At 62.8% G+C, this 115,343-nt stretch carries 93 protein-coding genes and 4 pseudogenes (1 of these 97 running past the window's edge); 64 read left to right on the top strand and 33 right to left on the bottom strand.

Annotation, left to right across the window (positions count from 1 at the left end; genetic code table 11):
* The 5 genes from G3N61_RS03705 to G3N61_RS03725 form a co-directional block, all read right to left on the bottom strand.
* On the bottom strand, positions 1–824 hold an 824-nt coding region (locus tag G3N61_RS03705; RefSeq protein ID WP_205821597.1), incomplete at its 3' end, for an FUSC family protein.
* A 100-nt stretch (positions 825–924) separates the two neighbouring features.
* Entirely contained in the window at positions 925–1,848 is a 924-nt protein-coding gene (locus tag G3N61_RS03710; protein WP_089454256.1) for a LysR family transcriptional regulator, read from the bottom strand.
* Positions 1,849–2,361: 513 nt separating this feature from the next.
* Positions 2,362–3,117 (bottom strand): FadR/GntR family transcriptional regulator, encoded by a 756-nt coding sequence (locus tag G3N61_RS03715; protein WP_241017554.1) that lies wholly within the window; start codon positions 3,115–3,117, stop codon positions 2,362–2,364.
* Positions 3,118–3,129: 12 nt separating this feature from the next.
* On the bottom strand, positions 3,130–4,224 hold the full coding sequence (locus tag G3N61_RS03720) for a D-cysteine desulfhydrase family protein (RefSeq protein WP_205821598.1): 1,095 nt from the start codon (positions 4,222–4,224) through the stop codon (positions 3,130–3,132).
* Positions 4,221–5,249, bottom strand: a complete 1,029-nt coding sequence (locus G3N61_RS03725) for a D-alanine--D-alanine ligase (protein WP_089454259.1) — start codon at positions 5,247–5,249, stop codon at positions 4,221–4,223. Before G3N61_RS03725 ends, G3N61_RS03720 begins: the two co-directional genes overlap by 4 nt.
* Before the next feature lie 234 nt (positions 5,250–5,483).
* On the opposite strand from G3N61_RS03725, the gene G3N61_RS03730 reads away from it, so the two are divergent.
* Both G3N61_RS03730 and G3N61_RS03735 read left to right on the top strand, forming a co-directional pair.
* Positions 5,484–6,386: a LysR family transcriptional regulator gene (locus G3N61_RS03730; RefSeq protein WP_043185820.1), complete on the top strand. Its 903-nt coding sequence runs from the start codon at positions 5,484–5,486 to the stop codon at positions 6,384–6,386.
* A 338-nt stretch (positions 6,387–6,724) separates the two neighbouring features.
* Positions 6,725–6,843: pseudogene (locus G3N61_RS03735) on the top strand (IS5/IS1182 family transposase); the annotation flags it as partial.
* 147 nt (positions 6,844–6,990) lie between these two features.
* Here G3N61_RS03735 and nuoN read toward each other — a convergent pair.
* Positions 6,991–8,463: an NADH-quinone oxidoreductase subunit NuoN gene (gene nuoN, locus G3N61_RS03740; protein ID WP_205821599.1), complete on the bottom strand. Its 1,473-nt coding sequence runs from the start codon at positions 8,461–8,463 to the stop codon at positions 6,991–6,993.
* A 396-nt stretch (positions 8,464–8,859) separates the two neighbouring features.
* Positions 8,860–9,174, bottom strand: coding sequence for an SMR family transporter (locus G3N61_RS03745; protein ID WP_043185827.1), 315 nt, complete (start codon positions 9,172–9,174; stop codon positions 8,860–8,862).
* Between the two features lie 666 nt (positions 9,175–9,840).
* Between G3N61_RS03745 and G3N61_RS03750 the strand changes: the two genes are divergently transcribed.
* From G3N61_RS03750 to G3N61_RS03780, 7 genes are all read left to right on the top strand, one after another.
* Entirely contained in the window at positions 9,841–11,631 is a 1,791-nt protein-coding gene (locus G3N61_RS03750; protein ID WP_043185829.1) for an acyl-CoA dehydrogenase, read from the top strand.
* 36 nt (positions 11,632–11,667) lie between these two features.
* Entirely contained in the window at positions 11,668–13,341 is a 1,674-nt protein-coding gene (locus tag G3N61_RS03755) for an electron transfer flavoprotein-ubiquinone oxidoreductase (RefSeq protein ID WP_205821600.1), read from the top strand.
* Positions 13,342–13,389: 48 nt separating this feature from the next.
* Positions 13,390–14,583 carry a beta-ketothiolase BktB gene (gene bktB / locus G3N61_RS03760; protein WP_089454271.1) on the top strand — a complete coding sequence of 398 codons (1,194 nt, stop codon included), beginning with the start codon at positions 13,390–13,392 and terminating at the stop codon, positions 14,581–14,583.
* 38 nt (positions 14,584–14,621) lie between these two features.
* A complete protein-coding gene (locus G3N61_RS03765) occupies positions 14,622–15,473 on the top strand; it encodes a 3-hydroxybutyryl-CoA dehydrogenase (protein WP_089454272.1) in 852 nt (283 codons plus the stop codon).
* Between the two features lie 417 nt (positions 15,474–15,890).
* Entirely contained in the window at positions 15,891–16,409 is a 519-nt protein-coding gene (locus G3N61_RS03770) for an Hcp family type VI secretion system effector (protein WP_089451102.1), read from the top strand.
* A 96-nt stretch (positions 16,410–16,505) separates the two neighbouring features.
* Entirely contained in the window at positions 16,506–20,684 is a 4,179-nt protein-coding gene (gene tssI / locus G3N61_RS03775; RefSeq protein WP_241017555.1) for a type VI secretion system tip protein TssI/VgrG, read from the top strand.
* Between the two features lie 137 nt (positions 20,685–20,821).
* Positions 20,822–21,547, top strand: a complete 726-nt coding sequence (locus G3N61_RS03780; RefSeq protein ID WP_143331242.1) for a hypothetical protein — start codon at positions 20,822–20,824, stop codon at positions 21,545–21,547.
* A gap of 273 nt (positions 21,548–21,820) precedes the next feature.
* Here the strand turns inward: G3N61_RS03780 and tssM are convergent, their stop codons facing one another.
* The 5 genes from tssM to tssH are packed head-to-tail and all read right to left on the bottom strand — an operon-like array spanning position 21,821 to position 31,910.
* Entirely contained in the window at positions 21,821–25,621 is a 3,801-nt protein-coding gene (gene tssM, locus G3N61_RS03785) for a type VI secretion system membrane subunit TssM (protein WP_089454729.1), read from the bottom strand.
* A gap of 15 nt (positions 25,622–25,636) precedes the next feature.
* Complete coding sequence (gene tssA / locus G3N61_RS03790; RefSeq protein WP_205821601.1) at positions 25,637–27,073, bottom strand: type VI secretion system protein TssA; 1,437 nt, start codon at positions 27,071–27,073, stop codon at positions 25,637–25,639.
* Positions 27,061–27,756: a type VI secretion system-associated protein VasI gene (vasI, locus tag G3N61_RS03795; protein ID WP_089454731.1), complete on the bottom strand. Its 696-nt coding sequence runs from the start codon at positions 27,754–27,756 to the stop codon at positions 27,061–27,063. The genes tssA and vasI overlap by 13 nt, the downstream gene beginning before the upstream one ends.
* Positions 27,756–29,330, bottom strand: coding sequence for a sigma-54 dependent transcriptional regulator (locus tag G3N61_RS03800; RefSeq protein ID WP_089454732.1), 1,575 nt, complete (start codon positions 29,328–29,330; stop codon positions 27,756–27,758). The genes vasI and G3N61_RS03800 overlap by 1 nt, the downstream gene beginning before the upstream one ends.
* A gap of 12 nt (positions 29,331–29,342) precedes the next feature.
* Positions 29,343–31,910 carry a type VI secretion system ATPase TssH gene (tssH, locus tag G3N61_RS03805; protein ID WP_089454733.1) on the bottom strand — a complete coding sequence of 856 codons (2,568 nt, stop codon included), beginning with the start codon at positions 31,908–31,910 and terminating at the stop codon, positions 29,343–29,345.
* Positions 31,911–32,387: 477 nt separating this feature from the next.
* On the opposite strand from tssH, the gene tssB reads away from it, so the two are divergent.
* The 15 genes from tssB (at position 32,388) to G3N61_RS03880 (ending at position 50,631) form a co-directional block, all read left to right on the top strand.
* Positions 32,388–32,891 (top strand): type VI secretion system contractile sheath small subunit, encoded by a 504-nt coding sequence (tssB, locus tag G3N61_RS03810; protein ID WP_205821602.1) that lies wholly within the window; start codon positions 32,388–32,390, stop codon positions 32,889–32,891.
* A gap of 43 nt (positions 32,892–32,934) precedes the next feature.
* Positions 32,935–34,413, top strand: a complete 1,479-nt coding sequence (tssC, locus tag G3N61_RS03815; RefSeq protein ID WP_179258891.1) for a type VI secretion system contractile sheath large subunit — start codon at positions 32,935–32,937, stop codon at positions 34,411–34,413.
* A gap of 15 nt (positions 34,414–34,428) precedes the next feature.
* A complete protein-coding gene (gene tssE / locus G3N61_RS03820; RefSeq protein WP_089454735.1) occupies positions 34,429–34,857 on the top strand; it encodes a type VI secretion system baseplate subunit TssE in 429 nt (142 codons plus the stop codon).
* 10 nt (positions 34,858–34,867) lie between these two features.
* Positions 34,868–36,634 carry a type VI secretion system baseplate subunit TssF gene (gene tssF, locus G3N61_RS03825; RefSeq protein WP_205821603.1) on the top strand — a complete coding sequence of 589 codons (1,767 nt, stop codon included), beginning with the start codon at positions 34,868–34,870 and terminating at the stop codon, positions 36,632–36,634.
* On the top strand, positions 36,598–37,617 hold the full coding sequence (gene tssG / locus G3N61_RS03830; RefSeq protein WP_205821604.1) for a type VI secretion system baseplate subunit TssG: 1,020 nt from the start codon (positions 36,598–36,600) through the stop codon (positions 37,615–37,617). Before tssF ends, tssG begins: the two co-directional genes overlap by 37 nt.
* Positions 37,614–38,978, top strand: a complete 1,365-nt coding sequence (tagH, locus tag G3N61_RS03835) for a type VI secretion system-associated FHA domain protein TagH (RefSeq protein ID WP_205821605.1) — start codon at positions 37,614–37,616, stop codon at positions 38,976–38,978. The genes tssG and tagH overlap by 4 nt, the downstream gene beginning before the upstream one ends.
* A complete protein-coding gene (gene tssJ, locus G3N61_RS03840) occupies positions 38,975–39,970 on the top strand; it encodes a type VI secretion system lipoprotein TssJ (protein ID WP_089454737.1) in 996 nt (331 codons plus the stop codon). Before tagH ends, tssJ begins: the two co-directional genes overlap by 4 nt.
* On the top strand, positions 39,967–41,304 hold the full coding sequence (gene tssK, locus G3N61_RS03845) for a type VI secretion system baseplate subunit TssK (protein ID WP_205821606.1): 1,338 nt from the start codon (positions 39,967–39,969) through the stop codon (positions 41,302–41,304). Before tssJ ends, tssK begins: the two co-directional genes overlap by 4 nt.
* Position 41,305: 1 nt before the next feature.
* Positions 41,306–42,202 (top strand): type IVB secretion system protein IcmH/DotU, encoded by an 897-nt coding sequence (gene icmH, locus G3N61_RS03850; protein ID WP_205821607.1) that lies wholly within the window; start codon positions 41,306–41,308, stop codon positions 42,200–42,202.
* Positions 42,203–42,217: 15 nt separating this feature from the next.
* Entirely contained in the window at positions 42,218–44,344 is a 2,127-nt protein-coding gene (gene tssI / locus G3N61_RS03855) for a type VI secretion system tip protein TssI/VgrG (protein WP_205821608.1), read from the top strand.
* Between the two features lie 2 nt (positions 44,345–44,346).
* A complete protein-coding gene (locus G3N61_RS03860) occupies positions 44,347–45,234 on the top strand; it encodes a DUF4123 domain-containing protein (protein WP_205821609.1) in 888 nt (295 codons plus the stop codon).
* 2 nt (positions 45,235–45,236) lie between these two features.
* A complete protein-coding gene (locus G3N61_RS03865) occupies positions 45,237–48,101 on the top strand; it encodes a toxin VasX (RefSeq protein WP_205821610.1) in 2,865 nt (954 codons plus the stop codon).
* A gap of 9 nt (positions 48,102–48,110) precedes the next feature.
* A complete protein-coding gene (locus G3N61_RS03870; RefSeq protein ID WP_205821611.1) occupies positions 48,111–49,091 on the top strand; it encodes a hypothetical protein in 981 nt (326 codons plus the stop codon).
* Between the two features lie 583 nt (positions 49,092–49,674).
* Positions 49,675–50,325, top strand: a complete 651-nt coding sequence (locus G3N61_RS03875; protein ID WP_205821612.1) for a hypothetical protein — start codon at positions 49,675–49,677, stop codon at positions 50,323–50,325.
* 48 nt (positions 50,326–50,373) lie between these two features.
* Complete coding sequence (locus G3N61_RS03880) at positions 50,374–50,631, top strand: PAAR domain-containing protein (protein WP_205821613.1); 258 nt, start codon at positions 50,374–50,376, stop codon at positions 50,629–50,631.
* A gap of 34 nt (positions 50,632–50,665) precedes the next feature.
* Here the strand turns inward: G3N61_RS03880 and G3N61_RS03885 are convergent, their stop codons facing one another.
* On the bottom strand, positions 50,666–51,331 hold the full coding sequence (locus G3N61_RS03885) for a TetR family transcriptional regulator (protein WP_089454275.1): 666 nt from the start codon (positions 51,329–51,331) through the stop codon (positions 50,666–50,668).
* A 101-nt stretch (positions 51,332–51,432) separates the two neighbouring features.
* Here G3N61_RS03885 and G3N61_RS03890 point away from each other — a divergent pair, with 101 nt between their 5' ends.
* Entirely contained in the window at positions 51,433–52,263 is an 831-nt protein-coding gene (locus tag G3N61_RS03890; protein WP_089454276.1) for an NmrA family transcriptional regulator, read from the top strand.
* Entirely contained in the window at positions 52,260–52,745 is a 486-nt protein-coding gene (locus G3N61_RS03895; protein WP_205821614.1) for an anthrone oxygenase family protein, read from the top strand. The genes G3N61_RS03890 and G3N61_RS03895 overlap by 4 nt, the downstream gene beginning before the upstream one ends.
* Positions 52,746–52,754: 9 nt before the next feature.
* Here G3N61_RS03895 and G3N61_RS03900 read toward each other — a convergent pair whose 3' ends face one another.
* Both G3N61_RS03900 and G3N61_RS03905 read right to left on the bottom strand, forming a co-directional pair.
* On the bottom strand, positions 52,755–53,816 hold the full coding sequence (locus G3N61_RS03900; RefSeq protein WP_089454278.1) for a hypothetical protein: 1,062 nt from the start codon (positions 53,814–53,816) through the stop codon (positions 52,755–52,757).
* 93 nt (positions 53,817–53,909) lie between these two features.
* Positions 53,910–54,710: a helix-turn-helix transcriptional regulator gene (locus G3N61_RS03905; RefSeq protein WP_043188626.1), complete on the bottom strand. Its 801-nt coding sequence runs from the start codon at positions 54,708–54,710 to the stop codon at positions 53,910–53,912.
* A 90-nt stretch (positions 54,711–54,800) separates the two neighbouring features.
* On the opposite strand from G3N61_RS03905, the gene G3N61_RS03910 reads away from it, so the two are divergent.
* Both G3N61_RS03910 and G3N61_RS03915 read left to right on the top strand, forming a co-directional pair.
* The gene (locus G3N61_RS03910) at positions 54,801–55,709 is read left to right on the top strand and encodes a DMT family transporter (RefSeq protein ID WP_043188624.1); all 909 of its coding nucleotides are present in this window, start codon (positions 54,801–54,803) and stop codon (positions 55,707–55,709) included.
* Between the two features lie 26 nt (positions 55,710–55,735).
* Positions 55,736–56,686 (top strand): ATP-binding protein, encoded by a 951-nt coding sequence (locus tag G3N61_RS03915; RefSeq protein ID WP_205821662.1) that lies wholly within the window; start codon positions 55,736–55,738, stop codon positions 56,684–56,686.
* An 8-nt stretch (positions 56,687–56,694) separates the two neighbouring features.
* On the opposite strand, the gene G3N61_RS03920 is transcribed toward G3N61_RS03915, so the two are convergent.
* Positions 56,695–57,561, bottom strand: a complete 867-nt coding sequence (locus G3N61_RS03920; RefSeq protein WP_205821615.1) for a DUF2071 domain-containing protein — start codon at positions 57,559–57,561, stop codon at positions 56,695–56,697.
* On the opposite strand from G3N61_RS03920, the pseudogene G3N61_RS40045 reads away from it, so the two are divergent.
* Together G3N61_RS40045 and G3N61_RS03930 are read left to right on the top strand one after the other, a co-directional pair.
* Positions 57,551–57,937, top strand: a pseudogene (locus G3N61_RS40045) (IS3 family transposase); the annotation flags it as partial. The gene G3N61_RS03920 and the pseudogene G3N61_RS40045 sit on opposite strands and share 11 nt — an antisense overlap.
* A gap of 253 nt (positions 57,938–58,190) precedes the next feature.
* Positions 58,191–59,096, top strand: a complete 906-nt coding sequence (locus G3N61_RS03930) for a formylglycine-generating enzyme family protein (protein ID WP_346778544.1) — start codon at positions 58,191–58,193, stop codon at positions 59,094–59,096.
* Positions 59,097–59,138: 42 nt separating this feature from the next.
* Here G3N61_RS03930 and G3N61_RS03935 read toward each other — a convergent pair whose 3' ends face one another.
* Entirely contained in the window at positions 59,139–59,759 is a 621-nt protein-coding gene (locus tag G3N61_RS03935; protein WP_043188614.1) for a TetR family transcriptional regulator, read from the bottom strand.
* 232 nt (positions 59,760–59,991) lie between these two features.
* On the opposite strand from G3N61_RS03935, the gene G3N61_RS03940 reads away from it, so the two are divergent.
* The 7 genes from G3N61_RS03940 (at position 59,992) to G3N61_RS03970 (ending at position 68,766) form a co-directional block, all read left to right on the top strand.
* The gene (locus G3N61_RS03940; RefSeq protein ID WP_241017557.1) at positions 59,992–62,172 is read left to right on the top strand and encodes a glycoside hydrolase family 3 C-terminal domain-containing protein; all 2,181 of its coding nucleotides are present in this window, start codon (positions 59,992–59,994) and stop codon (positions 62,170–62,172) included.
* A gap of 163 nt (positions 62,173–62,335) precedes the next feature.
* The gene (locus G3N61_RS03945) at positions 62,336–63,583 is read left to right on the top strand and encodes an MFS transporter (RefSeq protein ID WP_205821619.1); all 1,248 of its coding nucleotides are present in this window, start codon (positions 62,336–62,338) and stop codon (positions 63,581–63,583) included.
* A complete protein-coding gene (locus G3N61_RS03950) occupies positions 63,546–65,102 on the top strand; it encodes a sulfatase-like hydrolase/transferase (protein WP_346778545.1) in 1,557 nt (518 codons plus the stop codon). The genes G3N61_RS03945 and G3N61_RS03950 overlap by 38 nt, the downstream gene beginning before the upstream one ends.
* Positions 65,103–65,242: 140 nt before the next feature.
* On the top strand, positions 65,243–66,301 hold the full coding sequence (locus G3N61_RS03955; protein WP_346778546.1) for a porin: 1,059 nt from the start codon (positions 65,243–65,245) through the stop codon (positions 66,299–66,301).
* Between the two features lie 38 nt (positions 66,302–66,339).
* On the top strand, positions 66,340–66,732 hold the full coding sequence (locus G3N61_RS39405) for a BON domain-containing protein (RefSeq protein WP_230624489.1): 393 nt from the start codon (positions 66,340–66,342) through the stop codon (positions 66,730–66,732).
* Between the two features lie 53 nt (positions 66,733–66,785).
* On the top strand, positions 66,786–68,408 hold the full coding sequence (locus G3N61_RS03965) for a sulfatase (RefSeq protein ID WP_205821621.1): 1,623 nt from the start codon (positions 66,786–66,788) through the stop codon (positions 68,406–68,408).
* A gap of 148 nt (positions 68,409–68,556) precedes the next feature.
* Positions 68,557–68,766, top strand: coding sequence for a hypothetical protein (locus G3N61_RS03970; protein WP_205821622.1), 210 nt, complete (start codon positions 68,557–68,559; stop codon positions 68,764–68,766).
* Between the two features lie 8 nt (positions 68,767–68,774).
* Here G3N61_RS03970 and deoC read toward each other — a convergent pair whose 3' ends face one another.
* Positions 68,775–69,455 carry a deoxyribose-phosphate aldolase gene (deoC, locus tag G3N61_RS03975; RefSeq protein ID WP_043188600.1) on the bottom strand — a complete coding sequence of 227 codons (681 nt, stop codon included), beginning with the start codon at positions 69,453–69,455 and terminating at the stop codon, positions 68,775–68,777.
* Positions 69,456–69,601: 146 nt separating this feature from the next.
* Between deoC and deoR the strand changes: the two genes are divergently transcribed.
* On the top strand, positions 69,602–70,372 hold the full coding sequence (gene deoR / locus G3N61_RS03980) for a DNA-binding transcriptional repressor DeoR (protein ID WP_089454288.1): 771 nt from the start codon (positions 69,602–69,604) through the stop codon (positions 70,370–70,372).
* Positions 70,373–70,394: 22 nt separating this feature from the next.
* On the opposite strand, the gene G3N61_RS03985 is transcribed toward deoR, so the two are convergent.
* The 3 genes from G3N61_RS03985 to rbsK are packed head-to-tail and all read right to left on the bottom strand — an operon-like array spanning position 70,395 to position 73,791.
* A complete protein-coding gene (locus G3N61_RS03985) occupies positions 70,395–71,447 on the bottom strand; it encodes an aldose 1-epimerase family protein (protein WP_205821623.1) in 1,053 nt (350 codons plus the stop codon).
* Positions 71,448–71,449: 2 nt separating this feature from the next.
* Positions 71,450–72,823: an L-fucose:H+ symporter permease gene (gene fucP, locus G3N61_RS03990; RefSeq protein ID WP_205821624.1), complete on the bottom strand. Its 1,374-nt coding sequence runs from the start codon at positions 72,821–72,823 to the stop codon at positions 71,450–71,452.
* Positions 72,824–72,864: 41 nt separating this feature from the next.
* The gene (gene rbsK / locus G3N61_RS03995) at positions 72,865–73,791 is read right to left on the bottom strand and encodes a ribokinase (protein ID WP_205821625.1); all 927 of its coding nucleotides are present in this window, start codon (positions 73,789–73,791) and stop codon (positions 72,865–72,867) included.
* An 823-nt stretch (positions 73,792–74,614) separates the two neighbouring features.
* Between rbsK and G3N61_RS39410 the strand changes: the two are divergent.
* Positions 74,615–74,782, top strand: a pseudogene (locus G3N61_RS39410) (ISNCY family transposase); the annotation flags it as partial.
* A gap of 119 nt (positions 74,783–74,901) precedes the next feature.
* On the opposite strand, the gene G3N61_RS04000 reads toward G3N61_RS39410, so the two are convergent.
* Entirely contained in the window at positions 74,902–77,646 is a 2,745-nt protein-coding gene (locus tag G3N61_RS04000; RefSeq protein ID WP_205821626.1) for a LuxR C-terminal-related transcriptional regulator, read from the bottom strand.
* 530 nt (positions 77,647–78,176) lie between these two features.
* Here G3N61_RS04000 and G3N61_RS04005 point away from each other — a divergent pair.
* The 5 genes from G3N61_RS04005 to G3N61_RS04025 all read left to right on the top strand — a co-directional run bounded on the left by G3N61_RS04005 (position 78,177) and on the right by G3N61_RS04025 (position 82,677).
* The gene (locus tag G3N61_RS04005) at positions 78,177–78,668 is read left to right on the top strand and encodes a flavin reductase family protein (protein ID WP_205821627.1); all 492 of its coding nucleotides are present in this window, start codon (positions 78,177–78,179) and stop codon (positions 78,666–78,668) included.
* A 125-nt stretch (positions 78,669–78,793) separates the two neighbouring features.
* Positions 78,794–80,080, top strand: coding sequence for an LLM class flavin-dependent oxidoreductase (locus G3N61_RS04010; protein ID WP_205821628.1), 1,287 nt, complete (start codon positions 78,794–78,796; stop codon positions 80,078–80,080).
* Between the two features lie 47 nt (positions 80,081–80,127).
* Positions 80,128–80,952 (top strand): alpha/beta hydrolase, encoded by an 825-nt coding sequence (locus tag G3N61_RS04015; protein ID WP_205168728.1) that lies wholly within the window; start codon positions 80,128–80,130, stop codon positions 80,950–80,952.
* Between the two features lie 131 nt (positions 80,953–81,083).
* Positions 81,084–81,962: a transporter gene (locus tag G3N61_RS04020; protein WP_205821629.1), complete on the top strand. Its 879-nt coding sequence runs from the start codon at positions 81,084–81,086 to the stop codon at positions 81,960–81,962.
* A gap of 124 nt (positions 81,963–82,086) precedes the next feature.
* Positions 82,087–82,677 (top strand): hypothetical protein, encoded by a 591-nt coding sequence (locus G3N61_RS04025; protein ID WP_205821630.1) that lies wholly within the window; start codon positions 82,087–82,089, stop codon positions 82,675–82,677.
* A 416-nt stretch (positions 82,678–83,093) separates the two neighbouring features.
* Here the strand turns inward: G3N61_RS04025 and G3N61_RS04030 are convergent, their stop codons facing one another.
* Positions 83,094–85,703, bottom strand: a complete 2,610-nt coding sequence (locus G3N61_RS04030) for a polysaccharide lyase 8 family protein (protein WP_205821631.1) — start codon at positions 85,701–85,703, stop codon at positions 83,094–83,096.
* A 570-nt stretch (positions 85,704–86,273) separates the two neighbouring features.
* Here G3N61_RS04030 and G3N61_RS04035 point away from each other — a divergent pair.
* The 5 genes from G3N61_RS04035 (at position 86,274) to G3N61_RS04055 (ending at position 90,520) form a co-directional block, all read left to right on the top strand.
* Positions 86,274–86,411 carry a hypothetical protein gene (locus G3N61_RS04035; RefSeq protein ID WP_205821632.1) on the top strand — a complete coding sequence of 46 codons (138 nt, stop codon included), beginning with the start codon at positions 86,274–86,276 and terminating at the stop codon, positions 86,409–86,411.
* A 315-nt stretch (positions 86,412–86,726) separates the two neighbouring features.
* Positions 86,727–87,701 carry a zinc-binding dehydrogenase gene (locus G3N61_RS04040; RefSeq protein WP_346778547.1) on the top strand — a complete coding sequence of 325 codons (975 nt, stop codon included), beginning with the start codon at positions 86,727–86,729 and terminating at the stop codon, positions 87,699–87,701.
* An 87-nt stretch (positions 87,702–87,788) separates the two neighbouring features.
* Positions 87,789–88,553, top strand: coding sequence for a glucose 1-dehydrogenase (locus G3N61_RS04045; RefSeq protein WP_205821634.1), 765 nt, complete (start codon positions 87,789–87,791; stop codon positions 88,551–88,553).
* Positions 88,554–88,726: 173 nt separating this feature from the next.
* Entirely contained in the window at positions 88,727–89,335 is a 609-nt protein-coding gene (gene wrbA / locus G3N61_RS04050) for an NAD(P)H:quinone oxidoreductase (protein WP_205821635.1), read from the top strand.
* A 246-nt stretch (positions 89,336–89,581) separates the two neighbouring features.
* Positions 89,582–90,520, top strand: coding sequence for an alpha/beta hydrolase (locus G3N61_RS04055; RefSeq protein WP_205821636.1), 939 nt, complete (start codon positions 89,582–89,584; stop codon positions 90,518–90,520).
* A gap of 124 nt (positions 90,521–90,644) precedes the next feature.
* Here the strand turns inward: G3N61_RS04055 and G3N61_RS04060 are convergent, their stop codons facing one another.
* Together G3N61_RS04060 and G3N61_RS04065 are read right to left on the bottom strand one after the other, a co-directional pair.
* Complete coding sequence (locus G3N61_RS04060) at positions 90,645–91,871, bottom strand: L-dopachrome tautomerase-related protein (RefSeq protein ID WP_205821637.1); 1,227 nt, start codon at positions 91,869–91,871, stop codon at positions 90,645–90,647.
* A 71-nt stretch (positions 91,872–91,942) separates the two neighbouring features.
* Positions 91,943–92,950, bottom strand: coding sequence for a zinc-binding alcohol dehydrogenase family protein (locus G3N61_RS04065; RefSeq protein ID WP_205821638.1), 1,008 nt, complete (start codon positions 92,948–92,950; stop codon positions 91,943–91,945).
* 141 nt (positions 92,951–93,091) lie between these two features.
* Here G3N61_RS04065 and G3N61_RS04070 point away from each other — a divergent pair, with 141 nt between their 5' ends.
* Positions 93,092–94,024, top strand: coding sequence for a LysR family transcriptional regulator (locus G3N61_RS04070; protein WP_205821639.1), 933 nt, complete (start codon positions 93,092–93,094; stop codon positions 94,022–94,024).
* A 76-nt stretch (positions 94,025–94,100) separates the two neighbouring features.
* Here G3N61_RS04070 and G3N61_RS04075 read toward each other — a convergent pair.
* Together G3N61_RS04075 and G3N61_RS04080 are read right to left on the bottom strand one after the other, a co-directional pair.
* Positions 94,101–94,274, bottom strand: a pseudogene (locus G3N61_RS04075) (LysR family transcriptional regulator); the annotation flags it as partial.
* Positions 94,275–94,340: 66 nt separating this feature from the next.
* Positions 94,341–96,617 carry an FdhF/YdeP family oxidoreductase gene (locus G3N61_RS04080; RefSeq protein WP_205821640.1) on the bottom strand — a complete coding sequence of 759 codons (2,277 nt, stop codon included), beginning with the start codon at positions 96,615–96,617 and terminating at the stop codon, positions 94,341–94,343.
* A gap of 126 nt (positions 96,618–96,743) precedes the next feature.
* Here G3N61_RS04080 and G3N61_RS04085 point away from each other — a divergent pair, with 126 nt between their 5' ends.
* The 7 genes from G3N61_RS04085 (at position 96,744) to G3N61_RS04115 (ending at position 102,837) form a co-directional block, all read left to right on the top strand.
* Positions 96,744–97,658 carry a LysR family transcriptional regulator gene (locus tag G3N61_RS04085; RefSeq protein ID WP_175220719.1) on the top strand — a complete coding sequence of 305 codons (915 nt, stop codon included), beginning with the start codon at positions 96,744–96,746 and terminating at the stop codon, positions 97,656–97,658.
* A gap of 399 nt (positions 97,659–98,057) precedes the next feature.
* The gene (locus G3N61_RS04090) at positions 98,058–98,783 is read left to right on the top strand and encodes a pirin family protein (RefSeq protein ID WP_205821641.1); all 726 of its coding nucleotides are present in this window, start codon (positions 98,058–98,060) and stop codon (positions 98,781–98,783) included.
* A gap of 62 nt (positions 98,784–98,845) precedes the next feature.
* Positions 98,846–99,259: a DoxX family protein gene (locus tag G3N61_RS04095; protein WP_205821642.1), complete on the top strand. Its 414-nt coding sequence runs from the start codon at positions 98,846–98,848 to the stop codon at positions 99,257–99,259.
* A 32-nt stretch (positions 99,260–99,291) separates the two neighbouring features.
* Positions 99,292–100,833 carry a GMC family oxidoreductase N-terminal domain-containing protein gene (locus G3N61_RS04100; protein ID WP_205821643.1) on the top strand — a complete coding sequence of 514 codons (1,542 nt, stop codon included), beginning with the start codon at positions 99,292–99,294 and terminating at the stop codon, positions 100,831–100,833.
* Positions 100,834–101,264: 431 nt separating this feature from the next.
* Positions 101,265–101,669 (top strand): hypothetical protein, encoded by a 405-nt coding sequence (locus tag G3N61_RS04105; RefSeq protein ID WP_241017559.1) that lies wholly within the window; start codon positions 101,265–101,267, stop codon positions 101,667–101,669.
* 239 nt (positions 101,670–101,908) lie between these two features.
* Positions 101,909–102,526: a M17 family peptidase N-terminal domain-containing protein gene (locus tag G3N61_RS04110; RefSeq protein WP_205821644.1), complete on the top strand. Its 618-nt coding sequence runs from the start codon at positions 101,909–101,911 to the stop codon at positions 102,524–102,526.
* Positions 102,527–102,633: 107 nt separating this feature from the next.
* Positions 102,634–102,837, top strand: coding sequence for a hypothetical protein (locus tag G3N61_RS04115; protein WP_205821645.1), 204 nt, complete (start codon positions 102,634–102,636; stop codon positions 102,835–102,837).
* A 74-nt stretch (positions 102,838–102,911) separates the two neighbouring features.
* Here G3N61_RS04115 and G3N61_RS04120 read toward each other — a convergent pair whose 3' ends face one another.
* Both G3N61_RS04120 and G3N61_RS04125 read right to left on the bottom strand, forming a co-directional pair.
* The gene (locus G3N61_RS04120) at positions 102,912–103,769 is read right to left on the bottom strand and encodes a PhzF family phenazine biosynthesis protein (protein ID WP_205821646.1); all 858 of its coding nucleotides are present in this window, start codon (positions 103,767–103,769) and stop codon (positions 102,912–102,914) included.
* Between the two features lie 89 nt (positions 103,770–103,858).
* Complete coding sequence (locus tag G3N61_RS04125) at positions 103,859–104,677, bottom strand: TrmB family transcriptional regulator (RefSeq protein WP_205821647.1); 819 nt, start codon at positions 104,675–104,677, stop codon at positions 103,859–103,861.
* Positions 104,678–104,810: 133 nt separating this feature from the next.
* Here G3N61_RS04125 and G3N61_RS04130 point away from each other — a divergent pair, with 133 nt between their 5' ends.
* The 3 genes from G3N61_RS04130 (at position 104,811) to G3N61_RS04140 (ending at position 107,333) form a co-directional block, all read left to right on the top strand.
* A complete protein-coding gene (locus G3N61_RS04130) occupies positions 104,811–105,176 on the top strand; it encodes a RidA family protein (RefSeq protein WP_175034245.1) in 366 nt (121 codons plus the stop codon).
* The gene (locus tag G3N61_RS04135; protein ID WP_205821648.1) at positions 105,173–106,378 is read left to right on the top strand and encodes an MFS transporter; all 1,206 of its coding nucleotides are present in this window, start codon (positions 105,173–105,175) and stop codon (positions 106,376–106,378) included. Before G3N61_RS04130 ends, G3N61_RS04135 begins: the two co-directional genes overlap by 4 nt.
* A 286-nt stretch (positions 106,379–106,664) precedes the next feature.
* Entirely contained in the window at positions 106,665–107,333 is a 669-nt protein-coding gene (locus G3N61_RS04140; RefSeq protein WP_205821649.1) for a CoA pyrophosphatase, read from the top strand.
* A 32-nt stretch (positions 107,334–107,365) separates the two neighbouring features.
* Here the strand turns inward: G3N61_RS04140 and G3N61_RS04145 are convergent, their stop codons facing one another.
* Entirely contained in the window at positions 107,366–108,337 is a 972-nt protein-coding gene (locus G3N61_RS04145; protein ID WP_205821650.1) for an AraC family transcriptional regulator, read from the bottom strand.
* 94 nt (positions 108,338–108,431) lie between these two features.
* Between G3N61_RS04145 and G3N61_RS04150 the strand changes: the two genes are divergently transcribed.
* Entirely contained in the window at positions 108,432–109,262 is an 831-nt protein-coding gene (locus tag G3N61_RS04150) for an oxidoreductase (RefSeq protein ID WP_205821651.1), read from the top strand.
* Between the two features lie 159 nt (positions 109,263–109,421).
* Positions 109,422–110,258, top strand: coding sequence for an alpha/beta hydrolase (locus G3N61_RS04155; RefSeq protein ID WP_089454300.1), 837 nt, complete (start codon positions 109,422–109,424; stop codon positions 110,256–110,258).
* A gap of 121 nt (positions 110,259–110,379) precedes the next feature.
* On the opposite strand, the gene G3N61_RS04160 is transcribed toward G3N61_RS04155, so the two are convergent.
* Positions 110,380–111,300 (bottom strand): LysR substrate-binding domain-containing protein, encoded by a 921-nt coding sequence (locus G3N61_RS04160; protein ID WP_043192128.1) that lies wholly within the window; start codon positions 111,298–111,300, stop codon positions 110,380–110,382.
* Positions 111,301–111,465: 165 nt separating this feature from the next.
* Here G3N61_RS04160 and G3N61_RS04165 point away from each other — a divergent pair, with 165 nt between their 5' ends.
* Both G3N61_RS04165 and G3N61_RS04170 read left to right on the top strand, forming a co-directional pair.
* Complete coding sequence (locus tag G3N61_RS04165) at positions 111,466–112,116, top strand: LysE family translocator (RefSeq protein WP_089454301.1); 651 nt, start codon at positions 111,466–111,468, stop codon at positions 112,114–112,116.
* A gap of 58 nt (positions 112,117–112,174) precedes the next feature.
* Entirely contained in the window at positions 112,175–112,549 is a 375-nt protein-coding gene (locus G3N61_RS04170) for a gamma-glutamylcyclotransferase family protein (RefSeq protein WP_205821652.1), read from the top strand.
* A 43-nt stretch (positions 112,550–112,592) separates the two neighbouring features.
* Here G3N61_RS04170 and G3N61_RS04175 read toward each other — a convergent pair whose 3' ends face one another.
* Together G3N61_RS04175 and G3N61_RS04180 are read right to left on the bottom strand one after the other, a co-directional pair.
* Positions 112,593–113,309 carry a DUF3142 domain-containing protein gene (locus G3N61_RS04175; protein ID WP_205821653.1) on the bottom strand — a complete coding sequence of 239 codons (717 nt, stop codon included), beginning with the start codon at positions 113,307–113,309 and terminating at the stop codon, positions 112,593–112,595.
* Positions 113,310–113,316: 7 nt separating this feature from the next.
* Positions 113,317–115,343 carry the 3' portion of a hypothetical protein gene (locus G3N61_RS04180; RefSeq protein WP_205821654.1) on the bottom strand. Its footprint extends 148 nt past the window's final position, so the window shows 2,027 of its 2,175 coding nt (coding positions 149–2,175); its start codon lies beyond the right edge, outside the window; the stop codon is at positions 113,317–113,319.

Raw genomic sequence — 115,343 nt, forward strand, 5'->3', positions numbered from 1 at the left:
CTGTCGGGCGGCAGTGGCGGCATGCCGCCCGCGAGTGCGCCGAACAGCGACGCCATGCCGTGCCGCACGGCGGCCGCGCGTTGCGCGAGATCTTCCGATTCGGCCTTGCCGAGCGCGAGCAGATCGTCGATGCCGTAGATGCCGGCGAACAGCGCGTGCCGCTTGGCGTCGGCGGGCGCCGCCGCGAGGCCTTTGCGTTGCGCGGCGATGACTCGCGCAACGTCGGCCGTGACGCGCGTCACCAGCGCTTCCAGTTTCGCGCGCACGTCGCGCGTGCCGAGCAGCATCGACACGAGGCTCAGGCACAGGACGCCGATCACGACCGTCGAGCCGCGCCCGATCACGTGCTCGAAGGTCAGCTCGGGATGCTGCATCGCGCCGTAGGTCGCGAGGCCGATCGTGTAGCCGGCCACCACGGTGCCCGACGCGCGGAAGTGCCGCAGCAGCGTCATGCCCGCGACGCAGACGCCGAGCCAGAACGCGAAGCCGAGGATGAACAGCAGCGGCTGCTGCGCGAAGCAGCCCATCAGCACGAACGCGACGACCATCCCGGCGATCGTGCCGACCACGCGCCACACGCCCTTGCCGATCACGGCGCCCTGGACGGGGTTGATCACGAGCAGCACCGTCGACGCCGCCGAGTACGGTGTTTCCAGTGCGAGCAGGTACGCGACGCCGAGCGCGAGCGCGGCGGCGATGACCGAGCGCACGACATACGCGCCACGCGGCGTAAAAATGTCGATGCGCGCGATCAACGCCGCGGCCGCGCGGTTCAGGCGGCTGGGCGGCGCGACGGCGGGCGTTTGATCTGCTGCGTCATGCACTGCGCTCGCTCCGTGAGAAAGGACGAAGCCAGTCTACGGTCGAGCCATGGATGCGGAACAGTGACGTCTTTGCACTCGACGAGTGCGTGCGACGCATGCGTCATGCGTGCGCCGGATGCAGTGCCGGCTGGCCGGTGCACAGCCCGCGCACGACACGCCGCAGCCACTGGTGCGCGGGGTCGCTCTGGAAGCGCGGATGCCACGCCTGCGTGATCAGCACGGTTTCGAGCGGCACCGGCAGTTCGAACGTGCGCACGCCGAGCCCGGCCTGCACCGCGCCGCGCGCGAGATGCTCGGGCAGCGGCAGGATCAGGTCCGACGCCTGCAGTGCGAAGATCGCCGCATACGGTGTCGGCACGACGAGCAGCACGTGCCGCGCGAGCCCGCGCGCGGCGAGCGCGTCGTCGATCGGTCCCGCCGACTTGCCGCGCCGCGATACGCCGATATGCGGCCAGCGCGCGAACTGCTCGGGCGTGATGTCGTCGTCGAAGATCGGGTGGTCGTGGCGCGCGAGACCGACGAAGGTCGTCGTGAACAGCGGCTGTACGCGAATCTCCGGCCCGAGGCGGCGCGACGCGCTGATGAACAGGTCGATGCGGCCGCTGCGCAATGCGTCGTCGTCGATGTCGTCTTCCTCGGGCATGAGGCGCAGCATCGCGCGCGGCATCCGGCGTGCCATCTCGTCGAGCAGGCAGCTGCTGTGCAGGCCGACGAAGATGTCGTTCGCACGCACGTTGAACTGCTTGTCGAGCGTGCCGAGATCGGTTTCCGCGGACGGGGCGAGCAATTGCGACGCGCGCTCCACGGTTTCGCGGACGACACCGCGCAGCTCGAGCGCGCGCGGCGTCGGCACCATCTTGCGGCCGGCCTGCACGAAGATCGGGTCGCCGACCGTTTCGCGGATGCGCGCGAGCGTGCGGCTCATCGCGGGCGGGCTGAGGTTCATGCGGCGTGCGGCGCCGACGACGCTGCCTTCTTCGAGCAGTGCGTCGAGCGCAATCAGCAGGTTCAGGTCGGGTGCCATCGGTTTCTCCGTTTCATCGCGTGCACGCCGTGCAATGGTCGTGCGGGATGTGCGCGCGTAGCGTGACTGCAGCGTACGCAACGATTGCGCGTGGCATCACGCGTGACGCACGCATCGGTGGTGCTATTGCCTGGTACCGGCATCGGGTGGCGGCAAACACGCCGGGCTTCGGCGCCTGCCCGTCGTGGTCGACCGCCGGGCAGGCGAGGCATGCCGGACTTCATGGAAATCTCGTGCATCGATGTGCCGCCGTTGTCAGCAAAAGGGAAGCGGTGCCGCGTCGAATGCCTTCCCCCAGCGGGGAGACAGGGAAATTCGCAATGTGCCGCTGCGAATGATCCAATCATGGGATGATTGGATCATTCGAATCTTACATGATGCAAGGCCGGCCGCAAGTGTTGCCCGGTTGTCCGGGGGAGTTTCACCCGCTAGCGGGCGCGCCGGGATCGGTCCGCGCCTGAAAGGCGGAGCGACGTGATCGCGGCCGTCGCCGCGTCGTGAGGGGCGGGCCCGTCAGCCGGCGGGCGTCTCGTGGGGCTCGTGCGTCTCGAGCCAGGTCATCTGCGGCTTGAGGATCGCAAGGGTCGCGCGAACCGCCTTGTTCTCGTCGCGCTGCTCGATCGCGTCGAGCAATGCCTGGTGCGCCTGCAGGTCCGGCTCGGGAATCGCGGCCTTGTCGAGTTCGACGAGGACGTCCTCGATATTCGCGAGGATCGAGCCCGAAAAGTAGCGATACAGCGCTTCGAGCGCGTGATTGTGCGACGCGGCGGCCACGGCGATGTGAAACGCGCGGTCGCGCTCGACGAACTTCTTCACGTCGCGCGACGCTTCGCGCTCGCCGCGCGCCTTCAGCAGCTTGCGCAGCGTCGCGAGATCCGCGTCGGTGCGCCGGCGTGCCGCGAAGCGCGCGCACTCCGTTTCGAGCATGCATTGCAGCTCGAGATGGTCGCCGCGCGCGGCGCGATCGACGTTGCGCATCGTGTCGGCCGGATCGACATCGCGCCGCACATAAGTGCCGTCGCCCTGGCGCACGTCGAGCACGCCGGAATACGCGAGCGTGCGAACGGCCTCGCGTACCGTGTTGCGTCCGACCTCGAGCTGTTTCGCGAGATCGAGCTCGGTCGGAATGCGCTGACCGACCTGCCAGATGCCGGAAGTGATATTGGATTTGAGGATTTCGATTGCCGATTCGACGAGCGAGTGTCGGGTGGCCGGGGGCAGGATGGACATGCGTGTTATGTGTCGCTTGGAATCGAAGAGTGCCGCCATCCTATCATCCGGTCATTCGTTCATTCCCGCGCGATCTCGCGCCGTCTGAAACTCGTGCCGGTAGGCGAATAAACCCGGTAATCCCCCGGTCATGACGAAGAGAATGTTTTGGTCGGGGGCGTAACGACCTGAGGTAACCCCTTCGATGAGCCCCGCAAACGCCTTTCCGCTATAGACAGGATCGAGCAAGAGTCCTTCTTTTGAGGCCAGCAGCCGGACAGCCTGGCGCATGGCGTCCGTGGGGATACCGTAGCCGGGGCCGAGTTGCGAGGCGTCGACGCGAACGGCCTCGGGCGAGATTTCCGTATCGCGATTGAGGATACGGGCCGTCTGCTGCGCCTTGTCGAGCGTGGCGCGATGCGCTTCTGCGGCGGGGGCATAGACGGTGTAGCCGTCGACTTCGATCGTCCCGGCCCCGAGTGCCGCAAAGCCGGCAATCAGCCCGGCATGCGTGCCTCCACTTCCGTTGGGCACGATGATGCGATCGAAGTGGTTACCTTGCGCCCGGGACTGCTGGACGATTTCCGCTGCGCACGCAGCGTAGGCGAGGCAGCCAACCGGACTCGATCCACCGAACGGACAGATATAGACACGCTGCCCTGACGCACGCAGCTCGTCTGCACGGGCGATGGCGTACGCCATCGCATCGGCCGAAGCAGGCAAATCGTGCACGCGTGCGTTGAACAGGCTGTCGAGCAGGATGTTGCCGCTTTCAACGTAATCGGCGTCGTCGCGCGGCACGGAGCGTGTGAGAACCACCTCGCATCGCATCCCCGCGCGGGCCGCCGCAGCCGCGGTCAGCCGTGCGTGATTCGATTGCCTGGCGCCAACCGTGATGACTGTTTCGGCGCCTGACTGCAATGCCTCTCCGATCAGGAGTTCCAGTTTCCGCAATTTGTTGCCGCCGCCGCCCACGCCGGCTATATCTTCCCGCTTCACATGAATGGTCGCACCGCCGAGATAGGCGCTCAGGCGCGGCAGGGGGTGAATCGGCGTTGCGTCGTCGAGCAGAGGGTAACGCGGTATCCGGATCGAGTCGAAGCCGAACAATCCCTGGAGGGTCGCTCGCGCATGGCGCGCGAAAGAGGTTGGCGCGTTGAAAGTCATGCGAGTGCCCGATCGCGATTGATGCCCGCGAGACAGATCTGCTCGCAGAGCTGTGAAAACGCAATACCGGATGCGGCCGCGGACTGCGGGAGCAGGCTCGTGGCGGTCATGCCCGGCAGCGTGTTCACTTCGAGACACCAGAGCATGCCCTGCGCATCCAGCATGAGGTCCGTGCGGCTGTAGCCGTCGAGTTCCAGTAGCGCGTGAGCGCGCAACGCGATCCGTTGCGCCGCTTCGAGCGTGGCCGCTGGCAAGGTGGCCGGAAATTGCTCATGCACATGTCCCGCCTGGTACTTCGACCGGTAATCGAAAATCGTCCCCGGCTCGATGACGATTTCACCCACGCTCAGTGCCTGTGTGCCCAGCACGCCGACCGTCAGCTCTCGGCCGGCGATGTACTGCTCCACCATCACCTGCGTGTCGAACTGCCGAGCGAGGCGCACGGCGTTTTCCAGTTCGTCGGGAGCGCGCACCAGCGACAGGCCCACTGTCGAGCCCTGCCGATTCGGCTTGACGATGAGCGGAAAGCCGACGCGCCGGGGTATGTCATCGAAGTCGCACGGCAGCATCAACCAGCGCGGCGTGCGGATGCCGCCGGAGGAGAACAGCTGCTTTGTCATGTTCTTGTTCATGGCAATTGCACTACCCACGTGTCCGCTGCCCGTATAAGGCACGCCCGCCAGGTCGAGCATCGCCTGAATGGTGCCGTCCTCGCCGGCGCCGCCGTGCAGCGCGAGAAATGCGACATCGGCTTCGGTCAGCTCGCGATAGCGGAGCAGGTCGAAGACAGCTGAGGGCGATTGCGCAGATGCGCCGGACGGCGGCGGTGCGTCCTTTATCTGCGAGGTCAGGAGAAGCGCATCTTCTTCGGGCGAGAGCGGGCCGCGAGCGGTGTCTATTGCCACCACGCTGTGACCGGCGCAACGCAGCGCCTTGATCACTTGAGTGGCGCTGGAAATGGAGACGTCGCGCTCTGCGCTGGCGCCGCCGAAAAGTACCGCGATCTTGAGTGTGGAATCACGCATCGTTTTCTTCACGCGATGGAAAATGGTGGGACGACAGCCAGAGCAGACAGGCCTGAGCGATCGAGGTCGACGGTTCTGCCAGTCAATGGGTTGCGGACACGAAGTGCAGCGACGGCATGCCCGCGTTCTCTGCTGTGGCTGGCTACTTTAGGTAGCAATTTCATCCACGTATACTTATCGTTTTTGTGGTTATGCATTAGCCATTTTTAACGATCCACATTGTGGAGGTATGCGTTGGAAGTCGGGCGACTGAAGGCACTTCTGGAGTTGGCCAGGTATGGCACGATGGCGGCCGCCGCTGAAGCGTTGCACCTGACGCCATCGGCTGTTTCACAGCAGATCTCGCAGCTGGAGGAGGAGGCGGGTGTCAAACTGACGGAGCGCGTCGGCCGTGGCGTCAGGCTCACGCCGGCGGGGCACGCATTGGCAGGTCACGCCGAACGGGTGATGGTCGTACTGGACGAGGCGCGCTCGGAATTGGCAGAGCTGCGGCGCGAGATGGTGGGCGAACTGCGCGTTGCCGCGTTTCCGTCGATTGCTTCGCTTGTCCTGCCTGACGTGCTCAAGAAGCTGCGGCCCGCGTATCCTCGCCTGGAAATCGGGCTTGAAGAACTGGAACCGATTGACGCGGTCGCGGCACTCCGGGCGTGGCGAACGGACATCGCACTGATTGACGATCTTTCGATCAAAGCGGGCAATGACCAGGAGAACATCGAGGTTGTACCGCTGGCGGAGGACGTCCTTTACGTGGCGGTCGCGACCGATCATCCGTTGAGCAAGATGCCATCGCTGGGTGTTGCCGATCTTCGGCACGAAACCTGGGCGATGGAATCCACGTGGAGTACCTTCGGCGGTTTCGTCATCGACTTATGTCGCCGCGCCGGCTTCGAGCCTCGTATCAACGCGAAATGTCGCGGATCCGAAATGGTCGAAGCCATGGTGGCCTCGGGCTGCTCGGTGTCGGTTGCCCCCGGGCTCCGGGTACTGCGGGCACCGGCCGGCGTGGCGTGGGTCAAGTTGAAACCGGAGGTGCGGCGCAAGATTTACGTCGCCTATCGCCGCGGGGAGCGTAACCACCCGATGATCAAGGTATTTCTCAAGGAAGTGGTTGAAACCGTCTCGAGCGTTCTCGGCTAGCTGAATCGGCGGCGGGAACCCCTGAGCGCTCTTATGGGCAGCCACGGACCTTGGATGTCCTGCTTGCGTGGGCAGCATGGGCAGCACGCAGGCCGTATGTACGATCAATGTGCAGTGGTGTGCGCCGGGCCCATCTTGTTGCAATCCGGTGACCCGCGCAACGCGCATCCACGCATCCACGATGCGCATTGGCAGGCCGTTGAAATATCCCGGTCCGTCCTGCGCGATGTCGGTTCCCGAGATCAAGGAAGAGCAGGCCGATGCGAGGCACGGACGGTTACAACGAATCGTTGTTCCGCACGGTGAGGCTGGAAGAATGTGTTCCGCAGACGCATCTGCTGCGACAGGTCATGGTTCGTGGTCCAGAGAAAGTGGACCAACTGTTGACCCCGACGATGGCAGCCTGCAACCGACACGATTGAGATCGCTGGCCGCGTTGCGCCCGCAGAGCGCCTGAGGTACCGGAGTGGGCGCCGGGAAGCCCACGACGTTGATTCATTCGCATTGAAATCGGGCGAATGAGCCGAAATCGAACGCTTCGCGGTGGTTATCGCGAACAGCGGATGGAAAAATACGGCAGGCCGGACAGTCATTCAACGACCTGCTAGAGAAGCAACGAATGACTCATTGCGCGCAGGCAGGCCGTCAGCAATTGACTTGGGAAGATGCCAAGCACGACGACTGCGACGCCGTTCAGCACGAGGATCACGCGCTTGCTGAAATCGCCCGAGATCGGCGTCGCATCCTGCGGTGCATCGAAGTACATCAGCTTTACGATGCGCAGGTAGTAGAACGCGCCGAACAGCGACGTGATCACGGCCAGCACGGCCAGCCACGTGAGGCCCGCGTTGACGGTCGCCTCGAGCACGGCGAGCTTCGCGTAGAAGCCGACGGTCGGCGGGATACCTGCCAGCGAGAACATCATGACCATCATCACGAACGCGAACACCGGGCTGCGCTTGTTGAGGCCCTTGAAGTCGTCGATCGTTTCGGCTTCGAAATCGCGGCGCGCAAGCAGCATCACCACGCCGAACGAGCCGAGCGTCGTGATCAGGTAGACGATCGCGTAGAACATCGCCGAGCTGTATGCATTCGCCGGTGCCGCCGCGTCGCCCTTCACGATACCCGCGAGCAGGCCGAGCAGCACGAAGCCCATGTTCGAGATCGCCGAGTACGCGAGCATCCGCTTGATGTTGCGCTGGACGATACCGGTGATGTTACCGACGATCAGCGACAGCGCAGCGAGGATCACGAGCGCGGTTTGCCAGTTCTGTGCGAGCGGCAGCAGGCCCATCACCAGGAAACGCAGACCCCACGCGAACGCGGCCACCTTCGGGCCGCCGCCGACGAGCAGCGTGATCGCGGTCGGCGCGCCCTGGTAGACGTCCGGCACCCACATGTGGAACGGCACGGCGCCGAGCTTGAACGCGACACCGGCGACGATGAAGACGACGCCCAGCATCAGGATGGCCGAGTCGATGTCGCCTTCGACGGCTCGGTACACCTGACCGAGTTCGAGCGAGCCGGTCGCACCATAGAGCATCGAGATGCCGTACAGCAAGAAACCCGACGCGAGCGCGCCCAGCACGTAGTACTTCATCGCGGCTTCGCTCGACTGCGCGGCATCGCGGCGCAGCGCGACGATCGCGTACAGCGGCAGCGACATCAGTTCGAGACCGAGGTACAGCGTCAGGAAGTTGTTGCCCGAGATCATGATCAGTTGGCCGAGCAACGAGAACATGGCGAGCAAAATGGTGTGATCCCGGAATAGATTCCTGCTCTCGAGGTACCTTCGTGAGTAAACGAGTGTGACTGCGAAGCCCAGCGACACCACAGACTTCATCACGCTGGCAAATGAATCGACGACGATCATTTGCGAGAAATAGTAGTACCGTTGCGGCTCCGTCGAGGCATAGGCGAACCAGAATCCTGAAATCGTGGTTGCTACTACGGCGATCCAGTAGATCGCGCGCGTCGACTTTATTTCAGACGTGAAATCTCCTACTCGCGACGACAGGACGATTGCAATTACAAGCAGGAAATCTGGGAGCAAATGATGCAGGGGCGCGCTTGGCATGAGGTGTGCCTCGGAATACGGAAATGCTGATTGGATGTTTCTGAATTAACTAATCAATACTGCTAATCGCGTGTGATGAATGCCATCACTCGCTTGGCGATTCCGTTGATGGGTGGCGCATTTCACATCGGCATTCGAGTGTCGAACGCGACGGGATGGTAGCGACGCTGGGTCGTAAAAAGCGCGGCGGCTGCTATCACACTGCCATGCGGAATGCCCTCTGGATTCCGAGTCGAAATCGAGAGAGCAATCGCACGGACGATGCCTGCACTTTCTTGGGACATGCGGCCACCACAAACCGGGTGCCAGGTTTCTGAACTATGGGGTCAGGTTGGTGTGGTGGAATCCACGACATCAAGGCTTGCCGGCCGACATTGATCCAATGGCTGCGACGAATCAGGAGGCGAGTTTCATGATGACCAGGCCGCTGACAATCAGGACTGCGGCCACGATCCGCATGAGGCTGGCCGCCTCGCCAAGCACGAAAAGACCGACAAGAAACGCTCCGATCGCACCGATGCCAGTCCAGATCGTATAAGCCGTTCCCAAAGGAAGAACTCTCATGGACGCCGACAGCAGACCGAAGCTCGCAATCATGGTCGTGACCGTAATAATCGACGGCCACAATCTCGTAAATCCGAGGGATTGCTTCATGGAGAAGGCCCACACTATTTCCAATAGGCCAGCGAGAACGAGGAATATCCAAGCCATACGGCTCTCCTAGAAAAGAGCCGGGCCGTCCCGGACATGTCCCCTGGTGGGCGAGGGCGTGGCCTCTTGTTTGAAGGCGAATTGTAATGTCGCTCTTGAAAAATGGCAACTTCACGGCATCACGATCGGTCGATGCTGACGATCCGGCCGCCGGCGGGAATGCATCGCTCCGGCATGCGGCGCGGGTTGCGGCCGGCCGCGACGATGGGAGGAGCGGCAGCGTCGTGCTCGATGACTTGCGGTGCAGAATTTTAGGGCTCTCCGCCCCCGATGTGAACGCTTTTGCCGTGGGCGCGTCCCCGCTTCCGGCCGGAAGCGCCTGCCGGCACGCGGCACGAGCGGCGGAACAAGAGAAGCCGGCGGTCCGGAAGCCACCGCTCGCACCCGGCAACCCTGGCTCCGATCGCCCCGGCGTGGCACGCCGATTGCTCGCCAAATTCCCGAAACCGCCAAAACCGACTCCGGCCAAACCCGCATCCAGCCGGCCGCTTCCGGCCTTGCCCCCGCATCCCGTGGCCGATTTTGTCACCAGGTGGGCCGGATATGACAATAAGAATCGACCGCCACGGCATTACGATGGCTCACGTCGTCGCCTGGGCCTGAGCCGGTTTTACCGCATCGCGCCCTGTAGCGCCCCTCATATACCGTCTGATTGGAACATCGACCATGAGCTATAACGCCCCCGTCAAGGACATGCTGTTCGTGCTGAAGGAACTGGCCGGCATCGACGCCGTTGCACAGTTGCCGGGCTTCGAGGATGCCGGTTACGACACGGCGCAGGCCGTGCTCGACGAGTCCGCGAAGTTCTGCGGCGAGGTGCTGGCCCCGCTGAACGTCGAAGGCGACCGCAACCCGAGCAGCTGGAAGGACGGCGTCGTGACCGCGACGCCGGGCTTCGCGGAAGCATTCCGCCAGTTCGTCGAAGGCGGCTGGCAGGGGCTGCAGCATCCGTCCGAATACGACGGCCAGGGGCTGCCGAAGCTGATCGCGACGCCGTGCATCGAGATGCTGAACGCATCGAACCTGTCGTTCGCGCTGTGTCCGCTGTTGACCGACGGCGCGATCGAAGCGCTGCTGACGGCCGGTACCGACGAGCAGAAGCAGCGCTATGTGCCGAAGCTGATCTCGGGCGAATGGACCGGCACGATGAACCTGACCGAGCCGCAGGCGGGCTCGGATCTGGCGCTGGTGCGCTCGCGCGCCGAGCCGCAGGGCGACGGCACGTACAAGGTGTTCGGCACGAAGATCTTCATCACGTGGGGCGAGCACGACATGGCGGACAACATCGTCCACCTGGTGCTGGCCCGCACGCCGAACGCGCCGGAAGGCGTGAAGGGCATCTCGCTGTTCATCGTGCCGAAGTTCCTGGTCAACGAAGACGGCTCGCTGGGCGCGCGCAACGACGTGCACTGCGTGTCGATCGAGCACAAGCTCGGGATCAAGGCGAGCCCGACGGCGGTGCTGCAGTACGGCGACCACGGCGGCGCGATCGGCTACCTGATCGGCGAAGAAAACCGCGGCCTCGAATACATGTTCATCATGATGAACGCAGCGCGCTTCGGTGTCGGGATGCAGGGCATCGGCGTGGCCGACCGTGCGTACCAGAAGGCCGCGGAATTCGCGAAGGAACGCGTGCAGAGCCGTCCGGTGGACGGTTCGGCCAAGCAGTCGGTGACGATCATCCATCACCCGGACGTGCGCCGCATGCTCGGCACGATGCGTGCGCTGACCGAAGGCGCACGGGCGCTGGCCTATGTGGCCGCTGCGCACAGCGACATTGCCCACCGCCATTCGGACGAGGCGACGCGTGACCGTCATCAGGCAATCTACGAGTATCTGGTGCCGGTGGTGAAGGGCTGGAGCACGGAGATGGTGAACGACGTGGCGAGCCTGGGCGTGCAGGTGCACGGCGGGATGGGCTTCATCGAGGAGACGGGTGCGGCGCAGTACTACCGCGATGCGCGGATCCTGGCGATCTACGAAGGCACGACGGCGATCCAGGCGAACGATCTGGTCGGCCGCAAGACGATGCGCGACGGTGGCGCGGTGGCGAAGGCGCTGATCGCGGAGATCGGCGAGACGGTGGCGGCGCTGGGCAAGCTGGACGGTGCGGCGGCCGCATCGGTGAAGGCGCAGCTGGAGAAGGGCGCGAAGGCGCTGTCGTCGGTGGTCGATTACGTGGTGGCGAACGTGAAGCAGGACCCGAACGCGGTGTTCGCGGGCAGCGTGCCGTACCTGAAGCTGGCGGGCGTGGTGCTGTGCGGGTGGCAGATGGGCCGCGCGCTGGTGGCCGCGCAGGCGAACCGCGCAAGCGACCCGGCGTTCTTCGATGCGAAGATCGCGATCGCGCAATGCTATGCGGAGCACGTGCTGGTGCAGGCGGGCGCGCTCGAAGCGTCGATCGTCGGCACGAAGGGCAACGAGGGCGTGCTCGCGTTGACGGAAGACCAGTTCTGACCGGCTGACGGTCGGGACGCAGGAGGAGACAGGATTTTGACCACACAGGACTTGCTCGCGCAGTACGGCCCGCGCGAATCGATGGAATACGACGTCGTGATCGTCGGCGGCGGCCCCGCCGGGCTGTCGGCAGCGATCCGGCTCAAGCAGCTGGCCGCCGAGAAAGGCACCGAGATCGGCGTGTGCGTGCTCGAGAAGGGCTCCGAGATCGGCGCGCACATCCTGTCGGGCGCGGTGATGGATCCGCGCGCGATCAACGAACTGTTCCCCGACTGGAAGGAACGCGGTGCACCGCTCGACGTCGAGGTGACGGAAGACCGCTTCCTGTTCCTGTCCGAGAAGAGCGCCGTCACCACGCCGAACTGGGCGTTGCCCGCCAACTTCCAGAACCACGGCAACTACGTGATTTCGCTGGGCAACGTCACGCGCTGGCTTGGGGCACAGGCCGAGGCCCTGGGCGTCGAGATCTTCCCCGGCTTCCCGGCCGCCGAGATCCTGTACAACGACGACGGCTCGGTGAAGGGCGTCGCGACCGGCAACATGGGCGTGGGCAAGGACGGCGAGCCGACCGAGAACTTCCAGCTCGGCATGGAGCTGCACGCGAAGTACACGCTGTTCGCCGAAGGCTGCCGCGGCCACCTCGGCCGCCAGCTGATCTCGAAGTTCAAGCTCGACGCGAACGCGGATCCGCAGGCCTACGGGATCGGCATCAAGGAGCTGTGGGAAATCGACCCGGCCAAGCACAAGCCGGGCCTCGTGATCCACACGGCCGGTTGGCCGCTGAAGTCCGATACGTACGGCGGCTCGTTCCTGTATCACATGGACAACAACCAGGTGGTGGTCGGTTTCGTGGTGGGCCTTGGTTACACGAACCCGTACCTGTCGCCGTTCGAGGAATTCCAGCGCTACAAGACGCATCCGTCGATCCGCGCGTTCCTGGAAGGCGGCAAGCGCGTGTCGTACGGCGCGCGCGCGATCACCGCGGGCGGGCTGCTGTCGCTGCCGAAGACGGTGTTCCCGGGCGGCGCGCTGATCGGCGACGACGCAGGCTTCCTGAACGCATCGCGGATCAAGGGCAGCCACGCGGCGATCAAGACCGGCATGCTCGCGGCCGACGCCGCGTTCGACGCGGTGCAGGCCGGCCGCCAGAGCGACGAGCTCAACGCCTACCCGGACGCCTTCAAGCAGTCGTGGCTGTACACGGAGCTGCACCGTGCGCGCAACTTCAAGCAGTGGATGGCCAAGGGGCTGTATCTCGGCACGCTGATGGTCGGGCTCGAACAGAAGGTGATGGGCGGCAACGTGCCGTGGACGCTGCACCACAAGCATGCCGATCACGAGATGCTGAAGCCGGCGTCGCAATGCCAGCCGATCGAGTACCCGAAGCCGGACGGCAAGCTGACGTTCGACCGGCTGTCGTCGGTGTTCATCTCGAACACGAACCACGAGGAGAACCAGCCGGCGCACCTGACGCTGAAGGATGCGAGCGTGCCGGTGAACGTGAACCTGCGTACGTACGCGGGGCCGGAGGGGCGCTTCTGCCCGGCGGCCGTGTACGAATTCGTGAAGAACGACGACGGCAGCGATCGCCTGGTGATCAACGCGCAGAACTGCGTGCACTGCAAGACCTGCGACATCAAGGACCCGACGCAGAACATCGTGTGGGTCACGCCGGAAGGCAGTGGCGGGCCGAATTACCCGAACATGTAACGCAACGTATCCCCGCGCCTGCGGGCGCGAACGAACCGGAGTGAGACGATGAGCAATGCATCGAAAGAAGTCGTGGTGGTGAGCGGTGTCCGTACCGCGATCGGTGATTTCGGCGGCAGCCTGAAGGATTTCTCGCCGACCGATCTCGGCGCGAAGGTCGTGCGCGAAGTGCTGTCGCGCGCGAACGTGCCGGGCGATGCGGTCGGGCATGTCGTGTTCGGCCACGTCGTGAACACCGAGCCGAAGGACATGTATATCGCGCGCGTCGCGGCGATCGACGGCGGCGTCGCGCAGCATACGCCCGCGCTGACCGTGAACCGCCTGTGCGGTTCGGGCCTGCAGGCGATCGTGTCGGCCGCCCAGACGATCATGCTCGGCGACGCCGACGTCGCGATCGGCGGCGGCTCGGAGAACATGAGCCGCGCACCGTACACCGTGCCGGCCGCGCGCTTCGGCCAGCGCATGGGCGACGGCAAGCTCGTCGACATGATGCTCGGCGCGCTGCATGACCCGTTCCAGACGATCCACATGGGTGTGACGGCCGAGAACGTCGCGGAGAAGTACGGCATTTCGCGCGACGCGCAGGATGCGCTGGCGCTCGAATCGCATCGTCGCGCGGCGCGCGCGATTGCGGAAGGGCGCTTCAAGGATCAGATCCTGCCGATCTCGATCCGCACGAAGAAGGGCGAGGTCGCGTTCGACACCGATGAGCACGTGCGTCACGACGCGAGCGAGGACGATTTCACGAAGCTGCGCCCGGTGTTCAAGAAGGAGAACGGCACCGTGACGGCCGGCAACGCATCGGGCATCAACGACGCGGCCGCAGCCGTGCTGATGATGAGCGCGGACGCCGCGCGCGCACAGGGCGTGAAGCCGCTCGCACGCCTCGTCGCGTATGCGCACGCGGGTGTCGATCCGGCGTACATGGGCATCGGCCCCGTGCCGGCCACGCAGAAGGCGCTTGAACGCGCAGGCCTGAAGATCACCGATCTCGACGTGATCGAGGCGAACGAGGCGTTCGCTGCCCAGGCGTGCGCGGTCACGCAGGAGCTCGGTCTCGATCCCGCGAAGGTCAACCCGAACGGCTCGGGCATCTCGCTCGGTCACCCGATCGGCGCGACCGGTGCGCTGATCACGGTCAAGGCGCTGTACGAACTGAAGCGCATCGGCGGGCGTTACGCGCTCGTGACGATGTGTATCGGCGGCGGCCAGGGGATTGCGGCGATCTTCGAGAACATCTGATAATCGAACGCTCAGCACCCGAACACACAGGAAATTTCATGGCCATCGAAATTGTCGGCGTCGTGGGCGCCGGAACCATGGGTAACGGCATTGCGCAGACCGCCGCCGTTGCGGGACTCAATGTCGTGATGATCGACGTCAGCGACGCCGCGCTCGAGAAGGGCATCGCGACGCTGAAGGGCAGCCTCGAGCGGCTCGTGTCGAAGGACAAGCTCGACGCAGCCACGCGCGATGCGGCGCTGGCGCGCATCACGACGTCGACCGACTACGCGAAGCTCGCTGCGGCCGATATCGTGATCGAAGCCGCGACCGAGAACGTCGAGCTGAAGGGCCGCATCCTGAAGCAGATCGAGGCCGTTGCGCGGCCCGAAGCGATCATCGCGACCAACACGTCGTCGATCTCGATCACCGCGCTTGCGGCGCCGCTCGCCGATCCGGCGCGCTTCGTCGGCATGCACTTCTTCAACCCGGTGCCGCTGATGCCGCTCGTCGAGATCATCCGCGGGCTGCAGACGAGCGACGCGACCGCGTCGGCGGTGCGCGCGCTGACCGAGCGTTTCGACAAGTCGCCGATCGGCGTGCGCAATTCGCCGGGCTTCGTCGTGAACCGGATTCTCGTGCCGATGATCAACGAGGCGTTCTTCGTGCTGGCTGAAGGGATCGCGTCGGCGGAGGAGATCGATGCGGGGATGAAGCTGGGTGCGAACCATCCGATCGGACCGCTCGCGCTGGCGGATCTCGTCGGTCTCGACGTGTGCCTCGCGGTGATGGACGTGTTCGTGAAGGACTTTGGGGATCCGAAGTATCGCGCGTGCCCGTTGCTGCGTGAGATGGTGACGGCGGGGCGCCTCGGGCGCAAGACGGGGCGTGGGGTGTACGACTACGCTTGATGACTGCTGCAGATAGTCTGCGAACCCGCGAAACTACGCAAAAAGCCCTGAATGCCGTTTGGCCTTCGGGGCTTTTTTCATCCTCGTGCGCTGAATGAATTTGCGCTTGTTCGGGCAATCGGGCCATTTTTGGCCCGGTCGAGCCAAAAATGGCCCGATAAATTCTCTTTCTTTTCAATGGGTTGATTTTGATCGGGCCAAAAATGGCCCGATTTCCCCTCAAAAAAGACGATTTCTTTTGAGATTCGTGTTGCCGGATATCTGGCGGATGTCTCTCAAATACCCCTAACGCATTGATCCTGAAGGAATAGCGCGACAACGCGTGTGGATTGGCACGGCTATTGCATAAAGAGCCCATGCCATTCCGGCGCCAAGGCCCAACCGGCCTTTTCGACAATAACTTCAAGGAAGCAGCCAATGCCGACTCCCGCCTATATCAGCATCCAGGGCAAGACCCAGGGCAACATCACGCAGGGCGCCTTCACCGCCGACTCGGTGGGCAACGTGTACCAGGAAGGCCACGAAGACCAGATCCTGGTCCAGGAAATCGAACACCTGATCGCGACGCCGACCGATCCGCAGAGCGGCCAGCCGTCGGGCCAGCGCGTACACAAGCCGTTCACTTTCACCGCACCGCTGAACAAGGCCACGCCGCTGCTGTACCAGGCGCTGGCGGCGGGCGAGACGCTCCCGGAAGTGGAAGTGAAGTGGTATCGCACCTCTACTGAAGGCAAGCAGGAGCATTTCTTCACGACCAAGCTGGAAGACGCCACGATCGTCAACATCAACACCGCGCTGCCGCACGCGCAGGACCCCAGCAAGGCCGAGTACACCCAATTGGTGAAGGTCTCGATGGCGTACCGCAAGATCACCTGGACTCATGCGATCGCCGGTACCGAGGCTTCGGACGACTGGCGCAAGCCGCAGGAAGCCTAAGTTCGGGCGGTCCGAGCGACCAGTGCATACGCCGGTCGCTCGGCGCACGTGTAGATCGACGGCTCGATCATGGACCGGTAAGGAATGCTTATGGTGATGTCATCCGACCTGCGTTTTACCTTCACTGCTGGCGACGAATCATTCGAGGTCGTCGAGTTCACGCTGCATGAGGGGTTGTCCGAGACCTTTCGCCTGGAGGTCGAACTGGCCAGTGCCAATCCGGCCATCGACTTTGGACAGGTGCTCGATCGGAATGGGCTGTTGACCATCTGGCAGGGTGGCCAGCCCGTGCGCTATGTGCATGGTGCGGTTTCGTCGTTCGTTCAGGGCGACACCGGCTTTCGGCGTACCCGCTACTCGGCGGTGGTCGAGCCGCGCCTCGCGCGGCTCAAGCTCTCGTCCGACTGGCGGATCTTCCAGACCCTGAGCGTGACCGAGATCGCAGTCGCCGTGCTCAAGGCGCATGAGCTGACGATGAACTACGAGCAACGCGCCACCAACGAACACCTCGCCCGTGAGTATTGCGTGCAGGCCGGTGATACTGACTACGACTTCGTCGAACGCATCCTGCGCGAGGAAGGTTTTTTCTACGCTTTCAAGCACGGCAAAGAGGGGCACCGGCTGATTCACTGCGATCGGCTGTTCATCTTCGGCCGTCTTGACGGCGAGCCGGTGATCTACAACCCGACGCCGGGCGGCGATCAGCCACAACCCAGCCTACGGACCTTCGCTTACACCGAGAACGTGCGTACTGCGCGCCAAGTGCAGCGCGACTACACGTTCAAGAATCCGCGCTTCAACCACGAGTACCCGCGTGACGGCACCGATCTCGACCATCAGGGTCGAGGCTACGCACGCTATGACTACCCGGGCCGATATAAACACGAAGCCAGCGGCAAGGCGTTCACTCACGATCGTCTGCGTGGCCACCGGCGCGATGCACGCGTGGCGTTCGTCAGTGGCGACGACGCGCGCTTGAAGCCGGGCATTGCTTTCGCGCTCACGGGCCACCCACGCGAGGACATGAACCGGAGTTGGCGTCCGGTGAGCCTGATGCATCACGGCAAGCAACACACCAGTCAGGCGGAAGAAAGCGCCGACGCACGACACGGCACGTACTACCGCTACGAAGCGGTACTGGTGCCGGACGATGCCGAATGGCGCGCCGAGCCGTTGCCGCACCCGCGCATCGACGGCCCCCAGCCGGCGGTGGTCGTGGGCCCGGAGGGTGAAGAGATCTACACCGACGAGTACGGCCGAGTGAAGGTGCAGTTTCCGTGGGATCGTCAGGGCCGGCACGACGAGCACAGCTCCTGCTGGATCCGCGTCGCGCAGAACTGGGCGGGCGCGCTGTGGGGCCATATGGCGATCCCGCGCATTGGGCAAGAGGTGATCGTCGACTTCTTCGACGGTGATCCGGACCAACCGGTCATCACCGGCCGCACCTACAACCGCTTGCAGCTACCGCCCTACGAACTGCCGCGGCACAAGACGCGGATGACGATCAAGAGCCAGACGCACAAGGGCGAAGGTTTCAACGAGCTGCGTTTCGAGGACGAGGCCGGACAAGAGGAAATCTACGTCCACGCGCAGCGCGATCAGAACATCCACGTCAACCACGACGAAACCACCTTCGTTGGCAATGACCGCAGCGAGCAGGTCGAGCACGACGAGACGATTGCGATCGGCAACGACCGCAAGGAGACGGTGGGGCACGACGAACAGGTCACGATCGGGCGGGATCGCCGACACGACATCGGCCAGGACGACTTTCTGACCATCGGCCGCAATCACACCATCACAACCGCGAAAGATCGCACCGAAGAGGTAGGCAATAGCCGCCGCGACAAGACGGCTGCCAACCACACGGTGGATATTGGCGGACATTACGCGCAGCACGTGCAGGGCCGTGTCGATATCGAGGCCGGACAGGCCATAACCACGCGGACTAATGTCATCGAGCTTCACGCTGGCGACGTATTCAGGCTGCGCGGTCCGGGCGGCACCATCACGCTGGACGATAGCGGCATCGAGCTGAACGGTGTCGGTATTTATCTCAAAGGTCCGCTTAGCGGCACAAAAAAGGGCTTGCGCAACGCCATCGACATGGCAGGTATGTTGGTTACTCCCGATCAGCCTCCGACGCTTTATGAAGAGGACGGTCTGATCGAAAGCACCTTTGCCTTAGATCAACTCACGAGCGTCGCGCGGCACAGCACGAAGGGTGAATTCACGCTGATGCTCGCGCCGATCTTCGGATTTGATATTCCTGCTCACACCTACATCAAGTTATACGATGGTCTGCGCCAAGGCACCATAGCCAACCCCGAACATCGGTTGGTGAAGCATGGCAAGTCGCCGGCCGACTACGACAACCATGAACGCATGGTTCGCGTGCATAGCATGGCAGTGGAGCGTGCACGTAGCGATAAAGACGCGTCTGGCCTACTATTGACTGCGCTGCTTCATGAATTTGGCCATCATATCGATAACGTGCTTCGGCGCGACCTCGCAGATCGCCACACCGATGGTTCTTCTACGTTGGAGGATGATAGCCCACTTGACGAAGGGGCGCGCTATGCATACCGCATGGCCCTGATCGACCTCGATATCGAATCGACTACCCAAGTCACCTATGCCCGTTTCTCCGGCCCTACAGGCAGCGGCCCGTTGACGCTTGACTATGCCGAAGCCTCACAGGCTATTCGTGCTCTGCAGGGAGGCGATGCCGACGCGCTTGAAGAAAAGGTCGGTAGCCGCGAAGCCTTTGGCGCAGGGCGTGGCGAACACCACGCCACGCAACCCAACAGTTCGTTTGGCCACGAGTCTATCGAGGATGCCCTTGGCGAGGTTGGCTTCAACGCACGACAACGCAAGCAAATCTACTTCGGAAACTGGCTGCGCGACTATTCACAATTGCTGGACCCTAGCATCGTCCGACCACCCAATGCAAAAAAAGATCTTTCCCGCTATCTGTCGCGAGACGTCCTGACACGCGTGGTTGATCTGCTTGCCTTGCGCGAGTTTCACACCATCCGTAATCAGATGGATCCGAGTGAAAGACTAGAGGTCGGCAAGAGTAAAACCCATTTGCTTAACCGTAACATGCTGGGCGTCTATCGCCCGAGCGAGCATATCGATAATCCCTGCAACTTCAAGCCTAGTCCCGCCGATCCACGCACTGTAGATCCCGCGTTCGAGCCGTGGGCGCTGACGGGAGATCCTCGTCTGGCTGTTGACCCAATCACTTCGATGAAGCGGTATATCGTTGATTCCAAGATGTATATGGGCGAGCAATTGGAAGACGCACTAAAGGATGGGACTGAAGCGAAACGCTTTCGCCACTTTGGTGCTGCGCTGCATGTTTTAGAGGACTATTTTTCCCATTCAAATTTCGTGGAGCTGAGTCTGCGCAAATTCTACCCCAACGTACTGGCCTGGACAGCGCCGCGCCATCGGAAGCAAAGTCGGCACGCTTTGCCAGTGGTCACCGGGATGTTCGGCTCGCTGGATGTCGTCGCCAGCCTTGCCGAACCCATGGCGCAACTGGTGTTTCCTATAGACGAGAGGGAATTTAAGGCGATTCGGCCGGGAGAGCGTTCGGATGGCGAGAGAATGTTGGCGATTCTGTTAGAGGACCATAGCGATTCCAGATATTTGGTGGCCTTCAATCGCTACTTGGCAATGCGCGACACCATTGCGGGCTTACCGCATTACGAGCGAGTGTCGAAAGTAGGCTGGCTGCTGGGAACGCCCGTGCGCTACGCCCTCAACGCCTACAATCAAGTCTTCCAGGCGATGCTTCAACTGGTTGGCAACAGCGTGGACGATGTGCAAACGCACACAGGCAGTGATCCTAATGCCGACGCGGGCCTTGATCCGACGCACTCTCAATTGGCTAAGGATCATGACGTGCACCCTTTCCATACGTTGGCAGCAACATTGGCTAGGCAAGCGGTATGCAGCGTCGGCCAGGTGATGAAGGACCGGTGGGAGGGGCGTCCCGGCCCCGATCCGGTGGCAGTGGCCTCTAGCTACCTTGTCCATCCCAACGATTGCTATTGGCAAGACGCTACAGTCAAAGCGTGGGCCAAGGCTAATCCCGAGGCCATTCGTCGCGGTGCATCCCGCACCGAGCTGGAGCACCTTCATGAGGTGTATGGCAAACAAGTGCTGGATCGTTTATGGCAGATGGGACGGCATGGCGTGGCTGGCCGTGACTATATCCAGAAGCATTATGAAACGCTGTTTGGCGAAAAGAACCAACTCTCATGATGCCAATCAAGAACTCGCGATGGGCACGGCTGCTAGCAATACTCCTGCTATCCAGCGGGTGTAGCCGAGTTCAACCGGAACACCCATCCGCACCGGGGCCGGGCGTCGAAGAGGGTGTTATTCAGTTGTTGGACAAAATGCTGGAGCTTACCGAACGGGCCGATGATCTGGTGCATGGCGTACCGAGGAAAGCTTCGCGCGGCGCAAAGCCTGAATTGATTGTGGAGATCAATCGCATCACCTTGGATGGTCAACGGTTGGTGCTCGAAGCACCTGTCTCGGAATGGTGGAAAGTACTGGGTCCGCCTAGCCGACAAGATCGTCTCGGCGAGGTTCTAGTCTGGGATAGCCTCGGCATCGGCGTGACTACACGAGTGGATGAGGGTACGGAGAAAGCGCTCGCCAGCTTGGCGGAGCGATTCTACGATACCAACCCTACGTCTGACGAAGCATATGGAAAGCATAGAGAGAGAAGGAATCAGATGCTAGACAAGGCGCAGAAGAGCGGTGCTTACCAAGTCTCGTCGCTCTATGTGCGCCTCCGCGATAATTCAGGTCCCGATACGGACGCTGATGGCGAGCCTATGCTTCGCGGAGCCTTCAAGGGTTATCTGCAAGTCAACGGTGTGAGTGTGGATGCCGAGACGACCTTGCGGGAGATTTCGCGATGGGGTCGTAAATCCCGGCATCCGCTGTTTTACGACTGTCTTCGCCTGGACGAACTCCGCCGCTGCTCGGCCCACACGGAAGTGGTTGAAAATGGGCCAACGATGGATTTCGGCTTCAGCGTCGATGGGACCGAGCAGCGCCGCATCACCTCATTCTCGTTCTCGTGCGAGGGCTGTCCTCCGCCTGCACGGTGAGTGCGCCGAATGCCATACGGTTGTTGGCGGCACTCTTGCTACTTAGTGGGTGCAGTTTGCCTGACTGGCGCGCTCGTTCCTGGCGTGCAGGGTGCTGCGCGGTTGGCATATCCACGCATCGACGATGCCGATACGTTCTGTCATAAGGCGTCGGCCATCGAACCGATGCCAGGCCTGCGTGGGTATTATTCCACCTTCACTCCGAACTGCCCGATAGCCATGTGAGGGTGGTTATCAGGCAGTGCAAGATAGCGATGAGCCCGGCTTGCCGCTCTACGAAGACGGCGCGCCGGGTGGCGTGCTGGAGCGCTGACCGCTGGAGAGCAGTGGGACGCTCTCTTGTCGCATGTCAAGTTTGAATTCGACTGTGGCTTGCCTGCCCACCGGAGTCGCTACTCGCCGCTCGTCCTGCAACAACATGCGCGGCAGCACGAAGCCCTTGAACAACGGCTGGGTGAACGGATTGTTCGCCTTTTCCGTACTGATGCGATAGCGCATGCCGCCATCGGGGGCAGCAAAGCTGAGGTCGACACTGGTACTGGTGGCCCCGTTTAGACGAGCCTGACTGAGCAGGCGATAGAGCGACCATGGGCCGCGATAGATCAGCCCGCTGCTGCTGCCGCTGGCGTTGACCAGGGTCATGCGGCTTTCGTTGCTGGGCGCGAGCGTGTTGGGCCAGATGAGGGCGGTGCTGGTGGTGGGGCCGTGGTTGTAGGTGATCAGTTGCCCCTCGACGCTGAGCGCGCTGCTGCGCTTATTGGCGGCCAAGCCCAGCGGCTCGATGTAGAACTGCACACCCAATTGCCCGCGGTTGTTGAAGAAAGCGTCGCTGATTTTGTCGGCGGCCTTCAATTGAGTGAGTACGTCGTTACGCACGAGATATCCACCGAGGTGTTCCGAGTACAGCGCTTCGAGGTTGTCCTGGATGAACAGGTTGAGGTACTTGTCACGGAACTGCTGCAACTTGCCCTGCGGTCCGAAGAAGGTAGCGAAGTCGTCCAGAGATACTTCTTCACGGCTGGCTGGATTGAACGGATAACGATTGGCCAGGTGCTCGCGGTAGAAGCGGTAAACATCGGTGTCCCAGCGCTTTTCGAGTTCGCGCAAGGCTTCCACCAGCAACACGCGCGACGATTCATTGGCCAGTTTGCCGACCTGGTGATTCAATGGTTCGGGTAGTCCGCTGGCGATTCGCTGGAGGTTGGCGATGGGGTCCGGGCCTTTGAGGGCGAACCGATCGAGCACGATGTCGAGCGCGGCCTTGCCGCGATCTGGACTGTCGTGAACGGTCCGCACGGTATCCTGCACGGCACCGATGCTCTGCATGGTTTCGTCCAGATAAGCGGCACGTCCGCTCTTGGCGTCGAGCAACTGGCTCATGGGTGCGAAAGCGCGGGCAATGGTGATGACCGGCAGCGGCTCGTCCACGGTGCCGGCAGGCAGATCCATCTTGGCGGGCAGCGCAGCGGCCTTGACTTGGCTTCCTGACGCGTCGGTGCCGGCACCGTTGATGGGCTTGTTGCCAAGCTCGCTGTTGTCACGCACGGTTTCCACCAGGCGTCGTAACGGTGCCGCAGGGCTGGTCACGCTACCCAGGATGGTGACGGCCTGGCCGATGTCCTGGAAGTTGCGCACGGCGATGTGGTTGAGGTTGCGCTGCCAGGTGTCGATGTAGTCGCGGCTGTAGAGCGCGCGGATGCGGTCGGCCAGGGCACGTTTGTCGGCGTCGGAGTAGTCTATGTCGCGTCGTTCGCCGAGTGCCCACTGGTCGATCATGGCCAGCTCGGTGAGATCCTGGCTATGCGGGGCGAAGTAGGCGCGATAGCCCTTGGCGGTCAGCAGCGCGTCGATGCGACCGTTGGCGGGTGGGTTGGCACCCTGGGCAGACACGGCGCTTTCGGGTTCGTAGACGATGTCGTAGGCCGGGCCGATCTCATTGCGCAGATCCAGCGGGGCACGAAGCGAGGTACCGGCCTGGCGGCGCATGGTCATATATACGCGCTGCGGCAGCGGGATCGCGCGCAGTTCGCGCTGCACGGCCGACATGCGCTCCTGGTATTGCGGCAGACGGGCATCGGCGTACTTCATTGCGTAGTCGAGATGGCTCAGCAGCGCGCGCTGCACGCCGTTCTCGCCCGGGAAGGCGGCCTGCCACTGGGTCGTCATCCAGTTTTCCACGACCGGCGGCCGGCGGTTGGGCCGATCCTCGATCATGCGATAGACCCGCAGCGCGGCGAGTTGCGTATCACTGTCCGCACCGGGTGCATCGAGCTGCTGCATCACACCGCTTGCCAGCGCCGGCAGGAAGCGCTGCGATAGAAGGGCGAGATAGGCTTGGTCGACCTTCGGTCCGATCGTGCGTCCTTGGTACAGGCCCAGGTCGGCGACGATCGGCCACGCGTCGCGGTAGTCGCCATAGACGGCGACGGCACTGGCAATCTGGTTCAGCGGTTGCAGCAGATTACGGCCAGTCGGATCGAGTGCGCCGTCGATGGCGTGGGCGCTGAAGGCACGGCTACGCTCCAGTACGGCGAGCGCCTTGTCGCGGTTCAATGCGTAGTAGTGGTACCACGCGCCGATCACCAGCACGCTGCCGAGAGAGGCTACGCCGAAGCGTAGCGCCAGCGCGTGCTTCTTGTCGGCGATGACCTTGGGGTTATCGCCCGCGAGACCGGACTCCGGATACACGACGCGCTGGAACAGGTGCTGTGTGAAGTAGACCAGCGCGCGTCCGCTAGGCTGCATGACGTTGACCGGCTTGCGCAGAGAATAGGTCTGTGACGCGGTGGCGATGAAGGCGTTGTTGAGCACACCTTGCTGGTAGACCGATGAGAAGAATACCCCGCGCGGCAGCGCCGGGGTGACGTAGCGGTCGCTACCGAGGACATCGGCAAGGAAATCCAGCAGTACGGAACGCAGGCCGCTGAGCTGTCGGGTGAGCGAATACAGTGCCTCACGTTGCACCAGCTCGGACACGTCGGCCAGTGCATCGAATACCTGTTCGTTCAAGCGACGGAGGAACGTGTCGTAGTGCGTACCGAGTTCATCGAGCCAGGCGTCGTAGCGCTGGACTGAATCGAGGGTGAAGCTGAAACCAAAGATGTCCTCGCGAATCGAGCGGGGCAAGCGAGCGAACAGCGTTTCGAAACCTTCCAGCAGGTCGAACTTGCTGAGCACCACGTACAGCGGCGGCCGTGTGCCGAGCTGGCGGCTCAGTTCAGCCAGCCGTGCTCGCAGCAGTGCCGCAAGCGCTTTGCGGTCGCTCACGGTCTGGTGCGCAAGGGTTTCCAGGCTGACCATCAGCACGACACCGTTGAGCGGACGGCGGCTGCGGTTGCGGCCAAGCCAGCCGACGAAGCTGTCCCACAGCCGTGCGTGGAGATCTTCCGGGAGCGCGCGATGCCGCGCCAGCCTCGCAGGCAGGACGGACGGGCTTTCGCTTTCCGCTTGGTCTACGTCGGCGGCTTGTGCAATCCGTGGCTGGCTGATCAGCTCGCCGGGCGGATCGATCAGCACGGCCTGGTCACCCATCCACCAGTCGATGGCGTAGATCTTGTCAGGGTCCTCTTGCATGCGTCGACTGCCGGCCTTCATTTCGCCGGTGAGCGAGAAGGTCTGCCCGGATCGATTGACGAAGCTTGTCTTGCCTGAATTCTCTTGCCCCAGCACCAAGTACCACGGCAGCTGGTACAGCGCCTGGCGGCTCTTGAGATTGGCTTGCAGCGTGGCGAGGCTGTGATCGAGGTCACGCTCCTGCGCCTGCACGTAACGCAGGCACGGATCAACCTTCCGGTCCTCTACCTGCTGTCGTTCGGCTTCCAGGCGTTGCGTGCGTTTGCGCAGGCGCAAGGCCCACATCAGCAGCGGCAGCACGAGCAGGACGACGGTTGCCAATGCTCGTGCGGTAAGGCTGCCCAGGGGCCGGTAGGTGCCCCAGATCCACTTGGGTCCGAGCCACCAGATGGCGGCGAGCGCGAGCGCCACGAGCAGCAGTTGCAGCAGAGGCGCACCTTGCCGCCCCCAGCGCAGCAAGCGCCACCCGTAACGTTGCAGATTCGACCAGATGTTCCCCATGAAGATGCTCCTGTTTTAATCCTTGTGTTCCGTGCTGCCCGCCTGTTGCCGTGCGAGGAGGCTGAAGAGTTCGGGTTCCCATTCGGGGGCCGATGCGTGTTGCATGGCCTGATACGCGCGGGCGCTCAGGCCATCTGCGAGCCAGGTGAGATGGCGGGACCGCAGCAGTTCGGCGGCAATGCTCATGACGTGACAGCGGTGCCGCAGGTCGGTCGCTTCCTGCTGGATCGTTTCAAGTCGGCGCAGCATGGGCTCGATGCCTTCGACGCCGAGCAAGCCGTGTAGCTCGTCACGCACGGCCGCGTAGTCGTGAGCGGCGCCGCTTGACGCGTCACCTGCCGCAGCGCCGCTGATCCACGCTTGTGTCTCCCCGTCCACGAACGGACGCCCGTCGGCGAATTCCAGCTTGAGCAGGGCCGGTAGCCGGGTGACGAAGCGCTCGCTCGACTGGCGGATGGCCTCGGCCACCAGCGGCATCTCCAGCCGTCGGGCGATGCCGGCGGCGAGGTAGCTGCCGCGCAGCCAGTACGGAGACGACGTCACGCTGCGTTCGACACGCTGCAACAGGGTGGGGTCGACGCCTCGTGTATCGAGTGCCTTCCCGTAGCTGTCGGCGACATCCGCCGGCACTGCCATCAGCTCCGTCTGCCGGTGCCTGCGAGGTGGTGGTGTATTGGTGAGATGGGCCCACAACGCGAATCGCCGCAGCAGATAACCGGTCGGATCGTAGGCATCCTGCTGGTTGATGATCTCGGCGGCGGCCAACAGTGACTTGCGGCCTTCGCGTTCGTGGCCGGGCGTGGGCAAGACCGGTGTGAAAAATGCATCGGTCAGCACCTCGCCGGATGTCGGCGTCGCGAGCTTGGCGCCCGCCAGCTCCGGTGCGCGCAATGCCTCGGCCTTCTGGCGCAACAGTGCTTCCAGCCTGGTGAGTGTGGGTACGTCGAGCCTGGCGCTTTCGGCACAGCGTTGCAGGCTATCCAGTGCCGCTTGGCCGATCTTGTAGAACTCTTCGCCGTAGCCGGTGCTCTCCAACGTCGCCAGGCTATCGGACAGGCGCTCCAGAAGCTGGTCAACCAGCCGGCGCTTGGCTGGATAGCCGGTGGCGCCGGGGCGCGGATAACTGCTTTCCCAGTAGTGCTCCACCATACCGGCCAGCACACCCGTGGCTTCGGCCCAGCCACGCCAGCTACGCGTGCGAGCGCGCGCGGTCAGCAGGTGCCCGGCGATGCGCAGGTGCTTGCACTGGCTGCGTAGGTAGCCCTGTGCGGCCTCGTCGACGTAAGGCCAGTCGATAGCCGGCTCCTGCAGGGTACCGAGCTTGACCATTTCGTGGTCGATACCCTGGAAGGCGTCGTCCTCCTCGTCGAATACGCCGGCGGGCCATCGAGTGTCCAGCGGTGCCAGCAGAGCATCGAGGTCCAGCGGTGGGGGCAGTTTCACCAGTGACATGCCTCGCGTTGCTGGGCCAGTTGCTCATTGAGTCGGCCGATGTCAAACACCAGCCCGTTGAAGGGGGCATAGTCGCTTTCGATCTCGAGACGCTGCGCCGACCGGGTCAGCGGCCGAAGCTGCTCGACCGCGACCAGGCCGCGCCCCGCATCGGTTACGGTGCCGTCGTCGAGCACTTGCCAAGGGCGGTAGTCCGATACGGGGCGACTGTCCAGCAACAGTCGCAGGTTGACGCGATTGACCGGCAATGCCTCGGCGGTCAGCAGTTGCAGGCGGGAGATGTTCTGCAGGCAACTGATGGCGAGATAGGGCCTCGGCGTGGTGCCGCCCAGTGCCGGTGCCGAGATGACGACCTTGTTCTGGCCGGGTAAGCGATCCGGGACGCGCATCAGCAGCAAGCCGGTATCGTCGGCGTCTCGTTTGGCTTCGTTGGCCTGGACCAGAGTGGCGATATCGGGTCGCCTGGTGGTGGCTGGCGGCTTTGGCGCCGCAGCGGGCGCCTGGGTTGCGGGTACGGCCACCATCGATGCTGCCGGGGAGCCTGCCTTGGCATCGAAGCAAGCCAGCCGCTCTTGCGGTGACGCGATGGTCGTGCACGTGCGATCGACGCTGACGGTGGTGTGCTCTGGGCCGCAACCGACCAGCGCAGCGGTAGACAGCAGTGTCAGATTGAGCCATCTCATTATCGGCCCTCCTCTCCATTCAGGTTCCACTCCTGGCATTTACGGGCCAGTGTGCGTTTGGGTATGCCCAGACTGAGCGCCGCCTCCCGCCGCGACCCGTCAACCTGGCGTAGCCGTTCCCCAACCACAAGGCGCTCGAAGCGGATCAACGCGTCTCGCAGGTTGTCGGTGTGCACGAGCTGTTGCAGTGTCGATGTCATGGGGGATGGCGGCGTACTCGATGTCACTGGCAGGTGGTCTCCCAGGTCGGCCAGCAGGTCGCCGCGGATGGGCTTCCCGGGTGTGGTGCGCTCGGCCGCGGCCAACACGAGGCTGCGCAGTTCTCGTACGTTGCCGGGGAATGCGTGTGCCTGCAGACGAGCAAGGGCGCCGGTGGAAATGCCGGTGACATTGCTCTGGCATTCACGGTTGTACTGGAGCAGCACGTGGGTTACCAACGCGGGGATGTCCTCCGGGCGCTCGCGCAAGGACGGCACGTGAAGCACGCGCTGACGAATCCGGAAATACAGGTCTTCGCGGAAGGCGCCGTCGCGGACCAGCGTCGGCAAGGGGCGGTGGGTGGCGCAGATCAGGCGGAAATCCGAGGCTTGCTCGCGCGTGGCGCCCACGGGCCTGAACTTCTTTTCGTTCAACAGGCGTAGCAGCGTGCCTTGCAGTTCGAGCGGCATGTCGCCGATTTCGTCGAGGAACAGCGTGCCGCCATGTGCATCGGCTACGAGGCCGGTTCGCGCCTGAGTGGCACCGGTAAAGGCGCCGCGCGTTGCGCCGAACAACTCGGCTTCGATCAGGTCTTTGGGGATTGCGGCGCAGTTCACCGGTACAAAACGCCCTTGCCGGGCCGAGGCCTGATGAATCAGCCAGGCTGTGTGATCCTTGCCTGAACCGGTTTCCCCGGTGATCAGCAACGACAGAGAGGAGTCGGCCAGGCGCAACATGTCGTCACGCAATCGCTGTGCAATGGAACTGACACCGACGAATTCGGCGGCCAGCAGGCGGGCTGCCCGCGCACGCCCGTGCTCGAGTTCGCGCAGCCGGTCGGCGCTTTGTTGTTGCGTCTCGGCAAGATGGGCTCCCGATAATGCCTGCAGGCGGGCCAGCAACGCGTGGTGCAACGTGGTGAGCGCCTGCCAGACTGGGTCCGTATGCCAGGCACGCAAGGCGGCATCGTTGCCGGACAGCGCGAAGATGCCGGCGATTTCATGCTGAGGGCCGACGATCGGCAACACCAGCAGGGCGGCGCGGGCGGCGAGATGCATGCGCAACGCGTCGAAGCCGGCACCGACTTCGACCAGTGTGTCCAACTGCGTGATATGGCACGGCCTGGCACTCGTCAGGCAGTACACCAGCGGATTGTCCAGCTCGTGCAGCGATATTGCAGGGAGCACGACGGCGTCAGTCACACGAGCCCGTGCGATGGGAAGAAGGCGGTCCCCGGCGGGTTCGCGCCAGTAACAGAGCGCTTGTTCGATGCCGGTGCCGTTGCAGGCGGCGCGCAGCCATGCACCGGCCAGCGACGCCAAGGTGTTCGCTTGCGCCAACTCACGAGCCAGCAGGACGGCTTCCACAGTGTCCATGCCCTGCGTCGCTCAGTGCAGTGCGGCCTGGAAGGCACCGTTCGCCCAGCGCAGTTCCGCGCGCTGGAACGGAGCCCCTTGGGCCTGCTGTTGCAGGACAGCGAGCGACAGCGGCGGTAACAAGTCGCCGTCGATGCTCGCATCAAGCATGCGGGCACCATTCGAGTGTCGCGTGCAGCGCGCACGGAGTTCGGTGCGTGCGCAGGTGCCGATATCCAGGGCGGCGCCGTAGCGTGCGGAGAACTGCTGCTCCAGGCGCTGCAAGCGGCTGTCCACGATGTCGCCGAGGACGTCCTCGTCCAGGTAGCGATAGGGCACCACCTGCATCCGCGCGAGCAGGGCCGGCTTGAAGAAATCGGTCAAGCGCTGGCGCAGGATGTCTGCGTCGAGATCGGACAACGAAGGGTCGTCATGGTCGAAGCCGAGGTTCGAGGTCAGGAAGAACAGGATGTTCTGGCAGTCGATACGGCGGCCTTCGCCGTCGGCCAGTTCGCCCTTGTCGAACGCTTGATAGAACACATTCAGTACCTCTGGATGCGCCTTTTCCACTTCGTCGAGCAATACCACCGAGTAGGGTTGCTTGCGGATGGCCTCGGTCAGTACGCCGCCTTCGCCGTAGCCGATGTATCCGGGCGGCGCGCCCAGCAGGCGCGACACGGTATGTTTTTCCTGGTACTCGGACATATTGATCGCGGTCAGGAACCGTTCTCCACCTAATAAGGCGTCCGCCACGGCCAGTGCCGTCTCGGTCTTGCCGACGCCACTGGGACCGACCAGCAGGTACACCCCCATCGGCGTGCCGGGTCGCCGCAGGTCGGCTACTGCCGTGAGCAAGCGACGGTGCACGGCTTCCAGTGCCGCGTCCTGACCTTTGATTCGGGCACTCAGGGTGACGGGCAGCCGTGCGAGACGCGTAAGCTGATCGCTGTTGATGGTGGTGGCCGGTATACCGGTCCAGTCGGCGATGACCTGCGCGATCTGTTCGGCACCGACGTCGGCGTGCAGCAATGCGCCATCCCGTTGCAGTTCGGCCAGGCGCGTCACCCAGCCCGCCAGCAGCGGCGAAGCGTCTTCTGCCGCTTCCGCGTCGCGACGCAAAGAGACGATCGTATCGACGATGGCCTTTTGTTGTACCCAGGCTTCACGTACTTTCGCGATGCGCTCCTCCACCTGTTGCAGCGCGTCACGCAGCACGCTCAGGCGCTTCGTCGCGGGCGTACGACCCGTCCGCGCATCGCGCGCGAGTTGCTCGGCTTCCACATCGATCTGTCTGAGTTCATTTTCCAGCGCTATCAGGCGACGGGGCGGTTCGGCCAGGGCGGTAGCGACACGGGCGCAGGCGGTATCCAGTACATCGATTGCCTTGTCGGGCAACTGCCGACCGCTCAAGTAACGCGCCGACAAGGCAGCAGCGGCTTGCAGTGCCTCGTCCGCGATATAGACCTTGTGGGCCTGTTCATACACGGACCGCAAGCCGCGCAGGATGTGCACGGCAGCTTCGGGGCTGGGTTCTTCCAGCTTCACCAGCTGAAAGCGCCGTGCCAGCGCGGGATCCTTCTCGAAGTACTTTTTGTACTCGGACCAGGTCGTGGCGGCGATGGTTCGTAGCGTGCCCCGGGCGAGCGCGGGCTTGAGCAGATTCGCCGCATCGCTGCCGCCGGCGGCGTTGCCGGCGCCGATCAGCGTATGTGCCTCGTCGATGAACAGGATGATCGGTTGCGCAGAGGTCTGTACTTCGTCGATGACTGCCTTCAGGCGCTTCTCGAACTCGCCCTTGACCGATGCGCCGGCTTGCAGTGCCCCCAGGTCCAGCCCCCAGAGGTGAATGTCGCGCAGGGACTCCGGCACACGCCCCTGTACGATGCGCTGGGCAAGTCCTTCGACGACCGCACTTTTGCCAACGCCCGCATCACCTACCACGATCGGGTTGTTTTTGCGGCGGCGCGACAGGATATCGACCATCAAGTCGATCTCGGCATCACGGCATAGCACTGGATCGATGCGCCCGTCGCGGGCTTGCGCGGTGAAATCATGACCGAACCGGGCGAGTGCACTGTTTTCGCCGCCCGCCCCCTGCCGGTGATCGGCCGGGGCAGCGCTGACCGCCTCCGTCGAAGCGGCCAGCAGCGTATCGAAGCGCTTGCGCAGGGCTTCCCGGTTCACGTTATCGAGCAAGCGAATCGCCGCCAATGGCAGGTAGCGTCCAGGGGTGAGCAAGGCGGCGAGCAGCAAGGCGCCGCTGCGTATCTGCGGCTGCTTGAGCTCCACCGAACTGAGCAGCCAGGCCTCCTGCAACAACTCGACCAGCAATGGCGAGAAGGACGGATACTGGCCATGACCACCGTCCCCGTCGGGGAAGGCGGCGGATAAAGCATGCCGTGCGGTGTCGGGATCGATTCCCGCATCGCGCAGCACGATGCGCGCATCGCATTGAGGCGCATCCATCAGCTTGAACAACAGGTGAGGTACCGTGACCTCGGCTTCACGTTGCCCGATGCATAAACTGCCCGCTTCTTCCAGGGCATGTCGGCATAACGCATTGAGGCGCTCGAAAAGCGCGGGAAGATCCACCGTGATCATGTAATCAAAATCCCCTGTTTAGGAAAGGCTCTTCTCAAAAAAACAATCCTGATCGCGCGATGAGAAGGAATCGTTCATGCCATCGAGATTCGATGCGGTGAGTGAATTAATATGAGATAAATTTCGGAAAGTGTGCTGCGAATTTACCAAAATAATTGATCTTGGAATCTATTTTTTGGAAAAATTAACTGAAATTTCCGATGTTATTTTTTTGTTGAGATGGATTCGAAATTTTATTATGGGTTTGGGGTAAAAATTCAGACTAGTCTTATTCCATAGACCTCATTCCGCGCTTAGTCTATTGCGTGGCGGCAGGTAGGCTGCCTCATGGGAATCCATGGCGCGACAAGGCAGCGAATTTCATCTTCGTTGATCCTTTCCGTATGCGTGTAGCGAGCTCTGGCGATTTGTATGCCGTGGGCTCGTTTCTATTTGCATTGCGCTCATAACAATCGAGCATTCAAGCGGGAGTGACTCATGGCAAAGCAAGGTTCGGTTGCGCCGAAAGAACGCATCAGCATTCGCTACGTTCCGGCAACTGGCGGGGAACACGAGGAAGTCGAGCTTCCCCTGAAATTATTGGTGACAGGGGATTTCAAAGGTCACGAGGACGATATCGCGCTCGAGGACCGCGTCGCAGTGAGCATCAACAAGGACAATTTCAACCAGGTGATGTCCGAATTCGGGCTCGGTCTGGCAATGGATGTGCCGGCCGTGCTCGAAAAGGGAGGCGAGAGTGACACCTTGCGCCTCGATCTGAAGTTCAAGGCGATCGAGGACTTCGGTCCTGATGCAATTGCCCGGCAGGTGCCGGAGCTGCGCAAGTTGCTCGAATTGCGGGAGGCGCTGGTGGCGCTGAAGGGGCCGATGGGCAACATCCCGGCGTTCCGCAAGCAACTGCAGGCGACGCTGGGTGACGAGGCGTCCCGCGGTCAACTCGCCAAGGAGCTGGAGCAATTGCTGGGGGATGAGCAGGCCTGACGGCCGATGGCTCCTCCTCTCCCTCCACGAAAAGGACATCACGATGACAAAAGTACAATCCGCCGCCCACGCGCAGCAAACGGCACCCGAGGAAGGCCTGCTGGCCCAGATCATGGCGCAGACCCGTCTGCAGCCTGCCCAGGAGGGGTATGCCGTCGCCGAACGCGGCGTAGCTGCCTTCATCTCGGAGATGCTCAAGACCGATGCGCGCGAGCAACCGATCAACAAGCAGTTGGTCGATCAGATGATCGCGCAGATCGACGCCAGGCTCGGCAAGCAGATGGACGCCATCCTGCATCAGCCTGAGCTGCAGGAGCTCGAGTCGGCCTGGCGCGGCCTCAAGATGCTGGTGGATCGTACGGATTTCCGCGAGAACATCCTCATTGACGTTTTCCAGGCGACCAAGCGTGAGTTGCTGGAGGACTTCGAGAGCGCCGCGGACATTACCCGCAGTGGTTTTTACAAGCATGTATATACGGCGGGCTACGGGCAGTTCGGCGGCAAGCCGATCGGTTGCATGGTCAGCAACTACACGTTCGGCCCGTCCGCGCCGGACATCAAGCTGCTCAGCTACGTCGCGGCGCTGGGCGCGATGGCGCATGCGCCGTTCCTCGGTGCAGCTGGCCCCGAAATGCTCAACCTGGAATCGTTCCAGGACATCCCGAATCTCAAGGAAGTCAGAGACATCTTCGAAGGTCCGCGCTTCGCCAAATGGCGAGGCCTGCGCGAATCCGAAGACGCGCGCTACCTCGGCCTGACCATGCCGCGCTTTCTGTTGCGCCAGCCCTACGATCCGCTGGAAAACCCGGTGCGCAGCTTCGCCTACCGCGAGACCATCGACGGCCAGCACGCCAGCTACCTGTGGGGTAACACTTCATACCTGCTGGCCAGCCGCATCACCGACAGTTTCGCCAAGTATCGCTGGTGCCCGAACATCATCGGTCCACAGTCCGGTGGCACGGTGGACGAATTGCCGGTTCACCTGTATGAGTCGCTCGGGCAGTTGCAGGCCAAGATTCCGACCGAGGTGCTGATTTCCGATCGCAAGGAGTTCGAGTTGTCGGCGGAGGGATTTATCCCGTTGACGATGCGCAAGGACAGCGATAACGCCGCGTTCTTCTCGGCCAACTCGGTGCAGAAGCCCAAGGTGTTCCCGAACACGCCCGAGGGTCAGGCCGCGCAGACCAACTACATGCTCGGTACGCAATTGCCCTACATGTTCATCCCGAATCGGCTGGCGCACTACATCAAGGTGCTGCAACGCGAGCAGATCGGCAGCTGGAAGGAGCGCCAGGACCTGGAGCGCGAACTCAACAACTGGCTGCGCCAATACATCGCGGATCAGGAAAGCCCCACCTCCGATGTGCGTAGCCGCCGTCCGCTGCGGGCCGCCAAGGTCGTCGTACAGGACGTGGCAGGTAACCCTGGCTGGTACCAGGTGGCGCTGTCCTTGCGGCCTCACTTCAAGTACATGGGCGCCAGCTTCGATCTGTCGCTGGTCGGTCGGCTCGACAAGGAATGAAGGAGGGCTTGACGCATGCCGCGCTCACCGGGCCAGGGAAGCCTGTTTGACCGTCTTGACCCGGACCTGCCGCCACGCCGTCAGCGTATGCGGCAGGAGCTGGCCGCCGAGCGTGTCCAAGCGATCAAGCGCCATCTCGAACGCATTCTCAATAGTCGCCAGGGCGGCTCGCAGAGCAGCCCCGGGTTCGGTCTACAAGATCTGAACGATGCGGCGGCCAGCCAGACGGACCTGCGTCATCAGGTCTGTCTGGATGTCCGTGCGGCGGTCGCTGCCTATGAGCCGCGCGTGCAAGTGCTGGACGTTTGTCCCGTCGCCTTGCAGGGGCAGCCGGGTGGCCTGCATTTTCGGTTGCACTGTCTGGTCCCGCTCAACGATACCGCGGAGGCCGTGGAGATCGACCTGCTTGTCCAGCACCGGGAACGCTGGATCAACGTGAAGTAGCGGAGACCTGATGCCACTGAAGCGAAAGTTCCGCGAAGAGCTGGACTACATGCGCCGTCTCGGGCGGGTGTTTGCGCGCAACAACCCCCAACTTGCCCGATATCTGGGCGAGGAGGCAACCGACCCCGATGTCGAGCGGCTGATGGAGGGGTTTGCGTTCCTCACAGCCAAGCTGCGGCTGAAGATCGATGACGATCTCCCGGAGCTGACCCACCCGCTGCTGCAATTGCTGTGGCCGAACTATCTGCGCCCGTTGCCCAGCGCCACCATCATGCAATTCCGGCCGATGGATCGTGCCATCACGGAGCGGCAAGTGATCCGGCGCGGGACACGCACGCGCGCCCGCGATGTCGACGGCATCGCCTGCGAATATCGCACCTGCGCGGATGTCGCCATCTATCCGTTGCAGATCGATGAGGTCAACGACGCGCACTCGTTGGAGAAGTCGATCGTCCGCGTGGAGTTGTCCACCCTCAGCCAGAATCCTCCCAGCACCTACGATTGCGATCAGCTCGACTTCTACCTGAGCGGGGATGACTATACCGCGCTGACGCTCTACCTGTGGCTGGCCAAATACCTGGGCGAGATTCGTCTCGAATACGACGGGACGGTGAGGCATATCCCGGCTGGCCAGGTGCTGTTTCATGGCTTCGATCTGGATCAGGCGTTGCTGCCTTATCCAAAGAATGCGATGGACGGCTATCGCATCTTGCAGGAGTACTTCCAGTTTCCGCGCAGGTTCTTCTTCTTCGGAATCCGGGGGCTGCGCTCGCTCTGGCCCACCGAGCAAACAGGACGCGTTCGCATCGAGTTCCACTTTACCCGGCCGATGCCCGAGGACGTGCGCATCCGCACGAATGACCTGGCGCTGTACTGCGCGCCTGCGGTGAACCTGTTCGAGCACGAAGCAGAGCCGGTTCGGCTGACCGGCAAGGCCCTGGACTATCGGCTTGTGCCGGCGGGGCAACGGAAAGATGCCTATGAGATCTTCAGTATTGACCGTGTCGATGGCTGGAAGGATGAGGGGAGTGGCAGGCCCGGCGAATGGCTGCGTACCTACCAGCCTTTCGAGTCGCTACGTCATCAGATCGATTACGAACGTGGTCGCGTCACGCTCTACTACCGCACCCGCATCGACCCGTCGCTGACCGTCGCCGGCGTGGAGCACCGCGTATCGTTCGTGCGTGGTGACGAGCACCACTACGTCGGCCGCGATGAAACTGTTTCGCTGACGCTGACCTGTACCAATCGTGATCTGCCGCTGGCTTTGGGGGCTGGCGACGTGTGTATTCCCACGCCCGACACGCCGACCTTCGTCGCTTGCCGCAACCTCTTGGCGCCGACGCCGTCGTATCGACCCGTGCTGGACGGAAACCTGCAGTGGCGGCTCATCTCCAATCTCTCGCCTACCTATCTGTCGCTGCTGTCTGCCGAACCGTTGAAGGCCATCATCGCCGCGTATGACTTCGCTGCGCACCATGACATTCAGCGGCGGCGCGCCACGCAGAAGCGGCTGGACGCGCTGCAGGAGATTGTGACTGCGCCGATCGATCGGATGTTCCAGGCGTTGCCCATCCGCGGCATTCGCAGCGTTGTCAAGCTCGACCAGGATGGATTCGTCTGCGAAGGCGATCTCTACCTGTTCGGCACCGTGCTGAGCCATTTTCTTGCGCTATACAGCAGCATTTCGTCCTTCCACGTGCTGGAAGCGATCAATACCACCAATCAGGAGCACTACGCATGGCCCATGCGAAGCGGGACTCAAGCCCTGATCTGATCGACGCGCTGCTGGGCGAAGGCCGCGGGCACGATTTCTTCGTTTTGCTGGAGCGGCTGCACACGTTGCTCGGCGACAACCTGGAGGCGCCGGACAGCGACGAGCCCGAGCGGCAGCGTATTCGGCTGAGCAACTACGCCGGTCTGGGCTTCCCGGCCTCGGACGTGTCTCGGGCCGAGCGTCTGTTGCATGGCGATCCGCACCAGTATGAAGTGCAGGCTACCTTCTTCGGCATGCATGGGCCCGACTCGCCGTTGCCGTCCCATTACGTCGAGCGGCTGGCATACGAGGCAGGGCAGGATATCGGTATTCGGCCGGCCTTCTTCGACGTCTTCCATCACCGTCTGCTGACGCTGCTGCATCAGGCCTGGCGGAAGTATCGGCACTACATCCGCTTCCGCCCGGGCGCGAGCGACCCGCTCTCGCAACGCTTGTTCGCCTTGATCGGCCTGGAAAACACCACTATTCGCGGCGCGACTCCCATTGCGTGGAGTCGCCTGCTCAGCTTTGCCGGTGCCGTAGTACATCGCAGCCGCTCGCCCGCGATGGTCGCGGGCCTGATCGCGCATTGCTTCGATCTCGACGACGTCGCGATCCGGGATTTCGAGCTGCGCTACACCGACATCGATCCGGACGACCGCGTCCAGCTCGGTTGTCTCAACGGCATGCTCGGCGAGAGTTTCCGAGTGGGCGACAGCGTACGCACGCGTCACGGCAAATTCACCATCGTCATTGCGAACCTCAGTCAGGCGCGGTTTCGTGAATTCCTCCCGCGTGGGGAAGACTTCGAGCGCCTGCGCCAGCTGGTCGCGTTCTTGCTGCGTGACCAGACCCCGTGCGACCTCGAACTGGCGCTCCGGGAAAACGAGATCACATCTTTCAACTTCGTGGGCGACATCGGCACCGAACTCGGCTGGACCAGCTTTCTGGAGCAGCCGGCCCTGCGCAAGCCGCCCCGCGTTCGACTTACGGTATGCGCATGAATCCGGAGACCACTTCATCCCGCCTTGCGTTGGTAGTGAGCAACCCGCAGGCCCTGCAGCAAGGCACCCCGCCTCGGCGCAGTTTCGACAAGGAGGGCGGCACTATCGGTTCGCAGGGCACCAGCTGGGTGCTCCACGACCGTGCCGGCCGAGTGCGGTCGCTGCACTGCGAGATTCGCTTCGAGGATGACGGCTACCTCATCATCGATCGTAGCGGTGAAACTCGCCTCAACGACCAGACTCGCCCGTTGGGGCTGCATGCCAGCGCGCGCTTGCGCAATGCTGACACCTTGTACGTCGGCCCTTACCGTCTGTCTGTCCATCTGAACGGCGAAGATCATGCGCTGCCGGACCCGTCCCGCGTGCTGGCCCAGCACGACGTGGCGGAATTGCTGCAGTCGCCCGATGACAATCTGGACGGCCTGCCCGCTGTCCCGCCCGAGCAGGATCACTTCTCCGAGTTCAGCAATCCTGACTGGGCAGCGTTTCAGGCCCTGAGTGAGCCAGCGCCGCCGGAAGGCGAGCGCGATCCACTGCGAGCGCTCGACCTCGCCACCGCTCACGGTGCGGGCAGCACGCTGCAAACGTCGCTCGACTCTCACCACTACGGGGCGACGGTGCTGGCTGCGCAGGCCGACGTTGCCACGACGCCGCTGGAAGCCTTCCACGGAAGCCCAGTTCATGTCTCAGGAGCCCCCATCATGTCGGAACAAGATCGCGTCGACCCCGCCGCCCGCGAATGGCTACACATCCAGCAGGTGAACGGCCACGACGCCGCCGGCCTGGTCAATCCTCTGGTGGAGGGTCTCGGCGCACCGGTAGGTGCGCTGGACGGCCAGGCCGCCTACGCGTTGCTTTACGAGGCGGGCCGCAGCCTCAGTGCGGTCATCCGCGGCTTGAGCGAGTTGCATGGCGGTGCGCCCGGGCATACCCAAGGCCAAGCCTTTGCTGCGCGTACGCTGCAACCCATCGAGGACAACCCACTGCGCCTGGGGCAGACTTACCCCGACACCGTACGCGCGATGTTCGCGGCCAACCGCAGCCTTGTGCACCTGTCGCCCGCGGCAGCGATTGAAGAGTCCCTGGAGCAACTGCAGCGTCAGCAGCGCGCCACGCGTCAGGCAATTACCGCGGGCCTTAGTGCGCTGCTGCAGGCGTTTTCACCTGAGCAGCTGCAACGACGTTTCGCTCGCTACAGTCCGCCGCAAGCCGGCCAGTCGAACAATGGCGGCTGGCCGTGGCAGATGTACGGCCACTACTATGAAGAACTCGTGTCCAGTCGCCAGCAGGGTTTCGACAAACTGTTCTGGGAAGTCTTCGAGCAGGCCTACGACCAGGCCATGCGTGCGGAGGCGCAATGAAGCGAGCCCTCGCGCTCGCGCTTGCCGGCATGGTGCTCGCCGGGTGCTCCTCCGTGGGCAATGTAGTCAAAAAGACGGGGCAGGTGCTGATGGATCCGTCCATCCCGGTGGGTGCGCCGGATGATCAGCCGACCCGAGTCTCGCTCAGCCTGTACGCCGGAACCGACGTTAATCCCAATCCGGTCAGCGCGCCGCCTGTCGAAGACACCAAGGCCATCGGCCCCATTGACACCCTGGCTACGGATGGATCGTTTGCCATCAGCTTTAGTGGCACGAGCAAGGACGAAGTCATCAGCGGCTTGCGCACTTTACTCGATCGTCTCGATGACGACGTGACCGCTACGCCACCGGTGTCCACGACCCGGGGCCGTCGCACATCCGTCCGGCTGCCGGTCGAGGAGGGCCACCCGCCGCTCCCCGACAACAAGACACCATCCGCCACCCGGCGGGTCGCCGCGGTCGCCAATCCGCCGCTCCCGCCGCATTGGCCCGGTCACCGCTACATGGCTGCTGACATGCTCGTTGGCGAGCCCGGTGAAGCGCCGAATCTCGGCCAATATCGCAAGAGCGTCAGCCTGCCCGAGGCCGTCGCGCCGGTGCCGGCTACGACTACGGCCGCGACACCGATATCTTTCCGCGTGATCCAGCTCAAGGACGACGCCATGCTGGTGAACGGCAGCCTCGAACTCATTCAGCGCGACCCGAAGAAGGCCCTGGGTAGCACCTTCCTGGCGGCGGACGACTACATCCTTGCGCCCGGCCAGTTCAAGTTCATCGAGTTCAGTCCGATCGAGGACAAAACCCGCTATCTGGCCGTAGTGGCCAATTTCCACGATCCCAGCGCGAACCGCAGCTACGACGTCTATCGGCTCGAATCGCGCGGGCGCAAGTACGCGCTGCTGATCACGCTGCAGGATACCCGCGTCGCCATTACCGACGAGGCCTATCGTCCGCCCCGATCGGCGGCGCCCACATCGAGCAAGAAACCATGACTACCCGTAATCCCGTCGTCTGGAACGAAGGGCTGTTCGTCAAACCGCAGCATTTCCAGCAGACCAGCCGCTTCCTCGAACACTACGTCAATTTGCGCGCCGGTAGCAGATACGCGTATGGCTTTGCGGAGCTGGAATTGAACCAGGATTTTCTCGCCTTCGGCAAGATCGCCATCGTCCGTGCGCGCGGCATCATGCCTGACGGTACCGCGTTCGACATTCCGCATGACCAGCCGCCGCCCGAGCCGCTGGCGATCTCCGACGCTACGGCAGCCAACCAGACCGTCCATCTCACCTTGCCGCTGCGCTCGGACGGAGTGGCCGAAGTCCGTTGGCCGGATACCCTCGGCAACGCGCGCTATGTGCTGCGCAGCGAGGATGTGCGCGACACGCACAGCCACCAGGGAAATCACGTCTCCGTGGGGCTCGCCGTACCGAACCTGCAACTGGCGCTCGAGCGGGACGATCGCAGCGCATTCACCGGTCTGGCGTTGGGCCGCATTCTCGACCGGCGCCCCGATGGCAGTCTGCTGATGGACGACAGTTTCTACGTCACTGGCATCCAGTTGCGCGCCATCCGCCAGTTGACTCATTTCATCGAGGAAATCGCAACCTTGATGCATGAGCGAGCCAAAAGCATCGCCGAGCGCATCGGCTCGCCTGGCCAGGCCGGCGTGGCCGACGTCACCGATTTCAATCTGCTGCAGGCGCTCAATCGCTGGCATCACCTGTTTCGTCATCTGGCGCGCGACCCGGACGTTCGTCCGCTCGACGCCTATCTGGCCTGCGGCCAGGCCTGCGGCGAGCTCGTGACCTTCACCGACGAAGCGCGCGTACCGCCAGAATTTCCGGCCTATCAGCACGACAATCCGCAAGCCACCTTCCGGCTGCTGCAGGAAACCCTGCGCCGCGTGCTCACCACCGTGCTGCAGCCGCGGGCCGTGTCGTTGCCGCTAACCAGACAAGCTCATGGCGTGCTCACTGCCCAGGTCAACGACCCGAGTCTGATGCAGAGCGCCGATTTCATCCTGGCGGTACGTGCGCGCATGCCGCTGGAGCAGATGCGTCAACTCTTCCTCCAACAGGCCAAGGTGGCCTCGCAGCAGACCTTGCTCGAACTCATTCGCCTGCAACTACCCGGTATCCCGCTCAACCCGTTGCCGGTGGCACCCCGATACCTGCCATTCCATGCCGGCTTCACTTACTTCCAGCTCGATCGCACCCATCCGAACTGGCAGCGGCTGATGCAGAAGGGCGCTAATGGCTTCGGCTTCCACATCACTGGCGATTTCCCCGAACTGGAGCTGCAGTTCTGGGCTATTCGGAGTCAATGACATGACCATCACCATCGATATCGGTAACGATCGGATCGACCGTGCGCCGCAACCGTCGTCGGAAGGGGCGCAACCGTTGCCTGATGCGCCGGAAACGCCGCCTTCCGACTTTCTGCGCAGTCCGTCCGTCGCACCGGTCGGCGGTAAAGACAGCGTGCTCTACGACTCCGTGTTTCGGATCGACCACGACGAAGACCTGCAATTCCAGTTGCGCGGCCACAGCTTCAATCCGCTGGTGGATGCCGCGCAGCCGTTGCTGGGCCTTGTCATTCGCTTGCGGCGCCTCGACCATTGCGATGACATATCCCGTCTCTATGCCAGCGTGCGTGACCAGATCACGGCACTGTCCGAGGAGGTACGCCAGTTAGGTTACGACGGCGCCACGCAGTTGGCCTATCGCTACGCCCTTTGCACGTTCATCGATGAAGCCGTTATGGCGACGGCCTGGGGCCACACGTCGCTGTGGCGCGAACGCTCGCTGCTCAGTTATCACCACAACGAGACATGGGGCGGCGAGAAGTTCTTCACAGTGCTCGCGCGTATGCAGATGGAGCCGGAAAAATATCGTGACGTGCTGGAATTCAAGTACCTGTGTCTTTGCCTGGGCTTCCGCGGCAAATACGGTCAGCAGCACAACCAGCAAGAATCGCTCAACGCCATCATCAGCAAGCTGCATCGGCTCCTGCGGTCATTGCGCGGCGATGCGCCCGAACGCCTTACCGATGTACCAGCCCATGTCGTCACGCGTAGCTATCGCCTCGGGCGGCAGTGGCCGCTGTGGACGCCTTGGGCGCTCGCGCTGGGTGTGCTGACTGGGGCCTACGTCATCTTCGCCGTGAAGCTGAGCGGTACTACCGAGCTGGTCCTGCAGTCGCTGGATCGCGTCCTGAAGCCTTGAGCCAAGGGGGCTCGCATGCCTACGCAGTCCGATTTGCGTTTCACTTTCACTGCCGGAGACGAGTCGTTTGAGGTCGTCGAGTTCACGCTGCGTGAGGGATTGTCCGAGACCTTTCGCCTGGCGATCGAGCTGGCTAGCGCCAATCCGGCTATCGATTTCGGGCAGGTGCTCGATCGTAATGGGCTGTTGACCATCTGGCAGGGCGGCCAGCCCGTACGCTACGTGCAAGGCGCGGTCTCGTCGTTCGTTCAGGGCGATACCGGTTTTCGACGTACTCGCTATTCGGCGATGGTCGAGCCGCGCCTCGCACGCCTCAAGCTCTCCTCCGACTGGCGGATCTTCCAGACGCTCAGCGTGACCGAGATCGCAGCCGCCGTTCTCAAGGCCCATGGCCTGACGATGGACTACGAGCAACGCGCCACCAACGAACACCTCGCCCGCGAGTACTGTGTGCAGGCCGGTGATACTGACTACGACTTCGTCGAACGCATCTTGCGCGAGGAAGGGTTTTTCTACGCTTTCAAGCACGGCAAAGAGGGGCACCGGTTGATTCACTGCGATCGGCTGTTCATCTTCGGCCGTCTTGACGGCGAGCCGGTGATCTACAACCCGACGCCGGGCGGCGATCAGCCACAACCCAGCCTACGGACCTTCGCTTACACCGAGAACGTGCGTACTGCGCGCCAGGTGCAGCGCGACTACACGTTCAAGAATCCGCGCTTCAACCACGAGTATCCGCGTGACGGCACGGACCTAGATCATCAGGGTCGAGGCTACGCACGCTATGACTACCCGGGCCGATATAAACACGAAGCCAGCGGCAAGGCGTTCACTCACGATCGTCTGCGCGGCCACCGGCGCGATGCACGCGTGGCGTTTGTCAGTGGTGACGACGCGCGCTTGCAGCCGGGCATTGCTTTCGCGCTCACGGGCCACCCGCGCGAGGACATGAACCGGAGCTGGCGTCCGGTGAGCCTGGTGCATCACGGCAAGCAACACACCAGCCAGGCGGAAGAAAGCGCCGACGCACAACACGGCACGTACTACCGCTACGAAGCGGTACTGGTGCCGGACGATGCCGAATGGCGCGCCGAGCCGTTGCCGCACCCGCGTATCGAGGGCCCCCAGCCGGCGGTGGTCGTGGGCCCGGAGGGTGAAGAGATCTACACCGACGAGTGCGGCCGAGTGAAGGTGCAGTTTCCGTGGGATCGTCAGGGCCAGCGCGACGAACACAGCTCGTGCTGGATTCGTGTCGCGCAGAACTGGGCGGGGGCACTGTGGGGGCACATGGCGATTCCGCGCATCGGTCAGGAGGTGATCGTCGACTTTTTTGATGGCGATCCGGACCAACCGGTCATCACCGGCCGCACCTACAACCGCTTGCAGCTACCGCCGTACGAACTGCCGCGGCACAAGACGCGGATGACGATCAAGAGCCAGACGCACAAGGGCGAAGGTTTCAACGAGCTGCGTTTCGAGGACGAGGCCGGACAAGAGGAAATCTACGTCCACGCGCAGCGCGATCAGAACATCCACGTCAACCACGACGAAACCACCTTCGTTGGCAATGACCGCAGCGAGCAGGTCGAGCACGACGAGACGATTGCGATCGGCAACGACCGCAAGGAGACGGTGGGGCACGACGAACAGGTCACGATCGGGCGGGATCGCCGACACGACATCGGCCAGGACGACTTTCTGACCATCGGTCGCAATCACACCATCACAACCGCGAAAGACCGCACCGAAGAGGTAGGCAATAGCCGCCGCGACAAGACGGCTGTCAACCACACTGTGGACATCGGCGGACACCTGGAGCAGCGCGTACAAGGCAGGGTGGAGGTCGAGGCCGGGCAAGCCATCCAGCATCGCACCAAGGTCTACGAAATTCGCGCGGCCGAGGCCGTCGTCATCAAAGGTCCCGGTGGGACTGTGCGCATCGACAGCGGCGGCATCACGCTGGATGGCGTGGCGATTCGCGTGAAGGGGCCGATGACCCAGCAAAGCGGGGGAGCTAGCCCGATACCAGCGCCGATAGGTGTCCCTGCTCCGGGACAGCCGTTTGATGTGCTCTGTATGAAGCGTACCGACGGTAGTTGTCCGCGTTCTGACTGCCCATGCGGTAATTTTCGAGGGAGCTGATCATGCTCGTCGCACTGGAACAGACCGTGCTGCTAGAAGCTATCGAGAATCGGCTTTTCGCCTACCTGTTACTGGAAAGCGAACTGCTTGACGAGTGGTTGCTGGGGCAGCCGGAGATGCGGGAAGAGCGCACCATATCGCACGCCGTGAGGGAACTCGACTACACCTGCACGCAACGCTGGGTGTGGAGGGGAACAGAGTACGACGAACACGAGACACGGGGGCCGTTGCTGGTGCAATACCAACCGGGCTCCGTATTGACAAACACCTTTGCTGACGTGTGGCCACCTACTGGCGGCGCAGTGTATCTGACTTCGACCGAGCCTATCGAGGCAGTACTGGCACATCTGCGTTCCATTCTTTTTGTGTATATGCCCAATGGCAACAAGGCGCGGTTTCGCCTTCAGGAAACAGCGGCGCTTGACAGCGTATTGAGGGCACTGACACCGCAGCGTGCTGCCACTCTCCTGGGGCCAGTGCAACAACTGATCTGGCGGGAGAACCTTGGCCCGGAATTCCAATGGTGGGGCTATAACCAATCGGGTGGTGGCGAGCTGATTCAAGGCGATTTCCAGTTTTCCGATGCCGAGATGGCTGCTATCGATGAAGGGTTGGGCGACCATCAGCTTCGCAAGCAAACGGCGCTGACTCAGCGTGTACCTCATAGCTTCCGCGATAGCGCTCGCCAGCAGACGCGGATATGGCTGGAGCAACTTCATCTCTGGGGTTTCCGGGAGCCTCACCATCTGGAGGCAGCGATGGAGGTTTTCCGGCATCCGGCTTACTACGTACACACCAAGGCAGTTGTCGCTTTGTTGGGTGATACCGACCTGGCACCGGGCGCTCGTGCGAATCGGGCATTGAACCACTTGATGATCGAAGGAACCTGAGCATGGCCGGAACGACTACCTACGCTAGCGCTCGCGAAAGCTGCCAGGCCCGCATTCCCCTGTTCCCTCTACGCTACTCCGCGCATGGGCGGCCGAAGGGTGGTGCAAACCATGCCTATACGCTGCCGTCGCTGGAACGGGGTTTCAGAAAGCTCGACCATGCCCAGTACGGACTGCGCTGCATCGGGGGCGGCTTCATCTACCTGTTCGACGAGACACAGGGGGACGTCTTTGTCTGGCGAGTGAATGAAGAAAACGGACAGTTCATCGAACTGCAATCGCAGCACCGCTCCTTGGAGGGCGCACTCAAGAGCTACAAACCCGGTCACACGGTTCGCCATCTCTGGGCACGGGAATGCTCGGTGGTTCATCTGCTGCTGACCGACACGCTGTTGACCGAGCGGAAGATTCGCGCCATCCAGTCCGATCAGGGGGGCATTCGTTCCAAGCTGGCGACCACCATCGACATGAAGGCCTGGCAAGCTGGTGCCCCGTCGAAACACACCTTCGCCGCCGAGCGGATAGGTGAACTGGTGGAGGAGTTCAAGGGCACCAACCTCGACTTTTCTTCCTGGAAGGTGAAGCTGTCCGTGCCGTCGGCGCAGGCGCTGGTCACGGGCATGAAGGCTGTTGCGCCTGCCAAGCAAATCGCCGTGGTCATGCACGACAACATCGCACTGGTCCAGGATCTTGGCGGCCTCTTCCAGCAGTCGCGCCAGGCGATGGAAAGTTACACCGCGGCACCGGATCGGACCAGCAAGACCGGGGATGTTCAACGCTATCGCAAGATGCTCATCGCCGAGTTGATCGGGCGTATCTATGAGTCCGCTTACGCGGAGAAAGCGGGTGTGGCCGGCAAGGGTAGCGAGGCATTCGAGCGCGCCCTCAAGCGGGATATCGACGAGCGTGAATGGAAACGCCGGCGCTTCGCCGACAATCTGGCCGTCATGGAACGGGAACCGGCCAAACATCGTCCATCCTCCTACCCCGACGCTCGCCGGCAACTCGACGCCATGCCAACCGATCCGATTGGCCAACGGGCGGCGGCGTTGTCGGAATCCGCTCCGCTCTATGCGCGTCACGTCAGAGAGGCGAACCGGGTCAAGTTCATGCGGGACTTTGCCACGGAAACAGAGAAACGGCACAGCGCTGTATTGGACCGAAAGAACGATCGCTGCAAATGGCTGGAGAGTTACCAGTCGGCGGCGGCCAGCGGTGATATGGGAACGGCGTTTCTGCGGTACGACACTGAGGAGCCCATGTCTTCGACCAGCCATGCGATCGCGTTTGTCGCGTGCATCGACGGCATGGTGTGGGGCACGGAGACGACTCCGCAGGGGAAGAAAGACAAAGAACGTGAACTGTTTGATCGATGGTGGAAACTGCCGTGGCAAACGAACCCCATCTTGGTCAACATCGAATATGACAAGGGGCTGACTGATGCCATCTGGGAAAACAAGATGGACGTGGCCACCGACGCGGCGGGAAGCAAGGGATTGGGTCAACTTCTACGATATGGGGCGCTCCACTACCTGATGGAGCAGGTCGGTGTCTACACGCTCAGCCGCTTTCCCCGACAAGGTAGTAATGGCCGGGTGTGGCACGGAGCCGCCCGTGATGCCGTGGCCCAGCGAATTCAGCAACTGGCGGGCATGGGCACGGTGGAGGACGCCAATCGTCTGGTTCAGATGCTTGAAACGCGTTACCACGATCGTCTAGAGATACGCCGGTTGACCCGTCAGGAGGCCATTGACGCGCTGGAAGATGCGGCGCTCTTTCCGCGCGGAAGCGTGGCAGTCGGGTCGATCGCTATGGGCGCTGGCGACACCATGGAGGTTATCGTTTGGCAACGTTTGACGCCGATGACGCGCTTCGCCAATCCGTTCTTGCAAGTGTTTGAGCGTGGTGTGGCGGGAGGGGTGGCGTTCTTTAGCTTGCTTAACTTGAAAACGGCTGTTTTTTCCTTCGACAAGGAAAATATTAGAACGACTGGCTTGAATCTCATTGCGGCCACTATGGGTATAGGGAGCGCGGTAAATGGATTGCTCGCGAGTACGCGGGCAATGATGCCAGCGGCTTACTTACGTGTTTCTTTTTCAGGAATTACGATGAGAGCCATGGCTAGTACGTCTGCGTTACGTTTGTTTGGGTATGGCGGGGCGCTAGCGGATGCTATTTCAAACTGGTCTAAAGCGTTCGAACAACAAAAAATAGGGAATGGTGATGCAGCCACTGCGTACGCGGTAGCTGGATTAAGTCTAGGACTAGGAGGGGGCGCACTTACTACAGGTGGCGCGGCTTTGGCTTCAGGACTCGGCATGGCTGGTACAGCGGCTATGGTCCCGGTCTGGGGTTGGCTTGCTGCCGGTGTGATTCTCTTGGGAGTTGGGCTGTGGTGGCTGATGAAAGGCGATCAAGCGCAGTTCATATCACTTGGCTATTGGCTCAATGACGGGAGTTTTGGCAAACGCGAGCAACTTGGGAGGAAAGAGGCCATACCAACCTATGCTTCGCTAGACGATGAGAACAAAGGTTATGTGCAGGCGAGCTATGCGCCGCAGAAAATCGAAGCGGACTGGCATGTGACAAGCAATATCTTGACGCTGAAAATTGCTTATCCCTTGGCGGGTAAAAGTCAACGAATCACAGGACTAGAGGTGGGCGATTCAGCGGTCGAGATCCAAGCATTGCCAGGAGATGAAAAGTTACCCAATGGCGGGAGTATTCATACATACCAGATTCGGGGGCTTAAAAAAGGACGTGGTTTCATTTACAGCGTAATTCCAAGTTATGTTCCAAATTTTTTGGGTGAGCGGCTTCAATCAAAATTCATCTTCAGCAATGAAGACGCCCCGTGGTACTACTAGAGCGCATGTATGAAGAGTCGTCACGTTCCAAAAGAAGAGCGCAGTATTTTCTATACACGCGTTGACGCCTTGCGTCCGTCAGATCCTCCCATGGGTGTCGAGCCGGCGGCGGACAACAATGTGATGAAAGTGACTGAGGACTGTCTATTTATGCGTCATGCCTTTGGCAGCATATATGGCGGACGAAGAAGCATGAGTTGGTGGGCAACTGTCGTTGTTGTCTTTGTAATTTTTGCTATTTTATGTTTTGAATGCATAGGTTATGTTAACAATGATAAATATCATAAATATGAATTTGGGTTTATTTTTTATCTTATAGATGGATGGTTTTTTTGGGTTGGGGTGGCGGCTTTTTTCTCTGTGGGTTTTTCTTGGATTTTCGTTCCTTGGCGCACGCAGCTACCTATTATCTTCAACCGAAGAACACTTAGGGTGACATGCATCATTCGGGGAAGGTCGATTGGCCAATCATGGGACGATTTGGAAGCCTACATCAAGGACGTCACTACCTTTGCAGCAGGAGGGGCGCCTGCTAACGATGGCGTGCTGACCTTGGTATTTCCCTATTACGACCCTGATGATCCTAATGCAAATGGTCGGCAGCGTATCGGTATAACTGCTACGCAAGATGCCGATGAAGCATTTTTCAATCGCGGCATTTACGGTGCTGCGATGGTGTGGGAATACATCCGCCTCTACATGCGCGAAGGCATGGATGCGCTTCCTGCGTCCTCTGCGATCTGCAGCTATCGAGCAGCCAGTGTTAGGGAGTGTGTTTACCTTTGGAACCCACTCAGGATGTTTCAGAGTCGCACTTGGTGGAAACGCGTGCTGGCACCGTTCCTCTTTCCCATCGTCGCTCCCATTTTATGGATCATCACCTTGGGCGATCTGATCTACATGGGTCTGGACCGCATTCTTCCTCGTCGGAAGTGGCCGCAGGAACTCATTGATGCGTGTGACGGTGTTTGGGACGGGAAAGACGATTGATGCGCGGACGTCCAGTCCCAAATGACGGGCGCAGCGTCTTCTACGTGCGCGTCGATGCACGAGGCCCGAGCGCCCCGCCTTTGAGTGTCGGTTCGGCCGCCGACAGGCGACTGACCCTCGGCGGTAGGGCATCCAATACTTGACGAGATTCAGCCTGGTCGGATTCAACAACCTTAGCGTGATGCCACGTCCAGTCTGACAGTGGAAACTCCACAATGCGCTGTGCATACTTTTGCACTGCTACAGGTTCACTTGTCATTGGACAGTGTGTTGAAACATACCACCACGAAATTTCGAACGTGTCCCATGGACATTGGGACCCTCGACGGAGAACCTCTTGTGTGGCGAAACCCTTCGCGTATCCATGTGCGTCGTAGGTTTCCCAATCGCAAGATCGCGTTGCCTGTCATCGCGTTCAGTTCGTCCGTTGAGCCTGCACACGTACGGTGTATCGGCATGAGTGTTGGACAGTTCGCAGGCTTGGCTTGTGCCATGCATTGGTTGTGTATATGGCCGCATGAACTGCAGGCCGTAGTCGCGGAATAACCAGCAGTCCATTACCTGAAACCTGGAGCGTCATCTCATGAACAGCCCAAGCCCCGAAACAACTGCCAGAGGGGGCGACGAAACACCCAATGTGGTGATCTTTACCCGGTGGCACCAAGCTGCCCCGCTCATCGCGCTCTTTTCCCCGGTGCTCGCCATGCTTGCGGTGACACTATCCCCGTCTTTGACCGGAGCACTACTATTCGCCGTCGCGGCATTGACGGTTGTTTGTATAGCCACGCCCTTGATTCTGTCCCGCCTGGTGTATCCACCCGCCAAAGACCTTGTCCGCATCGAGCCCGACGGGCTGGTTTTCACGCGGTACGGCACGGTTCCATTCGACAGCATCACGGGATACACCCTGGACGGACTCATCCGACTCACGCGCCGGGATAAACCAACACTCGTGCTGCTCGGAAATCGCAAGACGCCGGGCTACCAGGACTTGCGTGCGGCGCTCGGGCCTGCCATGGCCACTTGGCGAGCGCACCACCCGGCGGCGCGGATCAAGCAAAGTCATTTCCAGGGTACGCCACTGGCGAAAGTACTAGGAGCCCTTGTCGTGATCAGTTGCGGGGGCCTCGTCGTCACTGTCGTCACCATGGAAACCGGCATGTCCTCGCTGCCAGCCTTGGCCATAGGCATCTTTGCAGGCTTTCGTTTGCTAGCGAGTGAGCACCCGGAATAGCGACCAAGCTGATTCAGCCAGTGTCGTCCTTAACCAAAGGAGTCTCACATGAAACCAGTCGTACTAGTCGGTCATCGTCACAGCTGCCCAATCCATGGCGAGGGCACGGTCACGAGCGGTGCCCAGTCCTTCGACGTCAACGGACGTGCCGTAGCGCGGGTGGGCGATAAAACCAGTTGCGGTGCGGTCATCCAGACCGGCTCACCCGGCAGCAGCATCGAAGGCCAGCCGGTTGCCCGTCTGGGCGATACCACCAGCCATGGCGGTACCCTCATCGAAGGTGACGTTGGCTGGTTAGTGGAATAACACAGGCCATTGAATTGAACCACCCGATCCGCGGCTACGCACCCAACACCGCCAGATCCCGCGGCAACCCCCGCTTGAACATCGCGAGGATCTGTCGCGCCGCCTTCGGCGGCAGTGTGATCGCATGCCGCACCGCCGCCGCGATCTGGATCATCATCAGCTCGGCGAATGCGCTCCGTTGCGCATGCGGGGTGCCGGGCGCCACGTCTCCCAACGCATCCGCAAACAACCCGGCCAGGAATTCACCGTCCTCGCGATCGAGTGCCTGCAGCGCGCGGTCGGCCTGCGTGGCTCGCCAGATATCACGCATCAGCGGTTCGTCCACGAACATCCGGTAATAGCTGTCGGTAATGCGGCACAGCGTGTCATGCAGGTCGTCAAGCGTCTTCATCGCAGCCAGATCGCGCCGCACGCAATCGTGCCCGGCCTCGTTGTAGCGCTCCGCGAGCGTGCCGATCACGGCCGCCTTGTCCGGAAAGTACTGGTACAGCGAACCGAACGAGATCCCCGTGCGTTCGACGATGTCGCTCATCCGGAACGCGTCGCAGCCTTTCTCGATCATCACTTCCGACGCGCACGCGAGAATCCGCTCGAACCGCTCGCGGCTGCGCCGCTGCGTCGGCACGAGCCGCGCGCGCGCAGGCGTGTCCGCCGCCGCCATTTCGGGCTCGTCGTTCTGCCCCGATTTTTGCCGGCCCATACCACCTCCAGAAAAACTTGATCTTTCAAATGCGAGAGTCTATCGTGTTTTTGAAACGCGAGACATTCTCGCATTTTTGATCGAGACTGAAGGAGACACACATGTCGGCACTTCCCATCCTCATCGTCGGCGGTTCGGGCAAGACGGGCGCCCGCGTCGATGCACGGCTGCGCGCGCGCGGCATCGCGACCCGGCCCGTGTCGCGCACGTCGGCCGTCCGCTTCGACTGGACGGCGCCCGCGACGTGGCCTGCCGCACTCGACGGCGTGTCGGCCGCATACGTGACCTATCAACCCGACCTGGCCGTTGAAGGCGCGGTGGAAGCGGTCGCCGCATTCGCACGGCTTGCACGGGAAAGCGGCGTCGAGCGCGTGGTGTTGCTGTCCGGGCGCGGCGAGCCCCGCGCGCAGGCCGCCGAGGCCGCGTTGCAGGCGTCGGGTGTGGGCTGGGGCGTGGTGCGCGCGAGCTGGTTCAACCAGAACTTCTCCGAGGGCTACCTGATCGACGGCGTGCTGGCCGGCGAAGTCGCGTTGCCGGCCGGTGCGGTGCGCGAGCCGTTCGTCGATGCGGACGACATCGCGGACGTCGCGGTGGCCGCACTCACCGATGCGCGTGTCGCGAACCGCGTGATCGAGGTCACGGGCCCGCGCGCGCTGACTTTTGCCGAAGCGGTCGGCGAAATCGCGCGAGCCGCTGGCCGGCCGGTCGTCTATCGCGAGATTCCGGCGGCTGCGTTCGTTGCCGGATTGCGCGAGGTCGGCGTGCCGGAGCCGGTCGTCGCGCTGCTCGACGATCTGTTCGGCGTGGTGCTCGACGGGCGCAACAGCGCGGTGACGCACGGCATCGAAGAGACGCTCGGGCGGCCGGCACGCGATTTCGCCGACTATGCGCGCGCGGCGGCCGCGACCGGCGTGTGGAGCGCACGATCATGATCGCGTTCGCAACCGCCGCATTGTTGTGGGGTTCGGCCATCGGCTGCGGGCTGATGGCCGGCGTGTATTTCGCGTTCTCGACGTTCGTGATGACGTCGCTCGGACGGATCGCGCCGCATGCCGGTATGGCCGCGATGAACGCGATCAACGTCGATATCGTGCGTTCGCCGTTCATGCCGCTGTTCCTCGTCACGACGCTGATGGCGCTTGCACTGGTCGTGCTTGCGCTGCTCGATCGCGACCAGCCGGGCGCGATGGCGGTGGTCGCGGGCGGCGCGCTGTACGTGTTCGGCATGTTCGCGGTGACGATGGCCGTCAACGTGCCGCTCAACGATGCGCTTGCCGCGGCGGATCCGTCGACCGCGCACGGCGCGGCGCTGTGGACGCGCTACGTGCACGACTGGACGATGTGGAATCACGTGCGCACGGTGGCGTCGGCCGCCGCGTGCGTGTTTTTCATCGTGGGGATTGCGGCGCGGTAGGGGCGGGCGCTACGCGGTGCGCGCAGCCTGTACAGGCAAGCGGTAGACGGCGATCGTGCCGGCATCGAATGCGATCAGCGAACCGCGTACCGGGTCGTGCCGCTGAGCGACGAAGCCCGGAAGCGCGCCGAGCGGCGTACCCGAGGCGATGCTCCAGATCGTCGTTCCGTCGGGCGTCGCGACATATAGCGATGCGCCATCACTGAACAGGGCGCCGATCCGGTCGGGTTCGGTCGCCATCGGGATGCGCCAGTCGTTCGATTGCCGATCTTCGGTCACATCGAGGATGCGCACGCCGGCGCCTTGCCCGGCTTCGGCGAATTCATCCTCGTCCCAATCGGCGAGCCCCCAGTACGCGATATGTCGGTTGTCGATCCAGCAGGCCGGTGTGTCCCAGTCATCGCGCCGGGTCAGCCTGACCACCGATGCGCCGTCTTCGCTTTCGAAGGGATTGGCGTCGAGCCACGCGGCGACCGACCATGCGCGCGGGATCGAAACGGGATGCCAGACCCATCCGTCATCGAACAGCCGGCTGCTGTCGGGGCTCGGCACGAGCCGGCCGTGGAAGTAGTCGAGGTAGTGCGCGGGCCGGTCGTCGTTCGTGTACGGCGCGATATCGCGCGCGGTCAGCGATGCGCCGGTGGCCGGGTCGGCCGCATCGAGCCGGTTCCAGTCGGTGCGGTGCACGAAGATCGTGCGGCCGCGATGGCGAAGGAAGCATGCGCTGAACGGGACGGTATGCGGGTAGTAGTCGCCGCCGTCGAGTTGCATCGTCGGCGTGCCGGTGGTGACGTCCAAGACGAGGCCGTGCCGCCCGTAGTCGGTCACGATCGCCGCGTGCTGGCCGTCTGGCGAAGCGTGGAGGCGATATGCGGGCGTGCCGAACGCGGTCTGATCCGTAGGCGGCGGGAGCGGCGGTAACGAGACCGAACACAGCGTGGTGTGGCGCTCCGTATCGAGATCGACGCCGTGCAGCGAGCCGTCCGTCGTCAACACGAGCAGATGGCCGTAGTCGGCCTGGACGGCGCAGATATCGACGATCTGCGCGTGTTCCCACGTGAGCGTATTCACGGTACGGGAGTCGTGCGGCGACGCTGGCAAACGGTGCGGGCTGACCGGGTTCATGAGCGCGATTCTAACGCTCACTACACGCACGACCACGCGCTACGTGTAAAACGCCGACGGCGACACACCGAAGTGCCGCTTGAACATCGCGGAAAACGCGCTCTGGCTGTTGTAGCCGTGATCCATCGCGACGGTCAGCACCTTCTCGCCGTGCGCGAGACGCTTGAGCGCGAGCAGCAGCCGCGCCTGTTCGCGCCAGCGGCGGAAGCTGAGCCCCGTCTCGCGCTGGAACGCGCGATGCAGCGTACGGACCGACAGGCCGAGCAGGTCGCCCCATTCTGCGATCGTGCGCGTGTCGTCGGGCGCGGCGACGAGCGTGTCGCAAATCGTCCGCAGGCGCGCGTCGTGCGGCCACGGCAGGTACAGCGGCAGCAGCGGCGCGACCGTCACCTCGGCAAGCAGCAGGTGCATCAGGTGATCGTGGCGCGAGCCCGGCGCGTAGTCGAGCGGCACGTCGACCGCGGCGAGGATCAGCTCGCGCAGCAGCGGGTGCACTTCCACGACGCAGCTCCGCGCGGGCAGGTGCTCGACCGCGCCCGGCTCGACGAACACGGTGCGCATCTGCACGTCGCCGCTCATCTGCACCGTGTGGTCGAGCCCGGCTTCGAGCCACACGCCGCGCGTCGGCGGCACGACCCACGACGCGCCTTCGGACTGCACGTGCATCACGCCCTCGATCGCATAGAGCAGTTGCGCGCGGCGGTGGCGGTGCGGCGCGATCGAGGTGCCGTGCGCGTACGTCGCCGCCATCGCCGACACGGGCATCGGCGTCGATTCGTAGCGCAGGTGCGCGCCGGGCGGGGTGGACTCGAGTGTCCGATTGGCGACAAGTCGTGACATTTTGGCGTGAGACAGGCAGTTGGGCGGGCGGGCACGATGGCGTTCCGATCCACGCCAGACCCCTGTCAGGATATTAATCCGTCAAATGCGATGAACAAGTCTCCTTTTCTGTTTCCTTTCTGCGCGATCGCGCTGTGGGCCGGCAACGTGGTCGTGTCGAAGCTGTCGGCGTCGACGATCGACCCGTCGGCAATCACGTTCTACCGGTTGCTGCTCGCCGTCGCGCTGATGAGCGTGTTTACGTTGCGTCCCGCGTGGCGCAATCGCGCGGCGCTCGTCGCGCACCTGCCGCAGCTCGCGGTGCTCGGCTTTCTTGCGATGGCGCTGTTCCAGAGCCTGTCCTACGAGGCCGCGAAAACGACGAGCGCGACCAACATGGCGATCATCACGGCGCTCGTGCCGCTGATGACGATGGCGCTCAGCTCGCTGCTGCTCGGCGATCCGCCTGGCGCCGGCATGGTCGGCGGCGGGGTGCTGTCGCTCGCGGGTGTCGTCTACCTGATTGCCGAGGGGCATCCGACGACGATCGCCGCGCGCGGCGTGCATGCGGGCGACCTGCTGATGCTGGCCGCGTCGGCCGCGTATGCGCTGTACGGCGTGCTGCTCAAGCGGTGGCGCATCGGTGCGCTGCCGGCGTGGCAGTCGACCTACGTGCAGGCGCTCGCCGCGCTCGTCTTCATGGTGCCGATGCTGCTGCGTTTGCCCGCGCAGGCGGCGTGGCCGACGCGCGCAAGTGTGCCGCTGATCCTGTATGCCGGCGTGCTGGCGTCGGTGGTGCTGCCGTATCTGTGGATGCAGGGTGTGCGGCTGCTCGGCCCGAGCCGCTGCGCGATGTTCATGAATCTGCTGCCGGTGATGACGGCCGGCGGCGCGATCGTGCTGCTCGGCGAATCGCTGCGGCTGTATCACCTGATCGGCGGCGGCGTGGCGCTCGTCGGCGTGGCGATCGCGCAGCGGTTTCCGTTGCAGGCGAGCGCATCGCAAGGAGTGCGGCAATGAGCGGCGATCGCGACATGCAGAACCTGATGGCCGCGCTGCCGGGCGGGCGAGCAGCCGTCGACGGCCCGGAGCTCGCGCATCAGCTCGAACGGATCGCCACCGCGCTCGAAGCGCTGGCGGGCACTGGCCAGCCGGCGGCGCCCGTCGATTTCGACGCCGCCGTCGCGTTCCGCTGGCGCGGTTTCGACGGCGGGACGCGGACCGCGCCGCTCGAACCGATCGCGGCACCCGCACTTATCGCGTTCGATGCGCTACGCAACGTCGACCGTCAGGTGGCGATCGTCGAACGGAACACGCGGCAGTTCGTGCGCGGGTTCGCGGCGAATCACGTGCTGTTGACCGGCGCGCGCGGCACCGGCAAGTCGTCGATCGTGAAGGCGTGCCTGCATGCGTTTGCACCGCACGGGCTGCGGCTGATCGAGGTTGGCAAGGAACGGCTGGGCGATCTGCCGGCGATCGTCGAGCTGGTGCGTGCGCGGCCCGAACGGTACATCGTGTTCTGCGACGACCTGTCGTTCGAGGCGGGCGAGACCGGTTACAAGGAACTGAAGACGGTGCTCGACGGCTCGGTCGCGAGCGACCTGTCGAACGTGCTGGTATACGCGACGTCCAATCGCCGTCACCTGATGCCCGAGCAGGCGAGCGACAACGCGAACGTGTCGCGTGCGGAGAACGGCGAACTGCATCCGGGCGACGCGGTCGAGGAGCGGATTTCGTTGTCGGAGCGCTTCGGAATCTGGGTGACGTTCTACGGGTTCACGCAGGACGATTATCTGGCCGTCGTCGAAAGCCGGCTCGGCGAGGCCGGGTTCGATGCCGCGCAGATCCGGGCGGCGCGCGAACCGGCGCTGCAGTGGGCGCTGGAACGCGGTGCGCGGTCGGGGCGGATCGCCGCACAGTTCGTGCGGGATTACGCGGGGCGGCTCGCGGACGAGGGCGACGGGAGCGAACCCGCGCACGCGTCGCGCACGGGGTGAGCACGGCGCTACAACACCCGTTCCGACAACACCTTGAACGCGACATCGGGGACGACGAAGCACAGCGGTTCGCCGGTCGCACCGATGCGCGCGAGGAACTCGCCGCCGCCGACCGGTTCGACCGGCTTCAGCGGCCGGACGGCATCGATGTCGATCGGCAGGTCGATCGACGCATGGGCGAGGCCGTCGCAGTCCGCCACATGCGCGACGGCCGCGTGCTGCAGCGACAGGTAAGCGATGGCGTCGCGCCAGCTCTCGAAGAACGGTGCGAACGCCGCGGGTAGCGTGTAGTCGTCCGACAGGGCCGCCGAGCAGTGGAAATCGGGCGCGCTTCCTCTGCCGCCGGACAGCCGCGTTCGGTACCGTCCATCCTGCACGGCATGCGTGAAGCATTCGCCGAGATGCGACGGCAGCGCGTCGCTGAAGAGCCGGCTGCCGAGCGCATAGAGCGGATGATCGAACACGTTCTTCACGAACAGCACCGTGCGATCGGCCGGCCTGCCGCCCGGCAGCGCATCGACGTAAAGCCGCCAGTTGCTTTGCAGCGGCGACGGGAACACGCGTCGCAGCGGGCCCGCGATACGCGGGCCGAAATGGCGGTGCGCATAGGTGAGGATCGTGAACGGCGTGCGGCCGTCGCGGCTCGCGAGCGTGACGCCGCGCGGCACGAGGTGGGCGACCGCGGCGACATCGACGAGCCACGTGCAGTACACGACGTTCTCGACCTCGCTCGCGAGCTGCAGGAACGGCAGGCGCGACAGCAGCGCGCGACGTGTGCGCAGCAGCGGGCGGTTCGCGACGAGCCGGTTGGCGAGGCGGCCGACGGGGCCGGCGGACGGGTAAACGAAGGCGTTGTCTGGGCGCATGAGCGGCATTGTGCCGGTGGTGCGAAGCGGGCGGAAGAGGCGTCGCGGCGCTCCTGTCGGAACTGTCAGTGTCTGCCTGCGCCGGTCAGAGATCGTGGATGACCTGCGCGACGAACGCAGCGATGCCCAAGTCGTCGTGGGCGACGAAGCACCATTGGCCGACGATCGTTGCGCGGGTGCCGTTCGGTCATCGCAAATAGAGCGTGTCACGTACTTTCAAAGCGCTGCACTGAAGGGCCTCATCACGTCGGTCTGGGGCGAGCGCTTTGGCGTAGTCGGCGTGCGCAAGGTCTGGCATCAGTTGCTGTGCGATGACGTGAAGATCGCGCGCTGCACGGTCGGCCGCTTGTTGAAGGCGATGGGTGTCGAAAGTGTGCGGCGTGGATTTTGCCTCGAGATTGCCTCGTGGTTGACGGGTTGTCGCATTCGATTGCCGTCGGGCCATTTTCTTCTTCCGCAGGCCGCTTCGATTTTTGTCAGCTTGACCTCGGGCGCGCTCGCGGCGAATATTTATCCGATTGGATAAATGAAGCCGATGAAGGAGAACGGACTTGAGCGAATCGGATCGACCGGTCGCTGGCGCGCGCACGTGTTGCGCGCCTCGACGTGAAAATTCATGTGAAGGTGTTGCGGCCCCGGTGTCCGAGCCCGAGCGGCTTGTGCATGCCGCGCCGGCGAATGTGCGTGCGTGCGGAGAAAACGTCGCCTGGTTCGACGGCGGGGCCAGCTGGGTGGGCACCGCTGCGCCGGTCATCAAGGCGGATGGCGAGGGGCCGCGTCGGAAGGTGCATCTGAGGCCGTTCGGGATCGAACGGCATGCCGTGACGAACGAGCGATTCGCGGAGTTCGTCTCGGCGACCGGATACCGGACGGATGCCGAGCGATTCGGATGGAGCTACGTGTTCGACGCCTTTCTCGAACCGGACTGCGTGGCCGAGGCGCCGGCGCACGTGCCCTGGTGGCGGTCGGTGCCGGGGGCGTTCTGGGCTGCGCCGGAAGGGCCGTCCTCGTCGCTTGACGGGCGCGGCATGCATCCGGTCATTCATGTTTCCTGGAACGACGCGGCCGCGTATGCCAGCTGGTGCGGCGGGCGCTTGCCGACCGAGGCCGAATGGGAGCACGCGGCGCGAGGCGGCCCCGGTGCCCGGCGTTTTCCCTGGGGAGACGAGGAGCCGACGGAAGACGCGATCTACTGCAACATCTGGCAAGGCCGTTTTCCCGATCGGTATAGCGGCGGCGACCGATCCTTTGGAACGGTGCGGGTCGATGCGTTTGCGCCGAATCCGGCGGGCCTCTACAACTGCAGCGGCAACGTCTGGGAGTGGTGCGCGGATCCGTTTCGCGTCAGGTCGTTGTCGAGCGCCGGAAAGGCGAGGGATCGACAGGCGGTTTCGGATCGGGAGCACACGCTGAAAGGCGGCTCATACCTGTGCCATCGAAGCTATTGCTATCGCTATCGGATCGCGGCCCGCACAGGGCGGCCCAGCGATACTTCCGCCGGGCACACGGGGTTTCGCGTGGCTTACGATCCGGCGCCGAAGTAAGGCCGCGCCCGACGGCCTGCCGTCGGGCGTGGTGCACGGCCATCAGCGAAAGATGAACGCCAGCACGGCTTCGCAATGGGCTTCCACGGCCTTTTCCCGCATCGCGTTGACGCCGTGCGCGTATTTGATTTCGGCGGTCAGCAGATACGGGATCTGCGCGATCGCGGTGATCATGTACAGGAGCGTGACGGGATCGATCTTTTCGAGCCCCTTCGTTTGCGCGCTCACCTGTTCGATCAGCGGAATGGTGAGGTCGTGGCGTGGGCGAATGAACGTCTGGGCCATCCACTTCAATCGTTCGGAGTCGCGATTGGCTTCCTGCATCATCAGGCGTGCGTGTTCCGGATACTTCGCGCAATACCGGACGTAGTTCCGGATGTATTCCTTCACGACGTCGACGGAGATCCGCTCCACATCCGCCCCGGGCGGCTTCGCCTTTTCCATGAAGCGGTCGAAGAGGTAGGTCACGCTTTCCCGCCACAGATTCTCCTTGCTGCCGAAGTAGTAGCGAATCATCGCGTGATTGACGCCGGCCGTGTCGGCGATATCGCGCACGCTCACCGCATCGAAGCCGTGGGTCGAAAACTGCTCGAGCGCAATGCTCAGGATCTCTGCCCGCGTCTGCTCGCTTCGTTCCTGCTGAGCCTGTCTGACCATCTGCATCGCAACGTTTCCTGAATCGAGTCATCCGGATTGTGCCATTTCGTCCGAATGGTTCGCAACGCCATGGCGGGCCCGCATGCATGGCGGCGCGCGCCGCCGGTCCCGATCGGCAATGCCTTCGATGGGCGTCGGGGAAAGCCCTAGGGTCAATGGATACGCATTGCGCTTGACGGCGGCGTGGGCGTATCTATAAATTATCCACTCGGATAGTTATTGAATGAAACGAACCCTCATGACGCTCATCGACCGTGACGCCGGCATCGGATCCTCGAATGCGGTGCTTCAATCCTCTTTGCCCTCGCCCATGGCGGCGATTGCCGATCCTGACGAACGCGCCCGTGAAGTCGAAGCCCGCATGACGGACGACGAACGGTTCTCGATGTTGTACAGCCTGATGGTGCGTCTCTTCGGCACGAACGCGCGCGAACCGCGTGTGCCGGCGCACGTTCCCGCCATCGCCGGGTATGTCCATGGCGTTCCGCGGCTGGGCATTCCGCCGCTGTTGCTTGCCGATACCAGCCTTGGCGTGCGGGCGACCCATGATGCGAACGACATGGCCACTGCGCTGCCGGCGGGCCTTGCGCTCGGCGCCACGTTCGATCCGGCGCTGGCGCGGGCGGCGGGGTCGCTGATCGGCAAGGAAATGCGCGAACGCGGCTTCAACGTCGCGCTCGGCGGCGGCATCAACCTGGTGCGCGAGGTGCGCAACGGCAGGAACTTCGAATACGTGTCGGAAGATCCGCTCCTGTCGGGCAAGCTCGGTGCCGGCCTGGTGTCCGGTACGCAGGCCGAAGGGGTCATCGCGTTGGTGAAGCACGTATCGCTCAATGCGAGCGAAACCAACAAGTTCTTTCTGGATGCGATCATCGATCCGGCCGCGCATCGGGAAAGCGATCTGCTCGCGTTCCAGATCGCGATCGAGGATGGCCGGCCCGGCGCGTTGATGGCTGCATACAATCTCGTCAACGGCGAATATGCGTGCGGTAACAAGCGGATCCTGCAGGACACCGTCAAGGACGCGATGGGTTTCAAGGGCTGGGTGATGTCCGACTGGCGCGCGGTCAACAGCTGGGATTTCGCGCTCAAGGGCCTGGACCAGCATTCCGGCGCCCAGCTCGACGAATGCGAATGGTTCAATGAACCGTTGCGCCGCGCTTTCGACGAAGGCCGGGTTCCCCGGGAACGGATCAGCGAGATGGTGCAACGCATGTTGCGTTCGTACTTTGCCGTGGGCATCGACCGGCAATCGGCCGCCGAGCCGATCGATGCGAACGCACATAACGACGTGGCACTGGAAATTGCCCGGAAAGGCATCGTCTTGTTGCAGAACCGTCATGCGATGTTGCCGCTCGCGCGGAACACGAGACGGATAGCGCTGATCGGCGGTTTCGCACAGGTCGGTGTCCTGTCGGGTTCCGGTTCGAGCCAAGTCCGGCCGCGCGGCGGATACGCGGCGGAAGTGCCGTTCAGAAGCCACCCGTTGCTCGGGGCGACGTCGATGTGTTTTTCCGGGCCGTCGCCACTTGCCGAACTGCGAGCGCGCCTGCCCGGAACCACGATCGATTTCGACAGCGGTGCGCACATTGCCGATGCGGTGGTGCTCGCTGCAAAGGCCGAAATCGTGATCGTGAACGCGATCCGGCACGAGGGGGAGCGCTTCGATTGTCCGGACATGACGTTGCCGTATGGCCAGGATGACCTGATCGATGCGGTGGCGCGCGTGAATCCGAATGTCGTCGTCGTGCTGCAGACCGGCAACCCGATCGCGATGCCGTGGCGAGACAAGGTGCGCGCCATCGTTCAGGCCTGGTTCCCGGGGCAGGCCGGCGCACAGGCGATTGCCGAAGTGTTGACGGGGGAAGTCAACCCTTCGGGGCGTCTGCCCGTCACGTTCCCCGTCAGCGTCGATCAAACACCGCATCTGCGGTTGCCCGGCGCGGATGTGGAACTCGGCACGCCGATTCAGGTGCGTTATGACGAAGGCGCCGAAGTCGGATACCGCTGGTTCGCGCAGCGAGGCAACCAGCCGATGTTCGCGTTCGGTCACGGAATGAGCTATACGGATTTCGCGTACAGCGATTTCGCGGTGAGCGGTGGCGACACGGTAACGGCGAGCTTTACCGTCACCAATACCGGCCCGCGCGACGGCGACGATGTTCCGCAGCTGTATCTGACCCATGCGGCCGAAGGGATGCGCATGCGCCTGCTCGGTTTCGAGCGCGTCTGGCTGCGTGCCGGCGCGTCGGTCAGGGTAAGCATGGTCGCGGATCCGCGTTTGCTCGGTTGTTTCGACGAAACATCGGGGCGGTGGCGCATCCGGGAAGGGGACTATCGGATTGCGCTCGCCCGTTCGGCGGCGCATCACGTCGTCGATGAGACGGTCCGGCTCGAGCATCGTGAATTCGGCAGGTAAGCAGCAGGCGGCGGTGCCGATGACGATGGATCTGCTGGCGCTGTTTCGGAGCGGGAAGGGGGTTCACGTACCGGGCATAGGCGGTTGACGTGGCCGCTCCGCATTAATAATTTATCCGATTGGATATTTTTGATTGTGCCCAATCGGATGCAATGGAGACACTATGGACGAACTCGTGCTTGCGGCGGCCGGCAGGCGATCCCGCGGACATCTCGGCATTACCCTGACGCTGGCCTTCGTCGGCGTCTGGCTGGCGTTGATACCGTATCCGATGATGATCCTGCCGATGCTCGCCGAGCGCATCGCGCCGATGGCCAAGGCGACCGTGCTGGCCCAGGCGATCGCCGTCGGCGCCATTGTCGGCTCGATCGCGCAACCGATCTTCGGTGTGCTGAGCGATCACACGCGCGCCCGTTGGGGCATGCGCAAGCCATGGATCTTCGGCGGCGCGGTGGCTGGCCTGGGCGCGATGGCGATTCTGGCAACGGCTCAGTCGCCGGCGCAGCTTGCGTTGGGATGGGCGTTGATGGCGCTGTCGTTCAATGCGACCTTGAGCGGTCTCAATGCGATTCTTCCGGATCAGGTGCCGCCCGAGCGGCTCGGATTTTTTTCGTCGATCGTCGGATTCACGCCGCCGATCGGCATCCTGCTGGGCGTGTGGATCGTCAGACAACTGGCGCCCGATCTCGTGTCCGTCGCCATGGTGCAAGGCGCGCTCGCCTTTACCGCAATCGCGTGTTTTGTCGTATTTGCGAACGACCGGCGACTCGAGGAGGGGCATCTTGAACGGCTGCAATGGAAACGGCTGGCGGCCTGTTTCTGGACGAATCCGGTCAAGCATCCCGATTTTGCCGTCGCGTGGCTGTCGCGTGCCCTGGTGCTGTTCGGCGTGAGCTGCCTGCAACACTACCTGATGTTCTTTTTGCGCGACCGGATCGGCCTGTCGCAACAGGAAACGCCTCGTGCCATGTTCCTGTGCCTGCTGGTCGCCACGGCGGCCATGACGGTCAGTGCGTTGCTGATCGGGCGAGTGTCGGATCGTTTGCGTCGCCGGAAGATCTTCGTCCTCGTGGCGGGGCTGGGGATGGCGCTCGGTCTACTGGGGTTGCTGGCTTGCACGACGCTCGTGCAACTGCTGTACGTGATCGTGTGGATCGGTGTCGCGCAGGGCGCGTATCTGGCCGTCGATCTGGCGCTGGTGACCGAGGTGTTGCCGGACCCCGATGCCGCGGCAAAGGACATGGGCGTCTTCCATCTCGCGAACGTGCTGCCGCAGTTCGTCCTGTCGCTTCTCGTGACGTGGCTGACGCTACCGGGAGGTGCGATCCGTTACGACACGTTGTTCGTGACGGCGAGTTGTGCGACGGCGCTCGGTGCGCTCGTCATCATCTTTGTCAAGGCGGTTCGTTGACCTCGAATGTCTCTTCACTTTCGGATATGAAATGACCAAGCAGCCCAATTTCATCGTGATTGTCGCGGATCAGCTGCGTGCTGACTGCGTGCATGCGGTGCATCCGTCAACCTCCGTCCTGACGCCGAATCTGGATCGGCTTGCGGCCGACGGGGTGGCCTTTACGCAGGCGTTCGGGCAGCACAGCGTCTGTTCGCCGTCGCGCGTGTCGTTCCTGTCGGGCCGGTATCCGCATGTGGCCGGTCATCGGACGCTCGGCCACTTGCTCGGGCCGCATGAACCCAATTTCCTGCGCGTCTTCAAGGAAAACGGCTACCACGTCGCCATGGCAGGTGGCCGTGGCGACTCGTTTGCCGCCGGCGCGACCGAGTTGTCGATGCATGAGCACGGCTTCCTGCCTGAGGAAACGCGGCGCAGCGCCGCGGAATTTCTGCGCAGCAAGACGCAGGGCGATCCGGACGACCCGATGGTGCGCGCCTTCTATCGCGGGCAGCGCTCGCAGGATCAGGCGAATGCCGAATATGACGAAGTGGTGGTCCGCACCGCGGAGCACTGGCTCAAGCATGCGCCGCGCGAACCGTGGGTGCTGTATGTCCCGCTTTTTGCCCCGCACCCTCCGTTCGAAGCGGAGGAGCCGTGGTTCTCGATGTATGACCGCGAGGCGGTGCCGGAACGCGTCGGCGGAACCGGACGCATGCCGGCCTACGTCGACGCGCTGGCGAAAGCGCACGGCTGGGATCGCATGACCGACGCGCAGTGGCGGGAGCTGCGTGCCGTGTATTACGGGATGGTGTCGAGACTCGACCATCACGTCGGGCGAATCATGAAGGCGGCCGGGCAGGCGACGGAGCCGGAACGGCTGATCACCACCTTCTTCTCCGATCATGGCGAATATCTCGGCGATTTCGGCCTCGCCGAAAAATGGCCATCCGGTGTGCACGACTGCCTGCTGAGAAACCCGTTGATCGTGTCGGGCGGCTCGGCGCCGGGCGTGGCGGGCACGACTTCCGACGCGCTGGTCGAACTGATCGACGTGTTTCCGACCTTGCTGGATCTGGCCGGTCTCCAGGCCACGCACGCGCACTACGGGCGCAGCTTCGCACGGTGCCTTCGCGAGACGGGCGCGGCGCATCGAGAGAAGGTGTTCAGCGAGGGGGGCTTTCTCGTCAGCGAAGCCGATCATTTCGAGAATGCCGGTTTCCCGTACGACATCAAGGGTGTGCAGCAGAAGGAACATCCCGAGTCGGTCGGCAAGGTGGCAGTCGTTCGCACGCTTGAGTGGACTTACGTGTGGCGATTGTACGAGGCGCCGGAATTGTATCGACGAACGACCGATCCGAACGAGACGACGAATCTGGCCGGCCTGCCGGAATACGCGGAGATCGAAGCCGCCATGCTCGCGTCGTTGTTGAGATGGCAAGTCGAGACCGCGGATGTTCTGCCAGCCGGCAAGGGAACCCGATTCCCGGTCGTCGATTTGCCGCGCCCCGGAGAGTGGCGCGAACAGCAGGAGCGTTGACGGCGCCGAGTCGCGGGGGTGTCGAAGCCGACACCCGCGCGACCCGCTGTTCAGGCCGGCGGCGGCATTGGCCACGCAGTTTTCCGAGTGGGATTTCATGATAATTATTTAACATAACTAATTATTAAATGGAGGAGAGTGTGCGGAAACAAGCTGTAGCGGTGATCGCCATGGTGATCTCGGGCGGGACGTACGCGCAGTCGAGCGTGACGCTGTTCGGAACGATGGGAGGCGGGGTGCGCTGGACCGATGGGGTGAAGGGCGGGCATCAGATCGGGTTCGACAGCAATTCGATTTCGGGCAACTCGTTCGGTATCCGCGGCGCGGAGGACCTGGGCGCGGGATGGCGTGCGATCTTCATGTTGCAGAGCGGATTCGTGAGCGGTACGGGCGGCATGAAATCGTCAAGTACGCTGTTTTCCCAGCGCGCGTATGTCGGGCTCGAGGGCGGATTCGGCCGGTTGATGCTGGGTCGTCAACTCAACGCTGCGGAAGATATCGGCGTTCAGCTCGATCCGAACGAGGCCAATGGCCCATCGCTTGCCACCGTGCCGGGCATTGTCTGGGGCGGCAATTTCTTCACGCTGGACGCGCGGTTCAACAATACGATCAAGTACGTTGGGCGTATCGGAGGATTCACGCTGCGTGCGAGCTATTCGCCGGGTGGTGTGGCCGGCAGCACGCTCGCCGGCACCAACTTTGCCGTCGGGACCAGCTACCAGTTTCGGACGTTGCTGCTCGCCGCCGCGTATCAGAAGTCCTACAACGCCAGTGCCTCGCAGCGGGCGGAGACGGCAATGGGCGGCGCGACATGGCAACTCGGGCCGACCCGGATGTATTTGAGCTATAGCGCGCTGACGGTTTCCGCGGCGACCGCGGCCGGGGCGGAGCGGCGCGATCATATTCCGTCGGTCGGGCTCGTCTATCGGGTAACGCCCACGCTGCAGTTTACGGGTGCGACCTATTACGACATCGCCAGCAATCTGAAAAACGTCGCCGGCGCCGACGGCCGGAAGATGACGACGTACGCGATGGTCGAATACTTTCTTTCGAAGCGCTCCGAACTCTATGTCGAATTCGACCGGAACGGGTTTTCCGGTGCGTACAAGAAAGACCCCGCAAACGTGTCGGCGTTGAATCTTCGTCCGGACGGCCGCGCGGTGACCGGTGTTTCGATCGGGATGATCACGCAATTCTAGGCACACATGCGATGTGCGGCCGGGCGCCGAGACGCGGCATGGCCGGCACATCGATACTTTGGGGAGGATGTATGCAGGTTCGAATGACGATGTGCCGGGCGGTTGTGGCCACGGTGCTGACGCTGGTGGCCGCGACCGCGGCAGCGCAGGAGCAGCAAGCGGAGCCGGCGCCTTCTTCAATGCCAGCGGCGGCGCCGACCAAGGCGCAGAAGGCGGCGGATCGCCAGTTGAGAAAGCGCGTTGCGCGCGCGCTCGGGCGAACGAAGCGGCTGGATGCGAGCCGCTTGCTGATCTTCGTGCGTGGGGGCGTCGTCACGCTCTCCGGCGATGTGATGGACGCGGAACAGGTCGCGCTGGCGATCGGTACCGCGCAGCGCGTGCCGGGTGTCGGCGAGGTGCACAACCAGCTTCGCATCCGTGCACGAAACTGACGCGCCGAACGTACAAGGAATGAGCGTTAATCCTGGAGTGAAATGAGCGAATCATGAAAGCGATTCTTGTGATGTACGACAGCCTCAATCGGCACATGCTTCCGCCATACGGCAATGCATGGGTAAAGGCGCCGAATTTCCAGCGACTCGCCGAGCGGAGTGCGACGTTCGACAATTGCTATGTCGGCAGCATGGCGTGTATCCCGGCCCGCAGGGAGTTGCATACCGGGCGCTACAACTTCCTGCATCGAAGCTGGGGGCCGCTCGAACCGTTCGACGATTCGATGCCGGACATGCTTCGACGCAAGGGCATCCATACGCATCTGGCCAGCGATCATCCGCACTACTGGGAAGATGGCGGCGCGACCTATCATACGCGGTACAGTAGCTGGGAATTCTTCCGCGGGCAGGAGGGCGACCCGTGGAAGGGGCAAATCCGGCGGCCGCCGATGCCGACGCGGCTCAAGGGCGCGCTGAACGAAAAGGCCGCGCGGCAGGACTTCGTCAACCGCCAGTACTACCCGACCGAAGATCTCCATCCGCAAACGCTGACTTTCGACGCAGGCGAGGCGTTCATCCGGGAAAATCACGATGCGGAGTCGTGGTTGCTTCAGATCGAGACTTTCGATCCCCATGAACCCTTCACCAGTTATCCGAAGTATCGCGATCTTTATCCTCGAAAGAATACGGACGCGCATTTCGACTGGCCGCCATACGGTCCTGTTTCCGACAACGAGACCGACGAGGACATCCGGCATGCACGAGCTGAATATGCCGCGCTCGTTTCCATGTGCGATCACTCGCTGGGCCGGGTTCTCGACCTGATGGATGAACTGAATCTGTGGCGGGACACGATGCTCATCGTGTGTACGGACCATGGCTACATGCTGGGAGAACACGGCTGGTGGGCCAAGACGGCGCAACCCTGGTTCGACGAGCTTGCGCATACGCCGCTGTTCATCTGGGACCCCCGCTCCGGTCGTGCGGGCGTTCGGCGCCAGTCTCTCGTGCAGATGATCGACATCGCACCGACGCTCCTCGATTTCTTCGGCTTGCAGGCGACACCGCGCATGCAGGGCGTGGCGCTCGGGAAAACCATCGACGAGGATCTTCCGGTCCGGGAAGCAGCACTATTCGGCATGCATGGCGAACATGTCAACGTGACGGACGGGCGTTATGTGTACATGCGCTCCGGGCCCGATCCGGACCGCAATGCGCCGCTGTATGAATATACGTTGATGCCCACGCACATGCGCGAGATGTTCAGTGTCGAAGAACTGCAGGATATCGAGCTGGCGGGGCCGTTCCCGTTTTCGCAAGGCGTGAGCATGATGAAGATCGTCAGCCAGCCCATTGGATACTCGTACCGTGCCGGTACGCTGCTATTCGATCTTCTCGAGGATCCTGGGCAAGCGCACCCGCTGTTCGACGACGCCGTCGAGCATCGCATGGCGACGCTTGCACGCGACCTGATGCGCGCCAGCCATGCACCGGACGAGCAGTATGAGCGCCTGGGTTTGCCGGCCACGGGCCCGGTCGATTGCGATCAACTTCTCGCCCGCGCCCATGCGGATCGAGCGGAGGCGCTGCGTCTGCATCTGGCCGCCCGTGCGCAAGCGATGCGCGCTGAAGTGGAGAACCGGCGCGTCCACGCCGAAGCCGTGCCGGACCGGTGAGCGGAGCGGGATGGACGTCCGCCGTTCGTCGATGCTTGCGTGACGATGGGCATCCGTTCTGCTTGAGGGGCTTGCGGTCCGTCAGAAAGAGCGAGCCGGTCGGCGATGCACGAAGGCTTCCGGCTTGCGGTTGACCCGGTACTGTCGAATGCAAAAAAACCGCGAGGGCTTCACAGCCTTCGCGGGTTGTGTTCTTTCGGGCGAGCGTGCCGGGTCCACCGACAGCACGGATCTGCAGCCGTCATCCAGCCATCGGCGTACGAAATCCGACGTGTCCCGGATGAGCGTATTCAGCGTCGAGATGTTCACGCTGCCGTTGCTGCCGGACGTGACGTCGTGCCGGGTAGGGGCGGCTTGAGGCGCCCGTCAATACGCCGACTCGCTGCCACCCTGATCGGTCACGATCGCCACCCCCGAACTCGTGCCGAGCCGCGTCGCGCCGGCCTCGATCATCGCGAGCGCGGCCGCGCGGTCGCGTACGCCGCCCGAGGCTTTCACGCCGAGCACGGGGCCGACCGTGCGGCGCATCAGCGCGACATCCGCGAGCGTCGCGCCGCCGTGGCCGAACCCGGTCGACGTCTTCACGAACGCGACGCCGAGATCGCGGCACATCTCGCACACGCGCACTTTCTCGTCGTCAGTCAGCAGCCCCGTTTCTAGAATCACCTTGAGCGGCACCGCGCCGCATGCACGGTGCACGGCTTCGATATCGGCCTTCACGTCGTCGGCGCGGCCGCTCTTCAGCGCGCCGATGTTGATCACCATGTCGATCTCGCCGGCGCCCGCCGCGATCGCGGCGGTGGCTTCAAATGCCTTCGCGGCCGACAGCCCGGCGCCGAGCGGAAAACCGACCACCGCGCACACGAGCACGCCGGTATCGGCCAGCTCGCGCGCGGCGAGCGGCACGTTCGCCGAATTCACGCAGACCGAGTAAAAGCGATGCTCGGCCGCCTGGCGACAGAGTTCGCGGATCTGCGCGTCGCTCGCGTCGGGCGCGAGCAGCGTGTGATCGATGGTTTGAGCGAGTTGGGCGTTGGAAAGCGGCATGTTTCAGGACTCCACGGATCGCGTGCCGGAAGGGCACACGTAAAGTTGATGTTTTCACATCGGTTTGTTACAAATACGACATTCCGGCCGGGCCCGCGCGCCCGGCACCACAAGCGACGGATGCGACGGGCACGCAGGATACTGGCATGGAAACGAAGAAAGGCGAACGGATCAAGACACTGATGAACGTGCTGCAAGGGCAGAACGCGATTCATCTGAGGGAAGTCGCCGAGCTGTTCGGCGTATCCGAAATGACGATCCGCCGCGATCTCGCGGACAACCCGCACGGCTTGAGCCTGATCGGCGGCTACGTGACGCGCCACTTCGCCGCGCAACGCAGCGACATCGGCGAGTACGTGGTCAGCACCGAGAACGACCGGCAGACCGAGGAGAAGCGCCGCATCGGCAAGCTGGCCGCGCAGTTCGTGACGACCGGCGACACGATCTTCGTCGACTGCGGCTCGACCACGCCGTTCGTCGTCGACTTCATCCCGGACGACCTCGAATTCACTGCGGTCTGCAATTCGCTGAACGTATTCGCGAAGCTGCAGCAGAAGCCGCACTGCAGCGTGATCCTGTGCGGCGGTGCATACCACCGCAAGAACATGGTGTTCGAGTCGGTGGCCGAGACGGGCATCCTCGACACGGTGCGCGTGTCGAAGGCGTTCATCTCCGCGGCCGGCGTGAGCGACCGCTGCGGCGTGACCTGCTTCAACTTCCACGAAGTCGACGCGAAAAAGAAGGTGATGGAGCGCGCGCAGAACCGCTTCCTGCTCGTCGACCACACGAAGTTCGACGAAGTGCGCGCGGCCTATTTCGCCGAGCTGACCGACTTCAACTACGTGATCTCGGACGGGCAACTGAGCCGCCGCTACGAAACGACGATCCGCGAACACGGGATCGCGCTCGTGACCTGACGCCGCGCGGCCGCGCATCGCTTCACGCATTGCGTGCTTCCGCCGCGCTCAGGTAGCCGGTGACGACTTCGAAGCGGCGCGTCGCGCCTGGCGCGAGTGCCGCGACATGGCCCTTGCGGCGTTCGGCTTCATACCCTTCCGGCTCGCAGGTCGACGGCAGCGCGAACGCGGCGACCTGCTGGTCCGCGTTGTGCAGGATCCAGCGCGTCGCGTGGGGGAAGTGCTCGGGGCGGTAGGCGGTGTGGAAGGCGCCGCCGTCCGGGTGTTCGAGCAGGAAATGCGCGACGCCGCTTGCATCCGTTGCCACGTCGTTCATGAAGAACACGATCTCCGGGTCGTACAGCGTGGGCGCATCGAGCGTATGAAGCCGTTCCGGTTCGCGCGCGAGCGTGGCCGTGTAGTCGCGCCATGCGGCGGTCGGCTTCACGTGCGCGGGCACGCTGTCGCGCAGCCGCAACCCGCCGCGCGGCAGCGACTGCACGAAACGGCCGCCCGGCACGTACGCGTAGTTCAGGTGGGCCATGTACATCAGGTCCATCGACGTGCCGGCGAGGTTCGTCACGTCCATCGCGATCGTCATCTGCGCGGCGTGCTCGGCGAGCCGCACCGACGGGCGCGCCACATAGTGGCTGCCGAAACCCTGCACATATTCATATTCGCCGGTCACTTCGACGAACGCGCCGCGCGCATCCGCGCCGACGACCAGGCTCGCGCGATCCATCGGCGCGCACGGCATCTCGCCGTGCAGCGCATGCGTGTCGTCCGGCCCCGGGCAGCCGTTGCGCAGCAGCCCGCTGTGGAACATGAAGCAGCCGTAGGTATCGATGATCGATGCCGCCCGCTTCGGCTGCCGGAACATGTGCTTCATCGTCAGGTCGCGGCCGTCGAACGCGGCGGCCCAGATCATCTGGCCGAGATACGGCAGCACGACGATGTGGCCGCGACGGTTCTCGAGCTTCAGCGCTTCGACGCCGGACGGATACGCGAATGCGGTGACGGTCAGGCCGTCGGTGCGGTACAGCGTGCGCGGCGTGTCGCGGAAGTCGTCGCGCCGCAGGTCGATTTCGCCTCGCATGCTTACGCTCCCGACGTGTTGCGCGTGGCGGCGTAGCGCGCGGACGAGCTGCCGTCGGCGGCTGCGTCGGGAGTCGCGGCCGGCAGGTGGCGCAGGCAGTAGAAGCCGTAATAGACGATCACGACGAAGCACGCGAGCGGCACGACGAACGCGAGCTGCATGTTGCCGCCCGTGTGATCGGAGATCAGCCCCTGGATCAGCGGCACGACCGCGCCGCCGACGATGCTCATCACGAGGATCGAGCCGCCGTACTCGGTGTCCTTGCCGAGCCCGTCGATCGTGAGGCCGTAGATCGTCGGCCAGCACGGGCCGAGGAACACGCTCACGCCCACGGCCGCATAGACGGCGGTGATGTTGTGCACGCTGATCGTGTAGGCAAGCAGCACGATGCACAGGATGCCGTAGACGATCAGCACCTTGGCCGGGCCGACGCGCTTCATCACGAGCGTGGCGACCAGCTTGCCGACGAAGAACGCGAAGAACGTCGCGAGCAGGTAGTGCGATGCGCCGCGCTCGGTGAGGCCGCCGATCTGCATCGCGAGCCGGATCGTGAAGCTCCACACGCCGACCTGCGCGCCGACATACAGGAACTGCGCGACGATCCCCGCGACGAAGCGCCGGTTGCCGAACAGGCGCGCCAGCGTGCCGCGCGCGTCGATCCGGTGCGTGGCCACGCTGGGGCCGTTGCCCTTGCAGGCCGGGTAGGGCGTGAGCGCAAACACGATGAACACGGCGACGAGCACGACGATCAGCCATTTGTACGGCTCGAGCGTGGCCTGGATCATCGCGAGCTGGTGCACGTGGGCGTCGGCGGCCGACATCGCGGCGAGCTGCGCATGCGACGCGTCGCCTTCCTTGAAGATCAGGAAGCTGCCCATGTATACGCCGGCCATCGCGCCGAACGGATAGAACGTCTGCGAGATGTTCAGCCGCCGCGTGCTGGTCTCGCGCGGGCCCATCAGCGTCGAATACGAGTTCGACGCGGTTTCGAGGAACGACAGGCCTGCCGCGATCACGAACAGCGCGACGAGGAACATCCCGTACTTCGCCATCGACGCAGCCGGGAAGAACAGCAGGCAGCCGGTCGTGTAGAGCAGCAGGCCGACGAGGATCGTCGTCTTGTAGCTGAACTTCTTCACGACGGTCGCGGCCGGAATCGCGAGGAAGAAGTAGCCGAGATAGAACGCGGACTGCACGAACGCCGATTCGAAATCGGACAGGAAGAACGACTTCTTGAACTGCGCGATCAGCACGTCGTTCAGGTTCGCGGCGGTGCCCCACAGCGCGAACAGGCAGCACAGCAGCGTGAATGCGAAGAGCGGCGTGCGGTTCAGGTAATAGCCGTCGGGTGTGTGTTCGATTCTGGCTCGGCCCATGGGTGTCTCCTTCCCAATTGTCTCGTCGATGAAGGCGCCGTTTACATGCCGGCGTCGCGGAGGAAGCGTTCGAACGTCGCGGTGTCGGCGTACGACTTCTGCGTGCCGAGGCCCGTGACGGAATGCGCGGCGTACGCGGACGCGTAGCGCATCGCGTCGATCGCGTCGCGCGACGCGGCGTAGCAGCGCGCGAAGCAGCCGATGTACGCATCGCCCGCGCCCGTCGTGTCGCGCGCATCGACCGGTACGCCCGGCACGTGCCGCACGCCGTCGCGCGAGACCAGCAGCGAACCGTTGCTGCCGAGCGTGACGAGCACGTGCTTCAGCCCGCGCGCGACCAGCGCTTCGGCGGCGCGCGCCGCGGTGTCGCGCGAATCGACCGGCATGCCCGACACGATCGCGAGCTCGGTTTCGTTCGGCACGAAGAATTCGACGGAGCGGATCCGCTCGAAATCGAGGTCGGCCACCGCGGGCGCGGGGTTCAGCAGCACCGGGATGCCGTGCCGCGCGCCGAAGTCGATCGCGTGGTAGACGGTGTCGAGTTCGATCTCGAGCTGCAGCACGATCAGCGCGCATTCGGCGAGCTGCGGCGCGGCCGCGTCGATGTCGGCCGGGGTCAGGTGGCGGTTCGCGCCCTTGACGATCAGGATGCTGTTGCTCGAATCGGGTTCGACGAAGATCGGCGCGACGCCGCTCGGCACGCCGGCGACCTTGCGCACGTGCGTAGTGTCGATGCCCTCGCGCTCGAAGTTGCGGATCGTGTTGTCGGCGAAGACGTCGTCGCCGACCTTCGTGACCATCACGACGCGCGCGCCGAGGCGGGCGGCCGCGACGGCCTGGTTCGCCCCCTTGCCGCCGCAGCCAAGCTCGAAATTCGGAGCTTCGAGCGTTTCGCCCCGGGCGGGCATGCGGGCGACATAGGTCACGAGGTCGACCATGTTGCTGCCGATGACGGCGATTGTCTCCATCTGCGTCTCTTCCTTGGTATGGGGTGCGCCGCGCGCGTGGTCGGCGGCGGTGTGCAAGATGTGACAATAAAATCACATTAAATGTGAAAATACAATCATATGGCGTTATGGGGGTCACTTTCGGCGAACGGTGCGGATGCGGCGCTTTCTCGAAGGCAACTGTCGGCATACAAAAAAGATCGCACTTGGAAGAAGGGGGCGGGAATGATCCAAAAAGGTTGCGCCTCACATTTCACGATGCGATGAGTCGATGTAACTGGTTGATATGACGGTGTTATCTACGCCACTACGTTAGGTTGGCTTGAGCGTAATCAGGGGAGTGCAGCGGTCATCGAATAAGGTAACCTGATAAGTATTTCTAAATTTATGCTCGCGCGAGAGCGAGGTGGCGAGCGCAGGTGACTTCATTTCATAAAGCTTTCCGCCCGTGCGATCTCTTGCTGATGCCGACCGTACCGATACGCGCGTCAAGACGGACAAGATCGATGCCAGCCGCGCGGGCGCAGTTATATGCGAGCGGCTTTCTGCCGGGGGTGGGGATGCCAGACGACCGCATGCTGGCGTTGCACCGCAAATCTCGCGCCGCTCACACCTGGTTCGGCAACGCACGCGACTGAAGAGCGAGATTCACACAGTCCTGATTGCACATCTGATTGCGCGATGTCCCACCAGCGATCTGTTGGCAAGAAGCGGTGTGCCTGGCTCGGCGTTCAGCCACTGCCACTGGATGAACGTCTGGGCGCCGAGCAGCAATTGCGTGAACGGGATCGCCTCGGCGAGGCGTCGCGCGAGGTGGATCAGGCAACGGCACCGACGACCAGTCGGTAAGCCCGGTGCGTTCTACAGCCACAAGGCCAGCGTGCTCCGCGTCTCGAGACTGGGCAAGACTGGCAATCGCGCTACACCGTTCGGCTGCGCGATGTACGACTTGAACATCGACACGTTCTGCACGAACAGCAGTTCGGCAAAGGGCTGGCTGGAACGTGTGCATCCTGCGCCAGGAAGCTGGCGGAGAACGAGTTGCATTACCCCCGGACTCTACAGCCCGGTGCTACTGAAGACGGGGAGGCGTTGGACCTATTCGTCATTTTGTGGGCAGGGCACCGAGAACTATCGGATTAAACCTAACGCTTTCGCCCTCTGATACGCATTCAATCGCCGTCTGACGCCAAGTTTTGCGTAGATCTGCTGCATGTACCATTTGACTGACCCTTCGGCCAGGCCGAGCCGGTCTGCGATCTCCTTGTTTTGCAAACCTTGCGAGACGAATTCAAGAATACTGATCTCCCGTTGTGACAGCCGCCCCTCAGTTGTCGGTGGTAGAGCGGCTGCCTGTTGTGCCGCTGCACCTGGACGCAGCAAGACGCTCTCCGGTCCTGCTGCATAAGCCTGCAGAAGTGCGCCAGAAAACTCGACGTCGGACTGAATATTTTCCGGGATGTTAAAGATCGCGGCGAGCGCCTGCTTGACTGCATCACCTTCTTCGAGGAACGGCAGGACAATTTTCCGTTGCGCCGCATGCGCAAGTGCGTCGATCAATGCTCTCTTCGCTCCACGCGTATCCGCAGAGGCCAGCTTCGACGCAGCAACCAGAATGCGCATGCGAATCTCGGTACGCAGGCAGGAACGGGGCAGCGCGAATGCGATCCACCGCTTTGCCAGTGCCTCGGCCTCCTTTGCAAAGCCTCGCGCCAAAGCCAGCCTGATCCAGGCGATAGCCATCGCCTCGGTTTTCGTCGTTGTTTGATCTGAGGGGTAGAGAGATGTTGCATCGCGAGGAAGTTTTGCTTCATTGGCGATCCGCTGCGCGCTATCGACATCATTGCTTTGTACTGCCCGCCTGATTCTTTCTGCCGTCGCGTTCCAGAAAAGACGGTCGAAGGATTTCGCCGAGGCAAATCGTGTAGCGTGCGCCAACAATGATTCGGCTGTCTCGTTTTCTTGGTATACCGAGGCCAGTCTTGCACGTCCGACATATGCGGCAATGAGATGGTCGACGAGGCCCAGTTCGTTGCAAAGCGGCAGATATTGATCCCATTGGGACCTTGCGGCATCGTATTCGCCACAATCCATCAACAGTTCGGCAAGCAGGACCGCGGGCATCGCACCCAATGGGCTGGCATGCCCGGCGATGCCGTGTGCAATGTCAATCGCAGATCGGTATCCACTCGCGGCTTTTGCAACATCGCCGCGTTGAATCAGGGCGGGTCCCAATATGCTTTCATGCCAGACGAGCACGAACTGGCTGTTGGCGCGCTTGAAAAAACTACGGGCCGCCATGTCGAGGCGATCGACCGCGTCGAGGTGATACAACTCACGCTGTGCGCAAAGAAGACACAACTCGACGCTGCCGCGAAGATAGGGGTCATCGTCCGGGAAATCTACGAGCAGGTCAGAGCACATTCGTTCTACAGTGCGCATGTCATCGGCAAAGTGCGCAAGCATCATTTTTCGATGCTGGTAAATCTGGTAAAGCCGCGTGGCAGCTTCAGGCGCGAGCGAGTCTTTCTCGACCGACTCGCGAATGCATTTGAGTACCGAGTTCAGAACGCATCCGGCCTCGTCGAATCGCCATTCGAGCGTCAAGTTCCAGGCGCGAATGAGCTGAGTCGTCGGGTATTCATTGAGCACGCACTCCGGAATCTGCTTGACCCACGCCATGAGCGACAGAAGCTTTCCCTGGTAAAAAAGGTCGTTACATGCGTCATCGAGGATGCTGGCGGCATACCTGAAGTCGCCCGAGGAGACGGCATGGAACATGGCATCGTCCAGCATTCCATGGCTGCAGAACCAGTGGGCTGCACGCCGGTGCAGGGCATATAACCGGGTTTGACTGCTTTCACTCAGTCGCTTCTTCAGGAATTGCGAGAAGAGATGGTGATACCGATACCAATTTTCTTCTTCGTCGAGCGAAAAGATAAACAGGCCCTGTCGTTGGAGTTGCTTGATGATGGCCCGGCTATCGTCGCGTTGGCCTACCTCGTCACACAACGTGTAGCAGAACTGCCGGAGAACCGACGACTCGAGCAGGAAGCGCTGGACCTCTTCACTCTGCGCCGAGAAAACGTCGTCGGCGAGAAACGAACCGACCGAGCGATTGCTGCCTGAAAGGCCGTGCAGTCGCTCGTCCCAGTTATTGCCGTTGCCGACTGATAGCGAGACCAACTGGAGTCCTGCTGCCCAGCCTTCGGTCTTTTCGCACGCGAGCTCGACCAGCCTGTCGCTTGGCGGACTTGCGTTGCTGCTCTTGAAGAATTGATGAGCTTCTTGTACCGAGAACCTGAGCGTTGTCGAGTCGAGCTCGCCGAGTTCGCCACGGGCGCGTAACCGTGCGACGCTGAAGCCCGGTTCTGTCCGACTGGCTATGGCAAAGTGCATCCGTTCCGGTGCATCGCGCAGCAAGCATTCATACAGGTGTTCACCGGGTGTGCCGGCAATGGCATGAAGGTCATCGACAAAGAGGAAACCATCACCGTCAGCGCGCTCCAGTTCGTTACACAACATCGCGCCGATCGTTTCCGGCGACACATTGCGCTGTGCTTCGAACAGGGTCTGCATGGCGCTGTCGAGACCAGGCACGATCCGGGAAAGGGCCGATGCACAATGCATCGCGACTTCGGCAAGGGATGCGCCAATCTCCCCCACGCTGATCCACCCTACGGCCGCTTCCCCTCCAGCCCGCAGCGCGTCATGGAGCTGTGCCATCAACAGGCTCTTGCCATAGCCGGCTGGTGCGCGCACAAGAAGCAATCGGCGTGAACGCAAGTGTTCCAGCGCCGTTGGCAGTACCTCTCGCGGTACCGCGGCACCTGCTCTTGTTGGCGGGCGTAACCGGGTCGCGATCACGGGCAGCATCTTCGTCTTCCTCCTCCAGCCGTATAGCCGCTCGCAAGCAGGCTTCCGGTCATTTGGTTTCTCGTCTCCTCACAAAAGCATACACGCGTGTCCGCGGCCAGGTTCCTATCGAAAGATAGGTTTGTCGCGTTCGCCTTCCTTGGATGCCTATTGCCCGGAAGCCGAAATCGGTGCGACGGGGCCGCCGCGGGAAAACACCTAGTAGTCGCCATCACCCTTGACGGGCGGGCGCTGCGTCGACGACGCATGCCCAGGTCAGCTCGGACACGGCATCTCACCTTCCTTTATGCAGGTGTGTGAACGTCCGTCGATTACTACATTGACGCTTCAGAAGCGCTGCTTCCCGAAGCCTGGATGTGGCGCAAGGAATACATGGAGACACAGACATGACCATGAGACGCCAATTGGAGGTGCCTCTCACCTCGATCGCCCTTTCTCGGGCGGGTAGTGCTCGCAGTGCTCGTTCCGCATTGCCGCTCGCTCCCGTGTGCATGACCGGTTTGATCGGCGGAATTTGACAGGGAAAGGACATGAACACTCAGACGCATGCGCAAAATCTGCGCAGATGCTTCGGACGCTTTCTGACTGGCGTAACCGTGGTGACTTATCGCACCTCTGAAGGCCCGCGTGGCGCGACGATGAATTCGTTTACCTCGGTATCCCTTGATCCAGCACTTGTGCTGATCTCCGTTGCCCGGTCGTCGCGTACATGTGTGGCTATTGATGCGCAGCCTTTCGCCATCAATGTTCTCCGATCCGATCAAGTCGATGTCGCTTCGCACTTCGCAGGTCGGAGCAAGGAGGGCATCGAGCTGGTCTGGAGCGACGACGGCGCGGCCAACACAACACCGGCTCTTGCAAATGCTATTGCTGTTTTTCAGTGTAAGCCATGGCGGCAGTATGACGGGGGAGACCACGTTCTGGTCGTCGGCGAGGTTACATCGAGCATTTTGCGCGATGGAGACCCACTGGCATTCAGCGACGGGCAGTTTATGAGCATGGGTCTTCCTTTGCTCGGTTGACCACCCGCAATTCATCAGGATGATCGACTGGCGCCAGCCCGTCGCCAGTCGGGCCCGACACGGGGCCGAGATCGGCAGACCATCATAAGCATGACGAAACAGTTAAGAAAGTCACAGGAGCAGAGATGAAGATCAGTCTATTTTCGCAAGCGGCGTATCGGGGGTTGCCAGCAGACTTCGAACACCAATACGAGGCGGTGTGCGACACCCCGTACTCCCTTACCAATCAGGATGGCATTTACGCGGATGTTCGAGACTTCCTCGATGTGCTGATGGTTGCCGCTCGAGCCGGATTTGATGGGCTCGCCGTAACGGAGCACAGCCAGTCGGCGTACGACATGATTCCCAATCCGGACCTCATCGCCAGTGCGCTGGCTTATATGACCGAGTCGGAGAACATCCCGGTCGCGATCATTCCGATGGGACGCTCGCTCGGTAAAGCCCGCGAACCGCTTCGCGTCGCCGAGGAATACGCGATGATCGACGTCATGAGCGGCGGTCGGCTTGTGGCGGGGTTCCCGATCGGGTTGTCTTACGATGCGGCGATCAACAATGGCATCGCGCCAATCGACATTCGGCCTCGTTTCGACGAAGGGCTCGAACTGATTCTGCGGACCTGGCGGGATAAAAACCCCTTCCCGTTCAACGGACGATTCAGCCAGCATCCGACAGTCAACATCTGGCCGCGGCCCTTGCAGGAAAATATCCCGGTCTATATCACGGGCACCGGCAATCCACGAACGATGCAGATGTGCCTGGAACGCAATATGGCGTTCAATTACCTGAGCTGGTTTGGGGCGAAGCTGACCGGCAAGCGAATCTTTGATCGTTTCTGGGAAACCGCCGACCAGCTTGGCGTGGCTCGCAATCCGTTCCGGATGGGATTCGTGCAGACCATCGCGGTAGCAGAAACCGACGCGCAAGCAGAGATCGACTACGCGCGGCATCTGGAATACGGATTCCGAAAAGGTCTGGGAGCCATTCCGATCGAAAAGCTGGGGTTGCCGGGAGGCATCGATATCAAGGGTGTCGAAGCCTTGATCAAGGACCCGGGTGACTTCGGGATGGTCGAAAAGTTGCGCGATGCCTCTTATCGTGACCTCGTCAATGCTGGTTGCGTGATCGCCGGCAGCCCGGCAACCGTACGCGAACAATTGGCCGAATACATCAAGCTCTACGGCATCGGGAATCTCCATGCCATGTTGACATTCGGATCCCTCCCTCGGCACCTCGCCATCAAGAACGTCGAACTGTTCGCAAAGGAAGTCGCGCCTTACTTGCGTGACATCTGGAAAGATTCGGATCACGAACATAATTGGTGGCCGGCCAAGCTCGGCGGACGTCCAGGCCCGGTTGCAAATGGCACGCGCGCAACCGTCGGCGGTTCCGAAACGCAAAAGCCAGGCCGTTGAGGTCACGAGTTTGCCTGAGTGCTCACATGTCAAAAGGAGACTGTTCAATGAATATGCCAACCCGGGCCGCGACCCCGGACATCACCGAACGCACACTTCGAGTATGGGGTGGTCGCATCAACATGCGCGTAAAGGTCGCGGGTGCCGGACAACCCGTCGTCTACCTGCATCCGTCAGCTGGACTTGGCTGGGATCCATTTCTGTCCTGGCTGTCTGAACACTTCACGGTCTACGCGCCCGAGTTTCCCGGAACGAGCGCTGGTGATCCCTATGCGATTCACTCGGTCAACGCGCTTGGCGACGTCGTACTCGTGTACGAGGAGGTCGTCCGCACCTTGGGGCTCGTCAAACCCATACTGATTGGCCAATCATTCGGCGGCATGCTCGCGGCAGAACTCGCGGCGGCTTTTCCCAATCTCGCCTCCCGGGTCGTGCTGCTGGATCCTATTGGTCTGTGGCGCGAAGACTTGCCCGTTGCGGACTGGATCTCCGCTCGGTCGGAGGAACTTCCGTCGCTTCTGTTCCACGATCCGGCGAGTCCGGCTGCACGGTCCATGCTTGCGCTTCCCGAAGATCCCGGCTTGGCGGCCGCTGCCATCGCGGCGCGGGTCTGGGCCTTCGGCTGTACCGGGAAGTTCGCCTGGCCTATCCCTGACCGAGGCCTGAGCGCAAGGCTGCATCGGATCACTCAACCGGTCCTGCTGGTCTGGGGGCGGGAAGACAGGCTGGTTCCGGTCGGATATGTCGACGAATGGCAGGCTCGACTCCTGGATTCCAGAGTCGTTGTCATCGATAGCTGCGGCCACATTCCGCAAGTGGAGCAATTTCCCGAAACAGTGGCGGCAGTGAGCGATTTCGTGCGCATCGAATAGCGATCGCACGGCGAATCCTGTGGCGCCAGGGTACAGGGTACGTGGTGTGCGTACCCGGTTATCAAGTTAGGAATACTATTAAAAAAGGTGAGGAGATAATCAATTTTATTAGAAGATTGCTGCCTGCAACGATGGCGATTCTGGCGCTTATGAATACAAACGCGGACGCGACCGAGAACGGCCTGATCAGTTACCCCGTCGGAGTCAATACGGTGCTCGACGGCGTGCTGCCCCCACCTGGCGCCACGCAATTCTATAACTACACGCTCTATTATTTTGCCAACAAGTTTGCCGGATCAAACGGAAAAAATCTGATTCCTGGATTTCATCTCGATGCGTTTGTCGATGCACCGAGAGTCGTCCATACGTGGGGTACAACCTTGGGCCCGTTCAGTGTCTCCAGTGGCTTGATCGTCCCTGTATTTCATCTGCACGTAACCACTCCCGGAGGAACGGGTAATCGGACCGCGCTTGGGGACATCATTCTTCAACCCTGGCTGATCAGCTACACGAATTCGTCGCACACGGTCCTTGCATTTCTTGCCACTGATGTTGCGGTGCCCAGTGGCGCGTACTCGGTAAACCGCGTGGCCAACACCGGATTGAACACGTATGCGCTCATGCCGAACCTCAGCGTGACGTGGTTTCCCGCTCCTGCATGGGAAATCTCGACGACCACACTTGTTGAAATACAGTCGCCAAATTCTGCCACGCACTATCACTCTGGCGTGGTTGGAACCCTGGATTATCTCGTCGGCTATTCGTTGAACAACAAGGTTCAGCTCGGTTTGCAAGGGTATTTCCTGAAGCAGGTTACCGACGACACCGTGAACGGCGTTCCGGTTCCCGACGGCGGTTTTCGCGGACAGGCGGTCGCTATCGGGCCGCAACTGCGGTACATGTGGTCACCGGCGGCTGGAATCGTGTTCAAGTACCAGCATGAATTCGCCGTGCGCAATCGCCCGCAGGGCGAGAAACTTTGGGTGGAAGTGAGCTTTCCGCTCTCGTAGCACGACGAGCTGAATTTTGGGGGATGCCTCGCCTCACGGAAACGATGGCGCTCAAGCATTGCCGCCGCAGCCCGGTTTCGGTTTCGACACCGAACTATCCTTGAAGATGGTCCTGGAGCAACTTATGAAAATCGTTGAACCGTTGCCGGCATGCACAGATGGACCTTTGGCACTCACGATTGGCAATTTTGATGGCGTTCATCTTGGCCATCAGGCAATGATAGACCGGTTGAAATGCCAGGCGAAATCAAGAGGCTTGCCTGCATGCGTACTGACGTTCGAGCCACACCCGCGAGAATATCTGTTTCCCGAAATCGCACCGCGAAGACTCACGACGCTGAGCGAAAAGGCGGCCCTGCTGGAACGATATGGTATCGACCGTCTCTATGTCTGCCGCTTCGATAGCAACATGGCTAGCTTGCCGGCTGAGCTGTTCGTATCACAGGTTCTCGTGAAAAATCTGGGTTTGCAGTGGCTGCTGGTCGGAGAGGACTTTCGTTTCGGTGCGAGGAGACGGGGTGATCTTGCGATGCTGAGCGAGGCCGGTCGTGCGCTGGGCTTTGAACTTGAAACCCAGCGCGATGTAACGGCGCTCGGCGATCGAATTTCGAGCACCGCCGTGCGAACGGCCAGGGCGCAGGGGGATCTTGATCGGATGTGGTTGCTGCTTGGTCGGCCCGGTCTGCTTTCCGATGCCATTGCCTGTTCAACATGACATCTGTCGTCAGCTGTGAGCGGGACTAACGAACTCTCGGTTGCATTCGCTGGCCGATCTCGATGGCGTCGCGACGATCTCCGGGAACACGCTGAACTTGCGGGTTTGCGCATTGCACGCCATCAAGTCGATTACGTCATGCAATGACGGAGGGAGCATGCAGAACAACGTGGGGGCGCCATGCAGGCGGGGCGCGATGTCACGAAATCGGATAATTCGGCGTGCCTCAACGGAGCCGCTTGCGCGAGAATGCGCCACCGTCATCGTCGCGTAGCAGCCGGGCCGCCCAAGGTGCCGATGGTCGCCTGCATAGGAAAGCTCTTCACTTTGCGCAATGCGATGGCCAACAGCGACGGACCTTGAGACGGCTCCATATCCGTTTTTCTCGTTAGACGGCTACTCCGAAACGTGCGATCTTATAAATTGAAGTTCGCGGCAATGCTCCGCCCATGAGCGGCGTTGACGTTAACGCTCAGTTTGATAGTCGGGCTGATCTGAATGACGGAGATCGCACTATCGACAGCACCGACGCTACTCGCTCGGTGGTTGATCTCGACGGTAACGGTGTCGGTGTTTGCTTCGGTCGGATCTGACACGGCGACGGACAACTGGGAACGGGTTTCTGCGACTGTTACTGACGCCTTGGTGGAACTGGTTAGATACTTTGCTCCGTTGATGCCGACCGCACCGCCGCCAGGATTCCAGAAGTTCGCACCGACGACCCGAGTGACGATGCCGCCCACAGGAGCGTATAGCACGGCGTGAACGCCGTTACCATTGGACAGAATGGAAATACCTGGATTCGTCGCGAGCGCATTGACCTCGGCAGCACTCTTGTTGGGAAGCAGCACATACGCATAACTGGCCGAGGTCGGATTCACCCCGTGCGGAATTGCCAGGCTCAGATAGTTGTCCGTTACCTGCGTGGTCGAACCGGTCCCGACATCTGCCCACGCGCCGGTCCGTCCCTCGCGGATCACCGTCAGTGACACGGGAGTCGGGAAGATGTAACCGATTCCCTTGGAACCATTCGCGCATGAGCCCGACAACGCCGGGCTGCAAGTGTTCTGGCTGCTGCCCTGCAAGTGAGCCCATTGCACGCCGGGCACGTTCTGCGGGCCGGCCCCCAATGCGGCGGACGAATAGACGCTGTTGTTGATGGTGAGCTTGTTGTCACCGCCTGCGGAACCTGCGCTCGGCGGTACAAGTTTGCGGTTGTCGACGATGGTTTCAACGGGAGTGCCCATCGTATCGGCAAGATCCGAGCCCAGAGCGACAATGCGATCGTCCATCATGAACCACGACTTGCGGCCGGTCATGTTGCTCGGACTGACTCCGGCTTGCCCCTGCCGAGACAGGAATCCTGTCATGTCAAACTCCATGCCCGCCGAGGTGTAGGCTCCGAGGACGCTGGAGCCGCCTGTCCAGCGCAAGCTGCCCAGTGCGTTTCCGTAAAATGCCCAGTTGACTGGATTCGTGAAATTTGCGCCGTCCACTGTTGTGCCAGGCAATCTGCCGTAGTTCACGGTAGCCCAGAAGTTACCGCCGAATTGCGTCTCGTCGTCGGTGTACATGGTAGTCATGCCGGCGCCCGTCAACCACCCTTTCTTGTTTTCACCATTCCCGAATTCAAACGAAGAAATGCGGTCCGAGAACATCGAGAGTGCAAAGCCGAACGTGGGTGTAATGTGAACCGCGCGTGCCATGCTGGCATACGTGCGGCTCATCGGCACTACGGCAGCAGCAGGCACGGTAGCGTCCGCCAGCAGTTGTTTGACGCGCGTCATGTCATACAGGCTCAGCCCGGAAAAGTAACAGGCCGAGGTGCAGCCGGAGGTGCTATTGAATGTCTTGTCCGACTGGATCCAACCCTTGATCATGCCGCTGATCCGCGCGGCCGTTGCGGCATCGACTGCATCGGCCAGTCGCCGCACAGAGACGGCCATGGCTTTTCCGGCATCGTGGTCTGTTGTCGCCGGGCGCGAAATCCCGCGTCCGCGCGTCATGTCCATCGCTGCGCCTCCGTACATAAATGGCGCGATACTGTTGTTCACCCACCCCGTGATGGTCTGCAACTCGGTGCTCGAGAAGCTCCAATTCGTGTTGCTTGTTAGATACATCAGGTTGGTCATGTCGTCGATAAGCGTACTGCCGTAACCGCCGATATAGCTGATGTAGTGGTGTTGAATGAATGATCCATCATCATAGAAACCGTCGTTCGATGTGACCGTGTTGTATACGGGGGGCATGGCGTTACGCGCCGCAGTGATCTTGGCGCTGTCGTTGGCCAGCATGCCACTAAATATGCGCCCCACGACCTTATCCAGCAGATTTGCGCCCGTCATCGCCACCGGCGGGTTCTGTGCTGGCCAGGTCTCATTTGTCGGATCGGCGTTGAAGTGATCCATCGCATCGACGTAACCGCTAATGAGGGCACTGTTGTCGGTCTCGAGATCGTCATAAATCGGGATCAAGATTTTCCCCAGAGCCTTGGGGATGCCGATTTCCCAATCCCACCAGTTGTTGTACTGCGCAATGTTCGGGTTGTAGTGATTGTCGTGGAGCCATTGCAGGGACTCCACGATTTGGCCGCGAAGCACCTTGCTCCGATAATATGGATTGCTGGCGCTCTGCGTTGTGTAGGCCAACACCATGTCGAGTACATGCAGATAGTTACTGGTCAGGTTCGCGCTTGTGGTCCAGTTGCAGAGATCGTTGAACAAGCAGTCGGTCGTACGATTGGTTTTCGCGATGTACGCGTTCAAACGTGTCTGAGCGGTGGAGACGATTGCGCCGACGTTCCCATTGATGTCTGAGTCGCTCGTGTCAATGGTGCCACCCGTAACATAGGTTTGCCATCTCGCACGCATGGACGCAATGGCGGTTAGCGTTGCGGTATTTTTCGGCGGCGACTGATGAGATCCGGAATCCAATCCTCCATCTCCACAAGCTGCGATAACGGTCGCGACTGATAAAACAATAGGCGCCTTAATAAGGAAGTTCATGATTCCGGTACGAACAATCATTTCAATTAACCCTGCATCGATATTTAAATAAAATAAACTAAAAATTTTCGCTCTAGCTTGAAATCTCGGACTACTAAGTTGTCTTGCTGGCGCGCCAACGTCACTTCGGTTACCTATATCCAAACTGTTGGACGGCTACCTCGCAGAGGGCCAGGTGGACTGGTCAGGGGCACGTGTGAGTAAAACGCTCATTTTAGGTAAACGTTTAACTTTCGGTGCGGCGGAAATCACTGCTACGCCAAAACTGGCGCGATGTCGTTTGATCAGCCTCCATGAGGCCACTGGTAGAAAAGTCATGCCATTCGGGAAAACACTAGTTCGTAGGCGTGACATCAGGGTTAGGTAATCGTTTTCCTTTTTTGCTGCGGAGGGGCGGCGTGCTCGATGGTGGGGCAATGTGGCGCGCGCGGAAGGGGGGGGCTGGCCTTGCTGCCGCCTTCGCAAACGGTATCGTGGTGCGAGATTGCATGGTGATGGAGTCTCGGTCGTCGCGTCTCGACGGGAGCCTGTCCGTGACCGGCGTAGCCGTGTTGAATGCCGATTTGTGAGGGGGTGATTTAGAGCATCCAGGTGGTGACCGACGATGCCATTGAGGTGGGTGATGAGCTTGAGCAGGCCGTCGATCAAGGCCGCCTGGTCAAATCCATTCCCTCCTCTCGAATTCGAGAGGAGGGTTGTCATATTTGTCGATTCCAGATCAACACCTGAACGTGCATAGTAGCGACACCGTCCAGATTGAAGACGAGCAGCGCATGCTATGGCGAATCGTTTGAAGTCAATGCCGGTGAGCAGTCCATACGGTTACGGTCGCTGACTCGACGATCGGGCGATCAACGGGGCGATCCGAATTGCCACGACGGCTTCGCCCGCGCTCTTCCCCTGTCAGAAAGGGTGGTTTGACCGGAGGTTCACAACGGCTTGTGGCTATGCGGCGGAGGCTATGTTTCATCAACCGTCCTGACCGGCACACCCGCTCGATCGGTCAGGCTACCGTACTGCGAAGGGGGGGGCTTGAAAGCATATGTGATCGACCGTATCGGCGGACCGGAAGTCCTGCAACTCCGCGACATCCCGTCCGTTCCGCCGAACGCGGATGAAGTTCGTATCCGGGTCCGTGCGTTTGGTCTAAATCGTGTCGAGACGTATCTTCGTGCGGGCAAGATGGGGCCTGTCGACGGCACGCGCGTACCCGGCGTCGAGGCAGTCGGAGAAATCCTCGAGGATCCGTCCGGTATGTTCCGCGTCGGCCAGCGCGTCGCAACCGTGATGGGCGGTTTGCAGTTTACTCGCTGCGGCAGCTATGCCGAAGAAGTGACCGTGTTGCGTACGAACGTGATCGACCTCGGCGGTACTGCACTGTCATGGGAAGAGCTCGCGGCACTGCCGCTTGCCTATTTGACGATCTGGGGCGCGCTGAGTCGCAGCCTGGAAATCGAGTTGGGCGAGACGATTCTCGTGCGCGGTGCCACCTCGACAATTGGGCTGGCGGCTGTTACCTACGCGAAAGCTCGGAAAATGCGGGTGATCGCGACGACACGCTCGAAAAAACGCGTTGAACAGCTTCACATCGCCGGCGCAGACGATGTGATTATCGATGGCGGGACCATTTCCGACGACGTGCTTCGCTTCCATCCCGAGGGGATTGATGCCGCGCTCGAAGTGATCGGCGCGTCAACGCTGCGCGATACGGCAAGGACGTTGAAACCCTTCGGTGCTGTCACCGTGATCGGTATGCTGGGCGGTCCGCCCGTCCTCGAACGATTCAATTTGATGGCCGATCTGCCCCCGGCTGTTCGGCTTGCCTTCTTCCCGGCGCAGGTGCTCGGCTCGGCGGCGCTCCCGCTGACAGATTCGCCACTGCGTACGATCGCCAACGACATCGCCGCGGCGCACTGGCCGTCGCATCTTCAACATACGTTCGAGTTCGATGAAGTGCGCGAAGCACACGAGTGGATCGACAGCAATCGCACACATGGAAAGCTGGTGGTGCGAGTTTGAGCCGCGCGAGAACATTCCGAGAGCGGGATGTCGCCATTTGCTGGTTCCACTATGCAGCGCGCGCTGAATTAACACGGGAGATGAAAAATGAGTAACGGACAGTTCGACTATTCGGGCAAGACAGTCCTGATCACGGGAGCGGCATCGGGTATCGGGCGGGCCACGGCGCTGGCGTTTGCCGAGCGCGGCGCTCGGCTTGTGATTGGTGATGTGGGACAAGGTGCCAACGAAACCGTGGAGCAAATCCACGCATTAGGCGCAGAAGCCATCTTCGTGAAGACCGATGTCAGCAACGCCGACGCCGTTCGCGCACTCGTGGCGACGGCGGTCGAGACTTACGGGAAGATCGACGCGGCGTTCAACAATGCAGGGATCTTGCCGCGAACGGCGCCTTTCGCCGAAATGACGGAAGAAGATTTTGACCGAGTGATCGCCGTCGATCTCAAGGGGGTGTTCCTGTGTATCAAACATGAGATCGACGCGATGATCAAAACGGGCGGCGGCGCCATCGTCAACACGGCGTCGGTCGCCGGGGTGATCGCCGATCCGGGGATGGCACCCTATGCGGCAGCGAAACACGGGGTGATTGGTCTGACGAAAGCCGCCGCGCTCGACTACGCGACCAAGGGAATCCGCGTGAATGCGTTGGCGCCGGGTTTGATCCGCACGCCGATGACGGACCGTTGGCTGAGCGATCCGGCCATGACGCAAACCCTGATGGCGAGTAGCCCGATGGGGCGCGCGGCGGAACCCGAGGAAATGGCCGGTGTGGTGCTTTTCCTGTGTTCTCCCGCTGCATCCTTCGTCACCGGTGCGGTTTGGCTTGCCGATGGCGGCATGACGGCGCATTGAGGCACGAGGTTCGCGCGATTGCGCGAGAAGCAGAAATTCTCAATATGCAGGATTGCGAATATAGGCGGCAGGCGGTTGCAGATCTGACGTTTCCCAGTCGCCTTGAAAAAAATCCCTCGCCCTGACGGAATCCGTCCGGGGGAGGAGGAATGTCAATCAATCCAGGAGCAGTCGTGGCAAAGATACTGGTTCTCTACTATTCCATGTACGGCCATATCGAAACGATGGCGAATGCGGTGGCCGAAGGCGCGCAATCGGTTCCCGGCGCGGAGGTGATCATCAAGCGTGTTCCCGAAACGATTCCCGCGGAACAGGCTGCCGCCTTCGGCGCGAAGCTCGACCAGGACGCAGCGGTCGCGACGCCTGCCGAACTCGCCGATTACGATGCGATCATCTTCGGTACACCGACCCGTTTCGGCAACATGGCCGCGCAGATGCGCAACTTCCTCGATCAGACCGGCGGGCTGTGGGTGAAGGGTGCACTGGTTGGCAAGATCGGCAGCGTCTTCGCTTCCACCGGGACTCAGCATGGTGGCCAGGAGACGACCATTACGTCCTTTCACAGCACGCTGTTGCATCACGGCATGGTGATCGTCGGTGTTCCTTACGCGTGTGCCGGACTGACGAAAATGGATGAGATCACGGGCGGTACACCCTATGGCGCAACGACGCTTGCGGGTGCTGACGGCACACGGCAGCCCTCGGCCAACGAACTCGATATCGCGCGATACCAGGGCAAGCACGTCGCGGAATTGGCGGCCAAACTCGCCCGCCCGCATTGACGCTTTCTTCTGCGGCACACCGATACGGTTGATCGACGTGTGCCGCCGTTGAGGCAAGCAGGCAACGGATCGCAGCATCGTCAGTTGCTGCGAAACGCCAAGCACAGAGGTCTGTCGGACGCTGGTCGCAACAAGGTGAAGCGATTCGAGCATTGAAACTGCAGACGCCAGACCCATTCCGGCAAGCGTATCAGTCGAACTTGAACGCAACGGCTGGGCGGCCCCATCTGACCACAGGATTTATATATGAGCAATTCAAGTCATCTCATTGCGAAGGATCAGGTAAGCGCAGTCACTGAATCACCCACTGTTCTGAAGTTGAAGACAAAGGATGACATTGAAGCGACGCGAGCCGCCGTGCGCATGTTCAGCTCGAAAGTGGACGACACTTTTTACGGGAAAAGAGTTCAGGTAAGCGACGATGTGAGCGTCCTCGTCTACCGTCCTTCGCAAGGAGCCCAAAACGAACCGTTGGCTGCGATTTTTTATATCCATGGCGGCGGGTATGTAGCCGGGGCCGCCGATCTGTACGATAACGAGCACCACGAGGCGGCCACGAAGTTGAACTGCGTTGTCGTTGCGGTCGATTACAGGCTGGCTCCCGAACATCCGTATCCGACGCCGCTGAACGACTGTGTTTCCGGCATCACGTGGGTTTATGACAACGCGGAACAGCTTGGCATCGACCGGGAGAGAATAACGGTGATGGGGGAAAGCGCAGGGGGCGGTCTCACTGCTTCGCTGTGCCACTATCTGAGGGACAAGACAAAGATCACCCCCAGGAACCAGGTCATGCTGTTTCCGATGCTGGACTACAAGACGTCCGCCAATCCCGCCGAGATCAAGAACAAGTACGCCGGCGAGTATGTGTGGACCCACGATGTGAACGACTTCGGATGGAAATATCTTCTTGGCGACAACAAGGTGGAGGATATTGAAATTCAATATTACTCGCCATCATATGCGCCGAGTTTCGAGAATCTCCCCAGCACGTACATCGTGGTCGGCAGCCTCGATCTTTTGCTTGACGAAAGTCTGGAGTATGCAAAGAAGCTCAGCTGTGCAGGCGTACCGATTTCGATGGAAGTGGTGGCCGGGGCCGTTCATGGATTCAACTTCATACCCAGCGAAACGGCAAGAAAGTTCAATGCGCGGCTCAGTGAGTATCTGACGTCTTTTTTGTAACGAATGCCGGATAGCGGGCGATTCGGTCACGCCGGGCGATTTCGCCCGGCAATTCAGTTGTCAAACTTCTTGACATACATGCATTCGACGCAGGATCACATTTGCCTTGTTCGCACCCAGAGGATCAATGTGTCGGAGCGGGGGCGGCACCGATGTGTGTACGAAAGAGCCCATACGGCTTTTGTCGCAGATCCTTGCCGCCATGGAATCCGGCCTGCCGCGGCAATTGATTGGCCGTGAAGTACAGGTAGCCGTCCGGACCGATGGCCAGCGTGTCGGGCCACAGAATGCGGGAGTCGTGCACGAGGGTCGTCCACGCTCCACCGGGCGAGCGCTTGCGGATCGCATCGTGCTCGTAGTCGCCTGCGTACACGGTGCCATTCGCGTCTGCCGCGAGCCCGTCGGATGCGCCTTTCTCGCCGAGATCCTGGACGGCCGCCGACAGCTGGGTGTCGCTGACGGAGGCGTCACGCAGCATTGCCGTCGATACGGCGTAGAGACGACGACTGGAGAGCGGGCAGTAATACAGCGTCTTCCCGTCCGGTGACAGGGCAATGCCGTCCGACGCCACCGAGAAAGGCCGGGTGTTGCCATCGGCATCGCGGGTCATCATGGGTTCGCCATCGAAGACAGGTACGAAATGCGGATCGGCCGATGTCGATACATCACCCGTGAGGCGTCGCATTGCGCTGCCCGTGTCAAGATCGACGATGATGATGCCGCCAGTACCCGTGAGCGACGAGTCGGTTACATAGGCGACCCCCGCCTTGCCGACGCGGAAGTCGAAGCGCACGTCGTTGACGTAGGTTTGCGCGCGCATGACGTTGCCCGGAAAGACGATGGTCTTCACGATCCGGTTTTGCTTCAGATCAATGGCGACGAGCTTTGCACCGCCCGCGACCGGGCTGGAAAAATTCGGCGCAGCCGTATCGAGCACCCAGAGGCGGCCGCGACCGTCCGCCACCACGCTCTGGACGCTCAGGAAGTGATCGGCCGGATTCCCGTTGTCCGCGCGATTGACCTCGGCATCCGGATACGGGGCGACCTTGCCGTGCCGCAGTTCGCCGACGGTGAAGGGCACGTCGTCCCCCCAGCGCGGAAAGTTGACGAAGATTCGGCCGGATTCGGAAACCGTGACGCCGGTCGGCATCGCATCGTTGAACGTGGCAACAGTATCCAGGGTACCCGGGGTTGACCGGGTGTCGGAGGGAGGCGGCGCGACGGTTGCCGCAGGTGTCGCGGCGACGCTCGAGGCGTAAGGCGCAACGCTCCACAACGCGAGCGCACTGGCAAGCGCGAGTGATTTCAGGCGGTAGCGGATTGGCGTGGAATGCTGGCGCGAGTGGCGCATGGTTATTTTCCTGTCGTTGAGGGAATCTGGCTTCCGGCGCGGCATCGAATTCCGACACGGTGTTGCCGTGCTCAAAACCCTTCAAGCACGATCTTGCCGCGTGCGCGGCCGCTTTCGATGAGGGCGTGCGCGCGGCGGAGGTTTTCCGCATTGATGCTCCCGAAGTGCTCGCCCATCGTCGTACGAAGCGTGCCGTCGTCGATCAGGGTGGCGATGCGGTCGAGGATGTCGTGCTGGCGGATCATGTCCGGCGTCTCGAAGAGCGAGCGGGTGAACATCAGCTCCCAGTGCAGCGAGATGGCCTTGCGCTTGAGCGGCACCGCATCGAGCGTCGCCGGATCGTCGATGACGCCGAGCCGCCCCTGAGGGGCGAGCGCTTCGACGATCTGCGCATAGTGACTATCCGTCTGCGTGAGACTGGCAACATAACGGACGTGGGGCTCGCCGATTTCCCGCAGCCCTTCGACCAGAGACCGCGAATGATCGATGACGTCGTGGGCACCCAGTTCCCGGACCCACGCCTGCGTTTCCGGGCGCGAGGCCGTGCCGATGACGCGCAACCGGGTGAGGCGCCGCGCGAGCTGCGTCAGGATCGATCCGACGCCGCCGGACGCGCCGACGATCAGGATGGCATCGCCTTCGCCGCCGCCCTCGGCCACGCCGAGACGGTCGAACAGCAGCTCCCATGCGGTGAGCGATGTCAGCGGAAGGGCGGCGGCGTGAGCATCGCTCAGGCTGGCGGGCTTGCGCGCGGCAATGCGTTCGTCCACCAGCCCGTACTCCGCATAGGCGCCGGCTCGCGCGATCGACCCTGCGTAGTAAACGTCGTCGCCCGGCTGATACAGCGAAACGTCGCGACCCACGGCCTCGACCGTGCCGACCGCATCCCAACCCAGCACGCGCGGCGCGTCGGTCGGCGATCCCTTCCGGACCTTGGTGTCGACAGGGTTCACGGCGATCGCCCGGATCCTGACGAGCAGGTCCCTCGGCCCCGGCTCGGGCAGGGGCAACTCCGCTTCGTGGAGCGCGTTGGGGTGGGTGGCCGGGAGGCCGTGCTGCGTATAGACGATGGCTTTCATGCGGTGTGTTCCAGTCAGTGTGGAGAGAGGTCGGGAACCGGCGGCTATTGCCGTCGTCGACGATATGGATCGCATTTTCCAACCTGCAACACAGATGAAAAACCAGGAAAATCGGGTAGCACTTTCACTGTAGGAATGAAAATGATCCGGATTGACGACCTTGGACTCTTCGTGCGGACGGCGGCGCTGGGCAGCTTCTCCAACGCGGCCCGCGAGGCCGATCTGCTTCCGGGGCAGGTCAGTGCGGCGATTCAGCGGCTGGAACGGGAGCTGGACATTCGCCTGTTTGCCCGGTCGACGCGCAGCCTGAAGCTCACGTCGGAGGGCGAGCAATACCTGCCCTATGCGCAGGAAGTGCTGTCGGCGCTCAGGGAGGGGCGGGAGCGCCTGCATGGGGAGCGCCACGAGCTGCAGGGTGTGCTGAAGATCTCCGCGCCGTCGGATCTCGGGCGAAACGTGCTGCTGTCATGGCTGACGGCGTTTCGCGACGCGCATCCGAAGCTGGTGCTGAAGCTGTCGTTGTCGGATTACGTGGCGGACGTGTTCCGCGATCCGGTCGACGTCGCGATTCGCTATGGCGTGGCGGAAACCGCCAGCTATGTGGCGTTGCCGCTCGCGGAGAGCAACCGGCGCGTGCTGGTTGCATCGCCGGCCTATCTGGCGCGCCATGGTCGCCCGACCTCGCTCGACGAGCTTGCGTTGCACAAGTGCCTGCTCTTCGCGCTCGGCGGCCGCGTGTACGACCGATGGGTATTTCCCGTCAACGGCGTGCGCCGGCTGGTGACGGTCAACGGAGAACTGCTTTGCGATGACGCGGACGTTGCGCGTCGCTGGGCGGTGGAGGGGCTCGGTGTTGCCTACAAGTCATGGCTCGACGTCTGCGACGACGTCACGAGCGGGCGGCTGGAGGTGCTGATTCCGGATCAGCCCGGCGAGCCTGCGCCGCTGAACCTCGTATGCCCGCACCGCCGGCAATTCTCGCCGACGGTGCGTTATCTGCACGCGGCGCTTCGAGAACCCATCTCGAACATGGCCGCTGAAATGAAAAACCACACCGTGCTCCAAGGGAGATAAGAGCGTGCGGGGCGTTTGACGGCGAGGCATCGGGAGGGCACGGACCGTGCGCGGCCTTTCTACGGGAGAGGTGTTGTCACGTCCAGGCTCGGAGAGCGAGCGTCCATGGTGCCTGCGCGAAGCGCCCGGCGAGAAAGCCGAGCAGCAGCGTGACGCGCGCCGGACGCAGCATTCCGGGTGGCGTGATGAGGTTGATGTTGATGTCGGAGACCGTCCGGTCCTGCATCACGACCTCCGGTTCGCCGCGCTGCGGAGGTTCGGCGAGACGCGGCCGAACACACTGCGTTCCGCCTCGGCGGGCGCGCGCGCCACTGGTTCAGAGCGTGTGTGACCGGACCACGCGAACCGGGACCGACTTGTACGACGGTGTGCCGCTTTCCTTGTCGATGTAGTCGAGCGGGACGAGTACGTTCGCTTCCGGGTAATACGCGCCGACGGATCCCGCGGCGATGTCGTAGGCGATCGCCGTGATCTTCTCGAGCCGCATCGGCTGGCCGCCGGGTGCGACGGTCTCGATGTCGACCAGATCGCCGTGTTCGAGCCCGCACGCGGCCAGATCGCCCTCGTTCATGAACAATACGTCGCGTCGGCCGAACACGCCGCGATAGCGGTCGTCGAGCCCGTAGATCGTGGTGTTGTACTGGTCGTGGCTGCGCAGCGTCACGAGGCGCAGGATGTCGTCGCCGTGAACGGGGGCATCTTCCTCGACGCCGCTGAACACCGAGAACATCGCCTTGCCGGTCGCCGTCGGCCATTGGCGTTCGGTCGGCGGCAGCGGCAGCCGGAATCCGCCCGGCGCCCTGATCCGTTCGTTGAAGTTCTCGAAACCCGGTATGGTTCGTTCGATCAATGTGCGGATCTCGTCGTAGTCGGCGATCAGGTCCAGCCAGGCGACCTTGCTCGCCGGCAGCGTTGCGTGCGCAATGCCGGCGACGATGGCGGGCTCGGAGCGCAAATGGTCGGACGCCGGCGTGAGCGTGCCCGACGACGCATGGACCATCGACATCGAATCCTCGACCGTCACCGATTGCGGGCCGCCTGCCTGCACGTCGAGCTCGGTGCGCCCGAGGCAGGGCAGCACGAAAGTCTCTTTCGCGACGAGCAGATGCGAGCGATTGAGCTTGGTGCCGAGGTGGACGCTCAGGTCGAGCTGCCCCATCGCCGGAAAGCATTGCCCGGAGTCGGGCAGCGCGACCGCGAAGTTGCCGCCGAGGCAGATCAGCGCCTTGGCCGTGCCGTCGATCATCGCCTGCATGCCCTTGACGGCATCGTGGCCGTGCGCACGCGGCGGCTTGAAGCCGAACACGTCCTCGATCTTCTTCAGGAATTCGGCCGACGGCTTTTCGGTGATGCCCACCGTCCGGTTGCCCTGCACGTTGGAGTGACCGCGCAGCGGGCAGATGCCTGCGCCCGGCTTGCCGATGTTGCCGCGCAACAGCAGCAGGTCGGCAATCAGGCGAACGTTCGCGGTGCCCGTGTTGTGCTGGGTGATGCCCATCCCGTAGGTGACGATCGTTGCATTCGCCTTTGCATAGGCGTTCGCCACCTGTTCGAGTGCAGCGCGCGCGAGCCCGCTTTCGCGCTCGATTGCATCCCAGCCGGTCGCGACGAGATCGGCGGCGAACGTGTCGAAGCCTTCGGTGTGCTCGGCGATGAACGTGTGGTCCAGCACGTTGCCTTGTGCGGTGTCCAGGGCCAGCAGCGCCTTCATGATGCCCTTGAGCGCGGCCGCGTCGCCGCCGGCCTTGACCTGGAAGTAGGTCGACGCAATGCGCGTCGACCCATAGGTGGCCATCTCGACGGGATTCTGAGGGTCGGCGAAGCGTTCGAGCGCACGCTCGCGAAGCGGGTTGAACACGATGATCGGCACGTTGCGGCGCGCGGCTTCGTGCAGCGTACCCATCATGCGTGGATGGTTGGTCCCCGGGTTGTGGCCGATCGAGATGATCAGGTCGCACACGTCGAAATCTTCCAGCGATACCGTTCCCTTGCCGATGCCGATCGACTGCGGCAGGCCGACACTCGTCGGCTCGTGACACATGTTCGAACAGTCGGGGAAGTTGTTCGTCCCGTATTCGCGTGCGAATAGCTGGAACAGATACGCGGCCTCGTTCGACGCGCGCCCCGACGTATAGAACTCGACCTGGTCGGGCGGCAGTGCGCGCAGCACTTCGCCGATGCGGGCGAACGCGTCGTCCCATTCGATCGCGCGGAACGTGTCGCTCGCGCGGTCGTAGACGAGCGGATGCGTGAGCCGCCCCATGTTCTCCAGTTCGTAGTCCGACATGCGCAGCAGCGACGACACGGTGTTCGCCGCGAAGAACTCGGGCGTCACGCGCTTGGTCGTCGCTTCCCACGTGACGGCTTTCGCGCCGTTCTCGCAGAACTGGAACGTCGACTTGTGTTCCTTGTCGGGCCATGCGCAGCCGGGGCAGTCGAACCCGTCGGGCTGGTTGGTCCGCATCAGCACGATCGGCGCCTTGAGCGATTCCATCTGCGTGCGGACTGCTTCCGCCGTTGCACGGAGGGCGCCCCAGCCGCCGGCCGGGCCATCGTATGCCCGGATACCCGGGACGTCGCGTCGTGCAGTCATGTGAGCTCCGTTGTTGTTCAGGTCAGCTTGAATGTCGGCCGGTTTTGGCTGGTCACTGTGCCTGTTCGAATCGCGATGTGGAATCGACAAATCTGATAACCTCCCTCTCAAATTCGAAAGGCTGATATGGATCTGAATGCTGTCGAGATGTTCGTGATCGTCGTGCAGGCGGGCAGCCTGTCGGCGGCGGCCGTACGCACGGGTATCCCGCTGCCGACACTGAGTCGTCGGATCCGCGCCCTCGAAAGCGAACTGGCCGTGCAATTGCTCGAGCGTTCAGTGCGTGGCACGCGATTGACGGATGCCGGCGTGCGGCTCTACGAACACGCCAGTCGCGGCATCGAAGCGCTGGCCGAGGCGCGGGAGTCGGTGGTGGGCGCGCAGCATGAATTGAAAGGGTTCCTGCGTTTGTCGTTGCCGCCGACGTTCGAAGTGTGGTGGGATCTGCTCGGCGAGTTTCAGGCGCGTTATCCGGGCATTCGCCTGTTCGTGCATACCACCGAGCGCCGTGTCGACCTGATTCTCGACGGCATCGATGTGGCGTTGCGGGTCGGGGCGATCGAGCAGGAGTCGATGGTGGCGCGCAAGATCGCAATCTATCGGCATCGGCTCGTCGCGAGCCCCGCGCTGCTCGAGCGTTACGGCCGACCGGAGACGCCGGACGATCTGCATCGTTTGCCGTGTGCAACCTGGGGGCGCGGGGCGTACGCGCCGCCTGTCTGGCATCTCGGCGACACGAAATTCCATCCGCGCCCGGTGCTGTCGACGAACGATTACTCGCATCTGCGCAACCGCGCGCTCGTCGGAGATGTCGTGACCGAACTCCCGCCGTTTCTTGTCACGGACGAGTTGCGTAAAGGCCGGCTGGTTTCGATTCTGGACGACTATCCGTTTCCTGCCGTCGAGCTGAACCTGCTGTTTCCGTCACACCGACATCCGTCATCGATCGTCAGGGCGTATCTCGACTTTTGCCAGGCGTACTGGGACGCGAAGTTGAGTGATGTCGTGAGCGGGGCAACGCCTCCGGATTCGCACGCTTGATCCGGTGATCACGGGCATCGCCCCCGGCCCCGTCCCGCTGCTTGCTTCGTGGCGATCTGATCGCGATTCGGTATGCCGCGACGGACCGTGGCGTTGATCCCGAACGGGATGCGCAACGCGGAATAGGATCGATTCCAGTTCTTCTGTTTCAGTCGCCGTGACCGCGCAGGGTGTTGCATCAAATGAATGCTCGGGTGCATATCGCGACCCGGCGCAAGACATCGGGCACGCGGGTTCATTCTTCCTGCGCTCGGTCGATGGCTTCTCGAGCGAATCCCGAATCCAGATCCCTGCCTGCTTCTTGAATTTGAGAGGCCGGTTTTCAGATTTGTTGCTTCCGCCGCATGAGCCGAACCGGCATAGTGATCGAGCCATCTCGTCCACGCAAGGAGGAACACGATGATCGAGGTTAGACATGCAGATCAACGCGGACGAGCGGAGCACGGCTGGCTCAGCTCGCGTCACACGTTTTCATTCGCGAGCTATTACGACCCGAAGCAAAGCGGCTTTTCCGATCTGCTGGTGATCAACGACGACCGGATCATGCCGGCGCAAGGATTCGGCAAGCACCCGCACCATGACATGGAGATATTCACGTACGTGCTGGAGGGCTCGCTGGAGCACAAGGACACGATGGGCACCGGGTCGGTGATCGTACCCGGTGACATTCAGGTGATGAGCGCCGGCACCGGCGTCGCCCATAGCGAATACAACCCTTCGAAGCGTGAGCCCGTACACCTCCTGCAGGTGTGGATCGCAACGGCCGCGAACGGCACGCCGCCACGCTATCAGCAACGTCACTTCGGCGAGGAGCAGAAGCGTGGCGTGTTGCGACTGGTGTTGTCACCCGACGGCGCGAACGAATCGCTGACGCTGCAACAGGACGCTCGCGTTTATGCCGGACTGTTCGACGGCGATGAAAGCGCCGAGCTCGAACTTGCCGGCAACCGTTACGCGTATGTGCACGTGGCGCGCGGTGCGATTGCCGTGAACGGCGTCGAACTTGGCGAAGGTGACGGCGCACGGGTCCGCGGTGAGCGAACACTGAGCTTTACGCGAGGTCGCGGTGCGGAAGTGCTGGTGTTCGATTTGCGCGGCATTGAAACGCCGGTGTTGTGGTCTTGACCGGCCTTCCAGGGACGCGTCTGGCGCCATGTGGGGCGACACTTAATTCATCGAGAAAAATCGTGCGTGACACACTGTTTGAAAACCGCAAGGACGAGTTGATTCTCGTCGCTCGCATCCTGCTGATGGTGCTCTTCGTGATGTTCGGCTGGTCGAAGCTGACCGGGTTTTCCGGAACCGTTGCCTCCATGGCATCGAGTGGCGTGCCTGCCCCCGAGTTGTCGACGATCATCGCCGTGGTAATGGAGTTCGTTGTCGGCATCGCGCTGGTGGTCGGGTTCCATACGCGCCTGCTGGCCTTGTTGCTCGCGCTCTACACATTCGGGACGGCGATTGTCGGTCATCACTACTGGAACATGACCGGCACCGTGCAGTACGACAACATGATCCATTTCTACAAGAACATCAGCATCATTGGCGGGCTGATGCTGCTGTGCGTGACGGGTGCGGGAAGGTACTCCGTCGACGGGCGTTGAGCCACACGTGGTATTAGTCAGGAGTGTTATGGATGCGTGACGAAAAACAATTCGACTTTATCGTTGCCGGCGGTGGGGCCGCGGGCTGCGTCATGGCCGCACGGCTCAGTGAAGATCCGTCGATATCGGTGCTGCTGCTCGAAGCCGGCGCCGTCTTTCACCCGAAGGAAGCGCCTGCCGCTGTCAGCCAGGCGTTCACGGTTGGCGGGACCGCGGAGATCCTTTGGGACGACAGCGCATCGCATGTCGAGGGGCAACCGGTCGAGATTCGCGCGCGTGTCCTCGGCGGCGGGTCGTCGATCAACGCCGGCGTCTTTGTGCGTGCCCTGCCCACGGATTTCCAGCACTGGGTCGACCGAGGTCTCGAGAACTGGTCCTATGACGACGTCCTGCCTTATTTCAGGAAGATCGAATCCGACGACCATGGCGACGTGTCGCTCCATGGACGCGATGGCCCGGTTCCGGTACGACGGTGGGATGCGAAGGAACTGAGCCCGTCGCATGCGGCATTCATCGAAGCCGCGAAGACCCAGGGCTTTCCGGAAGTGGGCGACTTCAACGGTAAAGCGCACTTCGGTGTCGGCCGCTATCCGATGAACATTACCCGGGAGGGGATCCGGTTCGGCGCGGCACTCGCGTATCTGACCGACGCGGTGTGGAAGCGTCCGAATCTCACCGTTCGTGGCGGCGTTCTGATCGATGTCGTCACATTCTCGGGGCAAGTCGCAACGGGGGTGAGGCTTGCCGACGGGGAAGAGATAGCAGCCCGGAACGTTGTCCTGACGGCCGGGACGATCGGGTCGGCCGCCGTGCTGTTGCGTTCGGGAATCGGCCCGATTGACGAGCTGGGCGCGCTTGGCATCGACACGGTCGCCGATTTGCCGGTCGGGAAAAACTACATGCAACAGCCGGCCAGTGGCGTGGTTTTCGCCACGACGGCAAAGAAAATGGGCGCTACCGTGCCGCCGATCTCCGCGCTCCTGTTCGCCCGAAGCGGGGGGCGAACCGAAGGCGCTCCCGACCTGCACATCATCCCGAGTCACATCACGATGCTGGAGGCGATGTCGTCGGACGACGGCGGCATGGTTTTCTCCATGAGCCTCGCGGTCGCGACGCCCGAGGACGATTCCCGGGGGCGGCTCACACTGGTCTCGCGTGATCCCACGACGCCTCCCCGGATCGAGACCGGTATTCTGGGGAACAGCAAGGACCTCGAAAAACTCGCGGATGCGGTGGAAACGGCGCGGCGCATCGCGTCGACGGAGCCCTTCTCGCAGTACCTGGATGCCGAGATTTCTCCGGGGCCCAACGTGAAAACCCGTGATGACATCCGGGCATTTCTCCGCGAACACGTGCAGACGTACTTGCACATGACGTCATCCGCTCCGATGGGGGGTGCGGACGATCCTCGGGCAGTGGTCGACGACAGTGGTCGGGTCAAGGGTGTCAGCGGCCTGTATGTCGGGGATGCTTCCATCATGCCGCGCGTGCCGTCGGTCGCGACCAATCCGACGGTACTGGCGGTCGCCGAGATCGTGGCCGATCGCATCAAGGCCTCGCATGCGGCGCGTTGACCAGCGCTGCGGCAAGACATGAGTCCGTGTCCGTCGCCTCGAGACACGGAGCGTCGGGCAGTGCGAGCGCCCGACGCGACATGTCATGTGGCGTCGTGAAAGCGGGCGGGGCCAGGAGCGCGGCGCCTGAAGCCGGCGGCGATGCCCCGCGTCTCGCGCCGGCGATTGACACTTCGAAGTCGTTGGCGCAACGTCATGAACTGCACGACGCCTTGGGCCGTGAAAGGCGATAGTCGGAGTGATACTGTCATCTGCGCGTTCCGTTCCGTACCCGGGACGCGAGCGGCGTGTGATCTCAATAGCCGACAGGCAACCGATGCCATCTGTCGAGACAATCTTCTATGATGACGTGTCGCAATGTGACTGGCGGCCCGCGAAACACGGTGCACGGGCCGCCACCGAATGGAACACGGCTGAACAGGTGAACCGATATGAATACTGGAACACATTCCCACGGAGCAGAACACTGCGCCCGCATCCGGACCGCGCTTCTCAATTTGCACCGGACACTGGTCGAACTTGAGCGTCGCGAGTATGAGAAGACCCATGGGCACCAATCGGCCGGCGATTTTCTGCAGGTGATGGCCTTCGACGATTCGATGAAGTGGCTGGAGCCGCTCAGCCGACTGATCGTCATGCTGGACGAAGCGCTGGATCAAGAGGGTGAACTGGAGCTGACGCCGACGGTAGTCGTGGCAAGAGCACGGGAATTGCTCAAGCTGGACCGTGCGTCCACGGACGCATTTGCGACGCGTTATCTGTATCACTTCGACAACTCGGCCGATCTCGCGGTCGACCACACTGCGTTGTTGAAGCTGATCGGCAACGTTGTGTAGGCCACGCGCGAAACGCGTGGTCGACGTACCTCGAGCGGCCTCTACGCGTCACGCTGACAGGACGTGTAGCCGCTGCGATTTCGCATGAGCGGGAAGCCATCGAGGGCAGTCCCGATCGGCAAAAGCCGTTGATCCGGATTGCACACGCATGACTGGTCCGTTGCACGCGGGTGGCTGTTGCATCGATCGTCAGGATCGAAGACGGGCCCGCCGCGTCCTGACCTCACGGGAGAGACGATATGGTTCTACGGCAGATCATCGGCAGTTGGCGTGATGTGTCCTTCGAGGTTGCCGCATGGGATGGCGTCGGTGCTCAGGTTGATCTTTCCTGTGGTTGCATGTTCGCCCGCGAGGCGGCGGGTGGGGGGCCGGCGGGCGGACTACGCCATCTCGACCTCGTGCTATCGGGGGCGCTCACCGGGTTGCGGCGCGAAGGTCACTTTCTGGCAGCGCCGATGGAAACACTGTTGATCAGCCGCCCGCCCGCGGGCATCGAAGCGGGCCGCGTGCTGTTGATCGGGCTCGGTGATCCCGCAAGCTGGACCATTGATGTCACCGCGGATGCCGCCGCCACGGCCGCCCGAACGGCGATGCAGCAGGGTTTGCAAAGTGTGGCCTTCGCACCGAGCATACTCGACGGCGGGTTGACGAGCGCGGCCACCGACGGGATGCCGCACGCGATGGTGACGGCCGTGCTGGCCACGCTAGACACACAATACCGGATCGCGGAACTGGGGCTCGCTGCGCTACCGTCACTGCGCCATTGGGTCTTCGATGTCGGCGCGTCCCGCTTCGACGGAGCTGTCGAACAATTCGGAAACGCACTGGCGACCGCACAGTCCCAGCGCTCGACGTAGAGGAAGATCGATTCGGTTTGCGTGAAATGCGGCGTCCTCAGCCGGCGCGTCGGGTCGTCCACCTCCACCAGCAGCGTGCAGGCCGGCACCCGTTCCCCGAACCACCGATGATCGCTGCCGTCGATCTGAATGGATTCGCCGAGGCGCACGCTGCAGCGCAGCGGCTTTTGACCTCGGACGCCAACTGCAAAGCGAAACTCGCTCGGCGTCACCACTGCCATTCCGCTTCGTGGCCGGTGGCGGATCGCGCACTGGTGACGGCCATGCATGCCATCGCCCGGACGCGAACCCTGTCCCCGGAAGATTGCTGACGAACCTGTCGTCGCAGCGTGGGCCGCGAACCGCGCGATACCGCAGACGGCAACGACCTGTCCGTCGGGCGCGTCTATAGGCTGACGACGCCGCGCCCCAGTTCGATCACGCGCCCACCGACACCGATTTCTCCGTTCGCGCTGACCGACAACCGCAGCAGGCAAGGCCGGCCGATGGCTTCACCCTGTTCGACCTGATACGCGGCAGGCAGGTCGCGGTTCATCGCAAGCAGCCACCCGCCCAGATTCGCGCAGGCCGACCCGGTGCCCGGATCTTCCGACACGCTGCCTTGCTTCACGAAGAAGTAGCGCGACACCACCGTCCCCGGACGCTCGGGATCGAACGCGAACACATACGCGGTCTTGCGGCCGAGGCTGCTGGTCGGCCAGATGTCGAGGCACGCGCTGTCGGGCTGCGCGCGGCGCACGGCGGCGGGGTCCTTGAGCGCGACCAGCAACTGGTCGGCGCCGGTGTCGACCCAGACCGGCGGTGTGAGCAGATCGTCTTCCGTGAGCCCCAGCAAAGCCGCGATCCGGGCGTCGGGCAACTCGCATGCTGCTGTCTTCGGCATGCCGGAATGCGGCGCGGTAAACGTCCACACGTCGCCGTGCGCGTTGACGTCGACCACGCCGGCCTTGAATTCGAGCGCGAGATCGTTGGCCGCGCCCAGCAGGTCGCGCACGACATGCGCGGTGCCGAGCGTCGGATGGCCCGCAAAGGCCATCTCGTAGCCCGGCGTGAAGATGCGTACCCGCGCATGCGCGCGCTCCGACGGCAGCACGAAGGTCGTTTCGGACAGGTTGAACTGCACGGCGAGTGCCCGCATGGTCGCATCGTCCATGCCGCGCGCATCCTCGAATACGCAAAGCGGGTTGCCGCCGAACGTCGATTCGGCGAATACATTCAGCAGGCGGAACGCGAAGGAAGGCATTTGACGCTCGAGTGAGTGGGTTGATTACCGTACCTGGGCTTTGCGGGCACGCTGCTCGATGCGCCGGCAGCCGTGCGGAGTCGCATGGGTCAGCTCGGCTTGTCGAGCGGCGCAAGCATCGCCTGCATGTCGGGATGCTTCAGGATTTTCCTGTACTCCGCCGGACTCATTGCGTCGATCAACACGCGCCCGCTCACGTCCGCCTTGATGTACTCGACCGCGAGCAGCGCAATGACCGGATTGGTCGTCAAGGTGGCGTGATCGGGTGAATGATCGCCGAATTCCGCCACGACTGCCTCGGTGTTGTCCGCCACGGCGACGGCGAGCCGGCGTCCGGACAGCCTGAGCCTTGCACTGGCGCCGCATTTGGCCATGTCGTAGTGGCGCGGCCCGTTGAGCGTGCGATTGCCGTAAATCGCCACGTGCGTGTCGACGCCCCGTGCCGCGACAGCCTCGAGCAGCGGCCCGAGATCGTCGATCTCTTCGTCCCAGACGCCCGCGAAGATCTGCGTTTTCGCATTGACGATGACGCGCGCGAATGCGCTGGCGATTGCTTCCCGCCCGCTCAACGACCAGACGAGCCCCGGCTCCTGTTGAACCGGCAGCCGATCGAGCGCGCCCGCGGCCAGTTCGAGATCCGCGTTGAAGCGCGTGCGCAAGTCCTCGAGCAACGACCGGTGGGGCACGGCCGCATAGCGGACGGGTTCCGACCGGTTGACGAGCACCGCACCGCGCGTTTCCAGGCGGCCGAGGGTTTCGTAGATCTTCGATGGCGGCATGCCGGCGCGCCGGCCGACTTCCGCACCCGTCAGCGCGGCCTGTCCGACGAGGGCAGCATAGGCCTGCGCCTCGTACTGGGTGAATCCAAGCCGGATCAACGACGTGATCAGCTCCGTGTTCTCGCTCATGCGTATCGGCTCCTGCTCCCACGACGACCTGCGTGGGGCTTCTTGATTAACTACCGGAGTAGTATACAATCGCTCGAACTTACTACTCAAGTAGTAGGTGATGCATCCAAACCTGACTGGAGGGATCTTCAAGATGCGTAAACGGATCAGCACCGGCTCCCCGTGGGAGCCCAAGGTCGGCTACTCTCGCGCGGTGGTCGTCGACAACACCATCTACATTTCGGGGACGGCCGGCAAAGGCGCGGACGTGTACGCGCAGACACGCGACGCGCTGGCCACGATCGATCGAGTGCTGGCGGACAGCGGGTTCTCGTTGTCGGACGTTGTCCAGAGCCGCCTGGTGGTCGCGGACTTCGACAACTGGGAAGCCGCGGCCCGCGCGCATGGGGAGATCTATGGCGATATCCGGCCGGCGTTTTCGCTGGTGCATGCGCTTCCGTTCGTCGATCCGGAAATCCTCGTCGAAGTCGAGGCGATTGCCGTCAGGGCCGCGGCATGACCGTCGCCGGCAGCCGGGTGCCGCTGTCCCGCACTGCGACGGTGGTACTCGCACTGGCGGCCGGCGTGGCGATCGCCAATGGCTATGCGCTGCAGCCGTCGCTGTCGGCCATCGCGAACGAGTTCGGGGTGGCTGCGTCGCGCATGGCAGCCCTCGCGTCCGTGACGATGCTCGGTTATCTGGTCGGTCTTGCATTGCTGGTGCCGCTGGTTGACCGGTTCAGTCCGCGCGTGCTCGTCTCGACGCAGATGGGCGCGCTAGCGTTGTTGCTGGCGTGCGCGTCGTGGTCGCCCGGGCCGCTCGCGCTCGACGCCGGCTTCTTTCTGGTGGGTGCGGCAACGACGGTGGCGGCGCAATGCAGCGCCGTCGCCGGCAAACATGCGGATCCGCAACGGCGCGGCGTGGCGATGGGGGGCGTGTCGGCGGGCATTTCCGCCGGGATCCTGCTGAGCCGTTTCGTGGGCGGCGTGCTGTCGCAATGGTGCGGATGGCGCGGCGCATTGCTCGCGCTGGCCGGATGCGTTGCGCTGGCTGCCATCGGCGGTGCGGTGCTGTTGCCCGGTGGCCGGCCGGAAGGGCTGCCCGGCCGTGCGAATGCGATCGGCGCCATTCCGCGGTTGCTGCGCGACAGCGCTCAGTTGAGGCGCCGTACCTGCGCCGGCATGCTCTGGTTCTTCGCGTTCAACCTGGTCTGGGTGGGGCTCGCGCTTCGCCTGGCCGAGCCGCCGTATAGCCTGGGTGCCGCAGCGATCGGTGCGTACAGTCTCGCGGGTGTGCTGGGCCTCGGCGTGACGCGCGTGGCCGGAAAGCTCGCCGATCGATTCGGCGATCGCGCGGTTATCCGGGGCGGGCTCTTCGTGGCGGCTGTGTCGGCTTTGCTGCTTGCCGTTGCGCTCGGTCATCCCGGACGGCTGGGCGTGGGGCTGGCCATGTTCGATGCCGGTTGCTTTGCCGCACAGGTCGCGAACCAGACGCGTGTCGTCGCGATTCAGCCGGCTCGGGCCGGGGCATTGAGCGCAGCGTACCTGACGCTTTACTACGCGGCCGGTGCCGGCGGTGCCGTGGCGGCAGGGCTGCTCAACGCGCGGGTCGGATGGGGCGCGATGATGATCGTGACAGCTGCGGCAATCGCGGCGGCCGGGTTGATCGGTACCACATCGGCGAGCGTCGATGCGCGGAGCGAGCCGACCTCCGCCACTTGAATGCAGGCGCGACGTGCGGGCGCATGCGGTCGATCCGAATTTCATTTTTCGTGCATGATCGGGTTTCTCCGTCGATCGACGGCGATCGGGCTTCGGCATTCAGCTATCCGCAACGCTGGCGGATATTCTTACGTCGAAGCAGGCAGTCGCGCTCGGGCGCGTGTCATTTGCGATCGCATGCGAACACGGGTTCATCGGATTGACCATAACGACGCCGTGCCCATGCAACACGTGTCGGGTTCAGTGTCGCTCAGCGCGTGCCGGTTGCAGCACGCAGGAGGAAGACATGGAACCAGACAGAAGCGTCCTGACTACCGGCGGCGGGTTGGCCAGCGCGCACGCGAATGCCGGCTCGCCGCAGGCCGCCCTTGAAGCGATCGTCCATGGCGTGGAAAGCCACGGCATTCCTGCCGGTATCGACTGGCCGACGGCGAAGCAATTCCTCGCGGACAACGACCGACAGTGGAAATTCTCGGCGGTGCTGGTCGCGATCGTCGCGCGGCGCGAGCCGACGATCCTGCTGACCAAGCGCGCGTCGGATCTCAGCGAATACTCGTCGCATGTGAGTTTTCCGGGCGGCCGCCCGGCGGAGTCCGATCGCGATATCGGCGCGACCGCATTGCGCGAGGCGTTCGAGGAAATCCGCCTGGCGCCGGACGCGGTTCGCGTCGTCGGCAGCTTGCCGATCCATAAAACCAGAAAGCGCAATCACGCGATCTTTCCCGTGATCGGCATCGTGCCGGAAACGGTGAAATGGGAGGCGGCGCCCGCGGAAGTCGCGGAGATCTTCGAGTTTCCGTTCCCGGTGCTGCTGAATCCGGATCTGCTCCGGCAATACACGGACGGCGAGCGCGCGGGCGCATGGTACTGGGCGGAGCAGCCGCAGGACATCTGGGGCGTGACTGCGCTGATCCTGAAGTCGCTCGTGGGCCTGGTACGCGATGCTGCGCGCTGACGGCGTGCATGACGGTCGGGTTCCGGCGCACGTCAATGCGACGACACGAACACCGCATCCTCGAATGCGGCCGGAATGGCGAAGCTTTCGCGCATCCGCTGCGTTTCCTTCGCCGGCGTCAGGCCGAACAGGCGCTTGAATTCGCGGCTGAACTGCGACGGGCTCGCATAACCGACCGCGTAGCCGGCCGCCTCCGCCGTCAGGTCCTCGCGCACCATCAGCAAGCGGGCCTGATGCAGCCGTGTCGATTTCAGGTACTGCATCGGCGATACCTGCGTGATCGCCTTGAAGTGGCTGTGGAAGCTCGGCACGCTCATGCCGGCTTCGTCCGCCAGTTGCGGCACGTCGAGTGGCCGCGCGTAATCGGCGTGGATCACGCGCAGTGACCGGCCGATCCGGCCGAACTGTCCGCGCATCGCCAGGGCGCTGCGCATCGCGCTGCCCTGCGCGCCGGTGAGCACGCGGAAATACAGCTCGCGCAGCAGCGCCGGGCCCAGCACCGCGGCGTCGAGCGGCCGGTGCATCGCCTCGACGAAACGCAGCACCGACGCGTGCATCGTTTCGTCCATCGGCGTCGACATCATGCTCCGGGGCGCCTGCACGGGCTCCGCGATGCCGGCGCGGTCGATCTGTGCCGCGAGTTCGGCGGCCATCGTGAAATCGAGGTGCAGGTACAGCGCGAGCAGCGGCCGCTCGGGCGTCGCGTCGGTTTCCATGCTGAATGGGACGGGCACGGACACCGCCAGGTAGTGATGTTCGTCGTACAGATAGCGCTCGCCGCCGAAGTAGCCGCGCTTGCAGCCCTGGCACACGATCACGATGCCGGGGTCGTACAGCACCGGCGTGCGCGACAGCGCGCGGTTCGAACGCAGGATGCGCACGCTCGGCAGCGCCGTCAGGTTGTAGCCTTCGTCGGGCGCCAGCGCGCGCAGCAGCGTCACCAGGCGCTTCCGGTCGCGCGGTGGCAGCGACGGGGATCGGGGGGCGGTGGGCTCGGTGCTCATAGGTTTGTGCAAGAAAATCAGCGGAATCGGGCTTATTCGACGTTTGGCGTCAGACTAGTATGCATGCTCCAATCGACATTCGGGAGAAGCTCAAATGGCATCCGGCAATCTCATGCTCATCACCGGCGTCAGCAGCGGCTTCGGCCGCGCGCTCGCGCAAGAAGCGCTCGCGGCCGGTCACACGGTGGTCGGCACCGTGAGAAGCGCGCAGGCGGCGCAGGATTTCGAAGCACTGTCCGCGCAGGCGTTCGCGCGGGTGCTCGACGTGACCGACTTCGATCGCATCGACGGCGTCGTCGCTGAAATCGAGGCGAACGTCGGGCCCGTCGACGTGCTGGTGAACAACGCCGGCTACGGGCACGAAGGGATCATGGAAGAAGCGCCGCTCGCGGAGATGCGCCGGCAGTTCGACGTGAACGTATTCGGCGCGGTGGCGATGATGAAGGCGGTCGTGCCGTTCATGCGTGAACGGCGGCGCGGCCGCATCCTGAACATCACGTCGATGGGCGGCCACATCACGATGCCGGGCATCGCCTACTACTGCGGCAGCAAGTTCGCGCTGGAAGGCATTTCCGAATCTGTCGGCAAGGAGCTCGAGCCGTTCGGCATCGCCGTGACGGCCGTGGCGCCGGGTTCGTTCCGCACCGACTGGGCCGGCCGCTCGATGATGCGCACGCCGCGCTCGATCGCGGACTACGACGCGCTCTTCGACCCGATTCGCCAGGCGCGCGAAGAGAAGAGCGGCAAGCAACCGGGCGATCCCGCGAAAGCCGCGGGGGCGATGCTCGCGGCGATCGCGGCGGACCATCCGCCCGCGCATTTGCTGCTCGGCAGCGATGCGCTGCGGCTCGTGCGCGGCAAACTGGCGGCGCTGGAGGCGGAAATCCGGGCGTGGGAGGCCGTGACGGTGTCGACGGACGATTGACGTGCGGCGACGCACGATCGTTCGTCCGTAGCGGGTTCGTCCACGTTGACGAAAGCGTCGACGATCATTCGCATCTTGGCATCGACGTTTAACAAACCTGTCCGATAATGGCTTCCGGCCACACCGCCGAGTTCATCCACCTTACAGGAGTCCATCGCGATGCCAACCGTCACAACGAAGGATCACGTCGAGATTTTCTACAAGGACTGGGGCCCGAAGGACGCGCAGCCCATCATGTTCCACCATGGCTGGCCGTTGTCCGGCGACGACTGGGACGCGCAGATGCTCTTCTTCGTCCAGAAGGGCTATCGCGTGGTGGCGCACGACCGTCGCGGCCACGGCCGGTCGGCGCAGGTGTCGGACGGCCATGACATGGATCATTACGCGGCAGATGCGTTCGCGGTCGTCGAAGCGCTCGACCTGCGCAATGCGGTGCACATCGGTCACTCGACCGGCGGCGGCGAAGTGGCGCGCTACGTCGCGAAGCACGGCGAGCCGGCCGGCCGCGTCGCGAAGGCGGTGCTGGTCAGCGCGGTGCCGCCGCTGATGCTGAAAACCGATTCGAACCCCGAAGGGCTGCCGCTCGAGGTGTTCGACGGCTTCCGGAAAGCGCTCGCCGACAATCGTGCGCAGTTCTTCCTCGATGTGCCGAGCGGTCCGTTCTACGGGTTCAACCGAGAAGGTGCAACCGTGCATCAGGGCGTGATCCGCAACTGGTGGCGACAGGGGATGGAAGGTAGCGCCAAAGCGCATTACGAAGGCATCAAGGCGTTTTCGGAAACGGACCAGACCGACGACCTGAAGTCGATCTCCGTCCCGACGCTCGTGCTGCATGGCGAAGACGACCAGATCGTGCCGATCGCGGATGCCGCGCTGAAGTCGATCAAGCTGTTGAAGAACGGCACGCTGAAGACGTACCCGGGCTACTCGCACGGGATGCTGACGGTCAACGCGGACGTGCTCAACGCCGACCTGCTGGCGTTCGTGCAGGCGTAACGGTATCGGCGGATGTCGGCGCAGGCCCGCTGCGGCGGGCTGCGCTGTCGTTGCATACCGGCGGCGCGAGGGTGCGCCCGTAGCGCCGTCGGCCACGCGGCCGGATCGCCGGCCGCAGCGGTCAGCCCGGGCCGTTGAAGCGGATGCCCGGAAACGTCAAACGCGGCATCCGGCTTTCCAGGAACGCGAGCAATTCGCGCACCTGCGCGGCCTTGGCGGAGTCTTCCGGCCACACGAGGTAGTACGCGTCGCCGGTATTGACGGCCGTCTTGAACGGCAGCACGAGCTGCTTCTCGTCGATGGCCGTCGCACACAGCGCGAGATCGCCAATCGAGAGGCCGTGGCCGGCAATGGCCGCCGCGATCCCCTGTTCGAGCATGTCGAACACCTGCCCGCGCGTGATGTCCACCTCGAGATCATGGCCGCTGCCCTTGAGCCAGCGGCGCCAGTCGCGCCGATCGGGCGACGGGTGGATCAGCTCGCATGCCGCCGGATTCGTGCGTGCGACGGTCGCGGTCGCACGCGAGCACACCGGAATCAGCCATTCGTCGAACAGCTTCACGCACTGCGTGGCCTCGCCGAACTTGCCTGCGCCGAGCAGGATCGCGCAATCGTAGGATTCGCTGAAAAAATCGACGGTATCGACATCCATCCACACGCTCGCGATCTGCACCTCGAACGCGGGACGCGTGGCGCGAAACGCGGCGAGTGCATCGAGCAGCCAGCGCATCGTGAGGGTGGACGGCGCCTTGAGCCGCAGCACGTCGCGTTGCGACTGGAACAGCACGCAGGCTTCCTCGATCTGCCGGAAGCCGCGCCGCAGGCCCGACGCGAAGATGTGCGCTTCTGCGGTCACGGTCATTTTCGGGCCGCGCCGGACGAACAGCTTCCGGCCGAAGTAGGCCTCGAGCGTTCGGACGTGCTTGCTCACCGCGCTTTGCGTCAGGCTCAGTTCCTCGGCGGCCAGCGTAAACGAGCCGGTGCGCGCGGCGCTTTCGAACGCGCGCAGCGCGTAGACAGGGGGGAGCGGTTTGGCCTTCACGGGTTTCGAATATGAATAAAATTCATGTCATCCGGCAGGATTTTCCGTTTTTCAGCAGCAGGGCGGGCACGCAATACTTGATAAAACCGTGCAATCCGCTGCGCTGAATCCCGATGATGCCACCGTGGCGGGCGCACGCGTCAATCTATCCAACAACTTTTTGTCATGGCACTCCATTACCCGCTGCTGTTCGCCTATCTCGCCGCGATCGTGCTGCTCATCGCGACCCCCGGCCCCGTCGTCATGCTCGTGGTCGGCACCGTCGCGCGGCGCGGCTTTCGCCAGGGCATGCTGACCGCGGTGGGCGCGAATGCCGCAAGCCTCGTGATGATCGCGGGGGCGATGCTGATGGTGTTCGGCGTCGTGCTCGTCAGCGATCGCCTGCTCACGGGGCTGCACGTGGCCGGTTGCATCTTCATCGCGGTGCTGGCCATCCGGACGCTGCTCGGCGAATGGCGCGCCGGCAAGACGCGCGACGGCAACGATTCGAGGGAAGGAGAACCGGCGTCGCAGGCGCGGCGCTTGCCGGGCGTCGTGCGCGGCTTTCTCGTCGGTATCGCGAATCCGAAGGACCTGCTGTTCTTCGTCGCGTTCTTTCCGCAGTTCGTCGGCATCACGCCGGATTCGCGCGTGAGCCTGGCGATCCTGGCCGCGCTGTGGATCGCGGTCGATTTCACGATCCTGACCAGCTACATGGCCGCGATCAACCATCCGCTGATTCAGCGCAAGCAGCGCTGGATCACGGCTTCGTCGGCGGGCGCGCTGCTCGTGATTGCGCTCGCCGGGCTCGGCGGCGCGATCGCGGGTGCCGCGTAGGCCCGTCGGCGATCTGCGTTACGCTTCGTTTGCCCCAACTCTCTTATCGAGTTCAACCATGTCCAGCACTACCCCGACTTTCTCCGAACAGCTCTTTTCCTATGGCACGCTGCAACTCGAACCGGTGCAGCTCGCCACCTTCGGCCGCAAGCTCGACGGCCGTGAGGATGCGATGCCCGGTTACGCAATGACGATGCTGAAGATCGACGACCCGGAAGTGGTCGCGACGAGCGGGAAGACGCATCATCCGGTGGTGGCCTATACCGGCCAGGCGGGCGATCGCGTCACGGGCACCGTGTTTGCAATCACGCCGGAAGAACTGCAGCACGCGGACGACTATGAAGTCGACGCGTATCGCCGCGATCGCGTGGTGCTCGAGTCGGGTGTCGCCGCGTGGGTGTACGTGGACGCGACTTCGCCGCGACCGGAGTAAATCCGAAGCGCGGAAAGGCGGGCCGCCGCCGCGCCTTTGTCCGCTAATCGTTGCGCAGGAACACGACGTAGCCGCGGAACCACGGGTTCGTCGCGAGGTACGGCGGCGCGTCCCATTCGCCGCCCTGGATGATGCCGATGCGAAACGGCAGTTGCAGCCGCGCGACGCGCGGCAGGTAGTCCGCGTAGTCGGGGATCGTGCGGCGGCCCTGGTAGGTCTGCACGACCACTTCGTCGACGATCCCCCTGAGCTGGTTGACCTGGTCGGTATCGATGCGGCTGCTCCAGTCGAGCAGCCCGGTGATGCTCAGCCGGCAATCGGCGGGCAGCGTCTCGCGCAGCGAGCGCAGGAATTCGAGGTAGTCCTGCAGGTGGCGCGTGCGCGCATCGAAGTCGATCTGGATACCGGTGATCGTGCGGCCCGATGCGCGCCAGCGCGTGAGCTGCGCGAGCATGATCTGCGTGACGCGCGGTGTCCAGCGCAGCGTATGCGCACGATAGACGAGCCACACGCGCGCCTGCGGCGCGGGGGGCAGCGCGACGCCCTGCGCGATCACGCGGACCTGCGATTCGTCCCGCGGCGGTGCCTCGATCTGCCCTTGCAGCACGTAGACGGTGCGGGCGTCGCGCACGACCGCCTGCGGCTTCACGCCCGCCCACAGCCAGAACGCGTCGTACCGCGCGGCATCGACGGTGCCGGCCAGGGCGACGCGTCCGGCCAGCAGCAGTGCGAGGCACGCCAGGCACGCGATGCGCTTCACGCGGTGCTTACCAGTAGTAGCGGAGTTTCTGCGCCCACGGCGTGCCCGCGTAGCTCGCCTTAAGCGTATCGAACCAGCGCTTGCGCACGTTCTTCGGCACGTCCTTGCCGCCGCATTCGTTGGAGCCGCCCGGCGCATAGCACTTGATCGCGCGGTAGTACGCGTAGGCGCGGTCGTTCGGGTTCGCCTGCGCATCGGCCATCACGGTCACGTAGCTCGACATCCGCTCGTACGGCTTGCCGGCGAACTGCGACGGCCCGGCGCCGAGCGTCGGCGGGATACGTGTGGCGGCCGTCGTCGATGCGTTGCGTATCCACATCGGCACCGGATCGTTTTCGAGGCCGGGTGCGGGCGGGTGCAGGCGCACGAAATCGGCGAGGCAGTTCAGCCCTTTCGCATCGGCGGGATTCTGCTGGAGCGCCGTGGCGATGTCGTGCGCGGACGGGCACGTATAAGCGTCTTCGTTTTTGGCGCCGGCTGCGATGAACGGCTTCAACGGATCGGCAGGCTTGCCGGACACCAGCGCGGCATCCGCGATGAACTCGGCGTAATGCGAGCGCGTGAGCTCCTTGTACAGCAGCGTGTACAGCGCGGTGTCGCGCATCGCGCCGCCGGCCGCCTGGTTTTGCGCCTGCGCACGCAGCAGGTCCGCATTGGCCGAGCGTTGCAGCAGCACGGCGCGAATCGCGGCGTTCTGCACGGGCGAATCGTCGGCGAACGCGTCGTTGACGAGCCCGGCCTGCTCCAGGTTGATCGCGAGCGCGAGTTCCAGCGCCTCGCGCTGGAAGCGGAATTTCGCCAGCGGGATCAGGTCGCGCCACAGCTGGCGCGCCTTGTCGGTCTGGCCACTGTCCTCCAGCGCGAACCCGCGCAGCGCCTGCTGGCTCAGGCCGAAGTAGTCGAGCGGCTCGGCGGGCGCCTGCGGCAGCAATGCGAGCGCGGCGTCCGGCTTGTGCCCGATCTGGACATACCAGGTCGCGAGCAGGTAGTCGTAGAGCGCGGGCGCATTCGCGAAGCGCGGCTTCTGCGCCTGCAGGTCGTCCAGCGTCAGCGATTTGCTGCGGCTCGAATCGCTGCTGTTCGACGTGCGCATGTTCAGCAGGTCGATGGTCGCGAGCACGGTCGGTGACTGGATCTGGCTCGGGTCGAAGTCCGCCCCGAACAGCAGCTTGCTGTCGAGTTCGTTCGCCAGCTGGATCAGCGGCACGTTCGACGTCGCCGGCGACCAGCGCGCGAGCGCGTGGCCGTACAGGTCGGCCTGCTGGGTGACGTTCCCGCCGAGCCACGCGACACGCCGCAACAGCCCCGTCGCGGAGGTCGCATAGCGTCCCTGCGGATACACCTTCAGGTAGGTGCGAAACACCGTATTGGCCGCGTCGAGCGACACCTTCGTCACGCGGCCGCGCGACGGCGTGGGGCCGTCGTTGTCGAACACGTTGGCCTGCGCGGCGTTCAGCTGCGCGCGCCCGGCCATATAGAGGCCGGTTTCCTTCAGCCACGGGTTCGCGCTGTGCGAAGCGCTCGCGAAGGCCCGGGTCGCGGTGAGGAAGTCGGCGCGGTAGAACGCGTTCGTGCCGTCGAGGTACGCGGCGAACTGCTGGCCGAGCGGCGACTTGACCGGCGGTTTCGTCCAGGCGGCGGTGCTTGCGCCGCCCGTGGCGCAGGTCTTCTGCGCGATGTCGGCGCGCGCCGCGCGCAGGCGCGCGGCTTCGTCGGCGGGGACGCCGCCGGCACCGCCCAGTGCGTCGTTGAATGCGTCGGCGCCCGAGCTCATGCTGCGGCAGATGCTGCCTTCGCCGTCGGCGTACTGGTTCGACGGTGCTTCGCTATCCGCTGCGTTGCCGGTCTTGTCGGGCTCCTTCTGCCCGATGTAGATCCATCCGGAAAAGTCCATCGGGAACGGCACGATGATCTGGTTGATCCGGTCTTTCGCCGGGATCGTCTTCGGATCCGGAAACGCCTGCGCGACCTTGGCGCTGTCGACCATCATCAGCATCGCGTTGATGCGTGTGTCGTTGGCCGGGCTCAGCATCG

The sequence above is a fragment of the Burkholderia sp. Ac-20349 genome (assembly GCF_017104865.1).
GTDB lineage: Bacteria > Pseudomonadota > Gammaproteobacteria > Burkholderiales > Burkholderiaceae > Burkholderia > Burkholderia aenigmatica.

What these genes read in the sequence shown, in the direction of transcription:
- G3N61_RS04155 (WP_089454300.1), top strand. Translation starts at nt 109,422, where the DNA reads ATGCCAACCGTCACAACGAAGGATCACGTCGAGATTTTCTACAAGGAC.
- G3N61_RS04020 (WP_205821629.1), top strand. Translation starts at nt 81,084, where the DNA reads ATGGCGATTCTGGCGCTTATGAATACAAACGCGGACGCGACCGAGAAC.
- G3N61_RS03865 (WP_205821610.1), top strand. Translation starts at nt 45,237, where the DNA reads ATGGCCGGAACGACTACCTACGCTAGCGCTCGCGAAAGCTGCCAGGCC.
- tssM (WP_089454729.1), bottom strand. Translation starts at nt 25,621, where the DNA reads ATGGGGAACATCTGGTCGAATCTGCAACGTTACGGGTGGCGCTTGCTG.
- G3N61_RS04125 (WP_205821647.1), bottom strand. Translation starts at nt 104,677, where the DNA reads ATGAGCGAGAACACGGAGCTGATCACGTCGTTGATCCGGCTTGGATTC.
- G3N61_RS04120 (WP_205821646.1), bottom strand. Translation starts at nt 103,769, where the DNA reads ATGCCTTCCTTCGCGTTCCGCCTGCTGAATGTATTCGCCGAATCGACG.
- tssC (WP_179258891.1), top strand. Translation starts at nt 32,935, where the DNA reads ATGACAAAAGTACAATCCGCCGCCCACGCGCAGCAAACGGCACCCGAG.
- fucP (WP_205821624.1), bottom strand. Translation starts at nt 72,823, where the DNA reads ATGGGCCGAGCCAGAATCGAACACACACCCGACGGCTATTACCTGAAC.
- G3N61_RS04080 (WP_205821640.1), bottom strand. Translation starts at nt 96,617, where the DNA reads ATGACTGCACGACGCGACGTCCCGGGTATCCGGGCATACGATGGCCCG.
- G3N61_RS03940 (WP_241017557.1), top strand. Translation starts at nt 59,992, where the DNA reads ATGACGCTCATCGACCGTGACGCCGGCATCGGATCCTCGAATGCGGTG.
- G3N61_RS04105 (WP_241017559.1), top strand. Translation starts at nt 101,265, where the DNA reads ATGAATACTGGAACACATTCCCACGGAGCAGAACACTGCGCCCGCATC.
- tssE (WP_089454735.1), top strand. Translation starts at nt 34,429, where the DNA reads ATGCCGCGCTCACCGGGCCAGGGAAGCCTGTTTGACCGTCTTGACCCG.
- G3N61_RS04055 (WP_205821636.1), top strand. Translation starts at nt 89,582, where the DNA reads ATGAGCAATTCAAGTCATCTCATTGCGAAGGATCAGGTAAGCGCAGTC.
- tssK (WP_205821606.1), top strand. Translation starts at nt 39,967, where the DNA reads ATGACTACCCGTAATCCCGTCGTCTGGAACGAAGGGCTGTTCGTCAAA.
- G3N61_RS04045 (WP_205821634.1), top strand. Translation starts at nt 87,789, where the DNA reads ATGAGTAACGGACAGTTCGACTATTCGGGCAAGACAGTCCTGATCACG.
- tssI (WP_241017555.1), top strand. Translation starts at nt 16,506, where the DNA reads ATGTCATCCGACCTGCGTTTTACCTTCACTGCTGGCGACGAATCATTC.
- G3N61_RS04145 (WP_205821650.1), bottom strand. Translation starts at nt 108,337, where the DNA reads ATGAGCACCGAGCCCACCGCCCCCCGATCCCCGTCGCTGCCACCGCGC.
- G3N61_RS04065 (WP_205821638.1), bottom strand. Translation starts at nt 92,950, where the DNA reads ATGAAAGCCATCGTCTATACGCAGCACGGCCTCCCGGCCACCCACCCC.
- G3N61_RS03905 (WP_043188626.1), bottom strand. Translation starts at nt 54,710, where the DNA reads ATGTCACGACTTGTCGCCAATCGGACACTCGAGTCCACCCCGCCCGGC.
- tssJ (WP_089454737.1), top strand. Translation starts at nt 38,975, where the DNA reads ATGAAGCGAGCCCTCGCGCTCGCGCTTGCCGGCATGGTGCTCGCCGGG.
- G3N61_RS03770 (WP_089451102.1), top strand. Translation starts at nt 15,891, where the DNA reads ATGCCGACTCCCGCCTATATCAGCATCCAGGGCAAGACCCAGGGCAAC.
- G3N61_RS03745 (WP_043185827.1), bottom strand. Translation starts at nt 9,174, where the DNA reads ATGGCTTGGATATTCCTCGTTCTCGCTGGCCTATTGGAAATAGTGTGG.
- tagH (WP_205821605.1), top strand. Translation starts at nt 37,614, where the DNA reads ATGAATCCGGAGACCACTTCATCCCGCCTTGCGTTGGTAGTGAGCAAC.
- G3N61_RS04025 (WP_205821630.1), top strand. Translation starts at nt 82,087, where the DNA reads ATGAAAATCGTTGAACCGTTGCCGGCATGCACAGATGGACCTTTGGCA.
- rbsK (WP_205821625.1), bottom strand. Translation starts at nt 73,791, where the DNA reads ATGGAGACAATCGCCGTCATCGGCAGCAACATGGTCGACCTCGTGACC.
- G3N61_RS03915 (WP_205821662.1), top strand. Translation starts at nt 55,736, where the DNA reads ATGGCCGCGCTGCCGGGCGGGCGAGCAGCCGTCGACGGCCCGGAGCTC.
- G3N61_RS03885 (WP_089454275.1), bottom strand. Translation starts at nt 51,331, where the DNA reads ATGGGCCGGCAAAAATCGGGGCAGAACGACGAGCCCGAAATGGCGGCG.
- G3N61_RS03935 (WP_043188614.1), bottom strand. Translation starts at nt 59,759, where the DNA reads ATGCAGATGGTCAGACAGGCTCAGCAGGAACGAAGCGAGCAGACGCGG.
- G3N61_RS03710 (WP_089454256.1), bottom strand. Translation starts at nt 1,848, where the DNA reads ATGGCACCCGACCTGAACCTGCTGATTGCGCTCGACGCACTGCTCGAA.
- G3N61_RS04115 (WP_205821645.1), top strand. Translation starts at nt 102,634, where the DNA reads ATGATCGCTGCCGTCGATCTGAATGGATTCGCCGAGGCGCACGCTGCA.
- G3N61_RS03725 (WP_089454259.1), bottom strand. Translation starts at nt 5,249, where the DNA reads ATGCGTGATTCCACACTCAAGATCGCGGTACTTTTCGGCGGCGCCAGC.
- G3N61_RS03780 (WP_143331242.1), top strand. Translation starts at nt 20,822, where the DNA reads ATGCTGGAGCTTACCGAACGGGCCGATGATCTGGTGCATGGCGTACCG.
- G3N61_RS04010 (WP_205821628.1), top strand. Translation starts at nt 78,794, where the DNA reads ATGAAGATCAGTCTATTTTCGCAAGCGGCGTATCGGGGGTTGCCAGCA.
- nuoN (WP_205821599.1), bottom strand. Translation starts at nt 8,463, where the DNA reads ATGCCAAGCGCGCCCCTGCATCATTTGCTCCCAGATTTCCTGCTTGTA.
- tssG (WP_205821604.1), top strand. Translation starts at nt 36,598, where the DNA reads ATGGCCCATGCGAAGCGGGACTCAAGCCCTGATCTGATCGACGCGCTG.
- G3N61_RS03765 (WP_089454272.1), top strand. Translation starts at nt 14,622, where the DNA reads ATGGCCATCGAAATTGTCGGCGTCGTGGGCGCCGGAACCATGGGTAAC.
- bktB (WP_089454271.1), top strand. Translation starts at nt 13,390, where the DNA reads ATGAGCAATGCATCGAAAGAAGTCGTGGTGGTGAGCGGTGTCCGTACC.
- icmH (WP_205821607.1), top strand. Translation starts at nt 41,306, where the DNA reads ATGACCATCACCATCGATATCGGTAACGATCGGATCGACCGTGCGCCG.
- G3N61_RS04085 (WP_175220719.1), top strand. Translation starts at nt 96,744, where the DNA reads ATGGATCTGAATGCTGTCGAGATGTTCGTGATCGTCGTGCAGGCGGGC.
- G3N61_RS04015 (WP_205168728.1), top strand. Translation starts at nt 80,128, where the DNA reads ATGAATATGCCAACCCGGGCCGCGACCCCGGACATCACCGAACGCACA.
- G3N61_RS04110 (WP_205821644.1), top strand. Translation starts at nt 101,909, where the DNA reads ATGGTTCTACGGCAGATCATCGGCAGTTGGCGTGATGTGTCCTTCGAG.
- G3N61_RS04130 (WP_175034245.1), top strand. Translation starts at nt 104,811, where the DNA reads ATGCGTAAACGGATCAGCACCGGCTCCCCGTGGGAGCCCAAGGTCGGC.
- G3N61_RS04030 (WP_205821631.1), bottom strand. Translation starts at nt 85,703, where the DNA reads ATGATTGTTCGTACCGGAATCATGAACTTCCTTATTAAGGCGCCTATT.
- G3N61_RS04150 (WP_205821651.1), top strand. Translation starts at nt 108,432, where the DNA reads ATGGCATCCGGCAATCTCATGCTCATCACCGGCGTCAGCAGCGGCTTC.
- G3N61_RS03910 (WP_043188624.1), top strand. Translation starts at nt 54,801, where the DNA reads ATGAACAAGTCTCCTTTTCTGTTTCCTTTCTGCGCGATCGCGCTGTGG.
- G3N61_RS03715 (WP_241017554.1), bottom strand. Translation starts at nt 3,117, where the DNA reads ATGGCGGCACTCTTCGATTCCAAGCGACACATAACACGCATGTCCATC.
- G3N61_RS04100 (WP_205821643.1), top strand. Translation starts at nt 99,292, where the DNA reads ATGCGTGACGAAAAACAATTCGACTTTATCGTTGCCGGCGGTGGGGCC.
- G3N61_RS03875 (WP_205821612.1), top strand. Translation starts at nt 49,675, where the DNA reads ATGAACAGCCCAAGCCCCGAAACAACTGCCAGAGGGGGCGACGAAACA.
- G3N61_RS04140 (WP_205821649.1), top strand. Translation starts at nt 106,665, where the DNA reads ATGGAACCAGACAGAAGCGTCCTGACTACCGGCGGCGGGTTGGCCAGC.
- tssI (WP_205821608.1), top strand. Translation starts at nt 42,218, where the DNA reads ATGCCTACGCAGTCCGATTTGCGTTTCACTTTCACTGCCGGAGACGAG.
- G3N61_RS04070 (WP_205821639.1), top strand. Translation starts at nt 93,092, where the DNA reads ATGATCCGGATTGACGACCTTGGACTCTTCGTGCGGACGGCGGCGCTG.
- G3N61_RS03800 (WP_089454732.1), bottom strand. Translation starts at nt 29,330, where the DNA reads ATGGACACTGTGGAAGCCGTCCTGCTGGCTCGTGAGTTGGCGCAAGCG.
- G3N61_RS04090 (WP_205821641.1), top strand. Translation starts at nt 98,058, where the DNA reads ATGATCGAGGTTAGACATGCAGATCAACGCGGACGAGCGGAGCACGGC.
- G3N61_RS03750 (WP_043185829.1), top strand. Translation starts at nt 9,841, where the DNA reads ATGAGCTATAACGCCCCCGTCAAGGACATGCTGTTCGTGCTGAAGGAA.
- G3N61_RS39405 (WP_230624489.1), top strand. Translation starts at nt 66,340, where the DNA reads ATGGCCGGCACATCGATACTTTGGGGAGGATGTATGCAGGTTCGAATG.
- tssA (WP_205821601.1), bottom strand. Translation starts at nt 27,073, where the DNA reads ATGTCACTGGTGAAACTGCCCCCACCGCTGGACCTCGATGCTCTGCTG.
- deoR (WP_089454288.1), top strand. Translation starts at nt 69,602, where the DNA reads ATGGAAACGAAGAAAGGCGAACGGATCAAGACACTGATGAACGTGCTG.
- G3N61_RS04005 (WP_205821627.1), top strand. Translation starts at nt 78,177, where the DNA reads ATGAACACTCAGACGCATGCGCAAAATCTGCGCAGATGCTTCGGACGC.
- G3N61_RS03880 (WP_205821613.1), top strand. Translation starts at nt 50,374, where the DNA reads ATGAAACCAGTCGTACTAGTCGGTCATCGTCACAGCTGCCCAATCCAT.
- deoC (WP_043188600.1), bottom strand. Translation starts at nt 69,455, where the DNA reads ATGCCGCTTTCCAACGCCCAACTCGCTCAAACCATCGATCACACGCTG.
- vasI (WP_089454731.1), bottom strand. Translation starts at nt 27,756, where the DNA reads ATGAGATGGCTCAATCTGACACTGCTGTCTACCGCTGCGCTGGTCGGT.
- tssB (WP_205821602.1), top strand. Translation starts at nt 32,388, where the DNA reads ATGGCAAAGCAAGGTTCGGTTGCGCCGAAAGAACGCATCAGCATTCGC.
- G3N61_RS03895 (WP_205821614.1), top strand. Translation starts at nt 52,260, where the DNA reads ATGATCGCGTTCGCAACCGCCGCATTGTTGTGGGGTTCGGCCATCGGC.
- G3N61_RS04060 (WP_205821637.1), bottom strand. Translation starts at nt 91,871, where the DNA reads ATGCGCCACTCGCGCCAGCATTCCACGCCAATCCGCTACCGCCTGAAA.
- G3N61_RS03890 (WP_089454276.1), top strand. Translation starts at nt 51,433, where the DNA reads ATGTCGGCACTTCCCATCCTCATCGTCGGCGGTTCGGGCAAGACGGGC.
- G3N61_RS04135 (WP_205821648.1), top strand. Translation starts at nt 105,173, where the DNA reads ATGACCGTCGCCGGCAGCCGGGTGCCGCTGTCCCGCACTGCGACGGTG.
- G3N61_RS04170 (WP_205821652.1), top strand. Translation starts at nt 112,175, where the DNA reads ATGTCCAGCACTACCCCGACTTTCTCCGAACAGCTCTTTTCCTATGGC.
- G3N61_RS03945 (WP_205821619.1), top strand. Translation starts at nt 62,336, where the DNA reads ATGGACGAACTCGTGCTTGCGGCGGCCGGCAGGCGATCCCGCGGACAT.
- G3N61_RS03965 (WP_205821621.1), top strand. Translation starts at nt 66,786, where the DNA reads ATGAAAGCGATTCTTGTGATGTACGACAGCCTCAATCGGCACATGCTT.
- G3N61_RS04165 (WP_089454301.1), top strand. Translation starts at nt 111,466, where the DNA reads ATGGCACTCCATTACCCGCTGCTGTTCGCCTATCTCGCCGCGATCGTG.
- G3N61_RS04000 (WP_205821626.1), bottom strand. Translation starts at nt 77,646, where the DNA reads ATGCTGCCCGTGATCGCGACCCGGTTACGCCCGCCAACAAGAGCAGGT.
- tssH (WP_089454733.1), bottom strand. Translation starts at nt 31,910, where the DNA reads ATGATCACGGTGGATCTTCCCGCGCTTTTCGAGCGCCTCAATGCGTTA.
- G3N61_RS03920 (WP_205821615.1), bottom strand. Translation starts at nt 57,561, where the DNA reads ATGCCGCTCATGCGCCCAGACAACGCCTTCGTTTACCCGTCCGCCGGC.
- G3N61_RS03970 (WP_205821622.1), top strand. Translation starts at nt 68,557, where the DNA reads ATGCAAAAAAACCGCGAGGGCTTCACAGCCTTCGCGGGTTGTGTTCTT.
- tssF (WP_205821603.1), top strand. Translation starts at nt 34,868, where the DNA reads ATGCCACTGAAGCGAAAGTTCCGCGAAGAGCTGGACTACATGCGCCGT.
- G3N61_RS03985 (WP_205821623.1), bottom strand. Translation starts at nt 71,447, where the DNA reads ATGCGAGGCGAAATCGACCTGCGGCGCGACGACTTCCGCGACACGCCG.
- G3N61_RS03720 (WP_205821598.1), bottom strand. Translation starts at nt 4,224, where the DNA reads ATGACTTTCAACGCGCCAACCTCTTTCGCGCGCCATGCGCGAGCGACC.
- G3N61_RS03860 (WP_205821609.1), top strand. Translation starts at nt 44,347, where the DNA reads ATGCTCGTCGCACTGGAACAGACCGTGCTGCTAGAAGCTATCGAGAAT.
- G3N61_RS03870 (WP_205821611.1), top strand. Translation starts at nt 48,111, where the DNA reads ATGAAGAGTCGTCACGTTCCAAAAGAAGAGCGCAGTATTTTCTATACA.